At 65.3% G+C, this 112,170-nt stretch carries 106 protein-coding genes and 1 riboswitch (2 of these 107 only partly in view); of the genes, 65 read left to right on the top strand and 41 right to left on the bottom strand.

Features of this window, described 5'->3' with window-relative positions:
• The 3 genes in view from Q9316_RS15815 to Q9316_RS15825 are tightly spaced (at most 60 nt apart) and all read right to left on the bottom strand, a layout consistent with a single transcriptional unit that may run on beyond the window.
• Nucleotides 1-1,097: the 5' portion of an ABC transporter permease gene (locus tag Q9316_RS15815; protein WP_306032532.1), read on the bottom strand. It extends 34 nt beyond the left edge of the window; the window shows 1,097 of its 1,131 coding nt (coding positions 1-1,097); its start codon is at nucleotides 1,095-1,097; its stop codon lies off the left edge, out of view.
• Nucleotides 1,090-2,013: an oligopeptide ABC transporter permease OppB gene (gene oppB, locus Q9316_RS15820; RefSeq protein WP_306032533.1), complete on the bottom strand. Its 924-nt coding sequence runs from the start codon at nucleotides 2,011-2,013 to the stop codon at nucleotides 1,090-1,092. Before oppB ends, Q9316_RS15815 begins: the two co-directional genes overlap by 8 nt.
• 60 nt (nucleotides 2,014-2,073) lie before the next feature.
• Nucleotides 2,074-3,669: a peptide ABC transporter substrate-binding protein gene (locus Q9316_RS15825; RefSeq protein ID WP_306032534.1), complete on the bottom strand. Its 1,596-nt coding sequence runs from the start codon at nucleotides 3,667-3,669 to the stop codon at nucleotides 2,074-2,076.
• 281 nt (nucleotides 3,670-3,950) lie between these two features.
• Between Q9316_RS15825 and Q9316_RS15830 the strand changes: the two genes are divergently transcribed.
• The 18 genes from Q9316_RS15830 (at nucleotide 3,951) to Q9316_RS15915 (ending at nucleotide 18,833) form a co-directional block, all read left to right on the top strand.
• On the top strand, nucleotides 3,951-4,724 hold the full coding sequence (locus Q9316_RS15830; protein ID WP_306032535.1) for an amino acid ABC transporter substrate-binding protein: 774 nt from the start codon (nucleotides 3,951-3,953) through the stop codon (nucleotides 4,722-4,724).
• 105 nt (nucleotides 4,725-4,829) lie between these two features.
• A complete protein-coding gene (locus tag Q9316_RS15835; RefSeq protein ID WP_306032536.1) occupies nucleotides 4,830-5,510 on the top strand; it encodes an amino acid ABC transporter permease in 681 nt (226 codons plus the stop codon).
• Entirely contained in the window at nucleotides 5,507-6,268 is a 762-nt protein-coding gene (locus Q9316_RS15840) for an amino acid ABC transporter ATP-binding protein (RefSeq protein ID WP_306032537.1), read from the top strand. The genes Q9316_RS15835 and Q9316_RS15840 overlap by 4 nt, the downstream gene beginning before the upstream one ends.
• A gap of 135 nt (nucleotides 6,269-6,403) precedes the next feature.
• On the top strand, nucleotides 6,404-6,847 hold the full coding sequence (locus tag Q9316_RS15845) for a helix-turn-helix domain-containing protein (protein WP_306032538.1): 444 nt from the start codon (nucleotides 6,404-6,406) through the stop codon (nucleotides 6,845-6,847).
• A gap of 6 nt (nucleotides 6,848-6,853) precedes the next feature.
• A complete protein-coding gene (locus Q9316_RS15850) occupies nucleotides 6,854-8,665 on the top strand; it encodes a hypothetical protein (protein WP_306032539.1) in 1,812 nt (603 codons plus the stop codon).
• A 27-nt stretch (nucleotides 8,666-8,692) separates the two neighbouring features.
• Complete coding sequence (locus tag Q9316_RS15855; protein ID WP_306032540.1) at nucleotides 8,693-8,944, top strand: hypothetical protein; 252 nt, start codon at nucleotides 8,693-8,695, stop codon at nucleotides 8,942-8,944.
• An 83-nt stretch (nucleotides 8,945-9,027) separates the two neighbouring features.
• Nucleotides 9,028-10,242, top strand: coding sequence for a YcaO-like family protein (locus Q9316_RS15860; protein ID WP_306032541.1), 1,215 nt, complete (start codon nucleotides 9,028-9,030; stop codon nucleotides 10,240-10,242).
• Nucleotides 10,239-10,952 (top strand): TfuA-like protein, encoded by a 714-nt coding sequence (locus tag Q9316_RS15865; protein WP_306032542.1) that lies wholly within the window; start codon nucleotides 10,239-10,241, stop codon nucleotides 10,950-10,952. Before Q9316_RS15860 ends, Q9316_RS15865 begins: the two co-directional genes overlap by 4 nt.
• Before the next feature lie 118 nt (nucleotides 10,953-11,070).
• Nucleotides 11,071-11,295, top strand: coding sequence for a hypothetical protein (locus Q9316_RS15870; protein ID WP_306032543.1), 225 nt, complete (start codon nucleotides 11,071-11,073; stop codon nucleotides 11,293-11,295).
• Nucleotides 11,296-11,569: 274 nt separating this feature from the next.
• The gene (locus Q9316_RS15875) at nucleotides 11,570-12,007 is read left to right on the top strand and encodes a YqaA family protein (RefSeq protein ID WP_306032544.1); all 438 of its coding nucleotides are present in this window, start codon (nucleotides 11,570-11,572) and stop codon (nucleotides 12,005-12,007) included.
• A 54-nt stretch (nucleotides 12,008-12,061) separates the two neighbouring features.
• The gene (locus tag Q9316_RS15880; protein WP_306032545.1) at nucleotides 12,062-12,607 is read left to right on the top strand and encodes a sigma-70 family RNA polymerase sigma factor; all 546 of its coding nucleotides are present in this window, start codon (nucleotides 12,062-12,064) and stop codon (nucleotides 12,605-12,607) included.
• Entirely contained in the window at nucleotides 12,594-13,367 is a 774-nt protein-coding gene (locus Q9316_RS15885; RefSeq protein WP_306032546.1) for an anti-sigma factor family protein, read from the top strand. Before Q9316_RS15880 ends, Q9316_RS15885 begins: the two co-directional genes overlap by 14 nt.
• Nucleotides 13,368-13,398: 31 nt before the next feature.
• On the top strand, nucleotides 13,399-14,115 hold the full coding sequence (locus tag Q9316_RS15890; RefSeq protein WP_306032547.1) for a Bax inhibitor-1/YccA family protein: 717 nt from the start codon (nucleotides 13,399-13,401) through the stop codon (nucleotides 14,113-14,115).
• Nucleotides 14,116-14,249: 134 nt separating this feature from the next.
• Nucleotides 14,250-14,366, top strand: a riboswitch (TPP riboswitch).
• Nucleotides 14,367-14,458: 92 nt separating this feature from the next.
• Nucleotides 14,459-16,282 (top strand): phosphomethylpyrimidine synthase ThiC, encoded by a 1,824-nt coding sequence (gene thiC, locus Q9316_RS15895; protein WP_306032548.1) that lies wholly within the window; start codon nucleotides 14,459-14,461, stop codon nucleotides 16,280-16,282.
• Nucleotides 16,283-16,284: 2 nt separating this feature from the next.
• Entirely contained in the window at nucleotides 16,285-17,262 is a 978-nt protein-coding gene (gene thiO / locus Q9316_RS15900; protein ID WP_306032549.1) for a glycine oxidase ThiO, read from the top strand.
• Nucleotides 17,259-17,456, top strand: coding sequence for a sulfur carrier protein ThiS (gene thiS / locus Q9316_RS15905; protein ID WP_306032550.1), 198 nt, complete (start codon nucleotides 17,259-17,261; stop codon nucleotides 17,454-17,456). Before thiO ends, thiS begins: the two co-directional genes overlap by 4 nt.
• Before the next feature lies 1 nt (nucleotide 17,457).
• On the top strand, nucleotides 17,458-18,231 hold the full coding sequence (locus Q9316_RS15910; RefSeq protein ID WP_306032551.1) for a thiazole synthase: 774 nt from the start codon (nucleotides 17,458-17,460) through the stop codon (nucleotides 18,229-18,231).
• Complete coding sequence (locus Q9316_RS15915; protein ID WP_306032552.1) at nucleotides 18,228-18,833, top strand: thiamine phosphate synthase; 606 nt, start codon at nucleotides 18,228-18,230, stop codon at nucleotides 18,831-18,833. Before Q9316_RS15910 ends, Q9316_RS15915 begins: the two co-directional genes overlap by 4 nt.
• Here the strand turns inward: Q9316_RS15915 and Q9316_RS15920 are convergent, their stop codons facing one another.
• Nucleotides 18,834-19,679: an amidohydrolase family protein gene (locus Q9316_RS15920; protein ID WP_306032553.1), complete on the bottom strand. Its 846-nt coding sequence runs from the start codon at nucleotides 19,677-19,679 to the stop codon at nucleotides 18,834-18,836.
• A 103-nt stretch (nucleotides 19,680-19,782) separates the two neighbouring features.
• On the bottom strand, nucleotides 19,783-20,304 hold the full coding sequence (tsaA, locus tag Q9316_RS15925) for a tRNA (N6-threonylcarbamoyladenosine(37)-N6)-methyltransferase TrmO (protein WP_306032554.1): 522 nt from the start codon (nucleotides 20,302-20,304) through the stop codon (nucleotides 19,783-19,785).
• Nucleotides 20,305-20,433: 129 nt separating this feature from the next.
• Here tsaA and Q9316_RS15930 point away from each other — a divergent pair, with 129 nt between their 5' ends.
• The gene (locus Q9316_RS15930; protein WP_306032555.1) at nucleotides 20,434-20,991 is read left to right on the top strand and encodes a PadR family transcriptional regulator; all 558 of its coding nucleotides are present in this window, start codon (nucleotides 20,434-20,436) and stop codon (nucleotides 20,989-20,991) included.
• Complete coding sequence (locus Q9316_RS15935; RefSeq protein WP_306032556.1) at nucleotides 20,991-21,281, top strand: DUF2218 domain-containing protein; 291 nt, start codon at nucleotides 20,991-20,993, stop codon at nucleotides 21,279-21,281. The genes Q9316_RS15930 and Q9316_RS15935 overlap by 1 nt, the downstream gene beginning before the upstream one ends.
• Here the strand turns inward: Q9316_RS15935 and Q9316_RS15940 are convergent, their stop codons facing one another.
• Nucleotides 21,282-22,163 (bottom strand): helix-turn-helix domain-containing protein, encoded by an 882-nt coding sequence (locus Q9316_RS15940; protein WP_306032557.1) that lies wholly within the window; start codon nucleotides 22,161-22,163, stop codon nucleotides 21,282-21,284.
• 92 nt (nucleotides 22,164-22,255) lie between these two features.
• On the opposite strand from Q9316_RS15940, the gene Q9316_RS15945 reads away from it, so the two are divergent.
• From Q9316_RS15945 to hpaI, 9 genes are all read left to right on the top strand, one after another.
• Nucleotides 22,256-23,815, top strand: a complete 1,560-nt coding sequence (locus Q9316_RS15945; RefSeq protein WP_306032558.1) for a 4-hydroxyphenylacetate 3-hydroxylase N-terminal domain-containing protein — start codon at nucleotides 22,256-22,258, stop codon at nucleotides 23,813-23,815.
• A 10-nt stretch (nucleotides 23,816-23,825) separates the two neighbouring features.
• Nucleotides 23,826-24,338: a flavin reductase gene (locus Q9316_RS15950; RefSeq protein ID WP_306032559.1), complete on the top strand. Its 513-nt coding sequence runs from the start codon at nucleotides 23,826-23,828 to the stop codon at nucleotides 24,336-24,338.
• A gap of 72 nt (nucleotides 24,339-24,410) precedes the next feature.
• Nucleotides 24,411-24,797 carry a 5-carboxymethyl-2-hydroxymuconate Delta-isomerase gene (locus Q9316_RS15955; RefSeq protein WP_306032560.1) on the top strand — a complete coding sequence of 129 codons (387 nt, stop codon included), beginning with the start codon at nucleotides 24,411-24,413 and terminating at the stop codon, nucleotides 24,795-24,797.
• A gap of 22 nt (nucleotides 24,798-24,819) precedes the next feature.
• A complete protein-coding gene (hpaE, locus tag Q9316_RS15960; RefSeq protein WP_306032561.1) occupies nucleotides 24,820-26,337 on the top strand; it encodes a 5-carboxymethyl-2-hydroxymuconate semialdehyde dehydrogenase in 1,518 nt (505 codons plus the stop codon).
• Between the two features lie 87 nt (nucleotides 26,338-26,424).
• Nucleotides 26,425-27,405 carry a 3,4-dihydroxyphenylacetate 2,3-dioxygenase gene (gene hpaD, locus Q9316_RS15965; protein ID WP_306032562.1) on the top strand — a complete coding sequence of 327 codons (981 nt, stop codon included), beginning with the start codon at nucleotides 26,425-26,427 and terminating at the stop codon, nucleotides 27,403-27,405.
• Between the two features lie 60 nt (nucleotides 27,406-27,465).
• A complete protein-coding gene (locus tag Q9316_RS15970; RefSeq protein ID WP_306032563.1) occupies nucleotides 27,466-28,872 on the top strand; it encodes a pyridoxal phosphate-dependent decarboxylase family protein in 1,407 nt (468 codons plus the stop codon).
• Nucleotides 28,873-28,883: 11 nt separating this feature from the next.
• The gene (locus tag Q9316_RS15975; RefSeq protein ID WP_306032564.1) at nucleotides 28,884-29,759 is read left to right on the top strand and encodes a fumarylacetoacetate hydrolase family protein; all 876 of its coding nucleotides are present in this window, start codon (nucleotides 28,884-28,886) and stop codon (nucleotides 29,757-29,759) included.
• A gap of 2 nt (nucleotides 29,760-29,761) precedes the next feature.
• A complete protein-coding gene (gene hpaH, locus Q9316_RS15980) occupies nucleotides 29,762-30,565 on the top strand; it encodes a 2-oxo-hept-4-ene-1,7-dioate hydratase (protein ID WP_306032565.1) in 804 nt (267 codons plus the stop codon).
• Nucleotides 30,566-30,573: 8 nt separating this feature from the next.
• Entirely contained in the window at nucleotides 30,574-31,380 is an 807-nt protein-coding gene (gene hpaI / locus Q9316_RS15985) for a 4-hydroxy-2-oxoheptanedioate aldolase (protein ID WP_306032566.1), read from the top strand.
• A gap of 3 nt (nucleotides 31,381-31,383) precedes the next feature.
• Here the strand turns inward: hpaI and hpaR are convergent, their stop codons facing one another.
• Nucleotides 31,384-31,863, bottom strand: coding sequence for a homoprotocatechuate degradation operon regulator HpaR (gene hpaR / locus Q9316_RS15990; RefSeq protein WP_306035332.1), 480 nt, complete (start codon nucleotides 31,861-31,863; stop codon nucleotides 31,384-31,386).
• A 158-nt stretch (nucleotides 31,864-32,021) separates the two neighbouring features.
• Here hpaR and Q9316_RS15995 point away from each other — a divergent pair, with 158 nt between their 5' ends.
• The 8 genes from Q9316_RS15995 (at nucleotide 32,022) to Q9316_RS16030 (ending at nucleotide 40,857) form a co-directional block, all read left to right on the top strand.
• On the top strand, nucleotides 32,022-32,735 hold the full coding sequence (locus Q9316_RS15995) for a fumarylacetoacetate hydrolase family protein (RefSeq protein WP_306032567.1): 714 nt from the start codon (nucleotides 32,022-32,024) through the stop codon (nucleotides 32,733-32,735).
• Nucleotides 32,736-32,843: 108 nt separating this feature from the next.
• The gene (locus Q9316_RS16000) at nucleotides 32,844-34,511 is read left to right on the top strand and encodes an amidohydrolase (protein WP_306032568.1); all 1,668 of its coding nucleotides are present in this window, start codon (nucleotides 32,844-32,846) and stop codon (nucleotides 34,509-34,511) included.
• A gap of 344 nt (nucleotides 34,512-34,855) precedes the next feature.
• Nucleotides 34,856-35,956 carry an ABC transporter ATP-binding protein gene (locus tag Q9316_RS16005; protein WP_306032569.1) on the top strand — a complete coding sequence of 367 codons (1,101 nt, stop codon included), beginning with the start codon at nucleotides 34,856-34,858 and terminating at the stop codon, nucleotides 35,954-35,956.
• Nucleotides 35,957-35,963: 7 nt separating this feature from the next.
• Nucleotides 35,964-36,899: an ABC transporter permease gene (locus tag Q9316_RS16010; protein WP_306032570.1), complete on the top strand. Its 936-nt coding sequence runs from the start codon at nucleotides 35,964-35,966 to the stop codon at nucleotides 36,897-36,899.
• Nucleotides 36,892-37,701, top strand: coding sequence for an ABC transporter permease (locus Q9316_RS16015; protein WP_306032571.1), 810 nt, complete (start codon nucleotides 36,892-36,894; stop codon nucleotides 37,699-37,701). Before Q9316_RS16010 ends, Q9316_RS16015 begins: the two co-directional genes overlap by 8 nt.
• 18 nt (nucleotides 37,702-37,719) lie before the next feature.
• On the top strand, nucleotides 37,720-38,751 hold the full coding sequence (locus Q9316_RS16020) for an extracellular solute-binding protein (protein ID WP_306032572.1): 1,032 nt from the start codon (nucleotides 37,720-37,722) through the stop codon (nucleotides 38,749-38,751).
• 104 nt (nucleotides 38,752-38,855) lie between these two features.
• Entirely contained in the window at nucleotides 38,856-40,286 is a 1,431-nt protein-coding gene (locus Q9316_RS16025) for an amidase (RefSeq protein ID WP_306032573.1), read from the top strand.
• A 124-nt stretch (nucleotides 40,287-40,410) separates the two neighbouring features.
• Nucleotides 40,411-40,857: a pseudoazurin gene (locus tag Q9316_RS16030; protein ID WP_306032574.1), complete on the top strand. Its 447-nt coding sequence runs from the start codon at nucleotides 40,411-40,413 to the stop codon at nucleotides 40,855-40,857.
• A gap of 67 nt (nucleotides 40,858-40,924) precedes the next feature.
• Here the strand turns inward: Q9316_RS16030 and Q9316_RS16035 are convergent, their stop codons facing one another.
• The gene (locus Q9316_RS16035; RefSeq protein ID WP_306032575.1) at nucleotides 40,925-41,848 is read right to left on the bottom strand and encodes a cation diffusion facilitator family transporter; all 924 of its coding nucleotides are present in this window, start codon (nucleotides 41,846-41,848) and stop codon (nucleotides 40,925-40,927) included.
• A gap of 148 nt (nucleotides 41,849-41,996) precedes the next feature.
• Here Q9316_RS16035 and Q9316_RS16040 point away from each other — a divergent pair, with 148 nt between their 5' ends.
• A complete protein-coding gene (locus Q9316_RS16040; protein WP_371877923.1) occupies nucleotides 41,997-42,665 on the top strand; it encodes an ankyrin repeat domain-containing protein in 669 nt (222 codons plus the stop codon).
• Nucleotides 42,666-42,712: 47 nt separating this feature from the next.
• A complete protein-coding gene (locus tag Q9316_RS16045; protein ID WP_306032576.1) occupies nucleotides 42,713-43,549 on the top strand; it encodes a bifunctional allantoicase/(S)-ureidoglycine aminohydrolase in 837 nt (278 codons plus the stop codon).
• Nucleotides 43,550-43,603: 54 nt separating this feature from the next.
• On the opposite strand, the gene Q9316_RS16050 is transcribed toward Q9316_RS16045, so the two are convergent.
• On the bottom strand, nucleotides 43,604-44,791 hold the full coding sequence (locus tag Q9316_RS16050; protein ID WP_306032577.1) for a cyanate transporter: 1,188 nt from the start codon (nucleotides 44,789-44,791) through the stop codon (nucleotides 43,604-43,606).
• 133 nt (nucleotides 44,792-44,924) lie between these two features.
• Between Q9316_RS16050 and Q9316_RS16055 the strand changes: the two genes are divergently transcribed.
• A complete protein-coding gene (locus tag Q9316_RS16055) occupies nucleotides 44,925-45,779 on the top strand; it encodes a LysR family transcriptional regulator (protein ID WP_306032578.1) in 855 nt (284 codons plus the stop codon).
• Here Q9316_RS16055 and Q9316_RS16060 read toward each other — a convergent pair.
• Together Q9316_RS16060 and Q9316_RS16065 are read right to left on the bottom strand one after the other, a co-directional pair.
• Nucleotides 45,776-47,287 (bottom strand): malonate--CoA ligase, encoded by a 1,512-nt coding sequence (locus Q9316_RS16060; protein ID WP_306032579.1) that lies wholly within the window; start codon nucleotides 47,285-47,287, stop codon nucleotides 45,776-45,778. The genes Q9316_RS16055 and Q9316_RS16060 overlap by 4 nt on opposite strands.
• A gap of 69 nt (nucleotides 47,288-47,356) precedes the next feature.
• Nucleotides 47,357-48,139, bottom strand: a complete 783-nt coding sequence (locus Q9316_RS16065; RefSeq protein WP_306032580.1) for an SDR family oxidoreductase — start codon at nucleotides 48,137-48,139, stop codon at nucleotides 47,357-47,359.
• A gap of 136 nt (nucleotides 48,140-48,275) precedes the next feature.
• On the opposite strand from Q9316_RS16065, the gene Q9316_RS16070 reads away from it, so the two are divergent.
• From Q9316_RS16070 to Q9316_RS16090, 5 genes are read left to right on the top strand one after another with little or no spacing between them, the layout of a single operon-like run.
• Entirely contained in the window at nucleotides 48,276-48,482 is a 207-nt protein-coding gene (locus tag Q9316_RS16070; protein WP_306032581.1) for a hypothetical protein, read from the top strand.
• A gap of 16 nt (nucleotides 48,483-48,498) precedes the next feature.
• Nucleotides 48,499-48,891: a CBS domain-containing protein gene (locus tag Q9316_RS16075; RefSeq protein ID WP_306032582.1), complete on the top strand. Its 393-nt coding sequence runs from the start codon at nucleotides 48,499-48,501 to the stop codon at nucleotides 48,889-48,891.
• Nucleotides 48,888-49,154 carry a DUF982 domain-containing protein gene (locus tag Q9316_RS16080; RefSeq protein WP_371877924.1) on the top strand — a complete coding sequence of 89 codons (267 nt, stop codon included), beginning with the start codon at nucleotides 48,888-48,890 and terminating at the stop codon, nucleotides 49,152-49,154. Before Q9316_RS16075 ends, Q9316_RS16080 begins: the two co-directional genes overlap by 4 nt.
• Before the next feature lie 29 nt (nucleotides 49,155-49,183).
• Nucleotides 49,184-49,498 carry a DUF2934 domain-containing protein gene (locus Q9316_RS25705; protein ID WP_371877925.1) on the top strand — a complete coding sequence of 105 codons (315 nt, stop codon included), beginning with the start codon at nucleotides 49,184-49,186 and terminating at the stop codon, nucleotides 49,496-49,498.
• 13 nt (nucleotides 49,499-49,511) lie between these two features.
• Entirely contained in the window at nucleotides 49,512-50,072 is a 561-nt protein-coding gene (locus tag Q9316_RS16090; protein ID WP_306032583.1) for a type 1 glutamine amidotransferase domain-containing protein, read from the top strand.
• Between the two features lie 12 nt (nucleotides 50,073-50,084).
• Here Q9316_RS16090 and Q9316_RS16095 read toward each other — a convergent pair whose 3' ends face one another.
• Together Q9316_RS16095 and glgX are read right to left on the bottom strand one after the other, a co-directional pair.
• Nucleotides 50,085-51,155 carry a DNA topoisomerase IB gene (locus Q9316_RS16095; RefSeq protein WP_306032584.1) on the bottom strand — a complete coding sequence of 357 codons (1,071 nt, stop codon included), beginning with the start codon at nucleotides 51,153-51,155 and terminating at the stop codon, nucleotides 50,085-50,087.
• Between the two features lie 10 nt (nucleotides 51,156-51,165).
• Complete coding sequence (glgX, locus tag Q9316_RS16100) at nucleotides 51,166-53,250, bottom strand: glycogen debranching protein GlgX (protein ID WP_306032585.1); 2,085 nt, start codon at nucleotides 53,248-53,250, stop codon at nucleotides 51,166-51,168.
• 218 nt (nucleotides 53,251-53,468) lie between these two features.
• On the opposite strand from glgX, the gene treZ reads away from it, so the two are divergent.
• The 3 genes from treZ (at nucleotide 53,469) to treY (ending at nucleotide 58,365) form a co-directional block, all read left to right on the top strand.
• Entirely contained in the window at nucleotides 53,469-55,250 is a 1,782-nt protein-coding gene (gene treZ / locus Q9316_RS16105; RefSeq protein ID WP_371877926.1) for a malto-oligosyltrehalose trehalohydrolase, read from the top strand.
• A gap of 55 nt (nucleotides 55,251-55,305) precedes the next feature.
• Nucleotides 55,306-55,677 carry a CBS domain-containing protein gene (locus Q9316_RS16110; RefSeq protein ID WP_306032587.1) on the top strand — a complete coding sequence of 124 codons (372 nt, stop codon included), beginning with the start codon at nucleotides 55,306-55,308 and terminating at the stop codon, nucleotides 55,675-55,677.
• Nucleotides 55,678-55,743: 66 nt separating this feature from the next.
• Entirely contained in the window at nucleotides 55,744-58,365 is a 2,622-nt protein-coding gene (gene treY / locus Q9316_RS16115; RefSeq protein ID WP_306032588.1) for a malto-oligosyltrehalose synthase, read from the top strand.
• 6 nt (nucleotides 58,366-58,371) lie between these two features.
• On the opposite strand, the gene Q9316_RS16120 is transcribed toward treY, so the two are convergent.
• Nucleotides 58,372-59,070, bottom strand: coding sequence for a GntR family transcriptional regulator (locus tag Q9316_RS16120; protein WP_306032589.1), 699 nt, complete (start codon nucleotides 59,068-59,070; stop codon nucleotides 58,372-58,374).
• Nucleotides 59,071-59,307: 237 nt separating this feature from the next.
• On the opposite strand from Q9316_RS16120, the gene Q9316_RS16125 reads away from it, so the two are divergent.
• The 7 genes from Q9316_RS16125 to Q9316_RS16155 all read left to right on the top strand — a co-directional run bounded on the left by Q9316_RS16125 (nucleotide 59,308) and on the right by Q9316_RS16155 (nucleotide 65,557).
• Nucleotides 59,308-60,495: an ABC transporter substrate-binding protein gene (locus Q9316_RS16125; RefSeq protein ID WP_306032590.1), complete on the top strand. Its 1,188-nt coding sequence runs from the start codon at nucleotides 59,308-59,310 to the stop codon at nucleotides 60,493-60,495.
• Between the two features lie 90 nt (nucleotides 60,496-60,585).
• Nucleotides 60,586-61,455 (top strand): branched-chain amino acid ABC transporter permease, encoded by an 870-nt coding sequence (locus Q9316_RS16130; protein ID WP_306032591.1) that lies wholly within the window; start codon nucleotides 60,586-60,588, stop codon nucleotides 61,453-61,455.
• 4 nt (nucleotides 61,456-61,459) lie between these two features.
• Complete coding sequence (locus tag Q9316_RS16135) at nucleotides 61,460-62,431, top strand: branched-chain amino acid ABC transporter permease (RefSeq protein ID WP_306032592.1); 972 nt, start codon at nucleotides 61,460-61,462, stop codon at nucleotides 62,429-62,431.
• Nucleotides 62,428-63,210 (top strand): ABC transporter ATP-binding protein, encoded by a 783-nt coding sequence (locus Q9316_RS16140; RefSeq protein WP_306032593.1) that lies wholly within the window; start codon nucleotides 62,428-62,430, stop codon nucleotides 63,208-63,210. The genes Q9316_RS16135 and Q9316_RS16140 overlap by 4 nt, the downstream gene beginning before the upstream one ends.
• Nucleotides 63,211-63,213: 3 nt before the next feature.
• Nucleotides 63,214-63,936 (top strand): ABC transporter ATP-binding protein, encoded by a 723-nt coding sequence (locus Q9316_RS16145; RefSeq protein ID WP_306032594.1) that lies wholly within the window; start codon nucleotides 63,214-63,216, stop codon nucleotides 63,934-63,936.
• 1 nt (nucleotide 63,937) lies between these two features.
• Entirely contained in the window at nucleotides 63,938-64,660 is a 723-nt protein-coding gene (locus Q9316_RS16150; RefSeq protein WP_306032595.1) for an aspartate/glutamate racemase family protein, read from the top strand.
• 192 nt (nucleotides 64,661-64,852) lie between these two features.
• Nucleotides 64,853-65,557 carry a GntR family transcriptional regulator gene (locus tag Q9316_RS16155; protein WP_306032596.1) on the top strand — a complete coding sequence of 235 codons (705 nt, stop codon included), beginning with the start codon at nucleotides 64,853-64,855 and terminating at the stop codon, nucleotides 65,555-65,557.
• A 4-nt stretch (nucleotides 65,558-65,561) separates the two neighbouring features.
• Here Q9316_RS16155 and Q9316_RS16160 read toward each other — a convergent pair whose 3' ends face one another.
• From Q9316_RS16160 to Q9316_RS16180, 5 genes are all read right to left on the bottom strand, one after another.
• On the bottom strand, nucleotides 65,562-66,614 hold the full coding sequence (locus Q9316_RS16160; protein ID WP_306032597.1) for a sulfate/molybdate ABC transporter ATP-binding protein: 1,053 nt from the start codon (nucleotides 66,612-66,614) through the stop codon (nucleotides 65,562-65,564).
• A 14-nt stretch (nucleotides 66,615-66,628) separates the two neighbouring features.
• Complete coding sequence (gene cysW / locus Q9316_RS16165; RefSeq protein WP_306032598.1) at nucleotides 66,629-67,492, bottom strand: sulfate ABC transporter permease subunit CysW; 864 nt, start codon at nucleotides 67,490-67,492, stop codon at nucleotides 66,629-66,631.
• Nucleotides 67,482-68,345: a sulfate ABC transporter permease subunit CysT gene (cysT, locus tag Q9316_RS16170; protein ID WP_306032599.1), complete on the bottom strand. Its 864-nt coding sequence runs from the start codon at nucleotides 68,343-68,345 to the stop codon at nucleotides 67,482-67,484. Before cysT ends, cysW begins: the two co-directional genes overlap by 11 nt.
• 5 nt (nucleotides 68,346-68,350) lie before the next feature.
• Nucleotides 68,351-69,376 (bottom strand): sulfate ABC transporter substrate-binding protein, encoded by a 1,026-nt coding sequence (locus Q9316_RS16175; protein WP_306032600.1) that lies wholly within the window; start codon nucleotides 69,374-69,376, stop codon nucleotides 68,351-68,353.
• 228 nt (nucleotides 69,377-69,604) lie between these two features.
• A complete protein-coding gene (locus Q9316_RS16180; protein WP_306032601.1) occupies nucleotides 69,605-70,921 on the bottom strand; it encodes an FAD/NAD(P)-binding protein in 1,317 nt (438 codons plus the stop codon).
• A 407-nt stretch (nucleotides 70,922-71,328) separates the two neighbouring features.
• Here Q9316_RS16180 and Q9316_RS16185 point away from each other — a divergent pair, with 407 nt between their 5' ends.
• Entirely contained in the window at nucleotides 71,329-72,438 is a 1,110-nt protein-coding gene (locus Q9316_RS16185) for an acyl-CoA dehydrogenase family protein (RefSeq protein WP_306032602.1), read from the top strand.
• A 246-nt stretch (nucleotides 72,439-72,684) separates the two neighbouring features.
• On the opposite strand, the gene Q9316_RS16190 is transcribed toward Q9316_RS16185, so the two are convergent.
• Nucleotides 72,685-73,362 (bottom strand): aspartate/glutamate racemase family protein, encoded by a 678-nt coding sequence (locus tag Q9316_RS16190; protein WP_306032603.1) that lies wholly within the window; start codon nucleotides 73,360-73,362, stop codon nucleotides 72,685-72,687.
• Nucleotides 73,363-73,369: 7 nt separating this feature from the next.
• Nucleotides 73,370-74,827 (bottom strand): MFS transporter, encoded by a 1,458-nt coding sequence (locus Q9316_RS16195; RefSeq protein ID WP_306032604.1) that lies wholly within the window; start codon nucleotides 74,825-74,827, stop codon nucleotides 73,370-73,372.
• Between the two features lie 162 nt (nucleotides 74,828-74,989).
• Here Q9316_RS16195 and Q9316_RS16200 point away from each other — a divergent pair, with 162 nt between their 5' ends.
• Entirely contained in the window at nucleotides 74,990-75,832 is an 843-nt protein-coding gene (locus Q9316_RS16200; protein WP_306032605.1) for a MurR/RpiR family transcriptional regulator, read from the top strand.
• Between the two features lie 128 nt (nucleotides 75,833-75,960).
• Nucleotides 75,961-77,241, top strand: a complete 1,281-nt coding sequence (locus Q9316_RS16205) for a glycosyltransferase family 4 protein (protein WP_306032606.1) — start codon at nucleotides 75,961-75,963, stop codon at nucleotides 77,239-77,241.
• Nucleotides 77,242-77,312: 71 nt separating this feature from the next.
• Here the strand turns inward: Q9316_RS16205 and Q9316_RS16210 are convergent, their stop codons facing one another.
• The 8 genes from Q9316_RS16210 to Q9316_RS16245 form a co-directional block, all read right to left on the bottom strand.
• On the bottom strand, nucleotides 77,313-79,112 hold the full coding sequence (locus Q9316_RS16210; RefSeq protein ID WP_306032607.1) for an NAD(P)/FAD-dependent oxidoreductase: 1,800 nt from the start codon (nucleotides 79,110-79,112) through the stop codon (nucleotides 77,313-77,315).
• 151 nt (nucleotides 79,113-79,263) lie between these two features.
• Nucleotides 79,264-81,132 (bottom strand): sigma-54-dependent Fis family transcriptional regulator, encoded by a 1,869-nt coding sequence (locus Q9316_RS16215; RefSeq protein ID WP_306032608.1) that lies wholly within the window; start codon nucleotides 81,130-81,132, stop codon nucleotides 79,264-79,266.
• Nucleotides 81,133-81,199: 67 nt separating this feature from the next.
• Nucleotides 81,200-82,678, bottom strand: coding sequence for an amidohydrolase family protein (locus Q9316_RS16220; RefSeq protein ID WP_306032609.1), 1,479 nt, complete (start codon nucleotides 82,676-82,678; stop codon nucleotides 81,200-81,202).
• 33 nt (nucleotides 82,679-82,711) lie between these two features.
• The gene (locus Q9316_RS16225; RefSeq protein ID WP_306032610.1) at nucleotides 82,712-84,154 is read right to left on the bottom strand and encodes an amidohydrolase family protein; all 1,443 of its coding nucleotides are present in this window, start codon (nucleotides 84,152-84,154) and stop codon (nucleotides 82,712-82,714) included.
• Nucleotides 84,155-84,176: 22 nt separating this feature from the next.
• Entirely contained in the window at nucleotides 84,177-85,889 is a 1,713-nt protein-coding gene (locus Q9316_RS16230; RefSeq protein WP_306032611.1) for a dipeptide ABC transporter ATP-binding protein, read from the bottom strand.
• A 1-nt stretch (nucleotide 85,890) separates the two neighbouring features.
• Complete coding sequence (locus tag Q9316_RS16235) at nucleotides 85,891-86,787, bottom strand: ABC transporter permease (protein ID WP_306032612.1); 897 nt, start codon at nucleotides 86,785-86,787, stop codon at nucleotides 85,891-85,893.
• Nucleotides 86,787-87,752: an ABC transporter permease gene (locus Q9316_RS16240; protein ID WP_306032613.1), complete on the bottom strand. Its 966-nt coding sequence runs from the start codon at nucleotides 87,750-87,752 to the stop codon at nucleotides 86,787-86,789. Before Q9316_RS16240 ends, Q9316_RS16235 begins: the two co-directional genes overlap by 1 nt.
• 153 nt (nucleotides 87,753-87,905) lie before the next feature.
• A complete protein-coding gene (locus Q9316_RS16245) occupies nucleotides 87,906-89,480 on the bottom strand; it encodes an ABC transporter substrate-binding protein (RefSeq protein ID WP_306032614.1) in 1,575 nt (524 codons plus the stop codon).
• A gap of 160 nt (nucleotides 89,481-89,640) precedes the next feature.
• Here Q9316_RS16245 and Q9316_RS16250 point away from each other — a divergent pair, with 160 nt between their 5' ends.
• Both Q9316_RS16250 and Q9316_RS16255 read left to right on the top strand, forming a co-directional pair.
• Nucleotides 89,641-91,008 (top strand): amidohydrolase family protein, encoded by a 1,368-nt coding sequence (locus Q9316_RS16250; RefSeq protein WP_306032615.1) that lies wholly within the window; start codon nucleotides 89,641-89,643, stop codon nucleotides 91,006-91,008.
• Nucleotides 91,009-91,021: 13 nt separating this feature from the next.
• Nucleotides 91,022-92,230: an amidohydrolase gene (locus tag Q9316_RS16255; RefSeq protein ID WP_306032616.1), complete on the top strand. Its 1,209-nt coding sequence runs from the start codon at nucleotides 91,022-91,024 to the stop codon at nucleotides 92,228-92,230.
• Nucleotides 92,231-92,390: 160 nt separating this feature from the next.
• Here the strand turns inward: Q9316_RS16255 and Q9316_RS16260 are convergent, their stop codons facing one another.
• From Q9316_RS16260 to Q9316_RS16280, 5 genes are all read right to left on the bottom strand, one after another.
• The gene (locus Q9316_RS16260) at nucleotides 92,391-93,374 is read right to left on the bottom strand and encodes a phosphotransferase enzyme family protein (RefSeq protein ID WP_306032617.1); all 984 of its coding nucleotides are present in this window, start codon (nucleotides 93,372-93,374) and stop codon (nucleotides 92,391-92,393) included.
• Nucleotides 93,375-93,378: 4 nt separating this feature from the next.
• Nucleotides 93,379-94,662: an aspartate aminotransferase family protein gene (locus Q9316_RS16265; protein ID WP_306032618.1), complete on the bottom strand. Its 1,284-nt coding sequence runs from the start codon at nucleotides 94,660-94,662 to the stop codon at nucleotides 93,379-93,381.
• Between the two features lie 178 nt (nucleotides 94,663-94,840).
• Complete coding sequence (locus Q9316_RS16270) at nucleotides 94,841-96,196, bottom strand: aspartate aminotransferase family protein (protein ID WP_306032619.1); 1,356 nt, start codon at nucleotides 96,194-96,196, stop codon at nucleotides 94,841-94,843.
• Nucleotides 96,197-96,207: 11 nt separating this feature from the next.
• Nucleotides 96,208-96,852: an HAD family hydrolase gene (locus tag Q9316_RS16275; RefSeq protein WP_306032620.1), complete on the bottom strand. Its 645-nt coding sequence runs from the start codon at nucleotides 96,850-96,852 to the stop codon at nucleotides 96,208-96,210.
• Nucleotides 96,849-98,105 (bottom strand): Tm-1-like ATP-binding domain-containing protein, encoded by a 1,257-nt coding sequence (locus tag Q9316_RS16280; RefSeq protein ID WP_306032621.1) that lies wholly within the window; start codon nucleotides 98,103-98,105, stop codon nucleotides 96,849-96,851. Before Q9316_RS16280 ends, Q9316_RS16275 begins: the two co-directional genes overlap by 4 nt.
• Nucleotides 98,106-98,544: 439 nt before the next feature.
• Between Q9316_RS16280 and Q9316_RS16285 the strand changes: the two genes are divergently transcribed.
• Nucleotides 98,545-99,171, top strand: a complete 627-nt coding sequence (locus Q9316_RS16285; protein WP_306032622.1) for a TerC family protein — start codon at nucleotides 98,545-98,547, stop codon at nucleotides 99,169-99,171.
• A gap of 41 nt (nucleotides 99,172-99,212) precedes the next feature.
• Here Q9316_RS16285 and Q9316_RS16290 read toward each other — a convergent pair whose 3' ends face one another.
• Together Q9316_RS16290 and Q9316_RS16295 are read right to left on the bottom strand one after the other, a co-directional pair.
• On the bottom strand, nucleotides 99,213-100,691 hold the full coding sequence (locus Q9316_RS16290; RefSeq protein ID WP_306032623.1) for an aldehyde dehydrogenase: 1,479 nt from the start codon (nucleotides 100,689-100,691) through the stop codon (nucleotides 99,213-99,215).
• 58 nt (nucleotides 100,692-100,749) lie between these two features.
• Nucleotides 100,750-102,201 carry an APC family permease gene (locus tag Q9316_RS16295; protein ID WP_306032624.1) on the bottom strand — a complete coding sequence of 484 codons (1,452 nt, stop codon included), beginning with the start codon at nucleotides 102,199-102,201 and terminating at the stop codon, nucleotides 100,750-100,752.
• Between the two features lie 230 nt (nucleotides 102,202-102,431).
• Here Q9316_RS16295 and Q9316_RS16300 point away from each other — a divergent pair, with 230 nt between their 5' ends.
• Complete coding sequence (locus tag Q9316_RS16300) at nucleotides 102,432-103,190, top strand: IclR family transcriptional regulator (protein ID WP_306032625.1); 759 nt, start codon at nucleotides 102,432-102,434, stop codon at nucleotides 103,188-103,190.
• Here Q9316_RS16300 and Q9316_RS16305 read toward each other — a convergent pair.
• Complete coding sequence (locus Q9316_RS16305) at nucleotides 103,187-103,651, bottom strand: Lrp/AsnC family transcriptional regulator (protein WP_306032626.1); 465 nt, start codon at nucleotides 103,649-103,651, stop codon at nucleotides 103,187-103,189. The genes Q9316_RS16300 and Q9316_RS16305 overlap by 4 nt on opposite strands.
• A 126-nt stretch (nucleotides 103,652-103,777) precedes the next feature.
• Here Q9316_RS16305 and alr point away from each other — a divergent pair, with 126 nt between their 5' ends.
• Both alr and Q9316_RS16315 read left to right on the top strand, forming a co-directional pair.
• Nucleotides 103,778-104,911 (top strand): alanine racemase, encoded by a 1,134-nt coding sequence (alr, locus tag Q9316_RS16310; protein ID WP_306032627.1) that lies wholly within the window; start codon nucleotides 103,778-103,780, stop codon nucleotides 104,909-104,911.
• A gap of 27 nt (nucleotides 104,912-104,938) precedes the next feature.
• The gene (locus Q9316_RS16315) at nucleotides 104,939-106,189 is read left to right on the top strand and encodes a D-amino acid dehydrogenase (protein WP_306032628.1); all 1,251 of its coding nucleotides are present in this window, start codon (nucleotides 104,939-104,941) and stop codon (nucleotides 106,187-106,189) included.
• Between the two features lie 28 nt (nucleotides 106,190-106,217).
• Here Q9316_RS16315 and Q9316_RS16320 read toward each other — a convergent pair whose 3' ends face one another.
• From Q9316_RS16320 to Q9316_RS16330, 3 genes are read right to left on the bottom strand one after another with little or no spacing between them, the layout of a single operon-like run.
• Nucleotides 106,218-107,168, bottom strand: coding sequence for a hypothetical protein (locus tag Q9316_RS16320; RefSeq protein WP_306032629.1), 951 nt, complete (start codon nucleotides 107,166-107,168; stop codon nucleotides 106,218-106,220).
• Nucleotides 107,169-107,179: 11 nt separating this feature from the next.
• On the bottom strand, nucleotides 107,180-107,860 hold the full coding sequence (locus tag Q9316_RS16325) for an iron-sulfur cluster-binding protein (RefSeq protein ID WP_306032630.1): 681 nt from the start codon (nucleotides 107,858-107,860) through the stop codon (nucleotides 107,180-107,182).
• A gap of 5 nt (nucleotides 107,861-107,865) precedes the next feature.
• Nucleotides 107,866-109,437 (bottom strand): AbgT family transporter, encoded by a 1,572-nt coding sequence (locus Q9316_RS16330; RefSeq protein ID WP_306032631.1) that lies wholly within the window; start codon nucleotides 109,435-109,437, stop codon nucleotides 107,866-107,868.
• 297 nt (nucleotides 109,438-109,734) lie between these two features.
• Between Q9316_RS16330 and Q9316_RS16335 the strand changes: the two genes are divergently transcribed.
• Entirely contained in the window at nucleotides 109,735-111,702 is a 1,968-nt protein-coding gene (locus tag Q9316_RS16335; RefSeq protein ID WP_306032632.1) for a methyl-accepting chemotaxis protein, read from the top strand.
• 185 nt (nucleotides 111,703-111,887) lie between these two features.
• On the opposite strand, the gene Q9316_RS16340 is transcribed toward Q9316_RS16335, so the two are convergent.
• A protein-coding gene (locus tag Q9316_RS16340) for a hypothetical protein (RefSeq protein ID WP_306032633.1) crosses the window boundary here: on the bottom strand, nucleotides 111,888-112,170 show its 3' portion. Its footprint extends 158 nt past the window's final position; the window shows 283 of its 441 coding nt (coding positions 159-441); its start codon lies beyond the right edge, outside the window; the stop codon is at nucleotides 111,888-111,890.

Raw genomic sequence — 112,170 nt, forward strand, 5'->3', positions numbered from 1 at the left:
CCGTCGCCGACGAAGTTCAGCGAGAAGAGCGTGACGACGAAGAAGATGGCGGGGAAGATGAGCAGCCATGGCGCCGACTGGATGTTGTTGGCGCCTTCCGCGATCAGCGATCCCCAGCTCGTCAGCGGCGCCTGGACGCCGAGGCCGAGGAAGGAGAGGAAGCTTTCGAGCAGGATCACCTTCGGCACGATGACCGTCACGAAGATGACGACGGGCCCGATCGTGTTGGGGATGACGTGCCGGCGGATGATCTGCCAATCCGTCAGGCCCAACGCTTCCGCCGCCCCGATGAATTCCCGCCGCTTCAGCGACAGCGTCTGGCCGCGCACGATGCGGGCCATGTCGAGCCATTCCACCGCGCCGATGACGATGAAGATCAAGACGAAGCTGCGCCCGAAGAAGACGACGAGCACCACCACGAGGAAGACGAAGGGCAGCGAATAGAGGATTTCGACGAAGCGCATCATGACGTTGTCAACGCGCCCGCCCATATAGCCCGAGATGGCGCCGTAGACGACGCCGATGCCGAGCGAGACGAGGCTGGCCAGCAGCCCGACGGCGATCGAGATCTGCCCGCCGAGCATAACGCGCGCCATGAGGTCGCGGCCGTTGGTATCCGTGCCGAACAGGAAATATTCCCGGTCGACGATGCCGGTAAGCGTGAGCTTGCGGCCCTCGTCCTCGGTCGTGACGACCTCCGTCTTGTCGAACTCGTTGGCCCGGTCGAAGTAGCGCGTCGTGCGCGGGTCGATCGGCTCCTTCGCCGTGACGATGGCGGTGAAGGCCTCGCCTTCGACGGAGAAGGATTGCAACTCGACGCGCGCCCGCGACGCGACACCCTTCATCGCGTCTTCCAGCGCGTCCTCGCCCGGTCGCGGCTCGAGGCTCGGCGGGCTGGTCACGTAGGAAGAGAACACCTGGTCGTAGCTGTGGCTGATGAAGAACGGCCCGAGGAAGGCGAAGCAGGCGATCAGCACCAGCATGACGCTGCCGGCCATGGCCGGTCGGTTGCGGCGGAAGCGCATGACGGCGAGCTGGAAGAGGCTGCGCCCCTTCACCTCGCTCGTCGGAGCGGAAGAGACCACGGCATCAGTCATGGCGAACCCTCGGATCGAGCAGGCCATAGAGAATGTCGACCAGCAGGTTGAACACGATGACGAAGATGGCAATCAGCACGACCGTGCCCATGACGAGCGTATAATCGCGGTTGATCGCGCCGAGCACGAAATAGCGCCCGACGCCTGGAATGGTGAAGATCGTCTCGACCACGGCCGAGCCCGTCAGGAGGGCCGCCGCGCAGGGCGCGAGATAGGAGACGATCGGCAGCATGGCGCCGCGCATGGCATGCACCACGACCACCGATTTCGCCGGCAGGCCATAGGCCCGCGCGGTGCGGATATGGTCGGTGCGCAGCGCCTCGATCATCGAGCCGCGCGTCAGGCGCGCGAAGACGGCGAGCTGCGGCAGCGCGAGCGCGATCATCGGCAGGATGAGGAAGCGCAGCGACCCGTCGCCCCATCCGCCGGCCGGCAGCCAGGCAAGCACGATGGCGAAGATCAGCGTCAGGACGGGGCCGACGACGAAATTGGGCACCGTCACGCCGATGGTCGCGACCGACATGACCGCGAAATCGAGCGCGCTGTTTTGGCGGAGCGCGGCGATCGTGCCGACGGTGACGCCGCCGACCAGCGCAAGCAGCAGCGCGTAGAAGCCGAGTTCCATCGAATAGGGCAGGCCCTTGCCGATGAGTTCGGCGACCGTATTGTCCTTGTAGATGTAGCTCGGACCGAAATCGCCGCTGACCGCATTGCCCATATAGGTGAGATATTGTCGCCAGAGCGGCTGATCGAGCTGGTAGGCCCGCATCAGGTTTTCCATCGTGGCGGGCGGAAGAGGGCGTTCGAGGTTGAACGGCCCGCCGGGCGCAAAGCGCATGAGGAAGAAGGAGATTGTGACGACGATGAATAGCGTCGGCACGGCGCTGGCGAGGCGCCGTAGAACGAAAGCAAGCATGACCTGGACTCCCCAGATACGCGGAAGCGCGGCCTCGAGAGGCCGCGCACCGACGCCGGATTATTCCGAAACGCTGAGGAAACGGCTCAGGTGCTGGTTGGCCGCATTGTCATGCCAGCCCTGAACCTTGGCCGAAACGAGCCAAAGGTCGGCCTGCGTGAGGAACGGCGCGATCGGCTGTTCCTTCATGAGCAGGGCTTCGGCCTCGTGCAGAACCTTGGCGCGCGCCGCCGGGTCACGCTCCTCGTACGACTTCTTCATCAGGGCGTCGTAGTCGGCGTTCTTGAACTGGCCGTAGTTGAAGGTCTTGTTGCCGCTCGTGCTGAGCGCCAGGAAGTTTTCGGCATCCGCGTAGTCGGCGACCCAGCCGGCGCGCGCCACGTTGAACTTGCCGCCTTCCTGCAGGTAGGCGTAGTGCGAGGACACGTCGAGGTTGACCATCGAGACTTCGGCGCCGAACGTGTTCTTCCACATGTCGGCCACCGCCGTCGCCACGCGCTCATGGTTCGGGTTGGTGTTGTAGCGGATCTCGATCTTCAGCGGCTTGCCGTCCTCGCCGTAGCCGGCTTCCTTCATCAGCTTGAGCGCTTCGTCCTCACGGTCGAGCTGGGAGAGCGCGCCGAAATCGGCCATCGCCGGCTCATAGCCCTCCATGCCGGGGGGCACCATGGAATAGGCCGGAAGCTGGGAACCGGAGTAGATTTCCTTGGCCAGGAAGTCGCGGTCGACGGCCATGGAGAGCGCGCGGCGCACGCGCACGTCGCTATAGGGCTCCTGGCGCGTATCGAAGGCATAATAGTAGGTCGCCAGCGTCGGCGAGACGTGGACCTCCTCGCCATAGCTCTTCTTCAGGCGGTCGATCTGGTCGGCCGAGAAGTTGTAGACGAGGTCCATTTCCTTCGCCTCGAAGCGGCGGACGGAGGCGGCCTGGTCGTCGATCGGGTAGAAGATCACCTTGTCGAGCTTGACGTTGGCCGCATCCCAGTATTCCGCGTTCTTCTCGACGACGAGGTTGTCGTTCGGCACATGGCTGACAAGCTTGAAGGCGCCGTTGGACACCATCGTACCGGGCTTGACGAAGTCCGCGCCGTTCTTCTCGACGCTGGCCTTGGAAACCGGCAGCGCCGTCTGGTGCGCGAGCAGTTCAAGGAAGAAGGGGGTCGGGCGCTCGAGCGTCACTTCCAGCGTCTTGGCATCGACGGCCTTGAGGCCGAGCTGGTCGAGGCCGACCTCGCCCTTGTTGGCCTTTTCGGCGTTCTTGATCGGATAGAGGATATTGGCGTAGCCCGCCGCGGTCTTCGGGTCCTCGACGCGCGTAAAGGAGAAGACGAAGTCTTCCGCCGTTACTGGGGACCCGTCGGACCACTTCGCGTTCTCGCGAAGCTTGAACGTATAGACCGTGCCGTCGTCCGAGACGGTCCAGCTTTCTGCCGCGCCGGGCACGATCTTGCCGGCGGCGTCATAGATCGTCAGGCCCTCGTAGAGGTCCTTCAGGATGAATTCCTCGATGTTGATGGAGGTGTGGGCCTGGTCGAGCGTCTGCGGTTCGCCGGCATTGCCGCGGTGAAGCACCGCTTCGGCGAGGGCCGGGCTTGCGCCCAGGAGGATCGCACCGGCCAGGAGTGCTGCACGAAAGCCAATCAGTCTGTTTGCCATTTTTTATCTTCCTTCCCCGTTTGTTTTTTTGGGTGCCACATCAATTGTCCCTGTTTTGTCGCTTGGCAAGACCCTAGAAACAGGAAATGCACAGCGTTCGCTCAACCTGCGCACGCCCCGCCAGACCGGCCGAAACGCGACTTCCGGCGTCTATCTGCGGCAGAAAATGAGAAAAATATTTGCGTTTGCCTAAACAAATCGCAGTTTTCTGCCCATCGTTTTGCACCGAATTCTGCGATTGATCGCCCATCGAATACTTGAGCCAGAAACGGAGTCCCAAGATGAACTGGTTGAAGACCCTCGCCGCCGCCGCGGCCCTCCAGGTTGCTGTCCTCGCCCCGGCCCATGCCGGCGAAAACCTCGACGCCGTCAAGGCTGCCGGCGCGCTGAAGATCGGCACCGAAGGCACCTACGCCCCCTTCACCTACCATGACACCGACGGCAAGCTGGTCGGCTTCGACGTCGAGATCGGCGAGGCGATCGCCAAGAAGCTCGGCGTCAAGGCCGAGTTCCTGGAAGGCAAGTGGGACGGCCTGATCGCCGGCCTCGACGCAAACCGCTACGACGCCGTGATCAACCAGGTCGGCATCACCGACGCGCGCAAGCAGAAATACGACTTCTCGGAGCCCTACATCGCCTCCAAGGCCGTGCTGATCGTGCGCGCCGACGACGACAGCATCAAGGGTTTCGCCGACCTCAAGGGCAAGAAGTCCGCCCAGTCACTGACCAGCAACTTCGGCAAGCTCGCCGAAGGCGCCGGCGCCGAACTCGTCGGCACCGACGGCTTCGACCAGTCGATCCAGCTCGTCCTGACCGGCCGCGCCGACGCCACGATCAACGACAGCCTGTCCTTCCTCGACTTCAAGAAGCACAAGCCCGATGCCAACGTGAAGATCGCCGCCGAACAGGCCGATGCGGACTATTCCGGCGTCATCATCCGCAAGGGCGAACCGGAGCTGCTGGAAGCGATCAACAAGGCGCTGGCCGACATCAAGGCCGACGGCACCTACCAGGCGATCTCCGACAAGTATTTCGGCCAGGACGTTTCCAAGTAAGGCTTGCAGGGACCGCTTCGCGGCGGCCCATTCCTCGCATATAGATAGATCGACACGCTGGCCGGGGATCACCTCCGGCCAGCCGCATTTCGGAGGATCGTCCCCGTGCCGCCGTGGCTTCAACTGATGCTGGATTCGCTTGGCCCCCTTCTGTGGGCCGCGCTCGTCTTCACCATTCCGCTCACCCTCGCCTCCTTCGTGCTCGGCCTTGCGCTCGGCCTTCTCACCGCCGTCGTGCGGCTGTTTGCGCCGAGACCCTTCTCCGACATCGCGCGCTTCTACGTCTGGGTGATCCGCGGCACGCCGCTGCTGGTGCAGCTCTTCGTCATCTTCTACGGCCTGCCGAGCCTCGGCATCCTGCTCGACGCCTTCCCGGCGGCGCTGATCGGCTTCACGCTGAATGTCGGGGCCTATACGTCGGAGATCATCCGCGCCGTCATCGCCTCGGTGCCGCGCGGCCAGTGGGAAGCGGCCTATTCGATCGGCATGAGCTGGTCGCAGGCCATGCGCCGCACCATACTGCCGCAGGCGACGCGCGTCGCCGTGCCGCCGCTCTCCAACACCTTCATCTCGCTGGTGAAGGACACCTCGCTCGCCGCCGCCGTCACCGTGCCGGAACTGTTCCAGACCGCGCAGCGCATCGTCGCCACCACCTACGAACCGCTGATCCTCTATATCGAGGCGGCGCTGATCTACCTCGCGCTCAGCTCCGTGCTATCCGCCCTGCAGGTGCGGCTCGAAAAGCGCTTCGCCCGCTATGGCGGCTTCCTGGAGGCCCGCACATGATCGAACTCGAGCACATCGAAAAACGCTTCGGCGACAACCACGTCCTGCGCGATATCAGCCTCCGGCTGGCCGAGGGCACCGTGACGGCGCTGGTCGGCCCCTCGGGCGGCGGCAAGAGCACGCTGCTGCGCTGCATCAACCTCCTGGAAACGCCGACTTCCGGCTCAATCCGGCTCGGCGACGAGAAGATCGATTTCGCACCCGGCCGCAAGGTCGGCTGGCCGGCCATCCAGAAGCTGCGCCGCCAGACCGGCATGGTCTTCCAGAACTTCCAGCTCTTCCCGCACCAGACGGCGATCGCCAATGTCATGGAAGGCCTCGTCACCGTCCTCAAATGGCCGGCCGACAAGGCCCGCGCCCGCGCGCTCGAACTTCTGGAAAAGGTCGGCATGGCACACAAGGCCGATGCCTGGCCGGCGACGCTTTCCGGCGGCCAGCAGCAGCGCGTCGCCATTGCCCGAGCGCTCGCCCCATCACCGCGCGTCCTGCTCTGCGACGAACCGACATCGGCGCTCGATCCGGAGCTTGCCGAAGAGGTGGTCGAGGTGCTGAGCCGGCTTGCCCGCGAAGGCACGACGATGGTCATGGCGACGCACGATCTGCGCCTTGCCTCGCGCGTCGCCGACACCGTCGTCTTCCTCGATGGCGGCGTGATCGTCGAACAGGGGCCGCCCCGCGCCATCTTCTCGACGCCGGAGCGCGAGCGCACCAAAAAATTCATCGCCTCGCTGAGCGCGCCGCAGAGCTACGATATCTGAAATACACCTTGCCTCACGCTACGGTAGGGAGGAAATCCAGTTCCCGGGAGTTGCGCCGGATAGGCGATTCAAGCAGAGTGATGGGATATTCGTATTTTGCCATGCCCCGGCATGTCTTACAGGGGAGAAAGTCTCATGAACAAGAAAGCTCCGAATCCGATCGACATCTTCGTCGGCTCCCGCGTCCGCCTGCGCCGGCTGATGGTCGGCATGAGCCAGGAAGCGCTCGCCGACCGGCTGGGCGTCACCTTCCAGCAGGTCCAGAAGTACGAGAAGGGCACCAACCGCATCAGCGCCAGCCGCCTCCAGGCTATCTCGGACGTCTTCCGCGTGCCGCCGAGCTTCTTCTTCCAGGACGACGAGAGCGCCGTACCGACCACGGGCGTCGCCCACGAGACCGGCGACGTATCCACCTTCGTTTCCTCCAAGGAGGGCCTCGACCTCAACAGGGCGTTCCTGAAGATCGAGGACATTGGCGTGCGCAAGTCGATCATCGCCCTGGCCACGGCGCTTTCCAAGGCGAGCGCCGGCGAACAGGCGGGCGAGCGCGCGGAGAACGCACCGGAACTGCGGGTCTGACCCCAAATGCCGGCAAGGCTGCAGACGCTCGGTCATCTGCGCCTGCTCGATGAGGGCGGTGGCGATATCGTCTTTCCCGAAAAGGCGCTGCTGATCCTCTGCTATCTCCAGACGCGCGGCCTGACGGATATGCCGAGGGCCGACGCGGCGAATCTTTTCTGGGACGATGGCAACCCCGCCGCCGCCTTCGCCAGCCTCCGGCAAACCGTGTCCCGCGTGCAGAAACGCCAGCGGGATCTCGGACGGACCTATCTTGCTTTCACCGATGCGTCGATCGCCCTCGGGCCGGAGCCGGTGATGAGCGACGTGGAGCAGCTTCGCGAGGGCGCCAGCCTCGAACGGCTGGCCGGCCTTCTCGTCGAAGACTTCCTGAAACACGTCAAGCCGGGCAACCGCGCTTTCGAAAACTGGATCGCGCTCCAGCGGCAGGCCCATATGGCCCAATTGCGCAGCGCGCTGCTGGCGGAAACGGTCTTGGACGGCGGCGCCACGCGGCAGGTTCGCTCGATGGCCGCGCTCCGCCTGCTGGAAGCAAACCCCGAGGACGAGGAGGTGCGCGCGGTCCTGACCGGCCGCCCGGTTTCGTCACGACCCCTCATGACCCTGCAGCCTTCCCTGCGCCTTCCGCTTGCGGAAGAGGCGGGCCTTGCCCTGCCGCGCCAGAACCCGCCGCGCGTCGTGCTGCTGCCGCCGGTCACCACTTTCTCCTCGAAGACCGCGGCGCGTTTTTCCGAGGCCCTGATCGAGGACGTCACGATCGGGCTTTGCGCGCTGCGCTCGATCTCGATCATCGCGCCGCATACCGCCGCGCAGATCTCGCTGCAGGCCGACCGCGCCGCGACCTACGAACGCCACAAGATCAGCTACATCCTAGAAACGCGGCTTCGCGACGAGGGCGACGGCCACACGCTCTTCGTCCAGCTCATCTTCTTCGGCAGCGACGAGGTCATCTGGGCCGAGCGTTTCCCGCTCTCCTCCGAGGGGCTTGCCCGCTCGCGGCAGATGATCGCCCACCAGGTCTCCGGCGCCATCGCCACCGAGATCGAGCGCAACGAGCTGGTGCGCGGCGACTACGAGCGCGATGCCGAGGCCTACCGCAGCTTCCTCCTCGGCCAGGGGCAACTGAAGAACCTCGACCTGCGTGACATCCGCCGGGCACGCAGGAGCTTTCGCGACGCCCTGCAGGCGAGCGCCGGCTTCGCGCCGGCCATGGGCGGCCTTGCCCGCAGCTATTTCCTCGAATGGCTGGTGACGGCGAGAGGCGATCACGATCTGCTGCGGCAGGCCGAATTCCACGCCGAGCAGACCATCCGGACCGACGAGCGCCTTCCTTCCGGCTATCGCGAACTCGGCGTCGTCAAGCTCTATGCTCGCCAGTTCGATGAAAGCGCCGCCTATCTCGACCGCGCCGAAGCGCTGAGCCCGCATTACGCCAATGTCATCGCCAGCTATGCCGACACGCTGGTACAGGCGTCGCGCCCGGATGTCGGGCTGGAGAAGATCGAACACGCGATCGATCTCAATCCGCTGCCGCCCGACGAATACTTCTGGACTGCGGCGGGAGCCGCCTATGCGCTCGGCAAATATGAGGAAGCATTGGCTTACATAGCCCGGATGAAGGACAAGGAACCTGTCCATCGCATATCCGCCGCCTGCTGGGCGATGCTGGGAGACCACAAGAAGGCGCGGTTGTTCGTGCGCCGCACCTACGAAAGCAACCCGAATTTCGATTTCGAATCCTGGGTGGCGATCATTCCTTTCAAGGAAGAGTGGCAACGGAAACACTATTACGACGGGCTCAAGCGCGCGGGCTTTTGACGGATCAACGAAGAGAGGACAAAGGGCATGACACGAATTGTTGTTTTGGGCATCCCAGGGGAGGATGGTCTGTGGGCCGCCAATCTCGACACGGGCACCGTCACGCCGCTCGCGGTGCCGGCCAGCGGCAACCTGAAACTGGCCGACGACCTGCGCAAGGCCGGCGCGACGATCACCGTCGGCGTCAATCTCGCAACGCTCGCCACATCCGACGGGGTGGAGGACCCCTCCGGCGGTTTCTATGACACCGGACCGTCCGGCGGCTTCTACGACACATGATTTTCCGGAGGGCGTGCGGACCTGACCCCGCACGCCCGCGGAAGATGATCCGGCCGCCGGCCTTCGCGCCGGCAGCCACCGCCATGCTCGTTCGGGGTGAGATGTCGCAAACCATGCCGCGTTACTCGGACCGCATCTGCGGCCCGGACGAGACCTGGAGCTGGATCGAGGCGCTTCTGCCCCGGTTCGGCATCACGCGGCTTTCCCGCCTGACGGGACTGGACCGTGTCGGCATCCCGGTCTGGAATGCCGTCAGTCCCAACGCCCGTTCCATCGTCATCAACCAGGGCAAGGGCATCGCCGATATCGATGCGAAAGTCTCCGCGGCGATGGAGGCGCTTGAGCGGGCGATCGCGGGCGAACCGCTCGTGCCTGTTCGGCGTGCATCGCGGCGCGGCTTCGCCGCGGCGGGAGAGACGTGCCTGCCGCTCGATATCTTCATCGCGTCCGGGCAACCCTTCATCGCCGAGGACGAACCGTTCGACTGGCTGGCCGGGCGGGAGCTCGCGACGGGCGAGAAGGTCTGGGTTCCGCACGGCGCCATGCTGCTCGACCGCACCGATCCCGCGCCGCGTTTCTGGCAATCATCCGACGGCCTCGCATCGGGAAATTCCGAAGCCGAGGCGATCCTGCATGGGCTTCTGGAACGCATCGAGCGGGATGCCGACTGCCTCTGGCGCCTGTTGCCGCGCGAAAGGCGGCTTGCGACAGCGGTCGATGCCGCGGCCTTTGCCGATCCCGTCATCCAGACCCTAGCCGGCCGCTTCACCGCAGCGGGGCTGGACCTGCGGCTCTTCGACATTACCAGCGACCTTGCCGTTCCCACCTATGCGGCGGTGCTCGGCGATACCGGCCTGCTCACGAAAAAACGGCCGCTCTTCCACGATGCGACCATCGGCTACGGCGCCCATCCCGTCGCCGAGCGCGCCGTCATCCGGGCGCTCACCGAAGTCGCCCAGTCGCGCCTGACCTATATCAGCGGCGCCCGCGACGATCTCTTTGCCGAAACCTTCACCCGGCCGCTCGCCGCCGAAACGCTCGCCCTCTTCGAATCCCGCCACCGCACGCCGACCTTCTATGCAGCCCCCTCGGGCGATGCTGCGGCGCTGCTCGCCTGGTGCCTGGAGACGCTGGCGGCCTCCGGCATAAAACCAATCGTGGCGGTGCCGCTCGGCGATGCATCGCTCCCCATCTCGGTCGTCAAGCTCGTCGTGCCGGCGCTCGAAAACCCGGAGGGCGCGCGCCGCCATGCCGTCGGCCCCCGCGCCCTTTCCCGCATGATATTCAAAACAACATGAAAATCCTCTTTGCCGGCCCCAGCCTGCCCGATGCGGCGAACCTCTGCGGCGAGGCGATCACGCTCCGCCCGCCGGCCTCCCATGGCGACGTGCTGGCGGCTGTGCGGGCGGGCGCAACGGCAATCGGCCTTATCGACGGCAATTTCGAGCATGTGGCCCCTGTTTGGCACAAGGAGATCCTCCATGCGCTGGATTGCGGGGTGGCGGTCTTCGGCGCCGCCAGCATGGGCGCGCTTCGCGCCGTCGAATGCGACAGCTTCGGCATGGTGGGCATCGGCCGCATCTACGAGGACTATGCAAGCGGCCACCGCGTCGACGATGCGGACGTCGCCCTGCTGCACGGACCGGCCGAACTCGGCTACCCCGCGCTCTCGCTTCCCCTCGTCAATATCGACGCGACGCTGGACCGGCTGGAGGCCTCGCAGGCCATTGATAAGTCTTACATATCAAGATTTCGTGATGGCGCGCGCAGCCTCTTTTACAAGGATCGCACATGGTCCTCGGTGCTCGAAAGAGCCGGCATCGAGAAAGATCACAATGCGCTTCTGCAACTTCTCCATGCAACAACCGTGAACCAGAAGCGCGAGGATGCTCTCGCATTGGTGTCCGTGCTGGCGGATTTTCAGCCGCAAAGCCCTGTAAAGCGCGGAAACTGGGCATTTCGCGCGACATCCCAGTGGCGAATCGCCGCCGATCAACCGGAAACCTAGAAAAACGTGCAATTTCCCATTCCGCGTGTGTCACGCCCAAGTCACGCGCAAAGCCCGAGAGTCACGCCTATACTTCAACCGGGGTATGAATCTGAGCACCGCTCTGGGGGCGTGAGACATGAACATCGATAGCATTGAGACTGAAGACCGGGGAACCGAACTGATGGCGCTCGCGCGCTTTGTCGCCTTCGCGCTGGAATCGGCCAAGACGCTGGAGGTGGAAGTTGCCGAATTCTGCCTCGACAAGGCGCTCCGGGCCGTACTGGACCAGATCGACGAACCGTCCCGCATGGCGCTGACGACAAGCGACATCATGCTCATCAACCGCTCGGCTCTCTGCTGAGCAAAAGTATGCGACCGGCGATCCGGTCGAAACCCAGCCGCCGTTTTCCTCCACGGCGCTGATTTCGCCGGCGGCCCAGAACCTGCGGACCGCCGGCGATCTTTCCCGCCACCGATTTCCGAAAAAAAGCGAGAGCGGTCTTTTCCAGATTGCCGGCACCGTTTACCGGAAGGGCAGGACATCATCCCGATGCCCGCGCGGAGAACGGTATGGAAGAGCGTGCATTCGCCGATGGGCGCGGCATCGGCGAAGATGCCGACGTCGCAGGGAAGCGATGAGCGCGCTTGCCGCCTATTGCGGCCTCTTCCTCGCAGCCTTTGCCGCCGCGACCATCGTGCCCGCCCAGTCGGAAGCCGTTCTCGCCGGGCTGCTGGCAACGCGGAACTACGCGCCGGCCATTCTCATCCTCGTCGCCGGTATCGGCAATGTGCTCGGTTCGGTCGTCAACTGGCTGCTCGGCCGCGGCGTGGAACGCTTCCGCGAAGCGCGCTGGTTTCCGGTAAGCGCCAAAAACCTGGAGCGCGCCGGGAACTGGTATCGCAGATATGGCTGGTGGAGCCTGCTCCTGAGCTGGCTGCCGATCGTCGGCGACCCGCTGACGGTGGCGGCCGGCATCATGCGCGAGCCGTTCGGCCGTTTCCTCGTCGTCGTTTCCATCGCCAAGTTCGGCCGCTATATCGTGCTCGCCGCTCTCGTTCTCAACTGGCTCTGAAATTTTTTCCGCCGGCGATGGAATGGACACCACCTGGCTCTCGTATATTGGGGCATGAACGGAAAGACACCCGGCTTCAACGTGATCGGACAGCTTGCAGCGCTTCGGCGCTATGCGCTGTCGCTCGTGCGCAATCCGGACGAGGCCGAGGATCTGGTGCATGATGCGCTGGTGAAGGCCTATGAGCGGCAGTCCACTTTCCGCACCGGCGCTAGCGTGCGCAACTGGCTGATGTCCATCCTGCACAATGCGCATATCGACCGGCTGCGCCAGCGCCGCTCGCAGGAGCGCCGCCACGATGCCGCGGCGGAAGTCGCGGAGACGTCCGTGCCGGCGAACCAGGACCATTCGGTGCGCCTGACACAATTGCGCAACGCCTTCTTCGCCCTGCCGGAAGAGCAGCGCGAGGCGCTGCATCTCGTCGCGATCGAGGAGCTTTCCTACCAGGAGGCGGCCGAGACGCTCGGCATTCCCGTCGGCACGCTGATGTCGCGCGTGGCGCGCGCCCGCCAGCGGCTGCGCGCTTTCGAACAGAGCGGCACGGCCGCACCTGTCACCCATCTCAGAATCGTCGGAGGCACTGGCGATGACAAGCAATGACCCGATCCTCGAATCCGATCTCAATGCCTATGTCGACGACCAGCTCGCCGTCGGCCGGCGCATCGAGGTCGAGGCCTATCTTTCGGAGCGGCCGGACGTTGCCGCGCAGATGATGAGGGATCTGCGCGTGCGCGACGAGCTGCGCCTGGCGCTCGCCGACCACCGCACGGTGGCGCGGGAAGCGACGCGCGACGCCGCGCGCCTGCTCGAGCGCTCCCTTTCGCACCGGCGTGTCTTTTCCGCCTTCCGCCGCGCCGCCGCCATCGCGCTCTTCGTCGCCGCGGGTTGGACGGCCCACGCCGTTCTCGGTCCCTTCGGCGCGACCGAGGTCGTCGCCTCAACCCCGCCGCCCGCCTTCGTGGAAGAGGCGGTGCGCGCGCACAAGACCACGCTGCTGCGCGACACGATGGCATCGCAGCCGGAAATCGAGACCTTCGATCCGGCGGAAATCCGCTCGGCGACGGCCATCGTGCTGCCGGAGCTGCCGAAGGGCTGGGGCGTGGTCGATACGCAGGTCTTCCCGTCCGCCTATGGCCCGAGCGTCGAACTGGTGCTGGAGCCGAAGAAGGACGAGCGCCTGTCGCTCTTTGCCGTGCGTCCCGGCTCCTTTGCCGTGCAGCACGTCCTGCTTTTCCACGCCGACAATGCCCGTGCCGCCTACTGGCAGATCGGCGATGTCGCCTATGCGCTGGTATCGGAAAGCCGCAAGGCCGACGACCTGGCGCAAACCGCGCGGGACCTCTCGCGCACGCTCTACTGATCAACCGTTTCCAGACCGAAGGAGATTTTCGATGGAACCCGTACAACAGCGATTTGGCTACGGCGCGCAGGCGCAGTCGGCCGCCCTCTTCGACGAGGGCCTGCGCCAGCACATGCTGCGCGTCTACAACTATATGGGCGCAGGCCTCGTCATCACCGGCCTCGTCGCCTTCATCGTCGGCTCGACGCCGGCGCTCTACGTGCCGATCTTCTCCTCCCCGCTGAAGTGGGTGGTGATGCTGGCGCCGCTCGCCTTCGTCTTCTTCTTCTCGTTCAAGATCCAGACGATGTCGGCCAGCACCGCGCAGATGACCTTCTGGGCCTTCTGCGCCGTCATGGGCCTGTCGCTCGCTTCCGTGTTCCTCGTCTTCACCGGCACGAGCATCGCCCGCACCTTCTTCATCGCCGCCTCCATGTTCGGCGCGACGAGCCTCTACGGCTATGTGACGAAGCGTGACCTCGCCAAGGTCGGCTCGTTCCTGATCATGGGCCTCATCGGCGTCATCATCGCCTCGATCGTCAACATCTTCCTCGGTTCGAGCGCGCTGCAATTCGCGATTTCCGTGATCGGCATCGTCGTGTTCGTCGGCCTCACCGCCTGGGACACGCAGAACATCAAGCAGCAATATGCCGAGAACATCGACCAGGAATCGCAGCAGAAGATGGCCGTGTTCGGTGCGCTCTCGCTGTACCTGAACTTCGTCAACATCTTCCAGCTGCTGCTGAATTTCACCGGCGAGCGCGAATAGTCCTAGCGTTGATGGCATCCGGAACGGCGGGGCAAAACCCCGCCGTTTCTTTTTGTGCCTCGCACAAAGTAAGTAAGAATACACTTACGTATCTGACCCCGGTTGACAAATCGACCTACAGCGTCTTTGCTTGGACCATTCACCAGGGGGGTCCCGACAAGGGGCTGAGATACTGCTGGCTTTCGCAGCGCAGTGACCCGTTGAACCTGATCCAGTTCATACTGGCGTAGGGACGGTGCAAGCGCTGTTTGGCCCGCAATCCGGCACCCGGATTCCGTCCCGGCGTCTTTCCATCATTCCGGCTCTAGGACTGGGTCTCCAACTGCAAACTTGGAGCCTCACGATGAATATTGCCGCCCAGAAACTCACCCCCACCGTCACCACGGGCGCCCTGCCCGCCTCGCGGAAGATCCATGTTCCCGGCGAGCTGCACCCGGACATCCGCGTGCCGATGCGCGAGATTTCCCTGCACCCGACCTCCGGCGAACCGCCGGTCGTGGTCTACGACGCCTCCGGCCCCTATACCGACCCGGCCCATGTCGTGTCGATCGACGGCGGCCTGCCGCGGCTGCGCGAACGCTGGGTCGCGGCCCGCGGCGACACCGAGGAATACGAGGGCCGACACATCCGGCCGGAAGACAACGGCTTTGCCAGCGGCGAACGGCTGACGCCGGAATTCCCCGTCCTCGCCCGCCCGCGCCGGGCGACTGGCGGCAAGGCGGCAACCCAGCTCGCCTATGCCCGCGCCGGCATCGTCACGCCGGAAATGGAATTCATCGCCATCCGCGAAAACCTCGGCCGCAAGGCCGTGAAGGAAGCCCTTGCCCGCGACGGCGAGAGCTTCGGCGCTCATATCCCGGATTTCGTGACGCCGGACTTCGTCCGCCAGGAAGTCGCCAGTGGCCGCGCGGTCATCCCCGCCAACATCAACCACCTGGAAGCCGAGCCGATGATCATCGGCCGCAATTTCCTCGTGAAGATCAACGCCAATATCGGCAATTCCGCCGTCACCTCCTCCATGGCCGAGGAGGTGGAGAAGATGGTCTGGGCGATCCGCTGGGGCGCCGATACGGTCATGGACCTGTCGACGGGCCGCAACATCCACAATATCCGCGAATGGATCATCCGCAATTCGCCGGTGCCGATCGGCACCGTGCCGCTCTACCAGGCGCTGGAGAAGGTGAACGGCATGGCGGAGGACCTGACCTGGGAGGTTTACCGCGACACGCTGATCGAGCAGGCCGAGCAGGGGGTCGACTATTTCACCATCCATGCCGGCGTGCGGCTGCATTACATCCCGCTCACCGTCAATCGCGTCACCGGCATCGTCTCGCGCGGCGGTTCGATCATGGCCAAGTGGTGTCTGCATCACCACCGCGAAAGCTTTCTCTACGAGCATTTCGAGGAGATCTGCGACATTGCCCGCGCCTATGACGTCACCTTCTCGCTCGGCGACGGCCTGCGCCCAGGATCGATCGCCGATGCCAACGACGCTGCGCAATTCGCCGAACTCGAAACGCTTGGCGAACTGACGCAGATCGCCTGGAGGAAGGATTGCCAGGTCATGATCGAGGGCCCCGGCCATGTGCCGATGCACAAGATCAAGGAGAACATGGACAAGCAGCTCGAAGTCTGCGGCGAGGCGCCCTTCTACACGCTCGGCCCGCTGACGACGGACATCGCCCCCGGCTACGACCACATCACCTCGGGCATCGGCGCGGCGATGATCGGCTGGTTCGGCACGGCCATGCTCTGCTACGTCACGCCGAAGGAGCATCTCGGCCTGCCCGACCGCAACGACGTGAAGGTCGGCGTCATCACCTACAAGATCGCCGCGCATGCCGCCGACCTCGCCAAGGGGCATCCGGCCGCGAAGACCCGCGACGACGCGCTGTCGCGCGCCCGTTTCGAGTTCCGCTGGGAGGACCAGTTCAACCTCTCGCTCGACCCCGAGACCGCCCGCGCCTTCCACGACGAGACGCTGCCGAAGGAGGCGCACAAGGTGGCGCATTTCTGCTCCATGTGCGGCCCGAAATTCTGCTCCATGCGCATCTCGCACGACATCCGCGCCGAGGCACAGAAGGAGGGGCTGGAGGCCATGGCGGCGAAATTCCGCGAGGGCGGCGATCTCTACATGCCGCTGGCCGAAGCCCCGGCGGGAGAATGACCATGCGCATCCTCGTCAAGGGGGCCGGCGTCGCCGGCCTGACGGTCGCCTGGCAGCTTTACCGCCATGGATTCGACGTCACGATTGTCGACCGCGCCGAAAAGGTCGGCCTCGGCGCCTCCGGCTTTGCCGGCGGCATGCTGGCGCCGTGGTGCGAGCGGGAGAGCGCGGAAGAGCCGGTGCTGACGCTCGGCCGCACGGCCGCCGACTGGTGGGAGGCGGCCCTGCCCGGTCAGGTCCACCGCCGAGGAACGCTCGTGGTCGCAGGCGTCCGCGATGCCGGCGAACTCGACCGCTTCGCCCAGCGCACCAGCGGCTGGGAATGGCTGGACGAGGCGGCGATCGCGGCGCTGGAGCCGGACCTTGCCGGGCTCTTCCGCAAGGCCCTGTTCTTCCGGCAGGAGGCCCATCTCGATCCGCGCCAGGCCTTGTCCGCGCTGACCGCGGGGCTCGAGGAAGCCCGCATGCGCTTCGTCTTCGGCACGACCGGCGATGCCGGACACTACGACCGCGTCGTCGACTGCACCGGCGCAGCCAGGATCGGCCGCCTGCCGGAGCTCAGGGGCGTGCGCGGCGAGATGCTGGCGCTCGAAACCGCCGAGATAAAGCTCTCCCGTCCCGTCCGCCTGCTGCATCCGCGCCACCCGATCTACATCGTGCCGCGCGAGCGCAGCCGCTTCATGGTCGGCGCGACGATGATCGAAAGCGAGGATGCCGGCCCCATCACCACCCGCTCGCTGATGGAACTGCTGAATGCCGCCTATGCGCTGCACCCCGCCTTCGGCGAGGCGCGGCTCGTGGAAACCGGCGCGGGCGTGCGCCCCGCCTATCCAGACAATCTCCCGCGCGTGACGGAAGAGGGAGACACGATCCATGTGAACGGCCTCTACCGCCACGGCTTCCTGCTCGCCCCGGCCATGGCAGGCGAGGTCGCGCGGCGGCTGCGCGCGCTGCAACAACCGGAAAGGAGGGCATCATGACCTTCATCATCAACGGCGAGGCACAGGAGATCGCGGCAACGACGCTTGCCGACCTTCTCCTCGCCCTCGACTACGAAGGCGACTGGCTCGCGACGGCGGTCAACGGCGAGCTGGTGCATCGCGAGGACCGGGCCGACTTCGCGCTCGGAGACCACGACCGCATTGAAATCCTCTCGCCCATGCAGGGAGGCTGACATGCTGAAGCTCTATGACGTGGAAGTCCGATCCCGCCTGCTGCTCGGCACCGCGCGCTACCCCTCCCCCGCTATTCTGGCGGAGGCGGTGAGCCGCTCGAAGGCGCAGATCGTCACCGTGTCGCTGCGGCGCGAAACGGCCGGGGGCAAGGCGGGCGGCGCCTTCTTCGAGCTGATCCGCGACCTCGGCGTGCGCGTGCTGCCCAACACCGCCGGCTGCCACAGCGCCAGGGAAGCCGTGCTGACGGCGAAGATGGCGCGCGAGGTCTTCCGCACCGACTGGATCAAGCTGGAGGTGATCGGCCACCAGGACACCTTGCAGCCGGATGTCTTCGGCCTCGTCGAGGCAGCCCGCATCCTGACGGACGAGGGGTTTGAGGTCTTTCCCTATACGACGGACGACCTCGTCGTGGCCGAACGGCTGCTCGAAGCCGGCTGCCGCGTACTGATGCCCTGGTGCGCGCCGATCGGCTCGGCCATGGGTCCGGTCAATCCCATGGCGCTCAAGGCCTTCCGCGCCCATTTCCCGGATATCCCGCTCATCGTCGATGCCGGCATCGGCCGTCCATCGCATGCCGCAAGCGTCATGGAACACGGCTACGATGCCGTGCTGCTCAACACCGCCGTTGCCGGCGCCGGCGATCCCGCCGCCATGGCCGAGGCCTTCGCGCTCGCCATCGAAGCCGGCCGGCTGGCACACAACGCCGTGCCGCTCGAACCGCGCGACATGGCCGTTCCCTCCACCCCCATCATCGGAAAGGCCGTCTTCGCATGAAGCTCGATCCCTTCTATCTCATCGTCGACAGCGCCGACTGGATCGACCGCCTCGTACCCGTCGGCGTCAAGCTGGTGCAGCTACGCATGAAGGACCTGCCGGAAGATCGCCTGCGCGCGGAAATCCGCCGCGCCAGAGTGACCTGCGCCGCGCATGGCTGCCAGCTCATCGTCAACGATTACTGGCAGGTCGCCATCGAGGAAGGCTGCGACTTCGTGCATCTCGGTCAGGAGGATCTTGCCGGGGCCGATGTCGAGGCCATCCGCGCGGCCGGCATGAAGCTCGGCCTTTCCACCCATGATGACGCGGAACTGGAAACGGCGCTGGCGGCAAGGCCCGATTATGTGGCGCTCGGTCCGGTCTGGCCGACGATCCTGAAAAAGATGAAATGGGCGCCGCAAGGCGTCGAACGGCTGCGGGACTGGAAGGCGCGCATCGGCTCCCTTCCCCTCGTCGCCATCGGCGGCCTCAATCCGGATCGCCTGCCAGCCGTCTTCGAGAACGGCGCCGACAGCGCGGCCGTGGTGACCGACATCACGCTGAATGCCGATCCGCAGGCGCGCACGCGCGAATGGATCGCGCACACGGCGCGCTGGCGCTGATCAGGCTTTCGGCGCGACCTTCCAGAGCCGCCGGGCGTTTTCGGACAGGACGCGCCGCCTGTCCTCCAGGCTGACGCCGGAAAGCAGCGCATGCGTCGCGTCGATCCAGGTCGAAAGACCGCCGCCCAGCGTGCAGACCGGCCAGTCGCTGCCCCAGACCATGCGCTCGAAACCGAAGCTCTCCGCCACGTGGGCGAAGTACGGCTTCAGGTCCTCCAACGTCCAGCTTTCCGAGCCGTAGGCCGGAATGCCGGAAAGCTTGACCGTCACGTTCGGCCGGCGCGCGATCTCCGCGACCGGCCCCTTCCAGACGTCAAAGCCGCCACCCTTGATATCAGGCACGCCGCAATGGTCGAGCACGAAGGAGACATCCGGCGCAATATCCGCCAGCGCAATGGCCTTGTCGATCTGGTGCGGCAGCACGCAGAGATCGAAGTTGAGCCCGGCGCCCGCCAGACGCCGGATATTCTCCCGGAACAGGGCGCCTTCGGAGACATCGTCGGGCACGACATGCAGCACGCGGCGAAAGCCGCGCACGAAGGGCGTGGCGAGAACCGTTTCAAGATAGGCCGGAAAATCCGGTGCCTCCGGCCGGCAGGCGGCGATCGCGCCGACGAGAAGACTGCCCGCCTCGCCGGCAAGCGCCTCGATCATCGCTGTCTCGCGCGCCATATCCCCCGCCGCAACATCGACCTCCATATGCAGCGCCCCGGCGATACCCAACCGGCGGGCTTCGCGCGCATAGGTCTCCTCCGTGAAATCCGCATCGAGCGCCGGCACGCCGGCAAGCCAGGGATAGGACAGCCGGTCGCGGTAGATGAGATGCAGATGCGTGTCGATGATCATGCGGGCCTCCTCCGGACGGCTGGAGACTGCCACAGAAGAATGATCCATTCAAATACGAATTGACTGGAAGCCGCCACCGCCGCGACGGAAACCCGGCGGACGACTAGTCGTCCACCTTCTTGCACATATGCACCTGGCCGGTCTCGAAGTCGCCCTTCTGCGGCGGCGCGATCGGCTTGAAGAGCGTGCGGTCCGGCTTCAGGTCGATCAGCGGCGTACCGTCGAGGCAGTCGAGACCGCGCACGAAGAGGCGATTGCCTTCGATCTTTTCCAGCGCAACGATCGAGGTGCCGATCGGGTTGGGCCGGACAGGCGAGCGCAGCGAGAACGTGCCATGCACCTCGCCGTTCGAGCCCGGGCTTTGCAGCACAAGGTCGCGGCGCGACTGGTGCAGCCAATAGAGCACCTCCAGTCGCTCGAAACGCTCGACGCCCGCCAGCGCCGCCCCCCAGGGCTCGAAAATTTCGATGATGCAGACAGGCCCGTCATGGCGTCCCTGGCGCGGCGTCTCCATGCGCGAGGTCCAGGGCGTCGATATCCGGCCGATGAACACGAGCCCGGCATGCACCGTTTCCGGCGGCGCGATCGCGACCTCGTTCGTGCGGATTTCGTTCAGCCGGACCATGCCCATCTCCATCGTTATATCTTCTGATATACGACGTTAGCGGCTGCCGCAAACTTTTTAAAGATATAAATCCCGATATATCTTGAATTTCGATATATCTAGTTTTATATCGACACCATGAGACACAGAATGGGATGCGGCCCTCACCGCCACTTTTCACCGCCCGACGACCGTTCGGGTCCCTTCCACCGCGGCCGGCATGGCCATGGCCGGGGCGGCCGTCACGGCGGACGCCTCTTCGATTATGGCGAACTGCGCCTGCTGCTGCTTGCCATCATCGCCGATGCGCCGAGCCACGGCTACGAGCTGATCAAGATCATCGAGGAGCGCTTCGGCGGCAGCTACAGCCCGAGCCCCGGCGTCATCTACCCCACGCTCTCCTGGCTCGACGACATGGGTTACGCCGTGATCGAACCCGTGGAGGGCGGGCGCAAGCGCTACAGCATCACGCGGGAAGGCAAGGCCTTCCTCGCCGCCAACCGCGCCGCCATCGATGACCTTATGGCCCGCGCCGGTAGCAAGGATCGCGGCGGCCGCGAGGGCGTGCCCGCCCCCGTCGTGCGCGCCATGGAAAACCTGAAACTCGCCATGCGGCTGCGCCTTCGCGGCGGCGACCTCAGCGAAGAAGCAGCCGAGGCCATCGCCGCGGCTCTCGACCTTGCCGCCAAGACCGTGGAGAAGAGCTGATGACCGCCCAAACCAGCAAGACCGCCATCCCCACCGAGCAGGCGAGCCGCTACCTGCAGCAGCTCTGCAAGCACTTCGCCCACAAGCTCCCCGTCACCTTTGACGAGCAGCGGGGGCAGATCTCCTTCTCGATCGGCGAGTGCCGGCTGAAGGCGGACGGGAATGCGCTTCACATCGACCTCACCGCGCCGACCGCAGAGGACATGGAGCAACTGAAGGACGTGGTGATACGCCACCTCGTGCGCTTCGCCTTCCGCGAGGAGCTTGCGGTCGCGTGGCAGGACGCCTGATCAGCCGGCGCCGGCGGCTTCCGAGTTCTGCCGGCGCCACTCCGTTGGGGAGAGGCCCATCCGCTTGCGGAAGAAGCGCGAAAAATAGGCCGGATCCTCGAAACCGATCTCCCGGCCGATATCCTCCACCGGACGGATGGTGAAGCGCAGCAGGCGCTTGGCCTCCAGCAGGCGGCGCTCCAGCACCATGTCCTTCACCGTCTGACCGAAGACGGTGCGCGCCGCCTTGTCGAGCAGATGCGGCGTCGTCGCCAGCGTCTCGACATAGCGCCCGACCGGCCAATCCTCGCGGTAATGGCGGTCGATGGCACGGCGCAGGTCCAGCCCAAGCATCACGGCAGGCGAAGCGCCTTCGAAGCCGACCTTGCCGCCGAGCCGCGCCATCAGCGACAGCACCACGCCAATCAACCCCGCCAGCACCCGCTCGCTCGCCGCCGCCCCGTCGCGATATTCCTCCATGACCATGTCGAGCAGCGCACCGACCTTAGACCAGCCGGGCACACCTGCCTCACCGGACAGCAGCATCGGCGCATCGAGCGCCAGATCCACCTGCGGCGCCATCGCCCTCAGCAGGTCGTCCGAGACCGAGACGACGATGGCATCCGCCTGCTCGTCCACATCGAAGCCATGCACCACGTTGCTCGGCACGAAGCTGATCGCCGGAGCGGAAAAATTCCAAGTGCGATCCTCGATTCGGTAGCGCCCTTCGCCCTTGTACCAAAAAGTGATCTGCCCCATCAGCGGGTGCTTGTGCGGTGCGACGCGGCCGAAATGCAAGCTCCTGCGCTCCATCACCGTTTCGACATGCAGGAAGCCGACGTCGAGCGCGCGGCTCGGCTCGCCGTAGACGAAGAAGGCGGGGACATCGTTGCGGGCGCTCATGCCGGAAAAAGTACCAGCGAATTGGCCTCTTTGTCCATGGCGCTCCGCCCAGTGTCGACTTAGCGTTTGTCAGGATTTTGGAGGAGACAGCCATGCGCGCGGAAGACCATCGCAACGACAAGACACGGCCGTTCACCGGCGCCGAATATCTCGCCAGCCTCAGGGACGGGCGCGAGGTCTATATCAATGGCGAACGCATCGCCGATGTCACCAGCCATCCCTCGATGCGCAATTCGGCCCGCTCGATCGCCCGCATGTACGACGCGCTGCACGACCCAAAACGTAAGGAAAGACTTACATCGCAGACCGACACCGGCTCGGGCGGCTACACGCACAAATATTTCCGCGTCGCCCATTCCGCCGACGACCTCGTCGCCCAGCAGGGCGCCATCGCCGACTGGGCGCGCATGTCCTACGGCTGGATGGGCCGCACGGCGGACTACAAGGCCGCGCTGATGAACACGCTCGGCGCGAACGCCGACTGGTACGGCCCCTTCAAGGACAACGCCCTTTCCTGGCACAAGCGCGCGCAGGAAAGCGTGCTCTTCATGAACCACGCCATCGTCAACCCGCCGATCGACCGCCACAAGCCGGCCGATGCGGTGAAGGACGTCTTCGTGCACATCATCAAGGAGACGGATGCCGGCATCTACGTCTCGGGCGCCAAGGTCGTCGCCACCTCCTCGGCGCTGACGCACTACAATTTCCTCGCCCAGAGTTCGGCGACCGTCACCGAGGACCCTTCCCTCTCCGTCATGTTCATCGTGCCGATGAATGCGCCGGGCGTGAAAATGTTCTGCCGCGTCTCCTATGAGCAGACGGCCGCGACCGCCGCCCATCCCTTCGACTATCCGCTCTCCTCGCGCTTCGACGAGAACGACGCGATCCTCGTGCTCGACAACGTCTTCATCCCCTGGGAGGACGTGCTGGTCCTGCGCGATGCGGCAAAAATCCTCTCCTTCCATCCCGCCTCCGGCTTCATGCACGGCTATTGCTTCCAGGGCTGCACGCGGCTTGCGGTAAAGATGGATTTCCTCGCAGGCCTGCTGGCAAAAGCCCTGCGCGCCACCGGAGGCGATGCCTTCCGCGGCAACCAGACGATGCTCGGCGAGGTCATCGCCATCCGCCACCAGTTCTGGTCCTTCTCCAACGCCATGGCCTATAATCCGATTCCCTGGGCGAACGGTGCGGTGCTGCCGAACCTGGAAGCGGCGCTCTGCTACCGCACCTTCATGTCCGAGGCCTATCCGAAGGTCATCGACATCGTGCGCCGCACGGTCGCCTCGGGCCTCATCTACCTGCCCTCTTCCGCGAAGGACTTTGCCAACCCGGAGATCGATCGCTACCTCGCGCAATATGTCCGCGGCTCGAACGATATGGGCCATATCGAGCGCATCAAGATCATGAAGCTGCTGTGGGACGCGACCGGCACCGAATTCGGCGGCCGCCACGCGCTCTACGAGCTGAACTATGCCGGCGCGCCGGAGGAGGTTCGCCTGCAGGTGCTGAAGGGCGCCGAGCGCGGCGGGCGGCTCAAGGAAATGGAAGCCCTCGTCGACCAGTGCATGGCCGACTACGACGAGACCGGCTGGACGGGCGACACCTGGCTGCCGCCGCTCGGCGATACCGCCGTGCGCGACGCCGCCGAGTGAGGGCCGCACCATGGAAACCGAGATTTCCCGAACCGAGTTCCGCAACGCGATGGCGCGGGTCTGCGCACCCGTCAACGTGATCACCACCAAGGGAGAAGCCGGCCGCGGCGGCTTCACCGCCACCGCCATGTGCTCCGTGACGGACGAGCCGCCGACGCTGCTCGTCTGCATGAACAGCCGCTCGGCACAGACCGAGCTCTTCATCGAGAACGGCCGCTTCTGCGTGAACGTGCTGACGCAGGAGCACAAGACGCTCGCCGCCTCCTTCGCGGGGCGCGAGGCGGATATGGAGGCACGCTATGCCGACGCCGAGTGGACCGACCTGCCCTCCGGCAACCAGGCGCTGGCCGACGCCATCGTCTCCTTCGACTGCAAGCTGACGGAGGCGCGCCTCGTCGGCACGCACAACATCCTCATCGGCGAAGTCGTGGATATCCGCTGCCGGCGCGATGGGCATGCACTCCTCTACTTCGACCGCAACTACGTGCATGTGCCGACCCAGACGGGCAGTTTCGGGGGCTGACGCGGCAAAGCCTCTTGACAATGGTCTTTCTATTTAACATGTTAAATAAAAAGCTGCATGCCGGGAGGAAGAATGCCGCACTTGACAGTGGAATATTCGGCCAATCTGGAAGGCCGCACCGATCTCGACGCGCTCTGCGCCGGGCTCCTGGAAACGCTGCTCGAAACCGGCCTCTTCGAACTCGGCGCGCCGAGGGTCCGGGCGCTCCGGGCCGATCACTATGCCATCGCCGACCGCCTGCCGGAAAATGCCTTCATCGACCTGAACCTGCGCATCGGCAAGGGCCGCAGCGCGCAGGAGAAGAAGCGCACCGGCGATGCGCTCTTTGCGACCGCCGGCCGGCTGCTCGCTCCCCTCTTCGAGACGCCGCACTTCGCGCTGTCGCTCGAAATCCGCGAGATCGACGCGGAGCTGAGCTGGAAGAAGAACGCCATCCATCCCCGCCTGCGCGGCCAGTAACCGAAATTCCCAGGAAAACATCATGTCGAAACTTCAGGAAAACATCGCCAAGGCGGAGGCCTATCTTGCCCGCTTCAAGGAGAACGGCGTTCTGAACCGCATCGCCGGCGAGGACGTGCCGGCCGAGGGCGGTGCGACCTTCGAGACCATTTCCCCCGTCGACCTGAAGCCGCTGGCGACCGTCGCCAAGGGCGCGGCCGCCGATATCGACCGCGCCGCCAAGGCCGCGAAAGCCGCCTTTGCCGATTGGGCCGCCATGCCCGGAGACGCGCGCAAGAAGCTGCTGCACAAGATCGCCGACGCCATCGTGGCGCGGGCGGAAGAGATCGCCTTCGTCGAATGCATGGATACGGGGCAGTCGCTGCGCTTCATGGCCAAGGCCGCGCTACGCGGGGCGGAAAACTTCCGCTTCTTCGCCGATCGCGCGCCGCAGGCCCGCGACGGCAAGACGCTGCGCACGGAGACCCAGGTCAACATGACGACCCGCACGCCGATCGGCCCGGTCGGCATCATCACACCCTGGAACACGCCCTTCATGCTCTCGACGTGGAAGATCGCCCCGGCGCTCGCCGCCGGCTGCACCATCGTCCACAAGCCGGCCGAGTTCTCGCCGCTGACGGCACGCCTGCTGGTCGAGATCGCCGAAGAGGCCGGCCTGCCGAAGGGCGTGTGGAACCTCGTCAACGGCTTCGGCGAGGATGCCGGCAGGGCGCTGACCGAGCACCCCCTGATCAAGGCCATCGGCTTCGTCGGCGAAAGCCGCACCGGCTCGATGATCATGAAACAGGGTGCCGACACGCTGAAGCGCGTCCATTTCGAGCTCGGCGGCAAGAACCCCGTTATCGTCTTCGCCGATGCGGATCTGGAGCGCGCGGCCGACGCCGCCGTCTTCATGATCTATTCGCTGAACGGCGAGCGCTGCACCTCCTCCTCGCGCCTGCTGGTGGAAGACAGCATCTATGACCGTTTCACCGCCCTCGTCGCGGAAAAGGCGAAACGCATAAAGGTCGGCCATCCGCTTGACCCGGAAACCGTCGTCGGCCCGCTGATCCATCCGGTGCATGAGAAGAAGGTTCTCGAATATATCGAGATCGGCCGCAAGGAAGGCGCGACGGTCGCGGCGGGCGGCGAGAAATTCGCCGGCCCCGGCGGCGGTTGCTACGTCTCGCCGACGCTGTTCACCGGCGCGACCAACGCCATGCGCGTCGCGCAGGAAGAAATCTTCGGGCCGGTGCTGACGGCCATTCCGTTCAAGGACGAGGCCGAGGCACTGTCGCTCGCCAACGACATCCAGTACGGCCTCACCGGCTACCTCTGGACATCAGACGTCACCCGCGCCTTCCGCTTCACCGACCGTCTCGACGCGGGCATGATCTGGGTGAACTCGGAAAACGTGCGCCACCTGCCGACGCCCTTTGGCGGCGTCAAGAATTCCGGCATCGGCCGCGACGGCGGCGACTGGTCCTTCGACTTCTACATGGAGACGAAGAATATCGCCTTCGCCACGAGCGCCCACGCAATCCCGAAACTCGGCGGCTAGGCCGCCGGCCCGAAACTCGGCGGCTGATCCGCCGGAAACAGACTGCGCCCGACCTCGGCCTGCCGGGGCGGGCTTGAGGAGGAACCCATGCCCGTACCCCAGCCCAATCTCTACCCGCCCTTCAACATCGTGCGCCTCAGCCATGTCGAATTCGGCGTCACCGACCTTGCGAAATCCCGCGCCTTCTATGTCGATACGCTCGGCCTGCAGGTCACGGACGAGACGGCCGACACGATCTACCTGCGCGCCATGGAAGAGCGCGGCCACCATTGCATCGTCTTGAAGAAATCCGGCAAGCCGGAAGCCCGCGACCTCGGCTTCAAGGTGTTCGACGACGAGGACCTCGAAAAGGCCGTGCATTTCTTCAAGGGCAAGGGCCTGCCGGTGGACTGGGTGGAGCGCCCCTATCAGGGCCGTACCTTCCGCACCCGCGATCCCATGGGCATTCCGCTGGAATTCTATACCAGGATGGACCGCTTGGCGCCGATCCACCAGAAATACGCGCTCTATCGCGGCGTCAAGCCGCTGCGCATCGACCACTTCAACTGCTTCTCGCCTGACGTCGATGCCTCCGTCGCCTTCTACAACGAGCTCGGTTTCCGCGTGACGGAGTACACGGAGGACGAGGAGAGCGGCAAGCTCTGGGCGGCCTGGACGCACCGCAAGGGCGGCGTGCACGACATCGCCTTCACCAACGGCCGCGGCCCCCGGCTGCACCACACCGCCTTCTGGGTACCGACGCCGCTCAATATCATCGACCTTCTCGACCTGATGGCAACGACCGGCTGGGTCTCCAACATCGAGCGCGGCCCCGGCCGCCACGGCATTTCCAACGCCTTCTTCCTCTATATCCTCGATCCGGACGGCCACCGCATCGAGATATACTGCTCGGACTACCAGACGGTGGACCCGGACCTCGAACCCATCAAATGGGACCTCAAGGACCCGCAGCGCCAGACGCTCTGGGGAGCACCCGCGCCGAAATCCTGGTTCGAGCACGGCAGCCTCTTTGCCGGTACCGAGGTCTCGGAATCGCAGCTCAAGGCTCAGCCGATCATCGCACCTTGAGAGGCATTGCAAATCAGCGGCCAAACGCCGAAAAACGCAATGTCATCACGGGAGTAAGACATGGATAGCGAAGAATTCCGCCAGTGGTCGCGCACCGTGGCCGACTGGGGCGCCGACTATCGGGCGGGCTTGCGCGAGCGGCCGGTGCGCGCGCAGACGAAGCCGGGCGACATCATCAAACAGATCGCCGAGGCCGCCCCAGAAACCGGCGAGGCGATGGAGACGATCTTTGCCGATTTCGAGCGGATCATCCCCGATGGCCTTACCCATTGGCAGCATCCGCGCTTCTTCGCCTATTTCCCGGCCAATGCCGCGCCGGTCTCGGTAATCGCCGACTACCTGGTCACCTCCGTCGCCGCCCAGTGCATGCTGTGGCAGACCTCGCCGGCGGCGACGGAGCTGGAAACCCGCACCGTCGATTGGCTGCGCCAGGCGCTCGGCCTGCCGGACGGCTTTTCCGGCGTCATCCAGGATTCCGCCTCCACCGCGACGCTCGCCGCCGTGCTGGTCATGCGTGAAAAGGCGCTCGGCTGGAAGGGCAACAGCGAGGGGCTGGCAGCGCACAAACCCGTGCGCGTCTACGCCTCGAAACAGGTGCACACCTCCATCGACCGCGCGATCTGGATCGCTGGCATCGGCGAGGCGAACCTCGTGCGCATCCCGACCAAGGGACAGCTCAACGGCATGGACCCGGACGCGCTCGACGCGGCGATCAAGGCCGACCTTGCGGCCGGCCATATCCCGGCCGGCGTCATCGCCTGTACCGGCGGCACCTCCATCGGCGCCTGCGACCCGATCCGCGATGTCGCGGCGGTCGTGAAGGCGCATGGGCTTTACCTGCATGTGGATGCGGCATGGGCGGGCTCGGCGATGATCTGCCCGGAATTCCGCACCCTCTGGGACGGGATCGAGGCGGCCGATTCCATCGTCTTCAACCCGCACAAATGGCTGGGTGCGAATTTCGATTGCTCGGTGCAGTTCATCAGGAGCCCCGAGGACCAAGTGCGCACCCTCGCCATCCAGCCGGAATACCTCAAAACCCACGGCCATGACGGCATCATCAACTATTCGGAATGGACCGTCCCGCTCGGCCGCCGCTTCCGCGCGCTGAAACTGTGGTTCCTGATGCGCTACCACGGCCTCGAAGGCCTGCGCACGATGATCCGCAACCATGTCGCATGGTCGGAAGAGTTGGCGGCGCGGCTTGCCGCCGAGCCGGATTTCGAGATCGTCAGCGCGCCGGTCCTGTCGCTCTTCTCCTTCCGCCACAAGGGCGGCGAGGATGCCGACCGGCACAATATCGCCCTCGTCAATGCCATCAACGACGACGGCCGCATCTACCTCACCCAGACCCGCGTCGAGGGCCGTATCGCCATCCGCTTCCAGGCGGGCCAGTTCGAAATGACCCGCGACGACGCCGACACCGCCTTCAAGGTGATCACCGAGATCGCCCGCGTATTGAAATAGGAGAGACCACCATGACCGAACGGCCCCGCCTCGCCGGCTTTTCCCGTCAGGGCGTCAAGAAGTACGGCGTCGTCAAGGACGACGGCGTGGTCGATCTCTCGGCGCGACACGGCGAGCGCTGGCCGAGCCTGCGCGAGGTGATCGAGGCGGGGGCTCTGGCAACGCTGGCGGCAGAGGCGGCGGCGCTTCCGGCCGACTACCCTCTCGCCGACATCACCTACGAAATTCCGATCCCCGCGCCGGAAAAGATCATCTGCGTCGGCGTCAACTTTCCCGACCGCAACGAGGAATACAAGGACGGCCAGGCCGCCCCGCCCAACCCCTCGCTGTTCATTCGCTTCCCGCGCTCCTTCACCGGCCACGGCCGGCCTCTGATCCGCCCGCCGGAAAGCCCGCAGCTCGATTATGAAGGCGAGATCGCCATCGTCATCGGCAAGGGCGGGCGGCGCATTGCCGAGAAAGATGCGCTCGACCACATCGCCGCGCTCACCCTCTGCAACGAGGGCACGATCCGCGACTGGGTGCGGCACGCCAAGTTCAACGTCACGCAGGGCAAGAACTTCGACGCGACCGGCGCCATCGGGCCCTGGCTGGTGCCCTATACGGACGAAAGCCAGCTTGCCGACGTGAAGCTCGAGACCCGCGTCAACGGCGAGGTGCGCCAGAGCGACCGCACCGGCCGCATGATCTTCTCCTTCCGCAAGATCATCAACTACATCTCCACCTTCACGACGCTCGTGCCCGGCGACGTCATCGTCTGCGGCACGCCGACCGGGGCCGGCGCACGCTTCGACCCGCCGATCTGGCTGAAGCCGGGCGACGTGGTGGAAGTCGAGGCCGAAGGCATCGGCATGCTGCGCAACACCATCGCCGACGAGGTTTTCTGACCATGCTGACACACAACGATATCCGCGCTGCCGCGACAAGCCTCGATGAGGCCGAGCGCAGCCGCGTCCAGACCGGCCTCCTCTCGCTGAAACACCCCGAGATCACCATGGACGACGCCTATGCGATCCAGAGCGCCTGGGTGCGGAAGAAGATCGCCGATGGGCGCCGCGTGATCGGCTGGAAGATCGGCCTCACCTCCAAGGCGATGCAATATGCGCTGAACATCGACATCCCCGATTCCGGCGTGCTCTTCGATGACATGGTCTTCGAGGACGGCGCGACGGTGCCGGCGGACCGCTTCATCCAGCCGCGCGTCGAGGCGGAAATCGCCTTCGTCATGAAGGCGCCGCTGAAAGGCCCCGGCATCACCGTGTTCGACGTGCTGAACGCTACCGACTACGTCACCCCCGCCCTTGAAATCCTCGACACCCGCATCCTGCGCGTCGATCCCGCGACGAAGAAGGCGCGTACCATTTTCGACACGATCTCCGACAATGCCGCCAATGCCGGCATCGTCACGGGCGGACGCGCCGTGCGCCCCGATCAGATCGACATGCGCTGGATGGGCGCCATCGTCAGCCGCAACGCGGAGGTGGAGGAAACCGGCCTCGGGGCCGGCGTGCTCAACCAGCCGGCGCGCGGCGTCGCCTGGCTCGCCAACCGTCTTTCGCAATATGGCGACGGCATCGAGGCGGGCCAGATCGTGCTCGCCGGTTCCTTCATCCGGCCGGTGGAAGCCCGCCATGGCGATACCATCATCGGCGATTTCGGCCCCTACGGCACCGTCAGCCTGTTCTTCGCATAGGAGTTCCCATGCCCGCCCCGAAAAACCGCTTCAAGCAGGCGCTGAAGGAGGGCCGCGCGCAGATCGGCCTCTGGCAAGCGCTCGCCAATCCCTACACGGTCGAAATCTGCGCCGAGGCAGGCTACGACTGGCTGCTGCTCGACGCGGAGCACGCGCCGAACGACGTGCCGCTGCTCGTCTCCCAGCTCCAGGCGATGAAGGGCTCGCAGAGCCATGCCGTCATCCGCCCGCCGATCGGTGAGACCTGGATCGTCAAGCAGCTGCTCGATATCGGCGCGCAGACGCTGCTGATCCCCATGGTCGACAGCAAGGCGACGGCGGAGGCGATGGTCAGGGCCGTGCGCTACCCGCCCCATGGCGTGCGCGGCGTCGGCGCGGCGCTGGCGCGGGCCTCGGCGTTCAATCGCACGGTGGATTATCTCCAGACCGCCAATGACGAGATCTGCCTGCTGCTGCAGGTGGAAAGCCGTGCCGGCCTCGAAGCACTCGACGATATCGCCGGCACGGAGGGCGTCGACGGCGTCTTCATCGGCCCGGCCGACCTTGCCGCCGACATGGGTTTCCTCGGCAGGCCCGGCGCGCCGGAAGTGCAGGCGGAAGTGGAAAAGGCGCTGGCAAAGATCCAATCGCATGGCAAGGCGGCGGGCATCCTCATCGGCGACCTCGGCCTTGCGAAACGTTACTTGGAACTGGGCGCCACCTTCGTCGCCATCGGCAACGACGTGACGCTGCTCGTCAATGCCACGACGAAGCTTCTGGCGGATTTCAAGGCCGCCGAACCGGCAAAGGCGCCGTCGGGCGCCAAGGTCTACTGAGACTTACTCCTCGCCGCCCGGCTTGCCTTCGAGCTTCAGGGTGGCGAGGTCTTCCAGCATGTCGAGAAGCTGTTCCACGCGCTGCGCGCCGAAGCGGGCGTCGATCTGCGCATAGACGCGGCGGGAATCCGGCATCACCTCGTCGATCACCGCCTGTCCGGCCGGTGCGAGCCGCAGCAGCACGCGGCGGCCGTCGGCCTCGTCCTTGTGCTTGGAAATGAAGCCGCGCTCCTCCAGCGAGCGCAGCATGCGCGTCAGGCTCGGCGCGAGGATGAAGGCCTTCTCCGCGACCTCGGACGCATCGAGCATGCCGGATTCCGCCAGCACGCGCAGCACCCGCCATTGCTGCTCCGTCAGGTCATGATCGGCAAGGATCGGCCGGAAATGGCTCATCACCGCTTCGCGGGCCTTGAGGAGGCCGATGGCCAGAGAGCGTCGGCGCTCGCGCGGCGACGTATCCTTGCTATTGTCGGGGATGGTCATGTTTGTGAGCGGCACCGTTCGTCTTCCTGCCTCTATCCGCGATTTTTCGGGGTCGCGCAATCGAAACACAGTATAGGGCAAGAAGAACGGATCGATTGTGGCCGATCGGCATGCTAGCTTCCGCCGGCATATCAAGCCTGTCGAAAGTGCATCCTGCCATGACATCCGAAAACGCCGCCTCCGGCCGAGACTATATCTTCGCCCCCGCCCCGGTTCCCACCCTGCCGATCGTGGGCACGGCCGCGCTGTTTCCGGTGCACCGCATCTATTGCGTCGGCCGCAACTTCGCGGACCATGCCATCGAAATGGGCCACGACCCGGACAAGGAGCCGCCCTTCTTCTTCCAGAAGAACCCGGACACGCTCGTATCGCCCGAGCGCGGCTTTCCCTATCCGGCGGCGAGCAAGGACGTGCATCACGAGGTCGAGCTCGTCGTGGCGCTGAAGAGCGGCGGCAGCGACATCCCGGTCGAAAAGGCGCTCGATTGCGTCTACGGCTATGCCCTCGGCCTCGACATGACGCGCCGAGACCTCCAGGCGGAAGCCAAGAAACACGGCCGGCCGTGGGAAGTCGCCAAGGCGTTCGAGCACTCCGCGCCCTGCGGTCCGATCCATCCCGCCGGCACGGTCGGCCATCCGGCGGCAGGCGCGATCCGGCTTTCCGTCAACGGCACGGTCCGGCAGGACGGCGATCTCAACCAGATGATCTGGAAGGTGCCGGAGATGATCGCCTATCTCTCCCGCCTCTTCATGCTCGCCCCGGGCGACCTCATCTTCGCCGGCACGCCCGCCGGCGTCGGCGCGGTCGAAAAGGGCGCCGTGATGCAGGCCCATATCGACGGATTGGAAGACATCACCGTCGCCGTCACCTGACGGCACCTATCCCTTTGGCGTATTCCTTCGTTTTGCGGCCCGCGCCAAAGGACATGACCGATCGCTGAATGATCGATCGACGTCCGGGAGCAAGAGGAGGAGACCTGTATGCCCGTGCCCGCTGATCTGATTGTCGTCAATGCGCGCATCCTGACCATGGATGAGGCCAATCCGCGCGCCGAGGCCATTGCGCTGGCCGGTGGCCGGATCCTCGCCGTAGGCACCGAAGGCGATGTCCGCGCGCTCCAGGGCCCGCAAACGCAGGTGGTGGACGCAGGCGGCGCTTCCGTCCTGCCCGGCTTCATCGAAAGCCATATCCACATGTTCGGCGGCGCCGAGGAGCTGGGCCACCTCCAGCTTGCCGGCATCGAGGGTTTCGAGGCGCTGAAGGCAAGGCTTTCCGCCCATGCCGCCGCCCACCCCGACGATGCGCTGCTGACCGGCCATGGCGCCGGCTACACGATGATCTCCGAAGACGAGCCGCTGACGCGCCACCATATCGACCGCATCGTGGCCGACCGGCCCGTCGTGCTCGTCGGCGCCGACCATCACACGTCCTGGGCCAACACCAAGGCGCTTGAGATGGCCGGCATCCTGCACGGCAAGGCCGTCAATCCCGGCAATGAGGTGGTCATGGGGCCGGACGGCCTGGCGACCGGAGAGCTCAGGGAAAGCGAGGCCATGTCGCCGGTCTTCCATCTCGGCGGGCCGAACCGCACTCATCTCGGCATAGAGACCGGCGGCGAGCCCGACCCGGCGCCGACCGCAGCCGAATGGGAGGCCGACAAGGCGATCATGCGCCGCGGCCTTGCCCATGCCGCAAAACACGGCATCACCTCGTTTCACAACATGGACGGCAATTTCTACCAGCTCCAGCTCATGGCGGCGCTGGAGGAGGACGATACGATCACCGTGCGCGGCCAGGTCCCCTACCATTTCAAGAAGCCGATGACACTCGCCGACCTCGAAAAGGCGAGCGAAATGGACCGGCGCTATAACAGCGAATGGGTTTCCTCCGGCATGGTCAAGGTCTTCATGGACGGCGTGCTGGAATCCGGCACCGCCTTCCTCGTCGAGCCCTATGCCGACCGCCCGGACTGGCATGGCGAACCCTATTTCAGCAATGAGGAATTCGCCGAACTCGCCACCGAGATCGACCGCCGCGGGCTCCAGATCGCCGTGCATGCCATCGGCGACGGCGCCGTGCGGCGCGTGCTGAACGGCTACGAGGCAGCGCAGAAGGCCAATGGCGTGCGCGACAGCCGCCACCGCGTCGAGCATGTCGAGTTGATCACCGAAGAGGACATGCCACGCTTCGCCGAACTCGGCGTCATCGCCTCCATGCAGCCGCCGCATCCACCGGGCGGCATGTGCTTCCCGCTCGAGCCGACGCTCTCGCGCATCGGTGAGAAGCGCCGCTATCTCGCCTATGCCTGGCGGCGCATCAAGGAGACGGGCGCCGCGCTCGCTTTCTCCTCCGACTGGCCGGTCTCGCCGATCGACCCGCTCTCCGGCATCCAGGCCGCGCTGACCCGCGCGCCGTGGGAAGAAGGCGACCCGGATCACTCGGTCAGCCTGCACGACGCCATCGCCGCCTATACGATCGGCAGCGCCTATGCGGAGTTCGCCGAAGACCGCAAGGGCATGCTGAAACCGGGCTACTTCGCCGACCTCGTGATCCTTGAGGGCGATATCGAGGCCGTCGAGCCGCAGCACATCCGTAACGTGCGTCCGAAGATGACGATCTGCGGCGGCCGAGTGACCTACGAGGCCTGAACCTTTTCCGATGGAACGTGGTGTCGGCAACCGCGCCGGCACCGAGTTGCAACACATGTCGGGCCCTCGCCACAAGCGGCGGGCACGGGCGAGTTGACTAATTTTTATTGCAGTGATATTTCACTGTGATATCAAAATCCGGTTTGTGATACCTTCCCGAGAGGAGGTCTGCGCGCCGGAGAGAGGCTGGAGCGGCGGGATATGCCTTGCGAGGAGCATGGATCCGGCAGTTCATCAGGGAAACCAGACCGGATCAACGCGCGGCACCGGCCGCGGCGCGGTTGGACCGAACGCATTTGACAGGGATCGCCGCAATCCGCGGCTCAACGGGAGGATGATCGATCGTGACGGATCGAACCCATAAGAGTGCCATTGAAGTCCGTGACGTGAGCAAGGTGTTCGGGTCGGGTGACAGCCCGTTCAGGGCTCTTGACCATGTGAGTGTCGACATAAGGGAGAACGAGTTCTTCACGCTGCTCGGTCCGTCGGGCTGCGGTAAGACGACTTTGCTGCGCATGATCGCCGGTTTCACCTATCCGACGGATGGCGAGATCCGGCTCCACGGCGAGGATATCGCCGCGCTGCCGCCCTATCGCCGCCCGGTCAACACGGTCTTCCAGAGCTATGCGCTCTTTCCGCACATGACGGTCGGCGAGAACATCGCCTTCGGCCTGGAAATGCTCGATCGCCCGAAAGCCGAGATCGCCAAGCGCGTCGAGGAAATGCTGGCGCTGGTCAAGATGGGGCACCTCAAGGACCGCAAGACGGCGCAGATTTCCGGCGGACAGCAGCAGCGCGTGGCGCTTGCCCGCGCGCTCGCCCCGCAGCCGAAGGTGCTGCTGCTCGACGAGCCGCTCTCGGCCCTCGACTACAAACTGCGCAAGGACATGCAGATCGAACTGAAGCGCCTGCAGACCGAGACCGGCATCACCTTCATCTTCGTCACGCACGACCAGGAAGAAGCGCTGACCATGTCGGACCGCATCGCGGTCATGTCGGCCGGAAAAATCCTCCAGGTCGGCGGCCCGCGCGATATCTACGACCGGCCGGCCGAACGCTTCGTCGCCGAATTCATCGGCGAGACGAACTTCCTGACCGCCGAGGTCGTTTCGGTTGCCGGCGACAAGGCGGATATCGTCCTGCCCGGCGGCACCCGCGTTACGGCCCGCCTGCCGGAAGGCTTCGCACCCGCGGGCAAGGTGACCGTCGTCACCCGTCCGGAACACGCCGCCATCACCGCCAATCCCGAGGGCGCGCATCTTCGCGGCACGCTGGCAAGCGTCGTCTATGTCGGCACGGACACGCATTTCCACATCGCGCTGGAAAGCGGCGAAAGCTTCTGCGTGCGCCGCCAGAACAGCCTCGAGCAGGGCACGCCCCTCGCCGAAGGCGATGTCGTCGGTGTCGTGCTCGAGACGGGCGCGGCGCAGGTGCTGAAAGATTGAGGCCCCGATGAGCACGATCACCAGCACCGCAAGCGAGGCCGCCCGCCGGGTGGACGCGCAGGACATCCGCAGCCGCTGGCTCCTCTCGGCGCCGGCACTTCTCATCATCGCGCTCGCGGCCATCGGGCCGCTCGCCATCGTCTTCGTCTATTCCTTCCTGATGCCCGGCAGCTACGGCGACGTCGTCTGGACCTTCTCCCCCGATGCCTGGATCTCGGTGCTCTTCGAGAAGGATATCTTCGACGGCACCTGGTCGATCGCCGACGCACACCTGTCGATCTTCTGGCGTTCCGTCTGGCTGTCGTTGCTGACCACGATCGCCACGCTCCTGCTCGGCTTCCCCACCGCCTATTTCATCGCGACGCGGCCGGAGCGCACGCGCGAGATCTGGCTCTTCCTCATCACCATTCCCTTCTGGACGAACCTGCTCATCCGCACCTTCGCGATCCAGGAACTGATCCGCAACGAGGGCATGATCAACACGCTTCTCATGAAGGTCGGCATCATCTCCGCGCCGATCCAGATGATGTATACCGACTTCGCGATCCTTCTCGGCATGACCTACGTCTTCTTTCCGCTGATGGTGCTGCCGCTCTATGCCAGCCTGGAGAAGGTCGATTTCCGCCTCGTCGAGGCGGGCTACGATCTCTATGCCAGCCGCTGGCGCGTGCTGAAACGCATCGTCCTGCCACTGGTCAAGCCGGGCATCGTCGCCGGCTCCATTCTCGTCTTCATTCCATCGCTCGGCTCCTACGTCACCCCGCGCATGCTGGGCGGCGGCAGCAAGATGATGCTTGGCAACCTGATCGAACTGCAATTCGGCCAGGGCCGCAACTGGCCGCTCGGCGCCTCGCTCTCCATGGCGCTGCTCGCCATCGTCATGGTCGCGCTCATGGTCCAGGTCAAGTTCACCGGCCGCCAGGGAGGAAACGCCCATGGCTAACCCCACCGAAGCCTTCGACGTCCGCCGCCAGACCGGCTTCCCGACCGTCGCCGTGCTCTGCTTCTTCCTGCTCTACCTGCCGATCGCCGCGCTCGTCGTCTTCGCCTTCAACGACGGCATGTCGATCGCCACCTGGGAGGGCACGTCGCTGCGCTGGTTCGAGGCGGCGTGGAACAACGACAAGGTGGTGGAAGCCTCGATCCGCTCCGTGCAGATCGCCGCCGCGGCCGCCGTCATCGCCACGGTGGTCGCCACCATGGCCGCCGTCGCGACCACTCGCACGCGCCAATATCGCGGCCTCAATGCGAAATACGCCTTCATCAACATGCCGCTGATGGTGCCCGAGATCGTCGTCGCCGTCGCGCTCCTGATCTTCTTCTCGCGCATCAAGATGGCAACCGGCTATTCCGGCCTCGGCTACCTGATCGCCGCGCACACCGCCTTCTGCATTCCCTTCGCCTACTTGCCGATCCGGGCGCGGCTGGAGACCATGGACCTGTCGCTGGAGACGGCCGCCGCCGATCTCTACGCCACCCCCTTCAAGGCCTTCCGCCGGGTGACATTGCCGCTGCTCTGGCCCGGTATCCTCGCCGGCCTGATGCTCGCCTTCGTCATCTCGCTGGATGACGTGGTCATCACCGAATTCGTCAAGTCGGGCGGCCAGGACACGCTGCCGACCTACATGCTCGGCCAGCTGCGCCGCGTCGTCACCCCGGAAATGAACGCGATCTCGACGGTCTTCCTCATCCTCTCCGTCGCCATCGTCACCGTCTTCTTCTTCATCAGCCGTAAGAAGGATTAACCCATGGGAGGAAAACACATGACGCGCATTCTCGGCACGGCCACGCTCGGCCTCGCCCTCTTGAGCTCCACCGCCGCATACGCTGCCGGCGAGCTCAACATCTTCAACTGGGGCAACTACACCAGCCCCGACCTCATCAAGAAGTTCGAGAAGGAGTTCGACGTCAAGGTCTCCGTGACCGACTACGACTCGAACGACACTGCGCTCGCCAAGATCCGCCAAGGCGGCCACGGCTTCGACATCGTCGTGCCCTCCGCCAACATACTGCAGATCTGGATCGACGAAGGCCTGCTGCTCGAGGCCCGGCCGGACCAGATGGAGAATTTCAAGAACGTCGACGAGCGCTGGGTGGACGTGCCCTTCGATCCGGGCCGCCACTACACCGTTCCGTGGCAGTGGGGCACGACAGGCGTCTTCACCAACAAATCGGTCTACAAGGGCGACCCGAACACCTCGGCGATCTTCCTCGACCCGCCGCCGGAGCTGGAAGGCAAGATCATCGTCGTGCCGGAGATGGCCGACATCATGTTCCTCGCCATCCGCTATGCCGGGGGCGAGCCCTGCACGAACGACCTGACGATCCTCAAGAAGGTGCGCGACACGATGGTCGCGGCGAAGGCCAAGTGGCTCTCCGTCGACTACGGCACGACCGAGCAGCTTGTGAAGGGCGACTTTGCCGGCGGCACCGGCTGGAGCGGCGCCACCTTCCGCGCGCGCCTGCAGAACCCCGATATCGTCTACGGCTACCCGAAGGAAGGCTATCCGGTCTGGATGGACAATGTCGCGATCCTCAAGGACGCCAAGAACGTCGACAATGCCAAGCTCTTCCTGAACTTCATCATGGACCCGGAGAACGCCGCCATGATCTCGGCCTTTGCCCGTTATGCCAATGGCATCAAGGGCTCGGAAGCCTTTATGCCGGAGGATATGAAGACGGCACCGGAGGTCGTCATTCCCGAGGGTTCGAAGGCCGCCGGTTCGTTCAACCTCGCCTGCCCGCCGGACGTCCAGCAGCTCTATACGAAAATCTGGACGGACCTGATGAAATAAGCGGGTGGAACCATCGCGGGGGCGCGCCTTTGCCACGGCGCGCCCCTTGCCACTTGCGGTAAAAACCCTTTCGATGCCCTTTCCTTTTCAAGCAGGTCCTTCCCATGAATCTTGCCGAATATGCGAACCATGATGCCACCGGCCTTGCCGGGCTCGTCCAGCGCGGCGAGGTGACTGCGGCCGAGCTTGCGGCGCTCGCCCGGCAGGCCTTCGAGAAGGTGGATCCGGCCATCAATGCCGTGGTCGAGTTCTATGCGGATGCCGAAACCCTGCCAGGCCCCGATGAAGGCGCCTTTGCCGGTGTGCCTTTCCTGCGCAAGGATATCGGCGCGACCGAGGAAGGCCGCCTGCAGGAATGCGGCAGCCGGCTTCTCAAGGGCACCATCTCTCCTCATGACGCCTATTACACGAAGCGCGCCAAGGCCGCGGGGCTGCGCATCGTCGGCCGCAGCGCCGTGCCGGAACTGGCCTTCGCCGGCTTCACCGAAACCATCCTGGAAGGCATCACGCGCAATCCCTGGAACCTGGAGGCCTCGGCCGGCGGCTCCTCGGGCGGCGCAGCCGCGGCGGTCGCCGCCGGCATCGTGCCGATCGCGCACGCCTCGGATGGCGGCGGCTCGATTCGCATTCCCGCCGGCTGGTGCGGCCTTGTCGGCCTCAATCCCTCGCGCGGCCGGGTTTCCGGCGGCCCCGACGGTCAGGATTCCCTGTTCGGCCTTGCGCGCGAATTCGTCGTCTGCCGCACGGTGCGCGACATGGCGGCGGCGCTCGACGTCTTCGCCGGCCCGGAGCCGGGCGATCCCTTCGTCATCCGCGCGCCGGAAAGGCCCTATACGGAAGAACTGGCGCAACCGACCGGCAGGCTGCGCATCGGCCTTGCGCGCACCGCCTGGGGCAGCGTGCCGATCGCCGCGGACGTGCTGGCGGCGCTCGACGAGACGGCCGCCCTGCTCGCCTCGATGGGCCACACGGTCGAGGAGATCGCCTCCCCCGTCGAGCCGCGTGACATCATGGTCGGCGTGATGGGCGGCTTCAATCTCGGCCTTGCGGAACTGCCGGCGCTCGCCGCCGCCCTCGGCCGTCCACTGGACGACACGATGCTGGAGCCGGTGATCCTGAAGCTGATGCACCAGACGCTCGCCATGACGCCGGCCGAGATCGTCAATATCTTCGAGACCATGCGCAAGATCCGCCACGACGTCGCCATCGCCACGCAGCGCTACGATATCCTCCTGACACCGACGACGCCGGTGACGGCGCCGGAGCACGGCCGGTTCTCCACGACCCGACCCGACCTCACAGCTGCCGGCTTTTCCGAGGGCGACACCACGCTGTTCACCTTCCTCGGCACGTTCAACGCGACCGGCCAGCCCTCCGTCAGCCTGCCGCTCGGCCTGGACCGCAACAACATGCCCATCGGCCTTCAGATCGTCGGCCGCTTTGCCGACGAGGCGACGCTGGTGCGCGTCGCGCGCGATCTGGAGGAAGCGCGGCCGTGGAGCGGCATGCTGCCGCCGGTACACGCGCTGCGATAGAGAACCTGCGACAGGACGCCACGCGCCATCGCGGCCTTGTTTGATCAATGTCAAAGAAGGAGGGTGTTTCCGGGTCTACCTCTTGCGCATGAACGATTGACGTTCGTCAGCAAGGAGAATTCCAGTGCGTATCATGGCAAAGAGCATCGTCGGCGCGGCAGCAGTCATCCTGGCGTTTGCGCTTCCGGCAGCGGCGGCAGATTTCGAAGTGCATATGCTGAACAAGGGCGCCGAAGGCGCCATGGTGTTCGAGCCCGCCTTCGTGAAGGTCGCGCCCGGCGACACGGTCACCTTCATTCCGACCGACAAGGGGCACAATGTCGAGACGATCAAGGGCATGATCCCCGAGGGCGCCGAAGCCTTCAAGAGCAAGATCAACGAGAACTACAAGGTCACCTTCGGCACGGCCGGCGCCTATGGCGTCAAGTGCACGCCGCATGTCGGTATGGGCATGGTGGGCTTCGTGGTCGTCGGCGATGCGCCGGCCAATCTCGACGCGGTCAAGACCGGCAAGCTGCCGAAGAAGGCCCGCGAGCGCATGGACGCCGCCATCGCGGCAGCAGGCCTCTGACACATCCTTTCGGGGCGGGGCAGGAACCCGGGGCGGAGCGATCCGCTCCGGGTTTCTTTTCGCTTTGTCAGTCCGCCCATTCGGGGTCGGTGGTGAAGGCGATGGTCAGCCAGCGGTCCGGTCCCTCGTCGCCGATCGCAAGGCCGATCTCGTCGCGGATCCTGTCCCAGTCCTGCAGCTTCTTCGCCGGAAAATCCTCCGGCACGATGAAATAGAGCTCGATCTGCCGGCCGCGCCCGACGCGGGCGACATAGGCCCGATAGGAGAGAAAGCCGTGCCGCTCGACGACCGCCCTGGCGACCGCATCGACATGGCTTTTCAGGTCCGAGGGGGTGACGAGCAGGATATCGGCGAGCGCCTGCCGGATCGTGCCGGCCGGGATGGGGATGATCACGAGGCAGACCAGCGCCAGCGCAACCGGGTCGATATAGGGCGACAGCCATTCGTATTGCGTGCCCTGGATGAGGGAGCCGATGACGAAGGCGACGAGCAGCGCGCTCGTCAGCCCCGCCGACATCATCCAGGCCTTGGCGTCGAGCGCCACGAAATCCGACTGGATCGTGCGGTTCGCCCGGCTGCCGGCGATCGCCATGGCGATCGTCACCGCGAGCGTCACGACGGCATAGATGATCGCCTGGCCGAAATCGAGCGGCCGCCCGCCCGCCATGATGCTGCCGATCGCGTTGATCAGCGCGTAGATGGCCGCACCGGTGAGCAGGATGCCGTTGAGGCCGAGCACCATCGGCTCGAGATGCCAGAAGCCCATGGTGAAATGCTTGACGAGCCGGCCCTTGCCGGCCCCGCTGGCCGAAGAGGCGATGAGATTGGCGACGAGCAGGGCAACGACGGTCATCGCCGCGTCGGTCATCGCATAGACGCCGTCGAAGACGATGGCGAAGGAGCCCGAGAGGATACCGAACAGAATGCCGACGCCCGCCAGCAGGATCGTCACGGCGATGGAAATGCGCAGAACACCCTGTTCCGTCTTCATGGATCGGTCCCTTCCGTCCGGTCTTCCCTGCGGCTTATAGCCGGCGGTCCGGCCAAATTCCATCTTCTGAATGATCCGGATTTACACATTTAATTTTCTAATGGCGGCATGCCCTGCTAATTTGATGCCACAACCAATGGGATAGCGCATGCTGAAACTCGCTTTGCTCACGGCTTGGCTGTTCCTTGCCGCTCTCTGCCCTCCCCTTCTTGCCGCCGACGACGCCATGACCGCTCAACTCCACAAGGCGGCCGCGGCCGACGATGCCGCCGCCGTAAAGACGCTTCTCGCCGAGGGCGCCGCGATCGACGCACGCGACGCGAGCGGCGCGACGGCGCTGCTGGTCGCCACGCACGGAAACAAGGTGAACGCCGCCCGCGCGCTGATCGAGGCCGGCGCCGACGTCAACGCCAAGGACAGTATCGAGGACAGTCCCTACCTCTATGCCGGCGCCCGCGGCCACCTCGAAATCCTCAAGCTGACGCTTTCCCACGGCGCCGACCTCAAGAGCATCAATCGCTATGGCGGCACCGCCCTCATTCCCGCTTCCGAGCGCGGCCATGTCGAAACCGTCGAGACCCTGATTGCAGCCGGCGTCGATGTCGATCATGTCAACCGGCTCGGCTGGACGGCCCTCCTGGAGGCTATCATCCTCGGCGACGGCGGACCGCGCCACCAGAAGATCGTCGATCTACTGGTCAAGGCCGGCGCGAAGGTCGACCTCGCCGACAATGACGGCGTGACGCCGCTCCAGCACGCCCGCACACGCGGCTACGGCGAGATCGCCGCCCTGCTGGAAAAGGCGGGCGCGAAGTGACGTTGCAAAGACTATCGTGAAATACTCACAGCAAAGGGCCTGAGACGATGCAAAGAAGCTACTATTCCTCCCTCGGCGGCCATCCCCCGCAGAGCGACCTCCTGACCGGCCGTGCCGTCTTCACGGAGGCCTATGCGGTGATCCCCAAGGGGGTGATGCAGGACATCGTCACCAGCTTCCTGCCCTTCTGGAACGATACGCGCTGCTGGGTCATCGCCCGCCCGCTCTCGGGTTTTGCCGAAACCTTCTCGCAATACGTCATGGAAGTGGCGCCGGGCGGCGGCAGCGACCGGCCGGAGCAGGACCCGGAGGCCGAAGGCGTGCTGTTCGTCGTCGACGGCGAGGTGGAACTGACGCTGCCGACCGGCAAGCACACGCTCCAGCCAGGCGGCTATGCCTTCCTGCCCCCGGGCCTGAAATGGTCGCTGCACAACCGCTCCGGCGCCCATGCCCGTTTCCATTGGATCCGCAAGGCCTATGAGGCCGTCGACGGCCTGCCGCATCCCGAGCCGCTGATCCTCAACGAGAAGGACATCACCCCGAACGCCATGCCCGGCACGAACGGCGGCTGGGCGACGACGCGCTTCGTCGACCCCAACGACCTTCGCCACGACATGCATGTGACGATCGTCACGCTGATGCCCGGCGCGGTCATTCCGTTCGCCGAAACCCACGTCATGGAGCACGGCCTCTACGTGCTGCAGGGCAAGGCCGTCTATCGCCTCAACCAGGACTGGGTGGAAGTGGAAGCCGGCGACTTCATGTGGCTGCGCGCCTTCTGCCCGCAGGCCTGCTATGCCGGCGGCCCCGGCCCGTTCCGGTACCTGCTCTACAAGGACGTCAACCGCCATATGGCGCTGAAGCCCTTCGGCTCGCGCCGCTAAGCGCAATCGCTTGTGAAATAGAAACCCGCGCCCGACCGGCGCGGGTTTTTTCGTTCAGGCGGAAAACGGCATCGCTTTCGGATAGTGCCGCGGATCGAAGCGCAGATAGAGCAGCGCCGTCACCAGCACGCAGCCGAGATGCAGGATCCAACCGGCGGCAAAGCCGCCCGTCCAGTCATGCAGCAGCGCCATCGCATAGGGGCCGATCGCGGCGATGAGGAAGCCGCCGCCCTGCATCAGCGCGGCGAGCGCACCGGCCTGTTCGGGCCGTGGCAGGTGGTCGAGCGCAGTGACGATGGCGAGCGCGAAGCTGCCGCCGAGACCCGCGCCGCACAGCCCTGCCCAGACGACCGGCGCCGCGCCGGGAAAGCCGGCAAGGCCGAGGAAGCCGACAGCCTGGAAGGCGATCGTCATCCACAGCCAGCGGCGGCGGTCGATATTGCGGCGCGCGAGGATGGGAAGGCCGAGAGCGGCCAGGGCCTGGCACATCGCCATGACGGCGACGAGGCCGCTGCTGTCGGCACTCGTCCAGCCCTGCGCCTGATAGTACGGGGCGAGCCAGGCGATCATCGACGTGTAGCCCGCATTGATCAGGCCGAAGGCCGCCATCAGCGCCCAGGTCCGCGGCCGCCGCAGCAGCTGGCGGCTCAGCGTGCCGTCGGGCTTGCTCGACTGAACGTCGGAGAGGATGCGCCAGGCTGCCGCAAGCGCGATCGCCACCGGCAGCGCCAGCCAGGCGAGCGCCGCCCGCCAGCCATAGCCGGCATGGACGAGCACCGGCATCAGCCGCGCGCCGAAGGCGCCGCCCGCCATGATCATCGCGGAATAGAGGCCCGTGACAGCAGGCACATGCGCCGGGAAGCGCGCCTTGATGATGCCGGGAAAGGCGGCCTGGATGAATGCGACGCCGATCCCGCAGAGCGCGGCCGTCAGGATGAGCGACAGGCCGTCCGAGGCGAAGAGGCGGAGGGCGGAGCCGGCAAGGAGAATGGCGAGCGCGATCAGCAGGCCGCGCCGCGTGCCGATCTTCACCTGAAGGCCGGGCGCCACGAAGGCGCCGAGCCCCATCAGGAACATCGGCAGCAGCGTCAGCATCGCGATGCCGCCATAGCCGAGGCCCGTATCCGCGGCGATCTCGACCAGAATGGGCGCGGGAGCGGCAAGGAAGGGGCGAAGGTTGAGGCCGACAAGCACGACCAGTGCGAGCATCGCCAAATCGCCGGCGCGCGTATCCGTCATCATTCGCCTCACATGCTGAAAGTGCTTTCGACGGCGGCAATTCCCCACCGTTCTTGCCCTATCGCTACCACCGCCTTGAATCATGCGCAAATTAGATGTTTAGATAGCCATTATTCCAAATACCAATGGAGATGCCGTGCTCGACCCGCGCCTGCTCCGGGCTTTCGTGGCGATCGCCGATGCCGGCAGTTTCACGGCAGCAGCCGACCGCCTGCATATGACCCAATCGACCATGAGCCAGCAGATCGCCCGTCTCGAAGAGGCGATCGGGCGCGAACTGGTCGACCGCGCCGCGCGGCCCGTGCGCCTGACGGTGACCGGCGAGCGCCTGCTCGGCCACGCCCGCCGCATCCTCTCGCTCCAGAACGAGGCGTTGACCCTCATGGCGGAGACTTCCGGCACGACCTCGGTGCGGATCGGCATGCCTGATGACATCGCGACGCCGGAAATGGCCGTCGCCTTCGCCGCCTTCACCAAGCGCCACAAGGAGGCCCGCCTCGACGTCACGACGGGCCTTCGCGCAGACCTGACGCGCCGCTACCGCTCCGGCGAGCTCGACATCGTGGTGCTGAAGGAGGACAAGCCGAGCCCCGACAGCTGGGCGAGCCATGAGGAGCCGATCGCCTGGTTCACCGCACAGGATGCGGCAGGCACGCTGCCCGACCCGGTGCCGCTCGTCACCTTCCCGCCCGGAGGCCTCTACCGCGACGCCATGTTCGAGCGGCTGGAGCGCGAGCGCCGCCGCTGGTACGTCGCCTTCACCTCCGCGAGCCTGCGCAACGTGCTGATGGCCGTGGAAGCGGGCCTCGGCCTGTCGCTGCTGCCGGTCGATGCCGCCAGGGGATGGCGGATCAAGCCGGTCGCCGATTTCACGGCGGAGCCGCCCGTCGTCGCCTCGCTCTATTCCTGGGAGCGGGGCGGCATCGTCGGGGAACTGGCAAACGAAGTGCTCGACATCCTCAAGCGGCACTTTGCGCGTGATCGGATTTAGGCCTTGTAGAGATCCGCATAGGTCTGGCGCAGCACGTTCTTCTGCACCTTGCCCATGGTGTTGCGCGGCAGGTCGTCGACGAAGAGCACGCGTTTGGGCTGCTTGTAGCGCGCCAGCCGGTCCTTCAGCCCTTCGAGCACGGCCTTCTCGTCGAGCATCGAGCCCTTGGCCTGCACCACGACGGCCGTCACGCCCTCGCCGAAATCGGGATGCGGCACGCCGATGACGGCGCTTTCGACGACGCCGGGCATGCCGTCGATCTCGCTCTCCACTTCCTTCGGATAGATGTTGTAGCCGCCGGAGATGACGAGGTCCTTGCCGCGCCCGACGATGTGAACGTAGCCGCGCTCGTCGATCTTGCCGAGGTCGCCGGTGATGAAGAAGCCGTTCGCGCGGAACTCGGCCGCGGTCTTCTCCGGCATGCGCCAATAGCCCTTGAAGACGTTCGGGCCTTTCACTTCAATCATGCCCGTCTCGCCGTCCGGCAGCGGCCTGCCGGTTTCCGGCTCGGTGACCTGAAGCGAGACGCCGGGCAGCGGGAACCCCACCGTGCCGGCCACCCGGTCGCCGTCATAGGGATTGGAGGTGTTCATGTTGGTCTCGGTCATCCCGTAGCGTTCGAGGATGGCGTGGCCGGTCTTTTGCGAGAAGGCGCGGTGGGTTTCCGCCAGAAGCGGCGCGGAGCCGGAAACGAAGAGCCGCATCCCTGCCGTCGCCGCGCGTGTCAGGCCGGGATGCTGCGCGAGCCGGACATAGAAGGTCGGCACGCCCATCATCACCGTGGCGTTCTCCATCAGCCGCAATGCCTCGTCGGCATCGAATTTCGGCAGGAGATACATCGACGCGCCGGCCAGCAGCGTGACGTTCGAGGCGACGAAGAGGCCGTGGGTGTGGAAGATCGGCAGGGCATGGATCAGCCGGTCGGCGCTGGTGAAGCGCCAGTGATCGCGCAGCGTCAGCGCGTTCGAGAGCAGGTTGTCATGCGTCAGCATCGCGCCCTTGGAACGCCCTGTCGTGCCGGACGTGTAGAGGATCGCCGCCAGATCGTCCGGGCCGCGTTCGGCATCGGCAAAGTCCGCCGCTTCGCCGCCGGCCCGCTGCAGAAGGCTGCCGCCGCCCGTCGCGTCCAGCGTTTCGACCGTGCAGCCGTAAGCCGCCGCGATCCCCGCCACGCCCTCGCGGGCCCGCGGATCAACGACAATCAGCCGCGGCTCGGCGTCGCCGATGAAATAATCGAGTTCCGCCAGCGTGTAGGCCGGGTTGAGCGGCAGGTACACTGCTCCTGCGCGCAGGCACGCGAGATAGAGCATGAGCGCCTCGGGGCTCTTTTCCACTTGCACCGCCACCCGGTCGCCCGGCTGCACGCCGAGGGCCTGGAGCGCGCCCGCCATCTGGCCGGAAAATCGGATCATGTCGCCATAGGTCCAGCGCCGCCCCTCGGCCGTCTCGATGAAGACGGCTTCCGGCGTCGCGGCCGCGCGGATCGCGTCGAAAAGATGATTGGCCATGGGTGATCTCCTCCTGCTTTCGCCCGCACATTGTCACACTGCCGGGCGGCAGCGCCAGAGGCAAACGCTTCAGCGCAGGAGACCCTGCCCGCCATCGATCCACAGCGGGATGCCGGTGATGTGCCGGGCCTTGGAAGAGGCGAGGAACAGGATCGCGTCAGCCACCTCGTCGGCCGTTCCGGGCTTGCCGTGCGACACGGGGATATCGCCCTCCGGCCACACGACAGGAATGCCGGCCTCGCCCGCACCGCGCTGATCGGTGTTCTCGTCGATGCTCGTTTCGATCGCGCCTGGGCAGACGGCATTGACGCGGATGCGCGCCTTGCCGAGTTCCAGCGCCAGTTGCTGCGCCATCGCCACCTGCGCGGCCTTGGTGGCGGAATAGGCCGTCGCACCCGGCGTGGTGAAGGTACGCGTGCCGTTGATCGACGAGACGATGACGATAGCGCCTTCGCCCGCCTGCTTGAGATGGGGAACGGTCAGGTGCAGCGTGAGATAGGTGCCGCGCAGATTGATGGCGATCGTCTCGTCCCATTCGGCGGGCTTGAGGTCATCGATCGGCGCCCAGGCGCCGTTGACGCCCGCATTGGCTACGACGACGTCGAGCCGGCCGAACGCACCGACGAGCTGCTCGACCGCAACCCGCATGGACGCCTCGTCCGCCACGTCCGCCGCGAGCGCCAGCGCCGCGCCGCCAAGCGAGCGGATTTCCCTTGCGACGGTCTCCACCTCGTCCGCGGTGCGGCTCAACACGCCGACGCTGGCGCCATACCGGGCGAGCGCCAGGGCCGTTGCCTTGCCGATCCCGGATCCAGCACCGGTAACGAGGGCGACCTTTCCTGCAAACAGCATGGCAACTCCTTCCAGTGGCCGCGGTCCGGCTTGACAGAAATGCTCCTGCGGGACGTCGGTTCCCCGGATTTTTTCGGAACCAAGCGGAGAGGCTTGCGTTTGCTCAAAAGACGAAGCCAGTTCGCAGGAGCTACCCGTGCGCCAGAAGAAAAAGCCGCTACCCCGCAAACCCGCCGTCTCCCCGGAAGCAGAACTTCGCAACGCCCGCAAACGCCGCAATTCCTGGGAGCCGCAGGTGATCGTGCCGCAGCAGGTCGATCTGCCGCTCGTCCGGTCCGAGCGGGAGGAAGTGGCCGTGCCGGCCGCTCCGAATGGCCGCAGCCTCGTCAACGGGCGGCTTTGAAGGAGGGCGGATCGCGATGCGTGTGAAGGACGTGATGTCCGCCCAGATCGTTACGGTCTCGCCCAATGACACCGCCCAATCGGCCGCCCGGCTGATGCTCGAAACCGAAGTCGGCGCGCTGCCGGTCGAAGTGCCCGGCGTGGGCGCCATCGTCGGCATCCTCACGGACCGCGACATCGTCGTCTCGGTGCTGGCGCGCGGACTTTCCACCTCGACGACCATTGCCGAGTTCATGACCGTGTCGCCTGAAGTCTGTAACGAGAATGACGACACGGCAGCGGTGGCCGCCCGCATGCGCGAATTCGCGGTGCGCCGCCTCGTCGTTGTGAACGACGACCGGCATGTCGTCGGCATCGTCAGCCTCGTCGATATCCACAACGAGAAAGCCGCTGCGGAGGGATTGCGATGACCATCTTTGCGAACGACCGGCTGTGGGACGAAGCCGTGGTGATCGAGGGCGACCGGCAGGTCATTCGCGTGCAGAGCACGCGCGACGCCCTGCTCTGCCTCAAGAACCATTGGCCGATACAAGACGGACCTGCTGGCCAGACGGCGAAAAGCGTCTGCGAGCAGGGGCTGACAAGCGACGACGACCCGGCGTTCGCCCGCCGGGCCTTTATCGAAGCGGCAAAGGAGGCCGGCTTCCGCGTGAATTCATGGACGGCCGCATAGACGGCTGCCAATCTCGAAGGGACATCACCGTGGACGACGAACGCCAGGAATGGATCAGCAAGCGCGCCTATGGCCTGTGGGAGAAAGCAGGTCGCCCGCATGGCAAGGACCGCGAGCACTGGGAACAGGCAGAGCGCGAACGCGCCGAACTCGAAAGGGTGGCTCTTCCCGAACATCTCAAGCGAAAGCGCAATTCGACCGAGGCCGATGACGCCACCAGCGCCGCCGTTGCCTCGACAAAGGGGATGCTGCCCAGGAACCGCGGCAAGGTTCTTCCCGCCGCTCCGCGCGGCCGGCCGAAGGCATCCCAAACCGGCCCCGCCGGCGGGGCCACGACTTCATGAGAAAGGAAAAACCATGCCCTCCATCAAGGAATCCCGCATTCTCATTCTCGCCACCGACGGCTACGAGCGCTCCGAGCTGCGCGTTCCGCTCGAAGAACTGAAGAAGCGCGGCGCGACGGTGAAGATCGCCTCGCTGGAAAAGCGCCCGATCAAGAGCTGGGACAAGAAGGACTGGGGCGACACGGTCGACGTCGACCTGACCGCCGAGGAAACCTCCTCCAAGGATTTCGATGCGCTCGTCCTGCCCGGCGGCCAGATCAATCCCGACCTCCTGCGCAAGGAAGAGGCGGCAATGGGCGTGGTGAAGGACTTCCTCGCCTCGGGCAAGGTGGTGGCGGCGATCTGCCATGCGCCCTGGCTGCTGGTCGAGGCGGATGCCCTGCGCGGCCGCAAGGCGACCTCCTATGCCTCGATCCGCACGGACCTGACGAATGCCGGCGCGGACTGGCGCGACGAGGAGGTGGTGACCGACCAGGGCATCGTCACCTCGCGCTCGCCGGAGGACCTCGATGCTTTCGTAGCGAAGATCGTCGAGGAGATCGAAGAAGGCCGGCACGAACGCCGCGCCGCCTGATCGCCGTTTCTTCTATGCCGCCGGCTGCGTATCCCGCGCGGCCGGCGTTTTCCTGCGTGCACGGCGGCGGGCATTCCGCCGGCTTTCGAGGAAGCGCAGCAGGCGCTCTTCCTCTACCCGCAGGCCGGCGATCGCCAGGGCGGGCCGGCGCAGCGCGAGGCGCAGGGCCTCCGGCGCGTCCGCCAGGGCGATGATATCCGGGTGGATATAGCTCGAACGGGCTATGGCCGGCGTATTGTGCAGGACCTCCGCCGTGACCGTCGCCATGCCTTTAATCGTCGGGCGCCCGCCCTCCTCGATCGCCTGGCGCGCCATGGAAAACGCGGCAAGGCTGCCGGCCCAGGTGCGGAAGGTCTTGGCGGAGACCGCAATGCCGGAGATATCGGCGAGATAGGTGTTGAGGCGGCCGGAATCGATCGGCCGCACCAGGTCCGCCTCGTCCCTCCAGACGAAAAGCTGGCGGCCCGGCAGGTCGGCGCACTCTTCGAGCAGCCTCTGGAGACGCGGATGCCTGAGCGTGCGGCGCACGCGCTTGCCGCCCTTGGCGGCAAAGCGCAGCTCGATGCGCCCGTCACCAAGCGAGACATGGCGTTTCAGGAGGGTCGTCGCGCCATAGGTCTTGTTTTCCACCGCATAGGCCCGGTTGCCGACGCGCAGCTGCGCCTCGTCGAGCAGGACGGTGATGGCCGCGAGCATGGTATCGACCGTGCCGGGCGCACCGTCGAGATCGCGCCGCACCGCGCGCCGGAGCTTCGGCAGCGCCCGGCCGAAGGCGATGAGCTGGTCGAACTTGTCGCCGCTCTTGAGCGCCTGCCAATCGGGATGATAGCGGTACTGCTTGCGCCCGCGCGCATCGTAGCCGGTCGCCTGCAGGTGGCCGTTTTCCTCCAGGCAGATCCAGACATTCTCATAGGCCGGCGGCAGGCCGAGGGCGGCGATGCGCGCCTTGAGCGCCGCATCGCGCACGAGCGAACCATCCGGCAGGCGATAGCAGAAGCTGCGGCCGGCCCGCTGGCGCCGGATTCCGGGCTCGCTGTCGGAGACATAGACGAGACCGGTTGCCTTGAGATCTTCCGGCGCCATGTCCACCCTGCTAGCCCACAGGCTCGAAGACCGCGACGCTGGCCCCATAGACCGGCGCCGGGCTTTCCGCCGGATGCATGGCGAAGGCGTCGTCCTGCGCTCCCGTATCGAGCACGCGCTTCCATGCGGTGATGCCGTTCACCTGCGGCAACGTCACCTCGCAATCGCCGCCGGCATTGCAGACGAGGAATAGCTGGTCCGCGCCCTCGCCGTTCGCCGGCTTGCAAAGGAAGAGGCCGAGCGCCCTGAGATTGCCGTCCTTCCAGGCGGCATCGTCCATGAAGGCGCCGTCCGGCCGATACCAGGCGATCTCGATCGTACCGTCCTCCAACGCATCGCCCGTCAGGAAGCGCTCCTGCCGAAGCGCCGGATGGGCCTTGCGGAAGGCGATGGCGCCCTTGCAGAAATTCAGGAACGGATCGTCGAGACCGTTCCAGTCCGTCCAGCCGATCGCATTGTCCTGGCAATAGGCGTTGTTGTTGCCGTCCTGGCTGTTGCCGAGTTCGTCGCCGCCGAGCAGCATCGGCACGCCCTGGCTGAGCAGCAGCGTCGCGATCATGTTGCGGCGGCGGCGGTCGCGGGCGGAAAGGATGCCTTCATCCTCGGTCGGTCCTTCCGCACCCATATTGTGCGAATGATTGTCCGAGTGGCCGTCGCGATTGTCCTCGCCGTTCGCCTCATTGTGCTTGTCGTCGTAGGAGACGGTGTCCATGAGGGTGAAGCCGTCATGGGCGCTGAGGAGATTGACCGAGGCCGTCGCGCCCCGGTCGGAATGGTTGAACTGCGGTGCCGAACCGGTGAGGCGCGTCGCCAGTGCCGATGCCAGCCCCCCGTCGCCCTTCCAGAAGCGGCGCACGTCGTCGCGGTATTTGTCGTTCCATTCCCGGAACGGATGCGGAAAGCCGCCGACCTGGTAGCCGCCGTCACCGACGTCCCAGGGCTCGGCGATCAGCTTCACGCCTGACAGGATCGGATCCTGCCGGATGGCGTCGAAGAACGTGCCCTCCCGGTCGAACTCGATGTGCCGGGTGCGGCCGAGCGTGCTGGCGAGGTCGAAGCGGAAGCCATCGACATGCATGACGCCGACCCAGTAACGCAGGCTGTCGAGCACCATGCGCAGCACCATCGGATGGGCGATGTTGACGGTGTTGCCGGTGCCCGTCGTGTCGTAGCTATGGCGCAGGTCATCGGGCGAAAGACGGTAATAGCTGAGATTGTCGAGCCCGCGGAAGCTCAGCGTCGGACCCCGCTCCGAGCCTTCGGCCGTATGGTTGTAGACGACATCCATGATCACCTCGATGCCGGCGGCATGGAAGCGCTTGACCATGGTCTTGAATTCGGTGACGGCGCGGCCGGAGAGGAAGCGCGGCTGCGGCGCGAAGAACCCCAGCGTCTGGTAGCCCCAATAGTTGCGCAGGCCCTTTTCCAGGAGATAGCGGTCATCCGGAAAATACTGGATCGGCAGCAGTTCGACAGCGGAAATGCCGAGATCGACGAGATGTTCGACGATCGGGTCGCTCGCCATGCCCATGAAGGTTCCGCGCAGCTCTTCCGGCACACCCGGATGGGTCATCGTCATGCCGCGCACATGCGCCTCGTAGATGATCGTCTCCGTCCAGGGCCGGCGGATGGCGGCGTCGCCCGCCCAGTCGAAATCTGGATCCTGCACCACCCCCTTGACCATGAAGGGCGCGCTGTCGCGCTCGTCGAAGGAAAGATCCTCCGCCGGATCACCGATGCGATAACCGTAGAGCGCGTCGTCCCAGGCGATCTCCCCGAGGATCTGCTTGGCATAGGGATCGAGCAGCAGCTTGTTCGGGTTGAAACGGTGGCCGTTCTTCGGATCGTACGGCCCATGCGCCCGGTAGCCGTAGACCGTGCCGGGCTTCAGGCCGGCAATATAGCCGGACCAGACGTCGCCCTCGCGCTTGGGCAGCGGCAGGCGGGCGGTTTCCTCGGTGCCGTCCTCGCTGAAGAGGCAGAGCTCCATTTGCTCCGCATGGGCGGAAAAGACGGCGAAATGCGTGCCCTCGCCGGTGAATTCGGCGCCAAGCTCCGGCTTCATGAAATCGAGTTCGGAAAACGAATAGCTCATACGATCTGTCCCCTTGATCAAGCAGATGGCCTCCCTGAAATGAACAATGCGCGCGGTCTGAAAAGCCAACACCGAAGCTCATCGCGCCGGCAGGCGAAGCGTTTCGGATCGCTGGTCAGGTCGAGAAGCGGTGGTGCAACGCAAAAAGAGGAGATTTGTTCCGGAACTTTTCCGCGCCCGCCCGGTTCCGCTCCCCGCAACCAGCAGAGAGGACGGGGATGATACAGCCCTCACGAACGCCGAGAACCTGGGGCCCGAGCGTGCTGCAGGATGGACGGGTGCGGTTCCGTCTCTGGGCCCCCGCAGAAGAACAGGTCGCGGTGCTCGTCGCCGGACATGTCATCGAGATGCACCGTGAAGGTGACGGCTGGCACAGCGTCGAGACGGACCTTGCGGGGCCGGGAGACGCCTATTCGTTTCGCCTTGCAGATCGCTCGAACATAAACGACCCCGCCTCCCACGCCCAGACGGACGGCGTCGCAGGCCCCTCCATCATCGTCGATCACGAGCGCTATGACTGGCAAAATCCCGGCTGGAAGGGCCGCCCCTGGCACGAGGCGATCGTCTACGAACTGCACATCGGCACCTTCACCCCGGAAGGCACGTTCCGCGCCGCCATCGACCGACTGGCCCATCTGCGCCACGTCGGCATCACGGCCGTCGAGATCATGCCGGTCGCCCATTTCACCGGTGAGCGCGGCTGGGGCTATGACGGCGTGCTGCACTATGCGCCGCACAACGCGTACGGCACCCCTGACGACCTGAAGGCCTTCGTCGACGCGGCGCACGGCCATGGCATCATGGTGCTGCTCGACGTGGTCTACAACCATTTCGGCCCGATCGGAAACGTCCTGCCCCGCATCGCCCCGCCCTTCTTCCATCCGGAACGCCACACGCCCTGGGGCGCGGCGCTGGCTTTCGAACAGCGCGCCGTGCGGCGATACTTCATCGAAAACGCGCTGCACTGGCTTATCGACTACCGTTTCGACGGCCTGCGCTTCGACGCGACGGAAGAAATCGACGACGAAAGCGACAACCATCTGCTCATCGAACTGGCGCAGGAAATTCGGCGGAACGTACCGGACCGCGAAATCCATCTCGTCGTAGAGGACCAGACGAGCCGCAAGAGCCTGCTGAACCGGGACGGCGGCGTCACGCATCACTATACGGCCGGCTGGAACGACGAATTCCACCACGCCCTGCACGTCATCGCGACGGGCGAGGCCCAGGGCCATTATGCGCGGTTCGTGGAGAATGCGGACGACATCCTGCGGGAATCGGCCGCAAAAGGCTTCGCACTTGCCGATCGCACCAGGGATCGGATCGGCCCGCCACCGCAGGACCCGCTGCCGCCGGAAGTGAACGTCAATTTCCTCCACAACCACGACCAGATCGGCAACCGCGCCTTCGGCGAGCGGCTGCCGGTCCTTGCCGACCCCGCCTTGCTCAACGTCATGACCGCGCTCCTCATCCTCGCGCCGGCCGTGCCGATGCTCTTCATGGGCGAAGAATACGGCGAGCAGCGGCCGTTTTATTTTTTCGCCGATTTCGAAGGGGAACTTGCCCTCGCAACGAAACAGGGCCGCAAGGACGAGGCGGAAAAATTCGGCGGCATTCCCGAAGGAAAGACGATGGAGGATCTTCCCGATCCGGGCGCCGAAGAGACGTTCCAGCGCTCGAAACTCGATTGGCCGCGTGCCGATTCCGCCGGCGGCCGGCAGCAGCTTGGCTTCATCCGCGAGCTGATCCGGCTGCGGCAGGCGCATATCGTGCCGCTGCTTGCCGGCCCCGGCGTGGCCGAGCCGCATATCCTGCCTGCCGAAAGCGGCATTTTCGCCATCGACTGGCGGTTCAAGGAGGCGACGCTCGCCATCCGCGCGAACCTGACCAGCGAAAGCAGGCCCTGGCCGGCCGTCGCCGGCGACACGATCTTCGCGCTCTCCACCGGCGGCGCGGGCGGGCCGTCGATCGTCGTCGCCCTGGAACCGGTGCGGCGATAGCGCCCGGGAACCAACGTCCTGTTCGATTGTTTATGCCTGCAAGAGGGAGGTCCCCATGCATATCGGTGAGATCATGACCCGCAATGTCCACCTCGTCCGGCCGGAGGAGACCTTGCAATATGCCGCCAGCCTGATGGCGGAGTGGGACATCGCCTTCCTGCCGGTCGCCGATGCAAGCGGCCTCGTCGGAACGCTGACCGACAGGGACGTCATCCTGCGCGCGGTCGCGCCCGGCCTCGATGCCGAAACCACCAAGGTCTCCGACATCATGACCACCAACATCACCTATTGCTACGACGACGAGGAGGCCTCCGACGTTCTGGCGAACATGAAGGCGCTGCATCTTCGTCGCCTTGCCGTGCTCGACCGGCAAAGCCGGCTGTCCGGCGTCGTTTCGCGGACGGACTTCGCCCGTCACGGCATGTGAGCCGGCAATGGAACAAATCGGGAGGATGTGCGTTCTGGCCGCCGACACCGCACCCTCCAGGACCCCATGACCATCCCCCGCTCGACCTACCGCCTCCAGTTCCGCAACGGCATGGACTTCGAGAGGGCACGCCAGCTTGTGCCTTATCTCGAACGTCTCGGCATCGACCATCTCTACGCCTCGCCGGTCATGACCGCGGTGGGTGGTTCCACGCACGGCTACGATGTCACCCATGCAAATGAGGTCGATCCCTCGCTCGGCGGCCTTGACGGCCTGCGCCGGCTTGCGGACGAGCTGCATGCACGCGGCATGGGCCTCATCCTCGACATCGTGCCGAACCACATGGCCGCAAGCCTTGAAAACCCCTGGTGGCGCAGTGTGGTGGCTTGGGGGGCGGAAAGCCCGTTTTCCGGCCATTTCGATATCGACTGGTCGCAAAGGCTCACTCTGCCCTTCCTCGGCAAGGATTTCGCCGCGGAACTGGCGGATGGCACGATCCGCCTCGCGCTCCACCCCGAGCACGACGCCCTCGCGTTCCGCTATCATGACAACCTCTATCCCCTCCATCCCGGCACCTATTGGCTGGCGCTCGACGGCCACGGCACGTTCGCCGTGACGGCGAACCCGCAGGACGATCCGCAAGCCCGGGCAGTCCTGTCCGAAGCGCTTGCATCAACGGGCGCCCGCGCGGCGCTGGAAAAGGCCGTCGATATGATTTCGGCGGACCGCGCCCGGCTCGCCGCCATCCATGATGCGCAGCCATGGCAGCTCACCGACTGGAAAACCGCAAGCCGGCATCTCAGCTATCGCCGCTTCTTCGAGATCGCCGGCCTCGCGGGCCTGCGCATCGAGGAACCGCGCGTCTTCGACGACTGCCATCGCCTGATCCTCGAGCTCGTGCGCGACGGCACCGTGGACGGCCTGCGCATCGACCATGTGGACGGGCTTGCCGATCCCGCGGCCTATCTGAAACGCCTACGCGCCGCCGTCGGTCCTGATGTCTACATCGTCGTCGAGAAAATCCTCGAAAAGGAGGAGCCCTTCGCCACGCATTGGCCGGTCGAGGGCACGACGGGCTACGAATTCATCGCGTCCCTCGCCGACGCGCTGGCCGACGAACGAGAGGGCGGCGGGCTGGCAGAGGCCTTCCGGCCGCTCCGGCACGAGGACCATCGCGGAACCTATACGCAGGAAATGCGCGCCAGCAAAAGGCAGATGCTTTCGGACAATTTCGAGGGCGAGGTCCGCCGCCTCGCCCGGCTGGCAAAGGACATGGCCGACCGGACAGATGCCGACCTCTCCCGCAGCGCGCTTGCCGAGGCGCTCTGCGCCATGATCATCGCGCTGCCCGTCTACCGCACCTATACGACGGCGACGGCCGGTGCGGACGGGTGGGACCGCCAGCTCCTCGCCGCAGCCCGGCAACACGCGCAGGAAGACGTACGCCCGGAGGTCCGCGAGGCGATCGACTTCATCTGGGAACTGCTCATCGACGACAGGACCTGCAGCAGCCTGGCCGGCTGCCCCGAATTCCGCATTCGCCTGCAGCAGCTCAGCGGTCCCATCATGGCCAAAGCGCTGGAAGACACGCTTTTCTACCGCGAAAACGCCTTCATCGCCCTGAACGAGGTCGGTGGCGATCCCGGCCGGCCGTCCGGCGGCCCGGCCGCCTTCCATGCGGCCATGCAGGCACGCGCGGAGACCCTGCCCCAAGCCCTCTCGGCAACATCGACGCACGACACGAAGCGCGGCGAGGATGCCCGGGCGCGGCTCTATACGCTCAGCGAGGCGCCGGATGCATGGATCGCGGCGACAGGGCGCTGGTCCTCCCTCAATGCGCGGTTTCTGCGCACTCATGCCGGCCGCACCGTTCCCGAAGCGGACGTGGAATGGCTCGTCTACCAATCGCTGGCCGGCGCCTGGCCGCTTGGCGGACGGAACGATCGCTCCGCCATAGAGGCTCTTGGAGAACGGATGCCGCCCTATGTCGAGAAGGCGTTGCGCGAAGCGAAGATCCGCTCGAACTGGAGCGAACCAGATTTCGACTATGAGCAGAAGGTCATCGGCTTCGTGAAGGACGCGCTGGGGAACGGCACCTTCCTCGACGACTTCACTGAAACGCTTGCGCCCTTCATCGCGGCCGGTCTGATGAATTCGCTGACGCAGACGCTGGTCAAGCTGACGGCCCCCGGCATTCCCGATATCTACCAAGGCAGCGAGCGCTGCGATCTCTCCCTGGTCGATCCCGACAATCGGGCGCCCCTGGATGTGTCGTCCTGCAGCGTTCCGCAAAAACCGCCGGCCTCGCAAGCGAACTTCCCCGACTACAAGCAATGGCTGATCGCAACCGTGCTTGCCGCACGCGGGCGGAAACCCGATCCGTTCGCCGGACCTTACGTTCCGCTGGAATTTTCGGACGGTGGCCGGCAGGCGCTGGCCTTCCTGCGCGGCACGCCTGAAGACTTCGCCCTGACCGTCGTACCGCGCCTCACTTATGGGAAAGTCGACCGGGAAAACCTGTGCCTGACGGAAGAGGCGATGGCCGGAATCGCCCTCGTCGTTCCCGCCGGTTTCGAAGGCCGCACCGTGCGTTCGGTACTCGACGACCGGACGTTTACGCTCGGCGGCACGCTGCCGCTCGCGGATATCTTACGGGTCGCGCCGGTGGCCCTGTTCATCGACACCTAGCCGGCGTCAATGCCGCCCGAAAAGCTCGACGAGATCGACGGCATCCGTCGTCTTGCTGCCGAGCTTGAGGTGTTTTTCGATATGCCGCAGATGGGTCGCCATGGTGCGCGCGGCCTTGTCGGCATCCCGGGCATGGAAGGCATCGACGATCGCCGTATGCTCGTCGTCGCGACAGTTGCTGACGCCCGGCGCCCCGAAAATGCCGATGATCAGCGAGGTCCGCGTCACCAGTTCCTTCATGGTGCGAATGAGGATCGCATTGCCGGCGACCTGCGCGAGCATGGTGTGGAACTGCCCGGACAGCCGGATCGCGTCGTGACGGTGCCGTTCGTTGTGGGCGAGGTGCTCCATTTCGAGGTGGCGGACGAGCATGGCGATATCCTCGTCCGTCGCCCGCTGCACGGCAAGGCGCGCGATGTTCGGCTCCAGCGCGATGCGGGCCTCGAAAACCTCGCGGGCCTGCTCGGCGGTCGGTGAGGCGACGAAGGCGCCGCGATTTGCGTGCAGTTCCACGACCTCACGGCTCGCGAGCAGCAGGAGGCTGCGGCGGATGCGCATGCGCCCGACGCCGAAGGCCTCGCACAGCGCGGATTCGGAGAGTTTGGTGCCCGGCGGCAGCCGCTGTTCGACGACCGCGTCGAAAATCCGCTCGACGATATCCTCCTCGTCGATCTCCTCCACGTCCACCAGGTTTTCCCTGCTCATATCAACCACCGCATTTACCTCGACATGCACCGCCGCATTGCAACACCTTTAAATAGGGCCGATTTGGTTGACCAACAAGCGTCGATTTCGTCGACATGACCTGCACACTCTTGTTTACAACCACTTGACAAGATCGTTAACAATGCGCTCAATACTCTTGCCAGGGACGATCGTAGCCGCACACGCGGCCCGTTCGACCAAAGAAAACAGATCACAATGGCCCAGAGGAAGAACATCATGCACAAGCGCACATTCCTGAAGTTTTCCGCCCTCGCCGCAGCGACGGTGCTCGCCATGCCGCTGATGGCATATGCCCAGAACGCGACGCTGAAGATCGGCTTCGTCGGCGTCACGTCCGGTCCTGCCGCATCCTGGGGCGTCTCGAACCAGCGCTCGATGGAAACGCGCGCGGCCTGGCTGAACGAGCTCGGCGGCGTCAAGATCGGCGACAAGACCTATAATATCGAGATCGTTCCCTTCGACGACCAGAAGGACCCCAAGCGCGCCATCGCCGGCATGGAGAAGATGGCGCAGGACGGCGTGCACTACGTCGTCGGCCCGAACGTGGATGACGGCGCCGCTGCCGTGCGCCCGGTCGCCGAGCAGAATGGCATCATGTATTTCCCCTACGCATTCCCGAAGGAACTCTTCACGGCGCCGGCATCAAACGCGATCCTCGGCATGGTGGCGAACTACCAGTCGGGGCCTGCCATCTACAAATTCCTGAAGGAAAACAAGGGCGTTAAGAAGGTTGCCTTCGTCGCCGCCAACGAATCCGACCCGCTGAGCCAGCGTGAATCCGGCATTGCCGCCGCCGAAGCGCTTGGGCTGGAAGTCGTGTCGGGCAACGTAACCTACCAGGTTGACACGACCGACTTCACGCCGGTCCTGCTGCCCGTCATCCAGGCAACGCCGGATCTGCTCGTCCTCTCCGGCGTCTCGCCGGCCAATGCCCCGCAGCTCATCCGCTCGGCCCGCGAACTCGGCTATACCGGCCTCATCTCGACGGAAACGGGGCAGGATGCCAGCGTTCTGCAGGAAGGAGCGGGCGAACTTGCGGATGGCTTCATTTCCGTCGGCGGTGCTTCCACGCCGGAGCTTGCGAGCGACACGATGACGGAATTCGTCGCGCGCTACACGAAGATGTTCGGCGAATACAATGACGAGTCGAACACCAAGGTCTATGCGCTCGAATACATCATCGAGACGTTGAAGGCGAACCCGGCCGCCATCGACAATGTCGATGAGTTCAAGAAGACGATGGACACGTTCGAGGCCGCCAACCCCTTCATGAAGGGCGACGCCAAGCTGAAATATGTCGGCATGACCTCCTTCGGCCAGAAGCGTCAGGTCTCCGTTCCGCTCGTCGTCAACGAATACAAGGGCGGCAAGTTCGAGACGCTGTTCGTCGGCCAGGTCGACTGATCGGAGCCTAGGCATTTCGAATACGGGGTCCGGACCGACAATGTCCGGCCGGACCCCTTCTTTGCCTGAATCTTCCATTGGAGGCTCACGATGGAACAGATAATCGCCAACGGTCTCTACCTCGGGGCGCAATATGCGTTGATCGCCCTCGGATTGACACTGATCTTCTCCCTGATGAACGTGCTGAACTTCGCCCACGGGCAGATGTACGTCTTCGGCGGCTTCGTCACATACACGGTCGTCGTCCAACTCGGCCTGCCCTTCATCGTCGGTCTCTTCGCCTCGGCGATCGTCCTGGCGGTCATGGGCGCGGTCATCGAGAAATTCCTCTTCGCGCCGGTCGTGCGCCGGTCGAAACGCGACGAATCCACCATGCTGCTCGCGGCAGGCGTCGCCTTCTTCCTCGATGCCGTCATCCTGCTTCTCTTCGGCGAAAAGCAGCGCGGCGTGCCGAAGATCGTGAGCGGCGTGTTCAACTGGGACATGCGCATCATCATGCCCTATGACCGCATCCTGATCGGCGTTCTCGCCATCCTGCTGATCGCGGCCTTCATCGGCTTCATGAACTATTCCCGTACCGGACGTGCCATGCGGGCGCTCGCCCAGGACCGGATGGCCGCCCAGCTCATGGGCGTCGACGTCTCGCGCTATTCCATGCTCGGCTTTGCGCTCGGCGCCATGCTGGCCGGCCTCGTCGGCGGGCTTCTCGTCACGATCACCGGCGTCAATCTCGGCATGGGTGGCCCGACCTCGATCAAGGCCTTCCTGATGATCATGATCGGCGGCGCCGGCGTGATTTCGGGCGCTATCGCCGGCGGTTTCATCCTTGGCATGATGGAGAGTGTCGGCCTGACCGTGCTCTCGGCCTATGGCGACATCACCTATCTCGTCATCTTCGCCACGCTGATGGTGTTCCTGGCTATCCGCCCGCAAGGGCTGATGGGCAAGCCGTGGGGTTGAGATCATGAACGCGAAAAAACTTCTCGGCTTCGCAGCCTTCCTTCTCGTCGTCTTCCTGCTGGTGCCGCTGTTCATCGGCCTGACCGGACGCGTGGACTTCTTCTACACATTGACCTCGGTCGCCCTGCTTTCGGTCGGTGCCGCCGGTGTCTGGCTTACCTTCTATATCGGCCGCATCAATATCGGCCAGGGCGCCTACGCGCTGGTCGGCGGCTATGTCTCGGCCATCCTCGTCACGCAGGCCGGCGTTTCCTTCTGGCTCACACTGCCGCTGGCCGGCCTCCTCTGCGCCGTCATCTCGGTGCTGATCGGCTTTCCGATCCTGCGCCTGCGCGGCGTCTACTTCGCCATGGTCACGCTGGTGCTGACGGAGGTCGCCCGCCTCTCCGCCCTCGCCCTGCCGATCACCAACGGGGCCAAGGGCATCACCTCCATCCCCCTGCCGAGCGAACTCTCGCTCTTCGGCCTGACGATCATCCCGGCCTTCGGCTCGCTGCCCAACCCGCGCGTCGGCTTCTACATGATGGCCGTCGCGCTGATGGTCGTCACCTATCTCGTGCTCTGGCGCATCGTGAACTCGCGTCTCGGGCACCTGTGCCGCAGCCTCCAGCAGAACGAGGAGCTTTCGGCCTCGATCGGCGTCAACACCGCCTATCTCCGGGTACTCGCCTATGCGATCTCCTCGTTCTTCGGCGGCATTGCGGGCGCCATGTTCGCCTCCATCGCGCAGTCGATCTATCCGTCCTCCTTCGTTGTCGCCGACAGCGTGAACTTCATGCTCTACTGCTTCCTCGGCGGCCTCGGTTACGTCTTCGGCCCGATGCTCGGCACGTTCCTGCTCTACTTCGGCTGGGACCTGCTCTCCATCGCCAGGGAGTATCAACTCCTCATCTACTCCGGCGTCATGATCCTGCTCATGCTGGTCCTGCCGAACGGTGTCCTCAGCCTTCTCGACAAGAAGGAGGGCGGCAAATGACCCCCATCCTGCAAATCAAGAACATCACCAAGCGCTATGGCGGTCTGACGGCGGTCAACGACGTGTCCTTCGACGTGAAGGCCGGCGAAATCCTCTCGGTGATCGGCCCGAACGGCGCCGGCAAGTCGACGCTGTTCAAGCTGATCTCCTCCTTCGTGCCGGCAACGACGGGGGAGGTGCTCTTCAACGGTACCCGCATTTCCAGCCTCGCCCCGCACAAGGTCGCCCGCATGGGCGTCGTGCGGACGTTCCAGGAAACGACGATCTTCCGCTCCATGACGGTGCGCGAGAACATCATCGTGTCCCATCACCTGCGCTCGAAGGCGAGCCTCTTCGGCTTCTTCCTCGGCACGAAACAGGCCAGGGAGGACGAGGCGGCCTTCGCGGCCTCGGCCGACGACATCGTCGATTTCCTTGGCCTGCAGGCGATCCGCAACGAGCTCGCCTCCAACCTGCCGCAGGGCCATCTTCGCGCGCTCGGCATGGCCATCGGCCTTGCCACCGACCCGAAGGTCATCCTGCTCGACGAGCCCTTCGCCGGCATGAACCACGACGAGACCATGAAGATGGTGGGCCTCGTTCGCCGTCTTCGCGACGAGCGCGGCGTCACCGTCCTTCTCGTCGAGCACGACATGCCCGCTGTCATGAAGATCAGCGACCGGATCGTGTGCATCAATTTCGGCGAGAAGATCGCCGAGGGCACGCCCCAGGAAATCCGGGAGAACGAGAAGGTGATCGAAGCCTATCTCGGCTCCGAAGATGCGGCGATCGGGATGTGAGCCATGACCAAGATATTGAGCGTTGAGAATGTCGAACTCTACTATGACCACATCTATGCCCTGAAGGGCGTCTCGATCGATGTGGGCGAAGGCGAAACCGTTGCGCTGATCGGCGCGAACGGGGCGGGCAAATCCTCGATCCTGCGCGCGATCACGGGGCTGCGGCCGATCAAATCCGGCCAGATCACCTATCAGGGCCAGAAGCTGAATGGCACGCCGGCCGCCGAGATCGTGCGCCGGGGCATCTCCATGGTGCCGGAGGGCCGCCGCGCCTTCCCGCTGATGTCGGTGAAGGACAACCTCCTGATGGGCGCCTTCACCCGCACCGACAAGGCGGAGATCGAGCAGACGCTGGAAAACGTGCTGACGCGCTTTCCGCGCCTGCGCGAGCGCTATAACCAGCAGGCGAACACCATGTCCGGCGGCGAGCAGCAGATGATGGTGATCGGCCGCGCCCTGATGGCACGTCCGAAGCTGCTGCTGCTGGACGAGCCCTCCCTCGGCATCGCGCCGAAGATCGTGCAGGACATCGCCCGCGCCATCGTGGCCATCAGCCGCGACGAGAATGTCTCCATCCTCCTCGTCGAGCAGAACAGCCGCATGGCGCTCTCCATCTCCAACCGCGCCTATGCGCTTTCCACCGGGTCCATCGCGCTGTCAGGCAATTCCAAGGACCTGATGAACGACGACCGCATCAAGGCTGCCTACCTCGGAGGCGAACTCTGACATGAAAATCCTCGTCATCAACCCCAACACCACCGCATCGATGACGGCGCATATCGGAAAGGCGGCGCTGAGCGCCGCTTCTTCCGGCACGCAGATCACCGCCGTCAATCCCGTGCACGGCCCCGTCTCGATCGAGGGCTTCTTCGACGAGGCGATGAGCCTTGCCGGCCTGCTCGACACCATCCGCCGCAACCCGGATTGCGATACCGTCGTCATCGCCTGTTTCGACGATACCGGCCTCGATGCGGCGCGCTGCCTCACCGACAAGCCCGTAATCGGCATCGGCGAGGCCGCCTACCACTTCGCCTCGATGATCTCGAACAAATTCTCCGTGGTGACGACGCTCGCCCGCTCGGTGCCGGCGCTGGAGCACAATCTCTCCCGCTACGGCCTTGCCGCCCGTTGCGCCCGCGTGCGCTCGTCGGAAGTCGCCGTGCTGGAGCTGGAACAGCCGGGCTCCAATGCCCGCCAGAAGATCAGCGCCGAGATCGGGCTTGCCGTTTCGGAGGACCGCGCCGAGGCCATCGTGCTCGGCTGCGCCGGCATGGCGAGCCTTGCCAACGACCTCGCGCAGGAACACGGCCTGCCGGTTCTCGATGGCGTTTCCTGCGCGGTGAAGCTGGCCGAGGCCATGGCCGGTCTCAACATCCGCACGTCACGCCTCGGCGGCTATGCCCCGCCGCCGGCCAGCAAACTCGAAAGCATCTTTCCGGCCGCGGGATAGCAGGAATTCCGCTCACCCACGTACGCATTCCACCCGCCCCATCGCATACATACCTCTGGCATTTCGCCGCGAACATTCTTTGTGGGGACCGCGGCAAAACAGTCCGCAGGGCACACCAGAGCATGGCGGGTGGACAGACCCACCCTTTGCATGCAATTTGCGGGAGAAATCTGCGGAACGGGAGAGAACCGGATGACACAGAAAGTTGGCGATTCGGGCCGCGGCCGCTCTCAGGCCGTCCACCGCGCGCTGAAGCGCGCGATCCTCGACCAGGCCCTGTCCCCCGGCGCGAAACTGCCGGAAGATTCGATCGGCGAACGCCTCGGCGTCAGCCGGACGCTCGTGCGCGAAGCGCTGGTGCGCCTCAGCGAGGAGGGTCTGGTGGACCTGCGCCCGAACAAGGGCGCGACGGTGGCGCGGCCGACGCTCGAAGAGGGACGCAACCTGTTCCTGACCCGCATGGCGCTGGAACGCCTTGTCGTGGAGACCCTTTCTGGCAAATTGACCAGGGAGCAGATCGACACGCTCTCCGCCCATATCAATGCCGAGGACGCCGCCAAGCCGGAGCACGCGCTGTCGATCCGGCTCGCCGGCGAATTCCACACGCTGCTTGCACAGATGACGAACAATGCGAGCCTCATCCGCTACGTCAACGAGACGGTCGCCCGCAGTTCCCTCATCCTCGCGCTCTACGGGCGGCCGCATTCGTCCGACTGCGCCGTGTCCGAGCATCAGGAAATTCTCGATCACCTGATCGCCGGCAAGAGCGAGGCGGCGGCCAAGCTGATGACGCACCACCTCGATTCGATCACGACGCGTGCCTTGCTGCCGCGCGAGGAGGACCGCAACATCAAGGACGTACTCTCCTCCTATGCCGTCGCGGAAGGCCTGGTCTGAAAAGCTAGGCCCCGAACAGCTTCCACCGCGTCGGCCTGAAGCGGATCGTCGTGCCGTTCGCGGCCTGCGCATCGAGCGGAACCTCGATCTCGACGTGATGCGGCTCGCCGGCCCTGCCGATATCGATATCGGCAATGCGCGTGCCGGCAAGCCGGCGGGACGTCGAGATACGGCCTTCCAGCGCGGGCACGGCCGGATCCGTGACGAGGACGACATCCTGCGGACGGAAGAACAGCGTGCCGGAGCCGATGGCGATCTCGCTCGCGCGCGGCACGATGCCGATGGACGTATCCTGGAAACGGACGGTATCCTCGTTGACGGTGACGGGAAGGCTGGCGCTGTCGCCGATGAAGGAAAAGACGAAGGGCGAGTTCGGCCGGTCATACACATCGTCGGACGAGCCGACCTGCTCGATCGTGCCCTGGCTCATGACGACGACCCGGTCGGCGAGCTCCAGCGCCTCTTCCTGGTCATGCGTGACGAAGACGGTGGTGTGACCGGTGCGGTCGTGGAATTCGCGCAGCCAGCGGCGCAGCTCCTTGCGCACCTTGGCATCGAGCGCACCGAACGGCTCGTCGAGCAGCAGCACCTTCGGCTCGATCGCCATGGCGCGGGCAAGCGCGACGCGCTGGCGCTGGCCGCCGGAAAGCTGGTTCGGATAGCGTTTTTCGAGGCCCGAGAGCTGCACCATCTCAAGCAGTTCCCCGACACGGCGCCGGATTTCGGCCTTGGGCGGGCGCTGCCCGCGCGGGCGAACCGTCAGGCCGAAAGCGATGTTGTCGGCGACGGTCATGTGGCGGAACAGGGCATAATGCTGGAAGACGAAGCCGACATGCCGCTCCTGCACGCTCCTGTGGGAGGCGTCTTCCGCGCCGAAGAAGATGCTGCCCCGCGTCGGCTGCTCGAGGCCGGCGATAAGGCGAAGAAGCGTCGTCTTGCCCGAGCCCGACGGGCCGAGCAGGGCGATCAGCTCGCCCGAGCGGATGTCGAGCGAGACGTCGTTCAAGGCCGGGTATCGGTCGAATTCCTTGCGGAGATTTTTAACGCTGACGTCCATGGAGGGCGTGCCTTTCAATGCTTGCGGCCGGCAGCGATTTCCGCGCCGTAGTGAAGTTCGAGGACGGTCTTGACGACGAGCGTGACGAGGGCGAGCGCCGCGAGCAGCGAGGCCACCGCGAAAGCGGCGACGAAATTGTACTCGTTGTAGAGGATTTCGACATGCAGCGGCATGGTGTTGGTGAGCCCGCGAATATGCCCCGAGACCACCGAGACCGCCCCGAACTCGCCCATCGCGCGCGCGTTGCAGAGCAGCACGCCGTAGAGCAGCCCCCACTTGATGTTGGGCAGCGTCACATACCAGAACGCCTGCCAGCCGGAGGCGCCGAGCGACAGCGCCGCCTCCTCGTCGCCCGTGCCCTGCTCCTGCATCAGCGGGATCAGCTCGCGCGCGACGAAGGGAAAGGTGACGAAGACGGTGGCGAGCACGATGCCCGGCACGGCAAAGAGGATTTCGATGCCATGGCTCTTCAACCAGGGCCCGAGCACGCTGCCGGCCCCGAAAAGCAGCACATAGACGAGGCCGGAAATGACCGGCGAGACCGAGAACGGAAGATCGATCAGCGTCGTCAGGAACGCCTTGCCCTTGAACTCGAACTTGGCGATCGCCCAGGCCGCCGCCACGCCGAAGACGAGGTTGAGCGGCACGGCGATGCCGGCGACCAGCAGCGTCAGCCGGATCGCGGCGAGCGTATCGGGATCGCCGAAGGCGGCGAGGAATTCACCGGTGCCTTTGCGGAAGGCCTCGATGAAGACGGCCGCAAGCGGCAGGACGAGGAAGAGCGCGAGGAACAGGAAGGCGAGCGCCATCAGCGTATAGCGCGCGACGGGCGTTTCCGTCGTCGGCGAGCGCAGGCGGCGGGGCGTTTCATGCGCCATGACCGTACCTCCTGCGGCTCCAGGCCTGGATCAGGTTGATGACGAGCAGCATGACGAAGGACAGCGCCAGCATGATCGTGGCAATGGCGGTCGCCGCGCCATAATTGAATTCTTCGAGCCGGATGACGATGAGGAGCGGCGCGATCTCCGAGACATAGGGAATGTTGCCGGCGATGAAGATGACCGAGCCGTACTCCCCGACGCCGCGGGCGAAAGCGAGCGCGAAGCCCGTCAGGATCGCCGGGGACAGCCCGGGCAGGAGCACCCGGTAGACGGTCTGGAAGCGGTTGGCGCCGAGCGTCGCGGCGGCTTCCTCCACCTCCCGGTCGATCTCCTCCATGATCGGCTGCACCGTGCGCACCACGAAGGGCAGGCCGATGAAGACGAGCGCGATGACGATGCCCGTCGGGTTGAAGGCTGCCTTGATGTCGAAGAGGTTCAGCACCTGCCCGATCCAGCCGTTGGGGGCATAGAGCGCGGCAAGCGCAATGCCGGCAACGGCCGTCGGAAGGGCGAAGGGCAGGTCGACGATCGCATCGACGATGCGCCGGCCGGGAAACTCGTAGCGCACGATGACCCAGGCGACGATGACACCGAAGACGACATTGACGAGTGCGGCGATGAAGGCCGTGCCGAAGGAGACCTTCAGCGCGTTCAGCGTGCGCTCGTCGGCGAGAATAGCCAGGAATTCCGCACTCGACAGCGAGGCCGAACGCCAGACGAGGCCGGCGAGCGGAATGAGGATGATGAGCGTGAGGTATGCGAGCGAAAAGCCGAGCGTCAGTCCGAAACCCGGAATGACACTCGGCTGTCTCAGTCGCCACCGCACCGAAGCAGCAGCAAAAGTCGTCAAGTTACTCAGTTCCCCGGCTTGTAGATCTGGTCGAAGACGCCCCCGTCGCCGAAATGCTCGGGCTGTGCCTTCACCCAGCCGCCGAAGATCGGGTCGTCGATCGTCACCAGCTTAATGTCGGGAAGCTGTTGCAGCAACTCGGGCTTGACCACATCGCGCTTCGAGGGGCGATAGTAGTGCTTGGCCGCGATGTTCTGGCCCTCTTCCGAATAGAGGTAGTTGAGATAGGCTTCCGCCTGCTTGCGCGTGCCCTTGGCATCGACATTGCCGTCGACGACCGTCACCGGCGGCTCGGCGAGGATCGAGATCGGCGGCGCGACGATGTCGAAGGCATCCCCGCCGAACTCGGCGCCGGCCAGATAGGCCTCGTTTTCCCAGGCGAGCAGCACGTCGCCGATCTGGCGCTGGGCGAAGGTGGTCAGCGAGCCGCGCGCACCCGTATCGAGCACCGGCGCCCGCTTGAAGAGTTCCGCGATATAGGCCTTGATCTTGTCCTGATCGCCGCCGAATTCCTCGTTCGCCCAGGCCCAGGCCGCCAGGTAGTTCCAGCGCGCGCCGCCCGAGGTCTTCGGGTTCGGCGTGACGATCTGCACATCGCCCTTCACCAGGTCGCCCCAGTTATGGATACCCTTCGGATTGCCCTTGCGCACGAGGAACACGATGGTCGAGGTATAGGGCGAGGAATTGTTCGGCAGGCGCGTACGCCAGTCCTTGGCGATCTTGCCGGTCTTTTCCACGATGGCGTTGATGTCGCTTTCCAATGCCAGCGTCACCACGTCGGCCTCCAGGCCGTCGATCACCGCGCGGGCCTGCTTGCCCGAACCGCCATGCGACTGCTGCACCGTCACGTCCTCGCCGGTCTCCGCCTTCCAATGCTTGGCGAAAGCCTCGTTGAAATCCTTGTAGAGCTCGCGCGTCGGGTCATAGGAAACGTTGAGCAGCACCGTCTGCGCGGCCGCCCCCGAAACCCCGCCGAGCACCAGCCCCAAACCGAGGGCCAAAACCCCCAACCCCTTCACAAATCCGGACATCTCCAACCTCCTGGTCACTGCCTCGGCTAAAAACCTAGAGAATTAGTAGACTTAGTCAACAATAGGCGGAAAGTTCGCAAAACGGGTTTCAAACCAGCGAAATCGGCGCAATGGGCGCACTGCCATACCCGGCAGGTGACGCACAGTTCATCTCGAAAAGGGCGCGGCGAACGCAAAAAGCATCCACCAAAATTCGCCCTTTTTCACCCCGTCCGCCAAATTTTTTTTTCAGCCGCGCGATACCCGCGCCGGACGGGACAAGGGTGCTGCAAGAACGCTGCGATAGGCCTGGCGCACCGTCTCGGCAAAAGTGAAGGGGCCGGGCCGCAGGCCGGAGGCAACGGCCCCGACGACGGAAAGGCCGGACAACGGTGCATCATGGCTGAGCAGGTGCCCGTGATCATCGACCGAGAGGGTCGCGACATCGCATCCGAGCAGCCCGGCAAGCGCGCGGGCGGCTGGCACCTCGCGGCAGTCGACGGTGTTCCCGTCGGCCGATTTCGGATCGTGCGGCGGGACGAAGCGTGTGCGGCCGGCCTCGAATTCTCCGGCGAGACGACGATGGATATCGCCTGCGATACGGACGGAGAAATGCCGGTGCAGGCGCAGGAGATGGCGGCGGTAGTGGTTGCGCTCGGCCTGGGGCAGGTTGCGCCAGACGACGGAAAGGCGGTCGGAGGCCGCATCGACGACGGTTTGCCACTGGCCGCCGCGCCGCGCCTCCGCGCTGCTACATTCCCGCCGGATATAGCGGAAGGCATCGCGCAGCGACCGGCTGGCCGGCGGCTCGCCGAACACCATGCCATCGTATCCGCGGCTGTGGGGCTGCGGCAGGCGGCCCGCGGCCGCCGCGACATGAATGGCGCCGGTAAATCCGCGCATTCGCAGATCGAGCAGGATCGCGGCAAGGCGCGGCCCGTTGCCGACCAGCGTCAGCGGCGCCGGATTTTCCTCGTGCGAAAGGCGCTCGGCCACCGCGGCGGCATCACGCCAGGAGGCCGCCTCGCGTTGCGCGATCCCGAAACCGGTCGCAACGAAGACGTGGTCGAAGACCGCGTTTTCTCCGTCGAGAAACCCGACATACACGCCGTCGTTTCTTCTACCGATGTGGCGCACAGTGCCGCGGATGGTGCGGATGCGCACATCCCTGCGAAGGGCGAGCGCCTCGCCGAAGCGGGCCATCACATAGTCGCGGAACACCGAGCGCGGAACATGCAGGTCCTGCGGACCGCGCAATGCGGCGACCGCGCCGTTGGACAGGAAATTCTCCTTCAGCCAGCGGGCAAAATCATCGGGCCGGTCGGGCAGGACGGAAAGATCGCGCGCCGGCTCGGCGGTCAGCGCGCCGCCGGCCGGACCATCGCCGAACGCGCCCGGCGCATCCTGCGCATCGACGATCCAGGCCTCGAAGGGGCAATGGCACCGCCGCATCAGTGCGATCACCGTGGCAAGGCCCGACGGTCCGGCACCGATCACCGCGATCTTGGCCAGCGGCAGCCCGTCCGCAAACGCGACGTCTTCCCTTACGATCCTTTCAAAGAACATGCGATGTCCTTTCCCTGCAAGGTGGAGCGAGAGAGCGAAGGCCACATCCGTGTGCACGCCATTGCTCCCTGAGGGGACGCTGTCGAGCACAGTCTAACGCTATTTTCCTACTAAATCTATAGACTATTAATATCGGGCGATTGCTTTAGAAGAACGGCGACAAAGCGAGAGGTGCCGGCCGCTGGTGTCCCCGCCGGATTTCCTTCTCAGAAGGGCGTTCCTTCATTAAAATGCTGCGCGGCGCGAGAGGGCCGCAATGCAACTCTTTCCGGTTTTGGCCGTTTCGGCAAGCGCCTGATGACCGTCGAATTGGCAGAAGCAATCTATACAATCTCTATAGAATATGGTCTCTCTAGCCTGATAATGCCTATGCGCCCTGGAACAGAATTCCGCGAGGAGCAGACGACATGGGTACTCATTCATCGGCACACAGCCGCGCGGCACGAACGGCCGCCCTCATCGGAACCGAGGACGAAGCCATCACGGTTGCCGGTACGGTGGCGGAGGTTTTCGACTTCCCGGCAGAGGGTGGAGCGGCGGCCGGAACCGCCGAAGCGCGTCTCGATCTTCTCTCCCGCTCCGGCCTTTTCGGCATCTCGGTGCCGACCGAGCATGGTGGGATCGACGTCTCCAACACCGTACTGGCGGAAGTTTGCGCCGTGGCGTCCTCAAGGTCCGTGACGCTCGGCGAGATCCTCGCCGCACATTTCGTCGCCGTGGAGCACATTCGCAGCCATGCCAGCGAGAGCCAGCGCAGCACCGTCTTTTCCGCCACCCTCGCCGGCGCCCGTCTTGCGCGGGCGGCGGCCCGCCGCAACAACGAGACGGCAGACGCCCTTGCGCTCACATCGAGCGGCCTCGCCTGGCGGCTGGCGGGCGAGGCGCTCTGTACGCCCTGCACCCGGCACGCCGATTGGGTGCTGGTGCCTGCCCGCCATGACGGAGCGAAGACGGCGGGCCTCCTGCTGCCCACCCGCATCGAAGGGCTGCACTATGTGGCCAACAGCTGCGAACCGGTAAACGGCGGCGCCCAGCCCGCAGAACATGTTTTGTTCAGGGATGTACTCGTCGATGGCGATACCCTGCTGCAGCCGGCCAGCGACGCGGCCGCGCATTCCGTTCCCCGTTCCCTCGATCTCCTGCTGGAAGCCGCGCGCCAGCTCGGCGGCGCCCGCCATGCCCTGCGGCATCTCTTGGACGATCCGGCGAGCGACCCCGTCACGACGGGCCTGCTCTCCGCCCGGCTTGCCGCGGCTGACGCGATGACCGCCGAAGCCGGCCGCGCCGTCGATGCGGCCCAGATCGGCCTTGCCGAAACGCATCGGACGAACGCCTTTCTCGCCGCCGCGTCGGCCCTCGCCGTCGCCGAGGATACCATTGCCGAAATCCGGCGAGCCTCAAGCGGGCCGGCAGCACTGCCGGCCGACGGTCTCTCGCCGCATCTTTCCGACATTCTTCGGGAAAGCGGCGAGCTTCGCCGCCAGGAGCACCATCGCCAGCCGGAGCCGGACGACTGAGCAGCGGGCAAAAAAAAATGGGCCTGCGGAAACCGCGGCCCATAAGGTATGAAGGTTAAAAACCTCCAGAGGGGAACAGCCGATGCGGCGGCACTGGGAGGAAAACCGCCATGTGCATCAGCTGTGTGCACTATGATCGTTTTTTGATCAGATGGAAAACATTTATTGTGCAGTGCAGCCATGCGTATGCTGCATTGCTTCTGAGCGCCCGCCGCGACGACGCGCGGCAGGCGGCCAGAGACCGGTTTAGACGGCTTCGGAAACGGCGGACGTCTGCCCGATGAGACCGATGATCCGCTCCACCGCGCAGGGAATGGGCCCCAGCACGGGTGTATCGAAGATCAGCCGCAACTGCTCGGCGGCTTCGCCGAGCGGCCCGCCGCCGATGATGACAGCCTCCGCACCGTCGAGTTCGATGCACTGGCGCACCGCACCGGCAAGCGCTTCGATCAGAAGCGCAGGATCGGCGGCAAGGGCGACGGGATCGCCCTGCGTACAGCGGATGCCCGTATAGAGATGGGCAAGCCCCAGATCGTGCGCCCGCTGTCCGATAGCCTCGACGAGGTCGGGCGTGGATGTCGCCACGGCGAACCGGCGTCCGCCCTGCGAGGCCTCGATCATCGAAGCCTCGCAGATGCCGACCACCGGAACGGCGACCTTGCGGCGCAGGTCCGCAAGACCCGGATCGCCGAACGCGCTGACGATGATCCCCGCACAATGCCCGCCATGCGCCGCCCCGAGCTCGACCACCTGCGGCGCGGACGCCGCAAGCTGCTCGGGCGTGACGATCATGCCGGGGCTGCGGCTCGCCGTGACGGTCTCCACCTCCACGCGCCCTGCCGCGGAGCGGTGGGCGATGGCGTGCATCATGTCGCTCGTGGCCTGCGAACTGTTGGGATTGATCAACAGGATGTGCGGGGTCATGCCTGGTTCAAGCTCCTGCTTTTACGGGTTGCAATGCCGGATCCTCGGTGGCGCTGATGACGTCCGCCGGCTGCGTGAGGTCTTCCATCGACCGACCGTAGGTTTCCGGCCCGAGGCGGATGCAGACCGCGAAGACGGCATACATGCCGGCTGCAAGGGCGAAGACGCCCGCCATGCCGTAGGCGTCGAACAGCGCGCCCGAAATGGTCGGCACGAAGGAACCGGCCGCCGAGCCCGTCGCCAGGATGAAGGCGACGCCGAAGGCGCGGATGCGGGTCGGGAAGAGTTCCGGCGCGTAGATCCAGATCGAGGTGTTGAGCAGCAGCACGAAGAACTGGAAGAGCGCACCGAAGAACAGCACCAGATAGATGGTGGTGCCGAACTGCATGATGCAGAGCGCCGCAAGGCACGCGCAGATCGCGCCCACCGTCAGCACCCGCTTGCGCGGGAAGTAGTAGCCGAACATCGAGGCCGCGATGGCGCCGAGAACGCTGCCGCTCTGGATGATCATGCTGTAGAGCAGGCTGCCCTGCAGGGTGTGGCCCATGGACACGAAGATGACGGGCATCAGCGTGAGCACGGAAAGCTGCGCGCCGTAGCTCATGAGAATGGCGATCGAGACCGGAACGATGCGGCCGAGGAACGGCGCGCGGAACAGCTCCTTCCAGCCGCCCTTGGCGCGGGGCGCCTCCTGCTCATGGTCCTTGGTGAGATATTCGCGCACCACGAGGTCGCGCGGCCTCAGCGAGCCGGATTCCAGCACCGAGAGCACCTTGTTAGCCTCGTCGATCCGCCCTTGCGAGGCGAGGAATCGCGGCGTTTCCGGCACATAGCGGCGGTAGAAGACGACGAGAAGTGCAGGAAGCGCGAGCGAGGCGAAGAGCCAGCGCCAGCTGTCCTCACCGGGGAAGATGCTGAAGATCATCAACCCGTAGACCGGCGCCAGGAAGTTGCCGAAACCGCCCGCGCCGACATTGACGAGGCCGGCGGCCGTGCCGCGGAACTTCGGCGAGCAGAACTCCGACAGCATGGTCACCGCCGTGGAAATCTCGCCGCCGACGCCAAAGCCGACGATTGCACGCGCAATGCACAGGAACATGAAGTCCGGGGCGAGCGCGCAGGCCGCCGAGCCGAGCGAGAACAGAAGCAGGTTGACGGTCAGCATGACGCGGCGGCCGTAGCGGTCGCCGAGAATGCCCGAAAGCAGGCGGCCGATGGCCGCGCTGCCGAACGTGATCGTGTTCAGGAAGCCGATATCCGTGCCGGTCAGGCCCCAATGCTCCTTCAGGAGCGGGCCGGACACGCCGATCGTGTTCTGCTCGAAACTGTCGAACAGGCACCCGATCAGCACCAGCGCGATGATCTGCTTGTGCGCGCCCGTGACCCCGATGCGGGTCAGCGCGCCCTCCAATTGTCGGATCGCCGGCGATGATTTGCCGGACTGCACCATACCTTCTGCTGCCATAGTCTCCTCCTCTTTGGCCTCAGTATGAAAATCAATTTTCACATACTACATATAAGAAATCATTTTTTCAATACGCTTGTCGACGGGGCCGGCGGTCGTGTTCTTGCGAAGTGCGACAAGTCCGTTACAAGCTTGATTTCACGATGGAAGACGGTGGGTCAGATGGGTTCTACGGATCGTTCGTTTCTGTTTCGCGTGCGCGATGCGCTGGACGGCCTGCATCCGGCCGAGCGGCGGCTCGGCGAATTCGTCTGCGACTTTCCGGGCGAGCTCGCCAGCTACTCCGCCTCGGAGCTCGCGAAGCTTGCCCAGGTGTCGAATGCGACGGTCACCCGGTTCGTGCGCCGGCTCGGCTACGAGAGCTACGAGGAGGCGCGCCGCCACGCCCGCGACGAGCGGCAGACGGGCTCGCGCCTGTTCCTCTCGACATCCGCGGACGCCGCCGCGGCTCAATCGGTGGGCGCGCATGTCGCCCAGGGCATCGCCAATCTCGAAGGCACGTTCTCCGCCATCACGGACACGCAGGTCGATGAGGTCGCCGACGCCATCCTCGGCGCCCGCAAGACCTGGGTACTCGGTTTCCGCAGCAGCCACGCCTTTGCCGACTACCTGCAATGGCAGATGACGCAGGTCGTGGAAAATATCGTCGCCATCCCCGCTGCCGGGCAGACGCTCGGCGAACATCTGGTGAGCGTGACGAATCAAGACGTCGCGGTCGTCTTCGGCCTGCGCCGGCGCGTGGCGCAGATGGAGACCATTCTTTCCGCGATCGAGAAGAGCGGTGCCCGGCTGCTCTATCTCACGGACGAAGGCGTCACCCATCGGGCGTCCGCCACCTGGCACTTTCGCTGTCAGACCCTCGCGCCGGGCCCCCTCTTCAATCACGTTTCCGTGATGGCGGTCTGTCACCTGATCACCACGCGTGCCATCGAGCGGGCCGGCGCCACCGGGCGGACACGCCTGCGCGGCATCGAGCGGTTCGGCGACACGCTGGAAGAGCTGTGACGCCATTTCACCCACTTTTGGTCGAAAACGGCGGCGACAGGAAACCTTTTGGAAAACCAAGGACGCTATTGTTGAGTATGACGGTTAGCTAAAACCGAATCTGCCAACTGGAGTGTCGATAACCAGCAATGCCGCCGATATCCCGGGTCGTCCTCATCAACGACTTTTCAATCGCACGCGGCGGTGCGACGACGCTCGTGCTCTTGCTGCTCCGGCTTTTGCGATCCCGCGGCATTCCCGTCACCATGATCGTTGGCGACGAGGGCGACAGCCCCCTGTTCGAGGAACTCGGCGTCGACCTCGTGAAACTCAGGCAGAAGGCGCTTCTGGGCGGCAATCCGTTCCGGACGGCGATCAGCGGCGTGGACAACCGCTCGGCCAGCGCCCTCGTTTCCGACTGGATCGCCAGGAACGACACGCCCGGCACGGTGTACCACGTCCATGTCTGGTCGCAGATCCTCTCGCCCGCGATCTTCGTGCCCCTGCGCAAGGTTGCCGAGCGCACCGCGATCCACGCCCACGACTTTTTCCATGCCTGTCCCAACGGCGCCTATATGGACTACCGGCGGGAAGAGCGGTGCCGGCGCGTGCCTCTCGGGCTGAGCTGCCTTGCGACGAATTGCGACCGGCGCGCCTATGCGCACAAGCTCTGGCGCGCGACGCGCGAGGCGAGGCTCTATGCCGCGATGGGCAGGGACGTGCCGTGGGGGAAGATCGTCCTCATCCATGAAAAGATGATCGAAGGCTTCAACCGTGCCGGCTACGCGGCGCGGCTTCTCCAGGCGGTGCGAAATCCCGCCCTGCCCTTCGTCCCCGAGCGGATCGCCGCCGAGCAGAACCGGAGTTTCTTCTTCATCGGCCGCCTCGAGCAGGAAAAGGGCGCGCAGGATGCATTGGCCGCCGCGCGGCTGGCGGGCGTGCCGCTGGAGATCATCGGCGACGGGCCGATGCGCGCGGAACTTCAAGCGCAATATCCGGAAATGACATTCCACGGCTGGCGCGAGCAGCAGGAAATCGGCGCGTTGATCGGCCATGCCCGCGCGCTGGTCATTCCCTCGCGCCTTCCCGAGCCATTCGGCCTGGTGGCGGCGGAAGCGGCGGGCAGCGGCGTGCCGCTCGTCCTGACGGAAATGGCGTTCCTCGCTGACGAGGTGGTCGAGCGCGGCATGGGCGTCGCCTGCAACACGCAGGACAACGCCGCCTTCGCCGAAGCCCTGCGCACCATGGCCGCCATGCCTACCGAGGACATGCGCCGCATGAGCGAGAAGGCCTTCGCCAACGGAATGAAGCTCGCCAACACCCAGTCGGACTGGGCCGACGCGCTTCTTGATATATACGAGGGCCTGCTCGGAAATCCCTCTTCCGCCACCCAGCCCGCCGGCGCGCAGCGCAGCTTCATGCTGGCGTGAATTGAATGCCGGAAACCGCCCGCAAGCGAAAAAAGCGGGCAACGTTTCCGCTGCCCGCTCGAGGTGCCGGTCTATTTCCGGTGATGAACCGGTTGGAGGCCGTAGACCGGCGTGGGGAGGCCTTCCAGGCGCGCCTTCAACTGGAGCGACAGATACTGCGAATAGTGGCGTGACTGATGCAGGTTGCCGCCGTGGAACCACAGGGCTTCCTGCTGCGTCGGCTTCCACATATTGCGCTGCTCGCCCTCCCAGGGACCCGGATCCTTCGGCGTATCGGAGCCGAGGCCCCAGACCTTGCCGACCCTATCGGCCGTTTCCTGGTCGATGAGGTCGGCGACCCAGCCGTTCATCGAGCCGTAGCCTGTCGCGTAGACGATGACGTCGGCGGGGATCTCCCGGCCGCCGGAGAGCTTTACCGAATTCTCCGTGATCTCCTCGACCTGGCCGGCGGCGAGCTTGACCTTGCCGTCGATGATGAGCTGCGAGGCGCCGATATCGATGTAGTAGCCGGAGCCGCGGCGCAGATACTTCATGAAGAGGCCGGAGCCATCCGCGCCCCAGTCGAGCTGGAAGCCGGCTTTTTCCAGCGCCGCATAGAAGTCCGCGTCGCGCTCGCGCATCTTGTCGTAGAGCGGGATCTGGAACTCGTGCATGATCCGGTAGGGCAGCGAGGCGAAGATGAGGTCGGCCTTGGCCGTCGTCACGCCGTTCGCCAGCGCCTGTTCCGAATAGAGCGAGCCGAGCCCGATATCCATCAGCGTGTCGGACCTGACGATATGGGTCGTCGAACGTTGGATCATGGTGACGTCGACGCCGGCTTCATGAAGCGCGGCGCAGATGTCGTGCGCCGAGTTGTTCGAGCCGACGACGACAACCTTCTTGCCCTTGTAGCCGTCCGGTCCCGGATGCTGCGAGGAATGGTACTGCTCACCCTTGAAGCGCTCGCGGCCCTTGAAGTCCGGAATGTTCGCCTTGCCGGACATGCCGGTCGCGAAGACGAGCTGTTTCGGGCGGAGCACGACCTCCTCGCCGTCGCGATCGACGACGATGGTCCACTCCTTCGTCGCCTCGTCCCATTTGGCGGATTTCGCGGTGGAGCGGGTCCAGTAGTTCAGCTCCATGACCTTCGTGTAGAATTCCAGCCAGTCGCCGATCTTGTCCTTCGGTGCGAAGACCGGCCAGTTCTTCGGAAAATCGATATAGGGCAGATGGTCGTACCAGACGGGATCGTGCAGGCAGAGCGACTTGTAGCGCTTGCGCCAGCTATCGCCCGGCCGGTCGTTCTTTTCGAGGATGATGGTCGGCACGCCGAGCTGGCGCAACCGGGCGCCGAGCGCGATGCCGCCCTGCCCGCCGCCGATGATGACGACATAGGGCTGCTTCTCGTAGCCGAGCGTGCGCTCCTCTTCTTCGCGCTCCTCCTTCCAGGTCTTCGCGCCGAGATTCTGTCCATGCTTTGCGCCGAGCGGGCGGGTGAAGCCGGATTTCTCCTCGTGGCCCTTGAGTTCCGAAAGCACGGTCAACAGCGTCCAGATCAGTCCGTTCTTGAAGCGCACGAGGCCATAACCGCGCCCGGTCGCCGTCTCGAAGGTGATCCAGCTTTCCAGCACGCCGTCAGCCTCGCTCGCCTCCTCGCCGGCCGCGACGGACCAGTTGGAGGGCTTGGCCGTCGAAAGCTGCGCCTTCAGCATGTCGCGGACCTGATCGCGGCCCTCGACGGTCTTGATGTTCCAGGTAATGGCGACGAGGTCGCGCCAGTAGCATTCCCCGGCGAAGAGGTTTGCAGCATCGTCTATGTTTCCGGCTTCAAGGGCGGCGCCGAACGTGTCGAGAAGCGCCTGGACGCGGGTGGTGGGGGTCTTGTCGAGCATGGTTTCTCCTCCTGCTATCTCCCGGCAGGAAAGCAGCAAGCGGCGTGCCAGATTGGCCTTCTTGTTATTTATCAAATACTTATGATAGGGGAGATGCCGTTGCGCAAGCGAATGCAACAGGTGGCGTGCAACAGGTGTTGCAGGTGCCGCGTCAGTTGAGGCGCTTGAGGCGGCGATGGATGGTGGAGCGGTTGACGCCGAGCTTTCGGGCGAGCGCCGAGACATTGTTGCCGCAATCGTCGAGTGCCCGGCGCAAGGCGTCGTCGTCGGAGGCGGTCGCGTCCGGTTCGGCGAAGAGATGGTCCGGCAGGCAATCGAGGCCGATGACGCCGCCTTCCGAAAGGGCTGCCGCAACGCGCAGGACATTGGAGAGCTCCCGCAGGTTACCCGGCCAGCCATGGGCAAGCAGCGCCGCCCGCGCCGCGCCGTCGAGGCGATAGGCCTCGCCGTTTTCCTTCTCGATGCGGCCGAGGACCTGGTCGACCAGCCAGCCGAGATCTTCTCTTTCGCGCAGCGCCGGCAAGGCGAGCGTCGCGGCATTGAGGCGATAGTAGAGATCCTGCCGGAACCGGCCCTCCTTCACGAGTTCCGCAAGGTCGCGGTGCGAGGCCGACAGCACCCGGAGACGAACCGCCCGCGCCTTCAGCGCGCCGACCGGCTGCACCTCGTTTTCCGAGAGGACACGCAGCAGCCGGCTTTGCAGGGCGAGCGGCATGTCGCCGATCTCGTCGAGGAACAGCGTGCCGCCGTTCGCTTCCTCGATCAGACCGCGCTTGCCCTTCTGGCTGGCACCGGTGAAGGCGCCGGGCGCATAGCCGAAGAGTTCGGATTCGATGAGATGTTCGGGAATGGCCGCACAGTTGACCGCGACGAAACTGCCGCCGCCACCGCAACTGTCATGGATCGCCCGCGCCAGGAACTCCTTGCCGCTGCCCGTCTCGCCCTGGATGAGAATCGGGATGTCGCGCGCCGAAAGTTTCGCCGCGCGGGCCTGAACCCTTTCCATCGCCGCATCGCCATGGCTGAGATCACGCAGCGCCCGCGGCAGGCGCGCCGCCGGAACGGCAGGAGAGCGAAGGTTGACGGCGGGCGCGACGGCGCTGGCGAAGAGCACCAGCCCATTGCGCGCCCGAAGCAGCCGCTCGCCGTTCGGCCGGCCGCGCATGAAGCGCGGCAGGTCGTCGACATCGATGTCGAAAACCTGCGAGACCTGCTGGCCGAGGAAATCGCGCGTGGCAAGGCCATTGAGGTTCATCGCGCGGGCAAGCGCCCCGAAACCGCCATGGGTCATGCCGGTGATGCGACCGCTGCCGTCGAGCGCGATGGCGGCGTCGGGATCGACATCGAGGAATTCCGGCGAGCGCGCAAGGCGCAGCACCCAGTCGTTGCGGGTGCGGGTCATCAGGTTGGCGAGCTCGATGCGCCGCGCGGTGGAAGCGACGAGATGCAGCGCCAGTTGCTGGCTGGTCTTCACCGTCGGCGAGCGGAGCTGCGAGATGTCGAGCACGGCGGTGAGGTCCCCCAGCGTGTCGAAGACCGGCGCGGCGGTGCAGGTGAGCCCGATATGGCTGGTATCGAAATGATCGTCCTGATGGATGATGACCGGCTCGCCGGAGACCATGCAGGCCCCGACCGCGCAGGTGCCCGCCCGGTTCTCCGACCATTCCGAGCCGAGATAGAGCCCGGCCCGGCGCAACTGGTTGTCGAAAGTCGGGTCACCCATGAAATCGACGGTGACGCCGCGCGCATCGGAAAGCAGCAAGACATAGTTCTGCCCGGCCACCTGGTTGAACAGCGCCTCCAGGCCCGAGCGGCCGATGCGGATCAGTTCCTCGGCCTGCTCGCGATGCTCGCGTAGCTTGAGTTCCGGAACGATATAGGCTTCCTGCGCAACCGTCGGGTCAAGCTTGTAGTCGTTGAGGCAGCGCAGCCAGGATTTTATGACCGGCGCATCGCGCGGGCTGACCGCGCCCATGCCGACGCGTTCGATCTCCTGTATGTGCGACAGCGTCGACACCATCCAGACATCCTCCCGCGCGCATCGTCGCACAGGACGCGCCGTCCGACAATCGCTTTGCGCTCAGCCCTTAGTCGGCCTTCCAGTGCGGATAGGTCGGCGGGAACATGGTTTCCAGAGCAGGATGACCCCAGGTGCGCTCGGGATATTTCGCGACAAGCCCGTCGAACTGCGCCTGCGCCTCTCTGCGGGCCGCCTTGATGTCAATGCCGGCCACCTCGCCGTCGCGCATGGAAAGCCGCCCGTCGACGAAGACGGCGCGCGTCACCCGGCCGCTCGCGCCGAAGATCAGCGACTGGACCGGATCGACGGTCGGTGCGAAGCGCGGATCGGAAAGGTCGAAGATGGCGATGTCGGCTTTCGAGCCCGGTTGCAGGCGGCCGATATCCGTGCGGCCGAGCGCATCGGCGCCGCCGAGCGTGGCGGCATCGAAGACTTCGGCCGTCGACAGCCCCTCCTCGCCCGCGGCGATGCGGCCGGTCATCAAGGCGACGGCCATGTTCAGCACCATGTCCGGCGGCGTCGTATCCGTACCCATGCCGATGCGGATGCCGAGATCGCGGCAGCGGCGGAAGGAATTGAGATATTCGCCGCCGCGGGCATAGACCAGCGGGCAATGGGCGATGGTCACGCCATGTTTTGCGTAGAGGTCGAGGTCTTCCGGCTCGGCCTGCACGGCATGCGGCGCGATCAGCCGTTCGTTGAGCAGGCCGTGGCTGGCCATCCATTGCGGCGCGGTCGTGCCGTGCAGGCGGGCAACGGTCTGCCGCTCCATCTTGCCCTGCGCCATGTGCAGGCGCACCGGCAGGCCCATTTCGGCCGATGCCGCCATGGTGCGCTGGAGAAGGGCGAGCGTCGAGGTCTCCACCCGGTCGGGCGCGAGCATGCCCTGCACCAGCCCCTCGTGGCGGCCGGCGATGCGGCCGGCAAAAGCGATGGCGTCCTGCAGCCCCTTGAGGCCGCGGGCCTCGTCGAAGACCGGCTCCAATTGGCCCGGTGCCTCGCAGACCATGCCACCGGAGCGATAGGCCGGGCCGAGCCAGACGCGCAGGCCAAGATCGCCCGCGGCATCCGCCGCGCCCTCGAATTCGGCGACGGTTTCCGCCCATTCGCGATAGAACAGCGACGCGATGGGCAGCGCGGAGGTGATGCCGTTCAAAAGCAGCTGGGCGAAGGCGAAGCGCTTCTGGAAGATGAGCTGCTCCGGCGTGTACATCTCGTAGGGGCCGCGATCGACATAACTGCGCGGCCAGACGCGGCCCGTCGCCCAGCCGGGACCGTAGTCGATGGTGAGCACGGTGGTGTCGAGGTCCGAGAGCGCATCGAGATCGACGAAGCCGGGCGAGACCAGCATGTCGCCAAGCTCGATGCGGCGCGCCACCTCGCCGGGAAAGCGCGGGCCGACATAGATGACCTCCCGCCCCTCGATGACGATTTCGCCGTCGGTGAGCAGCCGGTGGCGACCGTTTTCATGGGCGACGATCCAGCGGGCGGAAAGTGTGGTGCGGCCTTCCGGGCGGCGGCCGAGGGCGAGGTCTGCAAGGGTCATGGCTCTATCCATTCTTGGCAATCGGATGTCGGTCTATTCGATGAGGTCGAGGTCGCGGCTGTGGCCCCAGAACATGCGCGGCGTTTCCAGCGCGTAGCGCAGGCCAAGCCGGTCGATCATCAGGTCCGCCTCGCGCTGGGCGGCGTCCAGCACCGCATCCTGGTTGACATGAAGCGGCGTGCGATCGCGCATCAGCACCTTGCCGCCGACGAGCACGGTATGCACGTCGTTGCCGTTGGCGAAACAGGTGACGCGGAACTCCGGCATATGCGCCGGGTAGAGATGCGGCCGGCGCAGGTCGACGAGGATGACATCGGCCTTCTTGCCCGGCTCCAGCGAGCCGATCTCGGCATCGAGGCCAAGCACCCGGGCGGCGTCGATGGTGCACATTTCCAGCGCCTTGCCGGGCGGCAGCCAGCTCGGATCGTGGAAATGGGTGCGGTGGTAGTGCATGCATTGCTGCATGTGGCGGAACATGTCGGCCGAGCGGTCCGGGGCGGTCGCATCCGAACCGATGACGACGGTGACGCCGGCATCGATGAGCTCCGTCACCGGGCAGCGCGCGAGAATGGCGGCGACGGCGCTCGGATTGTGCACGATGGTCGTGCCGGTCTCCGCGCAGATCGCGATCTCATCCTCGTCCAGCCCCGTCGCGTGGGAGAGCAGCGTGCGCGGGCCGAGAATGCCGATCTCATGCGCGATGCGCACGCTGCCGCGGCTATGGCCGTCCTGCGTGAAGACCAAGTCGCGCTCCTCGGCGAACTGCTTGATCGCGCGCGACTGGGCGACGGCCTCTTCCGCACCAGCGGCCTCCCGATAGCCGCGATGCAGCGTCGGCGTCAGCAGGGCGACATGCAGCCGGCCGTCATGGCTGGCGTGCCAGCGGTCGATCAGCGTCCTGCAGGTGGCGAACTGCTGCTCGAAGGTGACAGGATAATCGGTGCGTGTCTCGCCGTTCCAGCGGGCATAGGTCAGCGGATGCGGTGGGCGCGTGGTGCCGACGGCGACCACCGAGCGGGTGCCGATGCCGAGCACGCCTTCCATATGCGCATCGCCATAGACGGGCTCGTCGGTACGCATGACGGAATCGCCGCCGCCGAGCAGCGAAACCCCCGTCGTGACGCCGAAGCGCAGCCGCTCCAGCGCGGCAAGCTGCGCCTCGGCAAACCAGAAGTCCGGCGTGGAGCCGACCGTATAGGCGCCGCGGCAGGCCTGATACCAGGGATCGCTCTTGCCGCCGCCGAGCGTCTTGATCAGACCATGGCCGGCATGGGCGTGGGCATCGACGAAGCCGGGCATGATCGCCATCCCGCGCGCGTCGATCACTTCGCCCGCCGGATGGGCCGCTTCCACCTCCGCTGTCGGTCCTACGGCGACGATCCGCTCGCCGGTGATGGCCACCGCCCCGTCGGCGATGATCCGGCGCGCCGGGTCGATGGCGATGACGGTGCCGTTCTTGATGAGGATGTCGGCCATGCGGGGTCTCCGGTCTGTCAGGTCATTCCGCGGCGCTCTGCCGCGAAAGGATACGGTCGAGCGAGGGTGCAAGGCGCAGCAGTTCCTTTGTGTAGTCGTGCTTCGGCGCCGTGAACAGCATCTCGGTCTCGGCGAGTTCGACGATCTCGCCCGACTTCATCACCGCGATGCGATCGCACATCTGACGGATCACCGCGAGATCGTGGCTGATGAACAGCATGGAAAGGCCGGCAAGATCGCGCAGATCCTTCAGGAGATTGAGAAGCTGCGCCTGTACCGACACATCGAGCGCCGAGGTCGGCTCGTCGCAGATGAGCAGCGACGGGCGCGGGCCAAGGGCGCGGGCGATGGCGATGCGCTGGCGCTGGCCGCCGGAAAAGGCATGCGAGAAGCGCGAGCCTGCATCCGCCGGCAGGCCGACGGCTTCAAGCAGCGTCTTCGCGTCCTGCCGCGCCTCCTCCGCATTGGAGGCGAGCTTGTAGAACAGGATCGGCTCGGCGATGGCGGAATTGATGCGCAGGCGCGGATTGAGCGCCGAATAGGGGTCCTGGAACACCATCTGTAGCGATTGGCGAACGGATTTCTCGCGCTTGGCGCCGAGCGCCGTGCCCTGGAAATCGATGGTGCCGGAGCTCTGGGTGACGAGGCCCGCAATGGTGTTGGCGACGGTGGTCTTGCCGCAGCCGGATTCCCCGACGAGGCCGAAGATCTCGCCGCGGCGGACGTCGAAGGAAACACCCTTGACCGCCCTGAAGACGGAGGCCTTGCGGCCGGGGATCAGCGAGCGGCCGCCATATTCCACCGCAAGGTCGCGCACGGAAAGCACCACGTCGTCCTTGCTGCCGATCTCGGTTTTTGTGCCCTTGCGGCGCACGTTCGCGCGGGCGTCGAGCGTCACCTGCGTTTCCTCGCTCGGCACCGGCAGGCGCTCCAGCCGTGTTTCGATCGGTGGCACGGCGGCGATCAGGGTGCAGGCATAGGGGGCCTTCGGATCGGTCAGCACCTCCCGCGCCGAGCCGCTCTCCACCACCGCGCCGTTCTGCATGATGGTGACGCGGTCGGCGATCTCGGCGACGACGCCCATATTATGCGTGACGAGCAGCACGCCGACGCCGCGTTCGTTCGCAAGGTCGCGGATCAGCTTGAGGATCTGCGCCTGGACGGAGACGTCGAGCGCCGTCGTCGGCTCGTCGGCGACGATGAGCTGCGGATTGCAGGCAAGCGCGGTGGCGATGACGACGCGCTGGCGCTGGCCGCCGGAGAGCTGGTGCGGATAGGAGCCGAGCCGGCGCTCCGGCTCGGGAATGCCGACGGCCTTCATCAGCTCCAGCGCACGCGCCCTCGCCTCCTTCGAGGAGAGCTTCAGATGCGCGAGCATGCCTTCGCAGAGTTGGCTTTCCACGGTGAAGAGCGGGTTGAGGCTCGTCATCGGGTCCTGGAAGATCGCGCCGACATCGCGGCCGGGCACGATGCTCTCGGTGCGGCCGGTGCGAAGATCGATCGGCTTGCCGGCAATCTCGATGGAGCCGGAGACGATCTTGCCGGGGGCCTGCAACAGGCCCATCAGCGCATTGCCGACCGTGGTCTTGCCGGCGCCGGATTCGCCGACGAGGGCGTGGATCTCGCCGGGACGGATGAGGAGGTCGATATCCTTGACGGCGACGAGCGTATCGCCGTTCGCCAGCGGATATTCGACGCGCAGCTTCCTGATATCGAGAACGGGGGTCTTGCTCATCTCAGCGGGCCATCAGTTTCGGGTTGAAGCGGTCGCGCAGATAGTCGCCGATCACGTTGACGGCGAGCACGAGGACGACCAGCACTGCCGCCGGCATGACGGCGATCCACCAGAGGCCGGAGAACAGGAACTGGTTGCCGATGCGGATCAGCGTGCCGAGCGAGGGATAGGTCGGCGGCATGCCGGCGCCGAGGAAGGAGAGCGTCGCTTCCGTCAGGATCGCGCCGGCAAGGTTGATGGTGGCGATGACCATGACCGAGCTCATGACGTTCGGCAGGATATGCCGGCCCATGATGCGGCCGGAGGGCAGGCCGATCACCTTGGCGGCGCGCACATAGTCGCGCGCGACCTCCACCATGGTCGAGGCGCGCACGGTGCGGGCATATTGCACCCATTCATTGACGGCGATGGAGAAGATGAGGACCAGCGGCGCCCAGGTGAGCATCGTGTCGGCGCTGAGCTGCGCGCGGGCAATGCCGCTGATCAGCAAGGCGACGAGGATGGTCGGGAAGCTGACGAGCACGTCGGCGATGCGCATGACGATGCCATCGACAAGGCCGCCGAAGAAGCCGGCGACGAGGCCGAGCACGACGCCGAGCGCGGCGGCGAAGAGCACCGCGCCGAGGCCGATGACGACGGAGATGCGCAGGCCGAACAGGATGACCGAGACGAGGTCGCGGCCCTGGTTGTCGGTGCCGAGCAGGAAGCGCGGGTCGCCGCCCTCCATGAAGGCCGGCGGGATTTCCATGTCGATCAGCGAAAAGGAAGAGACGTCGCGCGGGTCCATCGGCGCGATCAGCGGCGCGAAGACGACGAGCACGAGCATGATGGCGAGCACCAGGCCGGCGATCATCACGGAAACCGGCGGAAGCCGGCGCATCAGGGATTGCGTGGCCATTATCGTGTCCTCAGACGGGGATCGATGAAAGTGTAGAGAATGTCGACGATCATGTTGATCATGACGAAGAGGAAGCCGACGAAGAGCAGATAGGCGGCCAGCACCGGCACGTCGGGATAGCCGACGGCATTGGTGAACAGCAGGCCCATGCCCGGCCACTGGAACACCGTCTCGGTGACGATGGCGAACGCGATGAGCTGGCCGATCTGCAGGCCGGTGACGGTGACGACCGGCATCAGCGCATTGCGCAGCGCCAGCCGCCCGTAGATATAGCGGCGCGGCAGGCCGCGGGCGAAGGCGAAGCGGATATAATCCGACGACAGCACGTCGATCATCTCCGAGCGCACGAGCCGCATGATCAGGGTGAGCTGGAACAGCGCCAGCGTGATGGACGGCAGGATCAGCGATTTCAGGCCGGAGAGCGTCAGGAAGCCCGTTTGCCAGAAGCCGAGATCGACCAGGTCACCGCGCCCCGACGAGGGCAGCCAGCGCAAGTTGACCGCGAAGACGAGGATCAGCAGCAGGCCGGTGACGAAGGTGGGTATGGAAATGCCGATGAGCGTCGTCGCCTGGGTGAGGCGCGAGAGGAAGGAGTTCGGCTTGAGCGCGCAGAGCACGCCGAGCGGAATGCCGACGGCGAGCGCCAGGACGGTGGCGACGATGACCAGCTCGAGCGTAGCCGGAAGACGGCTCATGAGCAGGCTGACCACCGGCTGCTGATAGCGGAAGCTCGTGCCGAGATCGCCCGTCACGACGTTGCCGACGAAATCGACGAACTGCGTCAGGATCGGCTTGTCGAGGCCGAGCGCCACGCGCAGCGCATCCTTTTCCGCCTGCGTCGCGCCTTCGCGCACCATGGAGGCGATGGGATCGCCGACGAAGCGGAACATGACGAAGGCGATGGCCGTCACCGCGATCATCACGAGGATGGCCTGAAGCAGCCGCACCGAGAAAAGTCTGAGCATCGGAATAGTCCTTGCGCGGGAGATCGAGCCCGAAGGGGCGGAAACCGGGCCGTTGCGCTCCCGCGTTCTCCTCGCCGTCGAGGGTCGGGGCCGGTTTGCCAGGCGGCCCCGGCCTGCTTTCGCCTGCCGGGACCGCCGCTCGGGAGAAACCCGTTACTGGTTGACCTTCGCGAACCAGGGACGAACGTATTCGTCCGGGAACTGCGGAATATCGACCTTGTTGCTCATCGCCCAGGCGACCGGCTGCTGGTGCAGCGGAATGAACAGCGCCTCGTCATGGGTGATGCGGAAGGCTTCCTTCAGCATGTCGACGCGCTTGGCCTCGTCGAGCTCGACCGCCGCCGAGCGGGCGAGCGCATCGATGCGCGGATCGGACAGGCCGTTCGGGTTGCTGCCGCCATAGGTGCCGTCATTGGTGGCGAGCAGCGCCTGGAGCACGCTGAAGCCATCCATCGGCGGCAGCGAGGCCCAGCCGAGCATGTAGACGTCGAGTTCGCCATTATCCATGCGCGGGAAATAGGTCGTCTTGCTTTCGACGCCGAGATCGACCTGAACGCCGATCTTCGCCCACATGGAGGAGATCGCAAGGCAGATCTGCTCGTCGGCGATGTAGCGGTCGTTCGAGCAGGAAAGGCCCGTCTTGAAGCCGTCGGGATAGCCGGCTTCCGCCAGCAGCGCCTTCGCCTTGTCGATATCGTAATCCAGCGGCACGTCGATCGCGTCGTCATGGCCGGTGACGGCAGGGGCGACCAGCATGGCCGCGACGCGCGACTTGCCGCGCATCAGCCGTTTCTGGATCGTGTTGAGGTCGATGGCGTGCCAGAGCGCCTGGCGCACCTTCACGTTCAGCATCGGATTGGCGACGCCGGGAGCCGCGTGCAGTTCCTTCTTGAAGTTGAGCGCCAGCATGATCGTGCGCAGCGACGGGTTTTCGACGACCTTCAGCCCGTCGGTGGAAGCGATGCGGTCGACGTCCTGCAGCGGCACGGGCGCGATCATGTCGACCTCGCCGGAAAGCAGCGCGGCGACGCGTGTGGCGTCGGAGGCGATCGGGCGGAACTCGACTTCCGTCAGGTTATGCTCCGGCTTGTCCCACCAGTCCTTGTTGACCTCGAAGATCGAGCGGGAATCCGGCTCGTAGCTCTTCAGCTTGAAGGGGCCGGTGCCGTTGGCGTGGTTGCTGGCATAGGTGACGACGCCGGTGGCAGTGTTACCAGGCTTCAGCGCGTCGTGCTCCTCCATCCACGGCTTGCTCATGATGTAGATGGCGGCAAGATCGTTGAGGAGCAGCGGATAGGGGCCGCGCAGGATGAGATCGACGGTATAGTCGTCCACCTTCTCGACACCGGTAACGGTGGAAAGGTTTTCACGGTTGCGCGAACCGGGATCGATCTGGCGCTGGATCGTCGCCACCACGTCGTCGGCATTGAAAAGTTGGCCCTCGTGGAACTTCACGCCCTCGCGCAGCTTGAAGCGCCAGCGGGTCGGCTCGACGATTTCCCAGGACGTGGCGAGCGCCGGCTCGAGCTTCAGCTCCTTGTTGCGGCGAACCAGCGGGTCGAAGACCATGTGCTGGACGCTCTGGGTGAAACTGTCGACCTGCGCGTTGGGGTCATAGGAGATGACGTCGCCGGACGCGGACCAGCGGAGCGTTTCGGCAAAGGCCGGGGCGGAGAGCGGCACCAGGACGGCAAGCCCCGCCAACAGGGACTTCAGAGTGGTCTTCACAAGGATTCTCCCGAGTTTGTATGCTTGTTCCCAAAATTTTGCATACGATTATTCTGGATATGACTGTACATAATGTGCGCGCAAGATCAAGATAGGATAATTAGTTTTTGCGCACAGACCGTCCAAAGACAGTATGCAATCCTTGCGGGAGGAAATTTCGATGACGAAGGCCTTGCTGATCGAAAACGGCGTGATCGTCACCATGGATGTCGAGCGGCGCATTCTCGACAGGGGCTACGTGCTGGTGAAGGACGGCCGGATCGCCGCCATCGGCGAAGGCACGCCCACCGCCCCGCCGGAGGTGGAGCGTATCGATGCCGCCGGCATGGTGGTGATGCCCGGCCTGATCGACACGCATGCCCATGCCGGCCACATGCTGACAAAGGGGCTTGGAAGCGATTCCGAGGACTGGATGACCATCACCGGCCGGATCTATGCCGAAGCCACCGACCCGGAATTCTGGGCGGCCGAGGCGGCGCTCTCGGCGGCCGAGCGCATCAAGTGCGGCACGACCACCGCAACCCTCCTCTTCGGCGGCGGGCCGGACATCATGCGCACCGAGGCGCCGGACGCCGCCGAGGCGCATCTTGCCGCCATCACCGAGATGGGCGTGCGCGAGGTGCTGGCCGTCGGCCCCAACCGGCCCGCGGCCGCAAGCGTGTACCGCGCCTACCGGGACGGCGCCCATGAGGAGATCGCGGTTTCACCCGAGGCCCAGCTTTCGGTCAGCGCCGCGCTTATCAACGCCTGGGCGGGCCGCAGCGACCGGGTGCATCTCGCCGTCTCGCTTCCCGTCTTCGATGCAGCCGAGCTGGAGGATCCGGCCGTCCTCGACCTTTCGCGCAAGGCGCGGCAGCTGGCGCGCGACAAGGGCGTACTGCTGGTGCAGGACGGTCACCGCGACGGCTCAATTGCCGCCAACGACGAAAAACTGGCCCTTTTCGACGCCCGCTCGCTGCTTGCCCATTGCGTCGATCTCACCGAGGCGGACCGGGCCGTTCTCAAGCGTACCGGCGCCAAGGTGGCGCACAATCCGAGCGCCATCATGTCCGTCTTCGGCCGCTGCCCGGCGCCGGAGCTGCGGGCCGAGGGCATCACCGTCTCTCTCGGCACGGACGCCGCCGCGCCGGACCGCTCCTTTGACATGTTCCGCAACATGTTCCAGGCGCACCGCTACCACGCACGGCATTTCCGCGACGACGCCGTGCTGCCGCCGTTCGACCTCCTCGAAATGGCGACGATCGAGGGCGCGCGGGCGCTGTCCATGGAGGGCGAGATCGGCTCGCTCGAAACGGGAAAACGCGCCGACATCCTGCTGATCAACATGCGCCAGCCCCATCTCTGGCCGCCGATCGATCCGGTGCAGCGCCTCGCGCGCTTCGCCAATGGCGCTGATGTCGACACGACCATCGTCGGCGGCCGCGTGCTGATGCGCGGGCGCAAGCTCGTCGGCCAGGACGAGGACGCCATCCTCGACCGCGCCGAAAAAGCATTCCGACTGGCGATGCAGCGTGCCGGGCTTGCCTGAGAGGAGAACAGCCATGGCCAGAGACATTCTCATCCGCAACGCCCGTCCCCTCGGCGGCGCGCCGGTGGACCTCGTCATTCGCGACGGCTGCTTCGGCACGGCCGGCGGCGCGCTACCGACGCAAGAGATCGACGCGGCGGGGCATATCGCGCTGCCCGGCCTCGTCGAGGCGCACACCCATCTCGACAAGACGCTGATCGGCATGGACTGGTTCGAGAACCGCGTCGGCCCGACCCGCAACCATCGCATCCTCGCCGACCGCAAGGCCAAGCGTGAACTCGGCATCGATGCGCGCCGGCAGTCCGCCCGGCAGATCCTGCAGACACTGCCTTTCGGCGTGCTCGCCATCCGCAGCCATGTTGATGTGGATACGGAAATCGGCATCGCCAATATCGAAGGCGTGCTCGAAACCCGCGAGGCGCTGCGCGATCTCGTGGATGTGCAGGTCGTCGCCTTCCCGCAGAGCGGCATGCTGCCGCGCGAGGGCACGCTCGACCTGATGGATGCGGCGATGCGCGCCGGCGCCGACATTGTCGGCGGCATCGATCCCGCCACCATCGACCGCGACCCCGTGCGCCATCTCGACGCCATCTTCGCGCTGGCCGACCGGCATGGGAAACCGATCGACATCCACCTGCACGAGCTTGGCGAGCTCGGCGCCTTCTGCCTTGAGCTCATGATCGAGCGCACCCGCGCCCTTTCGATGCAGGGCCGCGTGATGGTGAGCCATGCCTATTGCCTCGGCATGCTGGAGCCCTCCCGCCAGCAGGGCCTGATCGAGGCGCTGGCGGCGGAACGGATCGCGGTGATGACGGTCGGCAGCCCCGCGGCCCCTGCCTTGCCGCTGTGCCTGATGCGGCAATGCGGCCTCACGGTCGCCTCCGGCTCGGACGGCATCCAGAACACCTGGGAACCGTGGGGCAACGGCGACATGCTGGAACGGGCCAAATATCTCGCCCAGCGCAACGGCATGACCAACGACGCCGACCTTGCCGAGACCGCCCGCATCTGCACTTTCGGCGGTGCCGAGGCCATGGGCCTTGCCGGCTACGGCCTTTCCGATGGCGATGCCGGCGATCTCGTCCTGGTGCCCGCCCGCACGCTTGCCGAAGCGGTCGCGCTGACGCCGCAAAAGCGCACCGTCATTCGCCGTGGCCGCATCCTCGGGCGTGATGGCGTGCTAGTCGAAGACCTTTTTGCCGACGCCAAAACACATGCGTGAAAGGCGAAATATCGCATACAATAATGGCTTAGAACTGGCCTTCGAGCGTGCGATCTCGACACCGGATGCAGGAAGGCCGCAGAGGGAACGATGGAGATCCGCAGCGCAAAAACTTCCCGCATAACCGGCTCAATCCCGCGGAGGCCGTCATATGTCACTTTTATTTGCCGGACACCTCTTCCTCGGCAAGGGAACGCACGTCGGCGAGATAGCGCTGCAGGCGCGCGGCATTGTCGGGAAGATCGGGCCGCGCTGCCGCCCAGCCGATGTAGGTGAGCGCCCGCAGCAGCAGGAACAGCGGCAGGTGCTCGACGGACGCGCTCGCCTGCGGCCGCACAGTCATGTAGCCCTCCAGCAGCGCAGCGCGAAATGCTGGATAGTCCGGTTCGCGGCGGTTGCGCAGCAAGGTCGTCGCGAGGTCGAACAGGCGAAAGCCGAAGCCGCAATCGTCGAAATCGATGAAGGCGACCGCGCCTTTGCGCACAAAAATGTTCTCACGCACGATATCGGCATGGATCAGGCCGTAGTCGAGGCTCGGCGCGATCGCCGCCAGCCGGGCGGAAAGCGTCGCGCGAAGATCCGTCAGGTAGGCCGCGTCTTCGGCCGACAGCGCCGGACAATCCCAGAACCGCCCCCAGAACGGCGTATCGCCAAGGAGGCCGGCTGCGTCCCAGGCCGGGCGCTCGAAACCCGGAGGCTGCCGGAAGGCATCGGCCGCGCCATGCAGAAGCGCCATCTCTCGGCCAACGGCACGGAAGATCGCGGGCAGGTCGCGGCCCTCGCCGGCTAGGGGAATACCGGTCTCCCCGAGCGGCTCGCCCTCCACCCAGCCGATCAGGTCGGCATAATACGGCCCGTCGCCGAAGGCCACCAGCAGCGCGCCGCTGGCAGCCGGGATCGGCTGCGGCACGGCCAGCCCCCTGTCGCGCAAACTTGCCATGAAGGCGAGTTCGGAGCCGAGCGCCGCAGGCGAATGATAGGCAGGGCGGTGCAGCCGGAGCGCGGCGGGCTCGCCCCAGGCCAGCCTCACCTTGAAGACCGCGTTTTCGCGGTACTTGATGAGCTCCGGCACCTGATCCGGCAAATCCCAGTGGGAAAGCGCGGCGATGGCCCGGGCCGTCAGGGTTGCGACGATGCCGTCCATCGGCTCAAAGCCCGGCCAGCACGTCGTCGAGCGTTGCGAGCATCAGGTCGGCATTGTCCTTCGAGAAAGGCATGGGCGGGCGGATTTTCGTGGCATTCTGATGGATGCCGAGCTTGCCCATCAGCACGCCGCGTTCGCGCATGCCGTTGATGACGCGGGTGGCGACATCGGATGCCGGCGTTTTCTCCTCCCGGTCGAGCACCAGTTCGGCGCCGAAGAACAGGCCGCTGCCGCGCACATTGCCGATCAGCGCATGCTTTTCGCCAAGCTTCTGCAGGCCCGCGCGGGCATAGGCGCCGACGTGAAGCGCGTTCTCCTGCAGCTTTTCCGCCTCCAGGACGTCGAGCACCGCCATGGCGGCTGCGCAGGAGACGGGATTGCCTCCGAACGTATTGAAGTAGCGGAAGGCCTTGCGGAAGGCGTTCAGCGTCTCGCTCCCGGCGACGACCCCGCCGACCGGATGGCCGTTGCCCATCGGCTTGCCGAGGGTGACGATATCGGGAACGATGCGCGCCTTCTGGTGGCCCCACATATGGCTGCCGGTCCGGCCGAAGCCGGGCTGCACCTCATCGCAGATGACGAGACCGCCGGCTTTTCTGACCGCCGCGACGGCGGGAGCGAGGAAGTCTTCCGGAAGGTCCGGAAATCCCTCGTTGGCGAAGAACGGATCGATGATCAGGGCGGAAAAGCCGAAGGAACTTTCCGCGAGCGAGGCGATCGCCTCCTCCACTTTCGCCGCCCAGGCGTTTGCGAAGGCTTGGCCGCCCTCCCCGCCGAGCGGGCGGTAGGCGTCCGGGGCCGGAACATGGCGCACATGGCCGCCATAGCCGCCGACCGGCGGCATGCGGGTCGAAAGCTGCGACACCGCCGTCGTGTTGCCGTGATAAGTGAAGTCGGTCGCGATCACCCCGGTCTTGCCGGTCACCGCCTGCGCCATGCGCAGCGCCACGTCGTTCGCCTCGCTGCCGGTGCAGGTGAGGATCGCCGAGTCGAGGCTCCTGTCGAAGGTAGACGTCAGGCGCTCGACATAGTCGAGGATGCCTTCGTGCAGGTAGCGGGTGTGGGTGTTCAGCATCGAGGCCTGCCGGCAGATCGCCTCCACCACATGGGGATGGCAATGGCCGACATGCGGCACGTTGTTGTAGCAGTCGAGATATTGCCGCCCATCCGCATCCCACAGCCACACGCCCTCGCCCTTCACCAAGTGGACCGGATCGTGATAGAAGAGCGACATGTTGCGGCCGAGCAGCTTTTCACGGCGGGCGCGCAGGGTTTTGGTGTCGGTCATCGGCATACCCCCCTTTGCCCTGCCGGGCATCTCCCCCTCAAGGGGGGAGATTGGATGGAGCACTGTTTCGCCCGTCTCCAGCGCTGCTGTCTGAGTGAGGTTTGCGCCCCTTGCCGATCTCCCCCCTTGAGGGGGAGATGCCCGGCAGGGCAGAGGGGGGTGGCAACGCCCATCGCCCTCACCCCTGAGCCGCCGAAAGCCCGGCATCCAGCGCCGAGACGATCTTCTGCACATCGGCAGCGGTGATGACGAGCGGGGGGGAGATGATGACATTGGCGCCGGAAGTGCGGACCATGACGCCGGCCTCGTAGGCGGTGTCGTAGACCCTCTGCACCACGTCCTTGGCGGCGGGGCTCTTCCTGGTATGGTCGGAGACGAGCTCCAGCGCCGCCATCAGCCCCAGGCCGCGCACGTCGCCGACAAGCTCGTGCTTTTCCTTCAGCCCTTCGAGGCCCGCCATCAGTTCGACGCCGCGGGCGGCGGCGTTGGCAGCGGTGTTGGCTTTCGCCGTCTCCTTCAGCGTCGCGAGCGCCGCCGCCGCGCCGACCGGATGGCCGGAATAGGTGTAGCCATGGCCGATGGCGCCGAAACTGTCCTTGTTGCTCTCGAAGACGCTCGCCACCTTGTCGCAGATCATCACCGCGCCGAAGGGGAAGTAGCCGTTGGTGATGGCCTTGGCGGTCGTCATCATATCGGGTTTCACGCCCCAGCCGCGCGAGCCGGTCCAGGCGCCGGTGCGGCCGAAGGCGGTAATCACCTCGTCGGCGATGAGCAGGATGCCGTGCCTGTCGCAGATGGCGCGCATCAGCGGCATGAAGGTCTCGTGCGGCACGATCACGCCGCCCGCACCCAGCACCGGCTCCATGATGAAGGCCGCGATGGTATCGGCGCCCTGGAAGGCGATCTCGTCCTCGAACTGGCGGGCGATGGCCGCGGCGATCTCGGCCGGGTCGGTCGTGTTGAACGGGTTGCGGTAGGGATAGGGCGCGGCGAGATGGAAGACGCCGGGCAGCAGCGGCTCGTAGTTGCGCCGGAAGTTGGCGTTGCCGTTGACCGAGGCGCCGCCGAAATGCGTGCCGTGATAGCCTTTTTTCAACGCCACGAACTTGGTGCGCTCCGGCTGGCCGTTGATCTTGTGGAACTGGCGGGCGAGGCGCAGCGCCGTTTCCACCGAATCCGAGCCGCCCGAGGTGAAAAAGGAGCGCGTCAGCCCGTCTTCCTTGAAGAATTCCGCAAGTTCATAGGACAGTTCGATTAGCGGCGAATTGGTCGTGCCCCGGAAGGTGGAATAGTAGGGCAGCGCATCGAGCTGGTCGCGGATCGCCTGCTTCACCGGCTCGCAGGAATAGCCGAGATTGACGTTCCACAGGCCGCCCACGGCGTCCAGCACCTTGTTGCCGTGGATATCGACCACCTCGACGCCCTCCCCCGCATTGATGATACGCGGCGGCTTGGCCTGCATCTCGGCCGGGTGCGCCATGGGATGCCAGAGGTGGCGGGCGTTATTCTCGATCAGGAAGTTAGAATCGCGCATGGGATGTCCTTTCAAATTCCAAGCATTTTGAGTGCCTGCGCATAGCTTTCCGCAGGCCGGGTCACGTCGAAATGCACATGGGGAAGGTTCACGGCCGCCGCGCCCTCGATGTTCTTCTTCTGGTCATCGACGAAGACGCAGTCGGCGCGCTCGAGGCCGAGTTCGGCAAGCACCTGCTCGTAGGCGCGCGGATCGGGCTTCAGGATCTTCGTGTAGGTGGCATCGACGATCACGTCGAAAAGCTCGATGAGCGGAAAGCGCTTACGGAACTCCACGCCGTAGAAGAGGTCGAGCTCATTGGAGAGGATGGCGAGCTTCAGTCCCGCTTCCTTTGCCTTGAGGATCGCGTCGCGCGCCTCGGGGCGCAGCACCAGTTCCGCATCCGCCCCGCGCGCCCGCTGCACGAAGGTCTTCATGTCGGTCCAGTCCTCGCCGAGCAGCGCGCCGACCTCGCGGGTGCGCGTCATCCAGTAGTCGCGTTCGGTGATTTCGCGCGCCTGCATCGACACCCAAAGCGGATCGGTGGAAGGGTCGAACGGACCGCGCCAGGTGAGCGAACCGGCGGGCAGGCCCAGCGCCCGCTCGGTGATACCGTGCGTTTCGAACAGCGTGCGGGTGACGACCCCGCCGAAATCGAGGATAAGCGCTTTGGTCATGCCGGGCGGCCCTTCTCGACGATACCCTCGGCGACCCAGCGGTCGAAGACCTCCATCGCCCTGAGAGCGAATTCCGGGGCGTTGATATGGGCATCCACCTCTTCAAAGGCGGCCGAAGACGGCACCGCCTTGCGCATCTCCTCCAGGAAGGCGTCGAGCGCCGCCGGCTCGTGCAGCGGCTCACCCTGCCGGTCCCACTCCTGGATGCCCTGCACCGGCAAAAGGAAGGCAACGGGCGCGGTGGCGCTTTTCAGCTTGGCGGCCACGATATGCGCCACCTCCCTTCGCTGCTGCGGCGAGACGGTGACGGAGGCGATCAGCCGGTTGTGGGCGTGGTAGGGCCGGCCCTCGAAGCGGGCGGGCGTTTCCTGCCAGGCGGGCATGTCCACCATGTCGACCGCGCCGGGCGCGACGATCTGCGGAATGCCGGCGCGGCCGGCATTTTCCAGGCGGTCCGGCCCCGAGGTGACGACCGAACCGTTTTCCGCATTGGTGACTTCCTGGATGCAGAAATCGAAGACGGCAGCGAACTCCCTGCGCGCTGCGACCGCCTCGTAGGCCCGCCCGCCCATGCCGGTGGCGTGGAAGACCGCGACGTCATAGCCGCGTTTTTCCAGTTCCGGCTTCAGCACCTTCATGTATTTGAGGCAGGAGGAGCCGAGCGAGGTCATGCCGATCAGCGGGCGCGCGCCGCCCGGCTTCTCGACGGCCTTCGCCGCCCCCACGACGGCGCCCGCCGCTTGCGACAGCACCGCCCGGCAGATCGGGTTCAACCCGTAGAGCCCGCCCGCCCACAGGATCATCATCAGGTCCGGCGCGATGCGCTCGGGCGGCAGGAGATGGGAATAGGCAATGGTGGAGACGATGAACTTCGGCACGCCGAGCGGCAGCACGGCGGCGACGTCAAGCGCAAGATCGGTGCCGAGCGAGCCGCCGAGCGCGATCATGCCATCCACCTCTCCGGCATCGCAGAGCCCGCGCACGATCTCCACCGCACCCTTCGACATCGATGCCATGGCGGAGTTCTCGTCGCCGCTGTCGAGAATGGCCGTGATGGTGGTGCCAGCGGCGGCGGCGATATCGTGGCGGGAACGATCCGGCACATAGGGCGGATCGCCGAGAATGCTGACATCGATCATGACCGGCATGCCGCCCGCCTTGCCGATGACATCAGCCATGAACAGCAGCTCCTCGCTCTTGGTGTCGCCGGTGCCGATCACCACAATCCGGGGCAGACGGGCGCTTGCGCTCATCAACCGTATCCTCCTCGTTATCTTGCAGGCATCCTTCCGGGCCGACCTTCATCAAGCCCAGTTCCGATCGGACACCTCCTCCGGCGTCGGCGAACGGACGATACTTAACATGCGAATTAACTTGGCAGGAAGCGATATATATTGCAAGTCTATATTTGAAGCTATGGTTCATATAATGAACCAAAAAATCGATAAGACGGTGACTGCCATCCCGCCGTTGGCCCGCACCGATATCTATTTGCAAGCGAGCAACCTTTCAGCGCAAGACCGGCCCGGCCACAGCAACCCTGAGAAAATCGAGCTATGACGGTGCAATCGCGCCGGGAGGGCGCCACCGCCCTTGCAAAACGCGAAAGTGAAGCGGTAGTGATCGAAATGGTGGTGGCGCGCCGTCGGTACGCCCCGGGGACAGCCGAAGCATTTCTGAAGGTGGCAAAACATGGAAATTTTCACAGCAGCCGGTTTGACGGCGCTCTTGCAGGTCATCGCGATCGACCTTGTTCTGGCCGGCGACAATGCCGTGGTCATCGGCCTAGCGGCGGCGGGCCTTGCGCCCGAGCAGCGAAAGAAGGCGATCCTCGTCGGTATCGTGGCGGCGACCGTGCTGCGCATCATCTTCGCGACGGTCGCGGTGCATCTTCTCGCGATCATCGGCCTCTTGCTCGCTGGCGGCCTGCTGCTGCTTTGGGTGTGCTGGAAGATGTGGCGCGAGCTGCGCAGCGGCGGCCATGAAGAAAGCCTGGACGGTTCGTCGGCCGAGGGGGCCCCGAAAAAGACTTTCTTCCAGGCCGCAACGCAGATCGTCGTCGCCGATATCTCCATGTCGCTCGACAACGTGCTGGCCGTCGCGGGCGCCGCGCGCGAGCATCCGAGCGTTCTGATCATCGGCCTTGCGCTTTCCATCGCGCTGATGGGCATCGCCGCGAACTTCATCGCGAACCTGCTCAACCGGCACCGCTGGATCGCCTATGTCGGTCTCGCGATCATCCTCTATGTCTCGCTCGACATGATCTATCGCGGCACGCTCGAAGTATCGCCCTACGTTTCCGCGGCATTGATGCACTGAGCGCCAGGGCAGGCGGGCCGCGGAACGGCCCGCCTGCCGGTTCAGAGCTGGATCCAGGCCGTTTTCAGGTCGAGATATTTTTCCAGCGCGTGCAGCGACTTGTCATGGCCGTTGCCGGACTGGCGCACGCCGCCGAGCGGCACCGTATTGTCCGCCCCGCCATAGGTATTGACGTGCACGACGCCCGCGCGGATGCCGCGCACCATGCGGTGCGCCCGCGAAAGATTGGACGTCCAGACGGCCGAGGCAAGGCCGTAGTCGGTGCCGTTGGCGATCGTCAGCGCGTCTTCCTCGGTATCGAATGGGATGATCGAGAGGATCGGCCCGAAAACCTCTTCGCGGGCGAGCGTCATGCCCGGCGTCACGTCGAAGACGGTGGGCTCCATGTAATAGCCGCCGGTCTCCGTGAGGATGCGCTTGCCGCCGGTGCGCAGCCTCGCCCCCTCGGCAAGCGCCTGTTCGGCGAAGGCGAGGTTCTTGCCGAGTTGCGCCTCGCTGGAAACGGCCCCGGCCTCGGTGGTCAGCAGCAACGGATCTCCGACCGTCATCGCCGCGGCGATGCCGGCCACCTTCTCCGAGAATTCTTCCACGATGGATCGCTCGACGAGGAGGCGCGAGCCCGCGACGCAGACCTGCCCGGAATTGCGGAAGATGCCGTAGGCCGAGACCTTTGCCGCCTTGTCGAGATCGGGCGCGTCGGCAAAGACGACGTTCGGCGACTTGCCGCCGAGCTCCAGATAGACGCGCTTGAGATTGGAACGCGCCGAATATTCCAGCAGCCGCCGGCCGACCGGGCCGGAACCGGTGAAGACCAGCACATCGATATCGGGGTGCAGGCCCATCGCCTCGCCGGCGACGGCGCCGCGGCCGGTGACGATGTTGAACACGCCCTCCGGCAGCCCGGCTTCGGCGCAGAGTTCGGCAAGGCGCAGCAGCGTCAGCGAGGCGGCTTCGGCCGGTTTCAGCACGACGGAATTGCCGGCGGCCAGCGCCGGCGCGATCTTCCACGCGCCGATCATCAGCGGGAAGTTCCACGGCACGATGGCGCCGACGACGCCGACCGGTTCGCGGTGGACGAGGCCGAGAATATCGCCGGCCGTGGGGGCGATCTCGCCGTAGACCTTGTCGATCGCCTCGCCATAATAGCGGAAGCTGCCGGCGGCGCTGCCGGGCTCGGCCTTCAGCGCCATGGAGATTTCCGTGCCGTTGTCGCGCACGCCGAGAACGGCGAGCTCCAGCGCATGTTTTTCGATCAGCTCGGCGATCCTGAGCAGCACCTTCTTGCGCTCTGCGGGCGCGGACTTTGCCCAGCGGCCTTTCTCGAATGCAGCGCGGGCGGCTTTTACGGCCCGGTCAACATCCGCCGCCCCGGCATCGGCAATCGTCGTCAGCTTGCGCCCGTCGATCGGCGAGACGACCTCCAGCACCGCGCCCTCGGCCGCCTCCCGCCAGTCGCCGTCGATGAAGAGCGACTGGGCCGGGACGGTGCGGCTGCGGAGCGCTTCGATCTTTTCCTGCATGATGTTCCCTCGAAAGGAGGAATGACGCGCAAAAGCGCGTCATCCAGTCAAGCTGTTCTTACACTTCCCGTCCGATGCCGAGCCGGGCGAAGGCACCGGCATCGCCTGCCCGCAGGCGAAGGGCGCAGAAGAGGCCGATGACTGCCGCGATCAGCACCAGGCCGGGCAGCAATACGGCAAGTGCTCCCTCCGCCCCGGCGAGCGCGCCAAAGTTCACGGCGATATAGACCACAAGAGCAAGGAGAATGAGGCCCGTCAGCACCGGCAGGACCGTCGTGACCAGCTTGTTGCCCTCAAGACCGGGATTGCGGCCGAAGAAGGCGACGATGGAAAAGGCCGTCAGCGCCATCAGCAGGATGATCGCCAGCGTGCCGACATTGGTGAGCCAGGAGAACAGCGCCAGCACCGGGTCCTGTCCCGTGAAGGCGAAGAGCGCGACGACGAGGACCGCGATCACCGTCTGCACCACGGAGCCGGCATGCGGGCTCTGGAACACCGGATGGGTCACGCCGAGCGCTTTCGGCAGCAGTCCCTCGCGGCCGGCGACGTAGAGATAGCGCGCGACCCCGTTGTGGAAGGCGACGACGCCGGCAAACAGGCTGGTGATGAACAGGATGCTCATGACCGTGGTGATGCTGCCGCCGACATACCGGTCCGCCAGCCCGAAGAGGAAGGTGGTGGGATCGGCAAGGCCCTGGATTTCCGGCACCAGCTTGTCGACGCCCGCCCCGTTGACCATCAGCCAGGAGGTGAGCATGTAGAACAGGCCGATGATCAGCACGGAGATGTAGGTGGCGCGCGGCACGGTCTTTTCCGGCTCGCGGGCCTCTTCGCTGTAGATGGTCGTCGCCTCGAAGCCGATGAAGGCGGCGAAGCAGAACAGGATGCCGATGGCCGGCGTGCCGCTCAGGAAGGCGGACGGCGTGAAGGGCGCGGCAGAAAGGCCGCTGTCGCCGCCCTGGAACAGGATGGCCGCATCGATGACCAGCACGACGAGATATTCGAGTACCACCAGCACGGCGAGCACACGCGCCGAAAAATCCACCCGGCGATAGCCGAAGACCGCGACCAGGGCGATGCCGATATAGGTCCAGACCCACCAGGGTAGGTCGAGGCCGTAGCCGGCGAAGAAGCCCGCGGTGGCGGCGCCGAACAGGCCGAAGACGCCGATCTGCATGGCATTGTAGGCGAGGATCGCGATCAGAGCCGCCGCGCCACCGGCAAGCCCGCCGAGCCCCTGCGCCGTATAGGCGTAGAAGGCGCCGGCATTGCTGATGTGGCGGGCCATGGCGACATAGCCGACCGCGAAGAGCAGCAGCACCGCCGTCACGAAGGCGAAGGTCAGCGGAATGCCCGGCCCGTTGCCGAGCATCATCGACAGCGGCACGCCGCCGGCGACCGCCGTCAGCGGCGCGGCCGCCGAGACGACGAGGAATGTCACGGCCCCGACGCCGAGGCTGTTCTTGCGCAACTGGTTCGCGCCGCCCGGCGGCACGGTCTCATTGGTCATGATCTTGCTCCCATCCTGGCGATGCCGAACTGGCTCGCGCCCTCCTGTGCCGTGCGCAAAGGCCCGGCGGTTCCCACTGCAAAACCCGCTTGCGGTTCATTATTTGAACCTCTATTTTGATTATAGATTTGCAAAAGCCAGTTCCGCCGTCAAGTTATTTCTCATGTTAAGTATCTCGGGAAATTCCTGACCACGGCAGGGCACGAAACCAAAAAGACAAGGCGAGACGAATGAGCACGATCGGAAAAGCCCTGACCCTCCTCGACGTCGTTTCCAGGCTCGACAGGGACACGGGTCTCACCGACCTCGCCCGGCTTTCCGCGCTGGACAAGGCGACGGCGCGGCGCCTCCTCGTGGAGTTGGAAAAGCACGGCTTCGTGGAACAAGACGGCGAGACGCGCAAATACCGGCTGGGCGCCGCGCCCGTGCGCCTTGCGCGCATCCGCCAGGCGCGCTTTCCCTTCGTCGCCGTGGCCGCACCCTTCGTCAAGGCGCTCGCCGACGCGGTAGGCGAGACCGTTCACCTTTCGGAATTCTCCGGCGGGCGGCTTGCCACCATCCATGTCGAAGATTCCACGCAGGCCCACCGGGTGATCGTCGATGTCGGCGCGGCCCTGCCCTTCCACGCCACCGCCTCGGGTCTCGCCTTCCTCGCCTTCCTGCCGCAAGGCGAGATCGACGAGGCTTTGGCGCGGCCGCTGGCGCGCTTCTCCCCGCAGACGGTCACCGATGCCGATGCCCTGCGCGATCTTCTCGGACAGACCGTGGAGCGGGGCTTTTCCATCTGCCGGCAGGGTTTCGAAATGGGCGTCATCAGCGCCGCCGCCCCGATCGTCGCCCCGAACGGAAGGCCGGCCGGGGCGCTTGCCGTTGCCGCGCCGATCGCCCGCGCGGATACGGCCAAGATGCTCGACATCGGCGCGAAGGCGGCCACCGCCGCCCGCGGCATCGCGGAAAAATACTACGGTACGAGCGCTGACGGCGGCTAGCGCCGGCCTTTCGGCCGCGTCGCCAGCACGTTGCGGATCGCAAAACTCGAATGGATGCGCGAGACCCCCGGCATGGCCGAGAGGATTTCCTTGTGGATGCGCTCGAACTCGCCGGCATTGGCGACCTCGACGCGCAGCAGGTAATCCGAGCCGCCCGTCATCAGGAAACACTCTCGGATTTCCGGATGCTTGCGCACCGCCGCCTCGAAACGGTCGAGATGGTCTTCCGTCTGCCGCTCCAGCGTGATGTTGATGATGACGGCGATGGTGGATTCGGCATTGCCTGCGTCCACCAGCGCCGTATAGCCGCGGATGACGCCGGCCTGTTCCATCAGCTTGATCCGCCGCAGGCAGGCCGAGGGCGAGAGGCCCACCTCGGCGGCCAGGCTCGCATTGCTCATGCGCGCGTCGAGCCGGAGGAGCCGAAGGATATTGCGGTCGATCGCATCAAGCGCAGCCATGGCAGATCATTCCAAAAATTCGCCGTTCCTTTCAAAAATCATGGCTGGACACAACAATCAAGCGCTCTTTCATCAGCAATTTCGTGATCCTTTCAATAGGCTCCATCAAACGCGGGGGGATCGCCTATGGATGGCATGACACAGGAAAACCGACAGGGCGAGGCGACCCGTATGGGCGGCGCATCGGGCTATCTGACCATCGATCTGGCGGCTCTTGCCCGCAATTACGAAAGGCTGGCGGCTGAGGTTTCCCCGGCAAAGGCGGCGGCCGTCGTCAAGGCGGATGCCTATGGGCTCGGCGCCGACCGGGTGGTGCCGAAACTCTATGCGCAGGGCTGCCGCCATTTCTTCGTCGCCCAGTTCGTGGAAGCCCTGCGCCTGCGGCCGCTGCTTCCCGCCGATGCTGCCATCTTCGTGCTGAACGGCCTTCAGCTTGGCAATGAATTTGCCTCGGCGCGCGATGGCATCGTGCCCGTGATCAATTCACTGGAGCAGTGGCGGCAATGGGCATCCGCCGCAAAGGCGCTCGGCCGCACCCTGCCCGCGGCACTGCAATTCGACACCGGCATGTCGCGGCTCGGCGTGCCGCCGGAAGATCGGGCGACGCTTGCCGACCTCGTGAAAGCGGAAAACGGGATCGATATCCTCTTCGTCATGAGCCACCTCGCCTCCGCCGACGATGCCGGCAGCGAGCAGAACGGCGACCAGCATGCCGAGATGGCCCGCATCGCAGCCGAATTTTCCCAGTTCGATACCTGCTTCGCCAATTCCGGCGGCATCTTCCTCGGCAAGGCCTATCACGGCGTGCTCGCCCGCCCCGGCGTCGCGCTCTATGGCGGCGCCCCAACCGCCGGGCGCGCCAATCCGATGGAGCCGGTCGTCAGCCTCGATGTCGCCGTGGTGCAGACACGCACGGTGCCGTCGGGCACGCGCGTCGGCTATGGCGCCAGCCATGTCACGACGCATGAAACGCGGCTCGCCACCATCGCCGCCGGCTATGCGGACGGCCTGCCGCGCAGCCTGTCCGGCCGCGGCGCCGTCTATTGCGACGGCATCCGCCTGCCGATCATCGGGCGCGTCTCGATGGACAGCATCATCGTCGACGTCTCCGCCTTGCCGGAAGGCCGCCTCACGCTCGGCAGCCTGGTGGAGGTGCTGGGTCCGCACCAGACGCTGGAAGACGTCGCACGCGACGCCGGCACCATTTCCTACGAGATCCTGACGGGTCTCGGCCATCGATACGAGCGGAACTACCGCTGAACTCTCTTCTTTCCCCGTGAGGATATCATGAAAGTCATCGTTCTCGGCGCCGGCATCGTCGGCGTCACCTCGGCCTACCAGCTTGCCAGGGCGGGCCACGAGGTCACGGTCGTCGACCGCCAGCCGGGCCCGGCGCTGGAGACCAGCTTCGCCAATGCCGGCGAGGTCTCCTTCGGCTATTGCTCGCCCTGGGCCGCACCCGGCATTCCCATGAAGGCGATGAAATGGCTGTTTATGCAGCATGCGCCGCTGATCCTGCGCCCCAAGGTCGACATGGCCATGCTGTCCTGGATGGCGCAGATGCTGCGTAACTGCACCTCCGCCCGCTACGCGCTCAACAAGAGCCGCATGCTGCGCCTTGCCGACTACAGCCGCCTCTCGATTGCCGCCCTGCGCGAGGAGACCGGCATCGCCTATGACGAGCGCATGCAGGGCACGCTGCAGCTCTTCCGCACGGAGGCCCAGCTCGACGCCTCCGCCAAGGACGTGAAAGCGCTCGCCGCCGACGGCATCGCCTATGAAGTGCTCGACCCCAAAGGCTGCATCCGCGTCGAGCCCGCTCTCAGGCATGTGCGCGAGAAGATCGTTGGCGGCCTGCTGACGCCGAAGGACGAGACCGGCGACTGCTTCAAGTTCGCCAATGCGCTGGCGGAGAAGGCAAAGGCCCTCGGCGTCGCCTTCAATTACGGCAGCATCATCCGCGGCCTCGACGTGGAAGGCGGCCGCGTCACCGGCGTCGTCACCGCGCATGGCAGACTCCAGGCCGACGCCGTGGTCGTGGCGCTCGGCAGCTTCTCGCCGCTCCTCGTGCGCCCGCATGGCATCCGCCTGCCGGTCTATCCGGTCAAGGGTTATTCGCTGACCATCCCGATCACCGACGCCTCGCGCGCGCCGGAATCGACCGTGATGGACGAGACCTACAAGATCGCCATCACGCGGCTCGGCGACCGCATCCGCGTCGGCGGCATGGCGGAGATCTCCGGCTATACCAACGATCTCGGCGAGCCGCGCCGCCTGACGCTGCAGCATTCCGTCACCGATCTCTTCCCCGGCGGCGACGTATCGAAGGCGAGCTTCTGGTCCGGCCTTCGCCCGATGACGCCGGACGGCACACCGGTGATCGGCCCGACGAAGGTCGCCGGCCTCTTCCTCAATACCGGCCACGGCACGCTCGGCTGGACGATGAGCTCGGGCTCGGCTCGCGTCATCGCCGATCTTGTTTCCGGCCGCAAGCCGGAGATCGACGCGACGGACCTGGCGGTCGCGCGATACGCCTGACGCACCAACGAGCGGCGCATCGCGCCGCTCAGGCCTCCGGCGCTGCCTCGACGCGGGCGCAGCCGCGGATTTCATCGAGCGAGCGCACGCCGAGCCTTTCGAGCGTCGCGTGGAGATCGTCGAGGAGGCGCGGGAAATAATCCGGCCGGCTCATGCTGGCGGCGCCGATCTGCACCAGATGCGCGCCCGCCATGATGAACTCCACGACGTCCTCGGCCGTCGTGATGCCGCCCGAGGCGATCACCGCGCGCCTTGCCACGCGCGAGGCCTGCACGCAGCGCCAGAGCGCGAAGGGTTTTACGCCCGAGCCGGAATAGCCGCCAAAACCGGTCGAGCCGCAGACGAAGGCACGCCGCTCGATATCGATGCGCGCGCCGGGAATGGCGTTGAACAGCACAGTTCCATCCGCCCCGCCGCGCTCGGAGGCCGAGACGAAGTCCTCGATGATCATCTTGGCCGAGGTCGCCGCCTTCGACCAGAGCAGCACCTTGCCTTCCGCCGCGTCCGACAGCGCACGGAACATGTCCGCGTTGTTGTCGGGATTGTCCCAGTAGGAGGGTTCGTCCCGCCCGGCATAGGGGAAGTTGCCGTTGACCTCGACGCCGGCGATGCGTCCGCTCTCCACGCAGGCACGGATCATCCCGACGAGCTGGGCGCGCGTCGGCGCCTTGATGTTGACGAAGACCGGGACCTCTTCCGCCGGCAGGCGCGGCAGCACCTCGGCGATGAAGCGCTCCAAAGTCATGTTGTTGATGCCGAAGGCGGAAAGATAGCCGCTCTCGGTATGGGCGAAGCGCCGGCAGCGGTTCGGCTCGCCCTGCCAGGGCAGGAAGGAATTCGCCACCACCCCACCGAGCCGCGTGATGTCGAAGGCGCCCAGGTATTCGACGATGTTGCCGAAGGTGCCCGCAGCCGTCATGACCGGGTTCTTGAAGGTCACGCTGCCGGTGCCCATCGGTACGGTTACGGAAAGGTCCATGCCGGCCATCCTCAAATGAAGGGTGCGGAAGCGAACCGGAGGCGCACAAGGTCCACCCGTTCAAGCGCAAACCACGGGCCGAGGCGACAGCTCGCCTCACCATCCTTGCTGTCCTTCACGTTGACATGACAGCTCCGGCAGGCGCCGATGCCGCAGCTCATGTCCATACTGGCGAAGATATAGGGGTTCGCGCCGGGAAACGCGGCGGCGAAAGCCTGAAGTCGCGCCGGCTCCAGCGCGAGGAAGACGGACGACCAGTCCCTTCCTTCCGTAAGGCCGTTGCGCAATTCGTCCCAGAGGTCGATGCCATCCCCTTCCACGAGCAGCGTGGCGCCACACTGCTCGAAGGGCGCGATGCGGTAGAGGAACGGCCGGGTGGTCACGACGAGCGATCCCGAGCCAACGGAAACGGCAGGCGTTTCGTTCGACCAGACCGTCAGCGCATCGCCGGCGTCCGGTGCGAGATCGTCGGGTTCGAACTTTGCGACCAGCGCCGCCGTGTCGGACGAGGCCGTTTCGACCGTCGCGATGCGACAGCGCGGCGCGTGGCGGCCGTCCTCGGAGAAAAACACGGTCTGGCCCGGCCGCACATCGCCGGCGAGGCCGGAAACCGCAAGCCGCAGCCAGCGGCGCGCACCGTCGCGCCGCATCTCGTCCAGGGCCAGAACCACGACGTCACGAAGGAGCTGCATGGCGGTCACCGCGCCATCAGCGTGACGCCCGGCCCCGGCGGCAGGTCGAAGAGCACCCAGAAGACGAGCTGGATCACCAGGACGCCGAGGATGGCGAGCGCATAGGGCATGGCCAGCATCAGCGGCGTTCCCACCTTCACCGCTTCCGTGCCCTTCGGCCGCCACTTGTTGAGCAGGCCAATGACGAGGATGAGGAAGGGATTGACCGGGCAGATGGCATTCAGCGGCGCATCGCCGATGCGATAGATCATCTGCGTCGCCGCCGGGCTGTAGCCGAGTGCCAGCATCAGCGGCACGAAGATCGGCGCATACATGATCCACAGCACGCTGCCGGAGATGATGAAGAGGTTCGATACCGAGACCAGCAGCAGGAAGAGGAAGATCGCGACGCCCGGCGAGGCTTCGATGCCCTGCAGCATCACGACGCCGTAGCTGCCGATATATTCGCCGATATGGCTGTCGTTGAAGAGCTTCAGGAAGATCACCGCCGCCGCGGCGACGACGAGGAAGTAGGACATGGACGAAATGCCGTTCTTCATCCATTCCGCCGCCTCGCCGAGCGATTTCATCCGGCCGGCGAACCAGCCGTAGACGATGCCCGACAGGGCGAAATAGAGCGAGATCAGCACGACGATGCCGCCCATGAAGGGCGACTTGGGCACGATCTGCCCGCCCTCGCCGCGCAGCGCGCCGCCTTCCGGCAGGACCATGGCGAGGATCGCGCCGAGATAGACCAGCGTGAAGATGCTGGCCGCCAGCAGGCCGCGGCCCTCACGGCCTTGACCGGCCGCCGCCTCGTCGACGACTTCCGGCTCGATCTCCAGCTCGCCGACCTGGTTTGGTGCCAGCTTCGACGGCGCGAAGAAATAGGTGACGACCAGCATGGCGGCCGTCGCGGTGAAGGCGCTGAAGGCGTTGAAGTACCAGTTCATGATCGGCGAGACATTCGCCGCCGCGTCCGGCGGCAGCACGCTCGCGGTGATGCCGGAAAGCACCGTATCCGTCTGGTTGATGACGAGCGAGGCGGAGAACCCCGCCGTATTGCCGACGAAGACGAGGATGATGCCGAGCCAGGGATTGAGCCCCATCTGGTAGAACAGGGTCGCGGCAAGCGGCATCAGCACGAACATCGCCGCGTCGCCGAAGATGTCACCGTTGATCGCCAGGAACGAGACGACCGCGATGACGGCGAATTTCGGCACCCGGCGCAGCAGCGCCCGGATGACCGAGGACAGGAAGCCGGAATGTTCGGCCACCGAAATGCCCATCATCACGACCAGCGTGAGCGCGATCGGCGGGAAGCCGACCAGCAGCTTCGGAAACTCCACGAGAAGATCGGCGAAATAGGACGCGGTGAGGATGTTGGCGATCGCCACGGTCTTCATGGCCGCCTGTCCCGTGGCGGGATCGACCGTCGAGAAGGTCAGCGATACCCCGGCTCCCGCCAGCGGGAGGGACGCCAGCGCCGTCAGCGCGGCAAGCGCCAGCAGCAGCGTGAACGGCTCCGGCAGCCGGTTGATGATGGCTTCCAGCCTGTCGAAAATGTTGCTGCCCTGCTTTTCCGCCGTTCCGTCCATCGTCCACCTCACCCGTTCCCGAAAAGGGACCCCGTTGCCTTCGTTATTTCGCAAATGACAGGAAAAGGGAAGATATTGTCGACACAATGCCCCATGCTTTGCATGCATATGCCCGCAATCATGCGGGCGCGAACTCGCATAATCGCACACATGATTTCCCAGCGCCTCGACGAAGAGCCATGGCGGAAGGCTCGAAAACAGCGGCTTTCACCCTCGAAATTTGTGAACAAATTTAAGCGAAACCTAACGATCTGCACGTATTCACGAGGTCAGTTTCTCCACGATAGGCAGCGGCTCATGCGAAATATCCCGATCATCGGCAAATTCCTCGTCATTCTCTGCGCGTTCGGCCTCTTCGTGGCTGGCGTGACGGCGTTCAGCACCTCGCGCATATCCTTCATCGACTCGTCCTATTCCTCGCTGCTGGAGGAAGACTCCCAGGCGACGCTGATGCTGGCGCGCGCCAGCCGCAGCCTGGTTTCCGTGCGTTCCGCCATTGCCGATATCCTGCTGTCGCGCGAGGAGGACGCCAAGAAGGCCGCCGTCGCGGACATGAAGTTGAGCGAAGGCTTCTTCACCAAGCAGATGGACACCGCAATCGCCGCCGCGCCGTCCAATGCGCGGATCAAGGCCATCAAGGCCGACGCGCTCAATGCGCTGAACAACAATTGCGGCCCGCTGATCGCTGCTGCGAGCGTCGCCTTCGGCGAAGCGGATGTCGACCGCACGCAGGCCGATTTCGCCGCCGCCTGCCGCCCCGCCTTCACCGCCGTCATCGCGGAGATCACCGACGAAATCGGCAAGATCACCGCGGCGACGGAAGCCCGCCATGCGGCGCTCGGCGAAACCACGCAGGCGACCATCCTGACGACCATCCTCTGTGTCGTCGTCGGCCTCGCCGTCATCCTGATCGCCGGCTTCTTCGCCGTGCGCGCCTGGATTTCCCGGCCGCTGAACACGCTCTCGGCAACCATGACGACGCTCGCCGGCGGCGATCTCGACATCGCGATCGCCGAAACCGGGCGGCGCGACGAAGTCGGCGGCATGGCCCGCGCCGTACAGGTCTTCAAGGACAACGGCCTGCGCACCCGCGCGCTCGAAGCCACCTCGGCGGCCGAACGCACCGCCACCGAAGCCGAACGCGAGCGCAACCAGGAGGTCGACCGCGTGCGCACCGCCGCCATGGCGCAGGCGACCGGCGGCCTCGCCGAGGGCCTGAAGCGCATGGCTGCCGGCGATCTCGCCTGCGAGCTGATGCAGTCCTTCTCGCCGGAATTCGAAAGCCTGCGCCAGGACTTCAATGCCGCCGTCGGCCAACTCCGCAGCACGCTGCAGGCCGTCTCGGATGCGACGGGCTCCATCGACAGCGGCTCGCGCGAACTGAGCCAGGCCGCCAACGATCTCTCACGCCGCACCGAACAGCAGGCGGCCGCCCTCGAGGAGACCGCCGCGGCGCTGGACGAGATCACCGCCAATGTCTCCCAGTCTTCGAAGCGCGCCGAAGAGGCCCGCAGCAAGGCGCTCGAAGCCAACGGTTCCGCGCATCACTCCGAGCGGATCGTTTCAGAGGCTGTCACCGCCATGCAGCGCATCGAGGCGTCCTCCGGCCAGATTTCCAACATCATCGGCGTCATCGACGAGATCGCATTCCAGACGAACCTCCTGGCGCTGAATGCCGGCGTCGAGGCTGCCCGCGCCGGCGAGGCCGGCAAGGGCTTTGCGGTCGTGGCGCAGGAGGTGCGCGAACTTGCCCAGCGCTCCGCCCAGGCCGCCAAGGAGATCAAGGAGCTCATCCGCCATTCCGCCGGCGAGGTCGAAGGCGGCGTGCGCCTCGTCACCGAGACCGGCGAGGCGCTGAAGGTGATCAACCAGCACGTCATCGACATCAATGCCCAGCTCGACGCCATCGCCCTTTCGGCGCGTGAACAGTCGGTCGGCCTTGCCGAGGTCAATGCCGCCGTCAACCAGATGGACCAGACGACGCAGCAGAACGCCGCCATGGTCGAGCAGTCGACCGCGGCTAGTGCATCGCTGGCGACGGAAGCCGACCGACTGCGCCAGCTCGTCGGCCAATTCCAGGTCGGCGGCGCGGCCGCATCCGGCGCAGGCCGCACTTTCGCACCGGCACCGGCCCGCTCGCACCTGAACGTGGCCACTGGCGCCTCGCTTCACGTCGCCTCGCCGGCCAAGCGCATGGTCGGCAAGCTCGCCAGCGCCTTCGGCAGCGCCGCTCCGGCCGCCGAGGCCGGTTGGGACGAGTTCTAGAGTTTGTCAGGGAAAAGTGGGAACCGGTTTTCCCGAAAAGACAAACGAAAACAAAAGAATTTAGAGCATGTCTGGTTCAATCTGAACCTGACATGCTCTAGGCAAAAACCGCATCCACCGAGGAAGGCCGGTATACGGCCCGGCCAGCCTCGGTGGAAACCATGCCCCTATCCATTGGGCAGCCGTCAGAGACCCGCATCGTCGTGGACAAGTTCACCGGTGAACCCGCACGCCGCGCCATGATAGCCAATGCAGCCGCTGCGCTCTTCCAAGAGCAGCTTGCGACCTTCGGCGAAGGTCAGGCCGATCTCGCAATAGCGCTCCTTGAGGCCGGGAGACGTTGACTCCGGATCGTAGGATTCGTTCTCGACGAAGAAATTGCCACCCTTCCTGTCGAGCTTCACCTCGCCGTCGATGCCGCCGCCGCAGCCCGGAATATCCCCCTCCATGGCGACGGTGGTTCCGATG

This window comes from Shinella zoogloeoides, assembly GCF_030733845.1.
In the GTDB taxonomy this organism is placed as follows: domain Bacteria; phylum Pseudomonadota; class Alphaproteobacteria; order Rhizobiales; family Rhizobiaceae; genus Shinella; species Shinella zoogloeoides_C.

Excerpts from the sequence above, each read along its gene's own strand:
- oppB (WP_306032533.1), bottom strand. The coding sequence starts at position 2,013 with ATGCTTGCTTTCGTTCTACGGCGCCTCGCCAGCGCCGTGCCGACGCTA.
- Q9316_RS15825 (WP_306032534.1), bottom strand. The coding sequence starts at position 3,669 with ATGGCAAACAGACTGATTGGCTTTCGTGCAGCACTCCTGGCCGGTGCG.
- Q9316_RS15830 (WP_306032535.1), top strand. The coding sequence starts at position 3,951 with ATGAACTGGTTGAAGACCCTCGCCGCCGCCGCGGCCCTCCAGGTTGCT.
- Q9316_RS15840 (WP_306032537.1), top strand. The coding sequence starts at position 5,507 with ATGATCGAACTCGAGCACATCGAAAAACGCTTCGGCGACAACCACGTC.
- Q9316_RS15845 (WP_306032538.1), top strand. The coding sequence starts at position 6,404 with ATGAACAAGAAAGCTCCGAATCCGATCGACATCTTCGTCGGCTCCCGC.
- Q9316_RS15850 (WP_306032539.1), top strand. The coding sequence starts at position 6,854 with ATGCCGGCAAGGCTGCAGACGCTCGGTCATCTGCGCCTGCTCGATGAG.
- Q9316_RS15855 (WP_306032540.1), top strand. The coding sequence starts at position 8,693 with ATGACACGAATTGTTGTTTTGGGCATCCCAGGGGAGGATGGTCTGTGG.
- Q9316_RS15860 (WP_306032541.1), top strand. The coding sequence starts at position 9,028 with ATGCTCGTTCGGGGTGAGATGTCGCAAACCATGCCGCGTTACTCGGAC.
- Q9316_RS15865 (WP_306032542.1), top strand. The coding sequence starts at position 10,239 with ATGAAAATCCTCTTTGCCGGCCCCAGCCTGCCCGATGCGGCGAACCTC.
- Q9316_RS15870 (WP_306032543.1), top strand. The coding sequence starts at position 11,071 with ATGAACATCGATAGCATTGAGACTGAAGACCGGGGAACCGAACTGATG.
- Q9316_RS15875 (WP_306032544.1), top strand. The coding sequence starts at position 11,570 with ATGAGCGCGCTTGCCGCCTATTGCGGCCTCTTCCTCGCAGCCTTTGCC.
- Q9316_RS15880 (WP_306032545.1), top strand. The coding sequence starts at position 12,062 with ATGAACGGAAAGACACCCGGCTTCAACGTGATCGGACAGCTTGCAGCG.
- Q9316_RS15885 (WP_306032546.1), top strand. The coding sequence starts at position 12,594 with ATGACAAGCAATGACCCGATCCTCGAATCCGATCTCAATGCCTATGTC.
- Q9316_RS15890 (WP_306032547.1), top strand. The coding sequence starts at position 13,399 with ATGGAACCCGTACAACAGCGATTTGGCTACGGCGCGCAGGCGCAGTCG.
- thiC (WP_306032548.1), top strand. The coding sequence starts at position 14,459 with ATGAATATTGCCGCCCAGAAACTCACCCCCACCGTCACCACGGGCGCC.
- thiO (WP_306032549.1), top strand. The coding sequence starts at position 16,285 with ATGCGCATCCTCGTCAAGGGGGCCGGCGTCGCCGGCCTGACGGTCGCC.
- thiS (WP_306032550.1), top strand. The coding sequence starts at position 17,259 with ATGACCTTCATCATCAACGGCGAGGCACAGGAGATCGCGGCAACGACG.
- Q9316_RS15910 (WP_306032551.1), top strand. The coding sequence starts at position 17,458 with ATGCTGAAGCTCTATGACGTGGAAGTCCGATCCCGCCTGCTGCTCGGC.
- Q9316_RS15915 (WP_306032552.1), top strand. The coding sequence starts at position 18,228 with ATGAAGCTCGATCCCTTCTATCTCATCGTCGACAGCGCCGACTGGATC.
- Q9316_RS15920 (WP_306032553.1), bottom strand. The coding sequence starts at position 19,679 with ATGATCATCGACACGCATCTGCATCTCATCTACCGCGACCGGCTGTCC.
- tsaA (WP_306032554.1), bottom strand. The coding sequence starts at position 20,304 with ATGGTCCGGCTGAACGAAATCCGCACGAACGAGGTCGCGATCGCGCCG.
- Q9316_RS15930 (WP_306032555.1), top strand. The coding sequence starts at position 20,434 with ATGGGATGCGGCCCTCACCGCCACTTTTCACCGCCCGACGACCGTTCG.
- Q9316_RS15935 (WP_306032556.1), top strand. The coding sequence starts at position 20,991 with ATGACCGCCCAAACCAGCAAGACCGCCATCCCCACCGAGCAGGCGAGC.
- Q9316_RS15940 (WP_306032557.1), bottom strand. The coding sequence starts at position 22,163 with ATGAGCGCCCGCAACGATGTCCCCGCCTTCTTCGTCTACGGCGAGCCG.
- Q9316_RS15945 (WP_306032558.1), top strand. The coding sequence starts at position 22,256 with ATGCGCGCGGAAGACCATCGCAACGACAAGACACGGCCGTTCACCGGC.
- Q9316_RS15950 (WP_306032559.1), top strand. The coding sequence starts at position 23,826 with ATGGAAACCGAGATTTCCCGAACCGAGTTCCGCAACGCGATGGCGCGG.
- Q9316_RS15955 (WP_306032560.1), top strand. The coding sequence starts at position 24,411 with ATGCCGCACTTGACAGTGGAATATTCGGCCAATCTGGAAGGCCGCACC.
- hpaE (WP_306032561.1), top strand. The coding sequence starts at position 24,820 with ATGTCGAAACTTCAGGAAAACATCGCCAAGGCGGAGGCCTATCTTGCC.
- hpaD (WP_306032562.1), top strand. The coding sequence starts at position 26,425 with ATGCCCGTACCCCAGCCCAATCTCTACCCGCCCTTCAACATCGTGCGC.
- Q9316_RS15970 (WP_306032563.1), top strand. The coding sequence starts at position 27,466 with ATGGATAGCGAAGAATTCCGCCAGTGGTCGCGCACCGTGGCCGACTGG.
- Q9316_RS15975 (WP_306032564.1), top strand. The coding sequence starts at position 28,884 with ATGACCGAACGGCCCCGCCTCGCCGGCTTTTCCCGTCAGGGCGTCAAG.
- hpaH (WP_306032565.1), top strand. The coding sequence starts at position 29,762 with ATGCTGACACACAACGATATCCGCGCTGCCGCGACAAGCCTCGATGAG.
- hpaI (WP_306032566.1), top strand. The coding sequence starts at position 30,574 with ATGCCCGCCCCGAAAAACCGCTTCAAGCAGGCGCTGAAGGAGGGCCGC.
- hpaR (WP_306035332.1), bottom strand. The coding sequence starts at position 31,863 with ATGACCATCCCCGACAATAGCAAGGATACGTCGCCGCGCGAGCGCCGA.
- Q9316_RS15995 (WP_306032567.1), top strand. The coding sequence starts at position 32,022 with ATGACATCCGAAAACGCCGCCTCCGGCCGAGACTATATCTTCGCCCCC.
- Q9316_RS16000 (WP_306032568.1), top strand. The coding sequence starts at position 32,844 with ATGCCCGTGCCCGCTGATCTGATTGTCGTCAATGCGCGCATCCTGACC.
- Q9316_RS16010 (WP_306032570.1), top strand. The coding sequence starts at position 35,964 with ATGAGCACGATCACCAGCACCGCAAGCGAGGCCGCCCGCCGGGTGGAC.
- Q9316_RS16015 (WP_306032571.1), top strand. The coding sequence starts at position 36,892 with ATGGCTAACCCCACCGAAGCCTTCGACGTCCGCCGCCAGACCGGCTTC.
- Q9316_RS16020 (WP_306032572.1), top strand. The coding sequence starts at position 37,720 with ATGACGCGCATTCTCGGCACGGCCACGCTCGGCCTCGCCCTCTTGAGC.
- Q9316_RS16025 (WP_306032573.1), top strand. The coding sequence starts at position 38,856 with ATGAATCTTGCCGAATATGCGAACCATGATGCCACCGGCCTTGCCGGG.
- Q9316_RS16035 (WP_306032575.1), bottom strand. The coding sequence starts at position 41,848 with ATGAAGACGGAACAGGGTGTTCTGCGCATTTCCATCGCCGTGACGATC.
- Q9316_RS16040 (WP_371877923.1), top strand. The coding sequence starts at position 41,997 with ATGCTGAAACTCGCTTTGCTCACGGCTTGGCTGTTCCTTGCCGCTCTC.
- Q9316_RS16045 (WP_306032576.1), top strand. The coding sequence starts at position 42,713 with ATGCAAAGAAGCTACTATTCCTCCCTCGGCGGCCATCCCCCGCAGAGC.
- Q9316_RS16050 (WP_306032577.1), bottom strand. The coding sequence starts at position 44,791 with ATGATGACGGATACGCGCGCCGGCGATTTGGCGATGCTCGCACTGGTC.
- Q9316_RS16060 (WP_306032579.1), bottom strand. The coding sequence starts at position 47,287 with ATGGCCAATCATCTTTTCGACGCGATCCGCGCGGCCGCGACGCCGGAA.
- Q9316_RS16065 (WP_306032580.1), bottom strand. The coding sequence starts at position 48,139 with ATGCTGTTTGCAGGAAAGGTCGCCCTCGTTACCGGTGCTGGATCCGGG.
- Q9316_RS16075 (WP_306032582.1), top strand. The coding sequence starts at position 48,499 with ATGCGTGTGAAGGACGTGATGTCCGCCCAGATCGTTACGGTCTCGCCC.
- Q9316_RS16080 (WP_371877924.1), top strand. The coding sequence starts at position 48,888 with ATGACCATCTTTGCGAACGACCGGCTGTGGGACGAAGCCGTGGTGATC.
- Q9316_RS16090 (WP_306032583.1), top strand. The coding sequence starts at position 49,512 with ATGCCCTCCATCAAGGAATCCCGCATTCTCATTCTCGCCACCGACGGC.
- Q9316_RS16095 (WP_306032584.1), bottom strand. The coding sequence starts at position 51,155 with ATGGCGCCGGAAGATCTCAAGGCAACCGGTCTCGTCTATGTCTCCGAC.
- glgX (WP_306032585.1), bottom strand. The coding sequence starts at position 53,250 with ATGAGCTATTCGTTTTCCGAACTCGATTTCATGAAGCCGGAGCTTGGC.
- treZ (WP_371877926.1), top strand. The coding sequence starts at position 53,469 with ATGATACAGCCCTCACGAACGCCGAGAACCTGGGGCCCGAGCGTGCTG.
- Q9316_RS16110 (WP_306032587.1), top strand. The coding sequence starts at position 55,306 with ATGCATATCGGTGAGATCATGACCCGCAATGTCCACCTCGTCCGGCCG.
- treY (WP_306032588.1), top strand. The coding sequence starts at position 55,744 with ATGACCATCCCCCGCTCGACCTACCGCCTCCAGTTCCGCAACGGCATG.
- Q9316_RS16120 (WP_306032589.1), bottom strand. The coding sequence starts at position 59,070 with ATGAGCAGGGAAAACCTGGTGGACGTGGAGGAGATCGACGAGGAGGAT.
- Q9316_RS16125 (WP_306032590.1), top strand. The coding sequence starts at position 59,308 with ATGCACAAGCGCACATTCCTGAAGTTTTCCGCCCTCGCCGCAGCGACG.
- Q9316_RS16130 (WP_306032591.1), top strand. The coding sequence starts at position 60,586 with ATGGAACAGATAATCGCCAACGGTCTCTACCTCGGGGCGCAATATGCG.
- Q9316_RS16135 (WP_306032592.1), top strand. The coding sequence starts at position 61,460 with ATGAACGCGAAAAAACTTCTCGGCTTCGCAGCCTTCCTTCTCGTCGTC.
- Q9316_RS16140 (WP_306032593.1), top strand. The coding sequence starts at position 62,428 with ATGACCCCCATCCTGCAAATCAAGAACATCACCAAGCGCTATGGCGGT.
- Q9316_RS16145 (WP_306032594.1), top strand. The coding sequence starts at position 63,214 with ATGACCAAGATATTGAGCGTTGAGAATGTCGAACTCTACTATGACCAC.
- Q9316_RS16150 (WP_306032595.1), top strand. The coding sequence starts at position 63,938 with ATGAAAATCCTCGTCATCAACCCCAACACCACCGCATCGATGACGGCG.
- Q9316_RS16155 (WP_306032596.1), top strand. The coding sequence starts at position 64,853 with ATGACACAGAAAGTTGGCGATTCGGGCCGCGGCCGCTCTCAGGCCGTC.
- Q9316_RS16160 (WP_306032597.1), bottom strand. The coding sequence starts at position 66,614 with ATGGACGTCAGCGTTAAAAATCTCCGCAAGGAATTCGACCGATACCCG.
- cysW (WP_306032598.1), bottom strand. The coding sequence starts at position 67,492 with ATGGCGCATGAAACGCCCCGCCGCCTGCGCTCGCCGACGACGGAAACG.
- Q9316_RS16175 (WP_306032600.1), bottom strand. The coding sequence starts at position 69,376 with ATGTCCGGATTTGTGAAGGGGTTGGGGGTTTTGGCCCTCGGTTTGGGG.
- Q9316_RS16180 (WP_306032601.1), bottom strand. The coding sequence starts at position 70,921 with ATGTTCTTTGAAAGGATCGTAAGGGAAGACGTCGCGTTTGCGGACGGG.
- Q9316_RS16185 (WP_306032602.1), top strand. The coding sequence starts at position 71,329 with ATGGGTACTCATTCATCGGCACACAGCCGCGCGGCACGAACGGCCGCC.
- Q9316_RS16190 (WP_306032603.1), bottom strand. The coding sequence starts at position 73,362 with ATGACCCCGCACATCCTGTTGATCAATCCCAACAGTTCGCAGGCCACG.
- Q9316_RS16195 (WP_306032604.1), bottom strand. The coding sequence starts at position 74,827 with ATGGCAGCAGAAGGTATGGTGCAGTCCGGCAAATCATCGCCGGCGATC.
- Q9316_RS16200 (WP_306032605.1), top strand. The coding sequence starts at position 74,990 with ATGGGTTCTACGGATCGTTCGTTTCTGTTTCGCGTGCGCGATGCGCTG.
- Q9316_RS16205 (WP_306032606.1), top strand. The coding sequence starts at position 75,961 with ATGCCGCCGATATCCCGGGTCGTCCTCATCAACGACTTTTCAATCGCA.
- Q9316_RS16210 (WP_306032607.1), bottom strand. The coding sequence starts at position 79,112 with ATGCTCGACAAGACCCCCACCACCCGCGTCCAGGCGCTTCTCGACACG.
- Q9316_RS16215 (WP_306032608.1), bottom strand. The coding sequence starts at position 81,132 with ATGGTGTCGACGCTGTCGCACATACAGGAGATCGAACGCGTCGGCATG.
- Q9316_RS16220 (WP_306032609.1), bottom strand. The coding sequence starts at position 82,678 with ATGACCCTTGCAGACCTCGCCCTCGGCCGCCGCCCGGAAGGCCGCACC.
- Q9316_RS16225 (WP_306032610.1), bottom strand. The coding sequence starts at position 84,154 with ATGGCCGACATCCTCATCAAGAACGGCACCGTCATCGCCATCGACCCG.
- Q9316_RS16230 (WP_306032611.1), bottom strand. The coding sequence starts at position 85,889 with ATGAGCAAGACCCCCGTTCTCGATATCAGGAAGCTGCGCGTCGAATAT.
- Q9316_RS16235 (WP_306032612.1), bottom strand. The coding sequence starts at position 86,787 with ATGGCCACGCAATCCCTGATGCGCCGGCTTCCGCCGGTTTCCGTGATG.
- Q9316_RS16240 (WP_306032613.1), bottom strand. The coding sequence starts at position 87,752 with ATGCTCAGACTTTTCTCGGTGCGGCTGCTTCAGGCCATCCTCGTGATG.
- Q9316_RS16250 (WP_306032615.1), top strand. The coding sequence starts at position 89,641 with ATGACGAAGGCCTTGCTGATCGAAAACGGCGTGATCGTCACCATGGAT.
- Q9316_RS16255 (WP_306032616.1), top strand. The coding sequence starts at position 91,022 with ATGGCCAGAGACATTCTCATCCGCAACGCCCGTCCCCTCGGCGGCGCG.
- Q9316_RS16260 (WP_306032617.1), bottom strand. The coding sequence starts at position 93,374 with ATGGACGGCATCGTCGCAACCCTGACGGCCCGGGCCATCGCCGCGCTT.
- Q9316_RS16265 (WP_306032618.1), bottom strand. The coding sequence starts at position 94,662 with ATGACCGACACCAAAACCCTGCGCGCCCGCCGTGAAAAGCTGCTCGGC.
- Q9316_RS16270 (WP_306032619.1), bottom strand. The coding sequence starts at position 96,196 with ATGCGCGATTCTAACTTCCTGATCGAGAATAACGCCCGCCACCTCTGG.
- Q9316_RS16275 (WP_306032620.1), bottom strand. The coding sequence starts at position 96,852 with ATGACCAAAGCGCTTATCCTCGATTTCGGCGGGGTCGTCACCCGCACG.
- Q9316_RS16280 (WP_306032621.1), bottom strand. The coding sequence starts at position 98,105 with ATGAGCGCAAGCGCCCGTCTGCCCCGGATTGTGGTGATCGGCACCGGC.
- Q9316_RS16285 (WP_306032622.1), top strand. The coding sequence starts at position 98,545 with ATGGAAATTTTCACAGCAGCCGGTTTGACGGCGCTCTTGCAGGTCATC.
- Q9316_RS16290 (WP_306032623.1), bottom strand. The coding sequence starts at position 100,691 with ATGCAGGAAAAGATCGAAGCGCTCCGCAGCCGCACCGTCCCGGCCCAG.
- Q9316_RS16295 (WP_306032624.1), bottom strand. The coding sequence starts at position 102,201 with ATGACCAATGAGACCGTGCCGCCGGGCGGCGCGAACCAGTTGCGCAAG.
- Q9316_RS16300 (WP_306032625.1), top strand. The coding sequence starts at position 102,432 with ATGAGCACGATCGGAAAAGCCCTGACCCTCCTCGACGTCGTTTCCAGG.
- Q9316_RS16305 (WP_306032626.1), bottom strand. The coding sequence starts at position 103,651 with ATGGCTGCGCTTGATGCGATCGACCGCAATATCCTTCGGCTCCTCCGG.
- alr (WP_306032627.1), top strand. The coding sequence starts at position 103,778 with ATGGATGGCATGACACAGGAAAACCGACAGGGCGAGGCGACCCGTATG.
- Q9316_RS16315 (WP_306032628.1), top strand. The coding sequence starts at position 104,939 with ATGAAAGTCATCGTTCTCGGCGCCGGCATCGTCGGCGTCACCTCGGCC.
- Q9316_RS16320 (WP_306032629.1), bottom strand. The coding sequence starts at position 107,168 with ATGGACCTTTCCGTAACCGTACCGATGGGCACCGGCAGCGTGACCTTC.
- Q9316_RS16325 (WP_306032630.1), bottom strand. The coding sequence starts at position 107,860 with ATGCAGCTCCTTCGTGACGTCGTGGTTCTGGCCCTGGACGAGATGCGG.
- Q9316_RS16330 (WP_306032631.1), bottom strand. The coding sequence starts at position 109,437 with ATGGACGGAACGGCGGAAAAGCAGGGCAGCAACATTTTCGACAGGCTG.
- Q9316_RS16335 (WP_306032632.1), top strand. The coding sequence starts at position 109,735 with ATGCGAAATATCCCGATCATCGGCAAATTCCTCGTCATTCTCTGCGCG.